This is a genomic window from Marinobacter sp. E2 (assembly GCF_055755345.1).
This window is the reverse complement of sequence record NZ_CM146911.1, coordinates 2,930,050-3,040,215: the sequence shown is the minus strand read 5'-3', so window position 1 is coordinate 3,040,215 and position 110,166 is coordinate 2,930,050. Positions and strand designations below refer to the sequence as shown.

At 59.2% G+C, this 110,166-nt stretch carries 113 protein-coding genes (2 of these 113 cut by a window edge); 62 read left to right on the top strand and 51 right to left on the bottom strand.

The genetic code is table 11. The annotated features are described in order from the left end of the window. On the bottom strand, positions 1-421 hold the 5' end (the start) of the coding sequence (locus AC0J1C_RS13920; RefSeq protein ID WP_473044387.1) for an adenosylmethionine--8-amino-7-oxononanoate transaminase. 932 nt of this gene lie to the left of the window's left edge; only the first 421 of its 1,353 coding nucleotides appear in the window; it begins with the start codon at positions 419-421; the stop codon falls past the left edge of the window. 168 nt (positions 422-589) lie between these two features. On the opposite strand from AC0J1C_RS13920, the gene AC0J1C_RS13915 reads away from it, so the two are divergent. Beyond that, positions 590-1,078: a DUF2505 domain-containing protein gene (locus AC0J1C_RS13915; RefSeq protein ID WP_375192372.1), complete on the top strand. Its 489-nt coding sequence runs from the start codon at positions 590-592 to the stop codon at positions 1,076-1,078. Between the two features lie 16 nt (positions 1,079-1,094). Here AC0J1C_RS13915 and AC0J1C_RS13910 read toward each other — a convergent pair whose 3' ends face one another. From AC0J1C_RS13910 to AC0J1C_RS13875, 8 genes are all read right to left on the bottom strand, one after another. Further along, positions 1,095-1,841, bottom strand: coding sequence for an amino acid ABC transporter ATP-binding protein (locus AC0J1C_RS13910; protein ID WP_375192360.1), 747 nt, complete (start codon positions 1,839-1,841; stop codon positions 1,095-1,097). Positions 1,842-1,854: 13 nt separating this feature from the next. Continuing rightward, complete coding sequence (locus tag AC0J1C_RS13905) at positions 1,855-2,526, bottom strand: amino acid ABC transporter permease (RefSeq protein ID WP_375192359.1); 672 nt, start codon at positions 2,524-2,526, stop codon at positions 1,855-1,857. A gap of 91 nt (positions 2,527-2,617) precedes the next feature. After that, on the bottom strand, positions 2,618-3,376 hold the full coding sequence (locus AC0J1C_RS13900) for a transporter substrate-binding domain-containing protein (protein ID WP_473044386.1): 759 nt from the start codon (positions 3,374-3,376) through the stop codon (positions 2,618-2,620). A 317-nt stretch (positions 3,377-3,693) separates the two neighbouring features. Next, positions 3,694-4,563, bottom strand: a complete 870-nt coding sequence (gene metF / locus AC0J1C_RS13895) for a methylenetetrahydrofolate reductase [NAD(P)H] (RefSeq protein WP_473044385.1) — start codon at positions 4,561-4,563, stop codon at positions 3,694-3,696. A gap of 12 nt (positions 4,564-4,575) precedes the next feature. After that, entirely contained in the window at positions 4,576-5,970 is a 1,395-nt protein-coding gene (gene ahcY, locus AC0J1C_RS13890; RefSeq protein ID WP_473044384.1) for an adenosylhomocysteinase, read from the bottom strand. Positions 5,971-6,033: 63 nt separating this feature from the next. Beyond that, a complete protein-coding gene (metK, locus tag AC0J1C_RS13885; RefSeq protein WP_375192355.1) occupies positions 6,034-7,224 on the bottom strand; it encodes a methionine adenosyltransferase in 1,191 nt (396 codons plus the stop codon). Positions 7,225-7,393: 169 nt separating this feature from the next. After that, complete coding sequence (locus AC0J1C_RS13880; RefSeq protein WP_375192354.1) at positions 7,394-8,395, bottom strand: metalloregulator ArsR/SmtB family transcription factor; 1,002 nt, start codon at positions 8,393-8,395, stop codon at positions 7,394-7,396. A gap of 29 nt (positions 8,396-8,424) precedes the next feature. Further along, complete coding sequence (locus tag AC0J1C_RS13875) at positions 8,425-8,619, bottom strand: hypothetical protein (RefSeq protein WP_375192353.1); 195 nt, start codon at positions 8,617-8,619, stop codon at positions 8,425-8,427. Between AC0J1C_RS13875 and tkt the strand changes: the two genes are divergently transcribed. The 4 genes from tkt to fba all read left to right on the top strand — a co-directional run bounded on the left by tkt (position 8,619) and on the right by fba (position 14,133). Continuing rightward, positions 8,619-10,619, top strand: a complete 2,001-nt coding sequence (gene tkt, locus AC0J1C_RS13870) for a transketolase (protein ID WP_473044383.1) — start codon at positions 8,619-8,621, stop codon at positions 10,617-10,619. The genes AC0J1C_RS13875 and tkt overlap by 1 nt on opposite strands. Next, entirely contained in the window at positions 10,619-11,650 is a 1,032-nt protein-coding gene (gap, locus tag AC0J1C_RS13865; RefSeq protein ID WP_473044382.1) for a type I glyceraldehyde-3-phosphate dehydrogenase, read from the top strand. Before tkt ends, gap begins: the two co-directional genes overlap by 1 nt. 29 nt (positions 11,651-11,679) lie before the next feature. Beyond that, positions 11,680-12,840, top strand: coding sequence for a phosphoglycerate kinase (locus AC0J1C_RS13860; protein WP_473044380.1), 1,161 nt, complete (start codon positions 11,680-11,682; stop codon positions 12,838-12,840). Between the two features lie 228 nt (positions 12,841-13,068). Beyond that, positions 13,069-14,133 carry a class II fructose-bisphosphate aldolase gene (gene fba, locus AC0J1C_RS13855; RefSeq protein ID WP_473044378.1) on the top strand — a complete coding sequence of 355 codons (1,065 nt, stop codon included), beginning with the start codon at positions 13,069-13,071 and terminating at the stop codon, positions 14,131-14,133. A 2-nt stretch (positions 14,134-14,135) separates the two neighbouring features. Here fba and AC0J1C_RS13850 read toward each other — a convergent pair whose 3' ends face one another. Next, positions 14,136-15,329: an MFS transporter gene (locus tag AC0J1C_RS13850; protein ID WP_473044376.1), complete on the bottom strand. Its 1,194-nt coding sequence runs from the start codon at positions 15,327-15,329 to the stop codon at positions 14,136-14,138. 266 nt (positions 15,330-15,595) lie between these two features. Between AC0J1C_RS13850 and AC0J1C_RS13845 the strand changes: the two genes are divergently transcribed. Next, positions 15,596-16,579 carry a DnaJ C-terminal domain-containing protein gene (locus tag AC0J1C_RS13845; protein ID WP_473044374.1) on the top strand — a complete coding sequence of 328 codons (984 nt, stop codon included), beginning with the start codon at positions 15,596-15,598 and terminating at the stop codon, positions 16,577-16,579. Between the two features lie 13 nt (positions 16,580-16,592). Next, positions 16,593-16,937, top strand: coding sequence for a chaperone modulator CbpM (locus tag AC0J1C_RS13840; protein WP_473044372.1), 345 nt, complete (start codon positions 16,593-16,595; stop codon positions 16,935-16,937). A gap of 18 nt (positions 16,938-16,955) precedes the next feature. Here AC0J1C_RS13840 and AC0J1C_RS13835 read toward each other — a convergent pair whose 3' ends face one another. Further along, positions 16,956-17,132, bottom strand: a complete 177-nt coding sequence (locus tag AC0J1C_RS13835; protein ID WP_139229632.1) for a DUF6435 family protein — start codon at positions 17,130-17,132, stop codon at positions 16,956-16,958. Positions 17,133-17,368: 236 nt separating this feature from the next. Between AC0J1C_RS13835 and AC0J1C_RS13830 the strand changes: the two genes are divergently transcribed. Then, a complete protein-coding gene (locus AC0J1C_RS13830; RefSeq protein WP_473044369.1) occupies positions 17,369-19,309 on the top strand; it encodes a methyl-accepting chemotaxis protein in 1,941 nt (646 codons plus the stop codon). 8 nt (positions 19,310-19,317) lie between these two features. Here the strand turns inward: AC0J1C_RS13830 and AC0J1C_RS13825 are convergent, their stop codons facing one another. Next, a complete protein-coding gene (locus AC0J1C_RS13825) occupies positions 19,318-20,292 on the bottom strand; it encodes an NAD(P)H-dependent flavin oxidoreductase (RefSeq protein ID WP_473044368.1) in 975 nt (324 codons plus the stop codon). 134 nt (positions 20,293-20,426) lie between these two features. Here AC0J1C_RS13825 and AC0J1C_RS13820 point away from each other — a divergent pair, with 134 nt between their 5' ends. The 3 genes from AC0J1C_RS13820 to AC0J1C_RS13810 all read left to right on the top strand — a co-directional run bounded on the left by AC0J1C_RS13820 (position 20,427) and on the right by AC0J1C_RS13810 (position 23,049). Continuing rightward, a complete protein-coding gene (locus AC0J1C_RS13820) occupies positions 20,427-21,161 on the top strand; it encodes a thioredoxin domain-containing protein (RefSeq protein WP_473044367.1) in 735 nt (244 codons plus the stop codon). 112 nt (positions 21,162-21,273) lie between these two features. After that, complete coding sequence (gene trhO / locus AC0J1C_RS13815) at positions 21,274-22,293, top strand: oxygen-dependent tRNA uridine(34) hydroxylase TrhO (protein ID WP_473044366.1); 1,020 nt, start codon at positions 21,274-21,276, stop codon at positions 22,291-22,293. Between the two features lie 24 nt (positions 22,294-22,317). Beyond that, positions 22,318-23,049: a DUF481 domain-containing protein gene (locus tag AC0J1C_RS13810; RefSeq protein ID WP_473044365.1), complete on the top strand. Its 732-nt coding sequence runs from the start codon at positions 22,318-22,320 to the stop codon at positions 23,047-23,049. Between the two features lie 11 nt (positions 23,050-23,060). On the opposite strand, the gene AC0J1C_RS13805 is transcribed toward AC0J1C_RS13810, so the two are convergent. The 5 genes from AC0J1C_RS13805 to AC0J1C_RS13785 all read right to left on the bottom strand — a co-directional run bounded on the left by AC0J1C_RS13805 (position 23,061) and on the right by AC0J1C_RS13785 (position 29,408). Then, positions 23,061-24,008 (bottom strand): YbgA family protein, encoded by a 948-nt coding sequence (locus AC0J1C_RS13805; protein ID WP_473044364.1) that lies wholly within the window; start codon positions 24,006-24,008, stop codon positions 23,061-23,063. 106 nt (positions 24,009-24,114) lie between these two features. Beyond that, positions 24,115-26,367: a glycosyltransferase gene (locus tag AC0J1C_RS13800; RefSeq protein WP_473044362.1), complete on the bottom strand. Its 2,253-nt coding sequence runs from the start codon at positions 26,365-26,367 to the stop codon at positions 24,115-24,117. Beyond that, on the bottom strand, positions 26,364-27,422 hold the full coding sequence (locus tag AC0J1C_RS13795) for a lysylphosphatidylglycerol synthase transmembrane domain-containing protein (RefSeq protein WP_091987464.1): 1,059 nt from the start codon (positions 27,420-27,422) through the stop codon (positions 26,364-26,366). The genes AC0J1C_RS13800 and AC0J1C_RS13795 overlap by 4 nt, the downstream gene beginning before the upstream one ends. A 65-nt stretch (positions 27,423-27,487) precedes the next feature. Next, positions 27,488-28,510: a DUF6160 family protein gene (locus AC0J1C_RS13790; protein ID WP_091987461.1), complete on the bottom strand. Its 1,023-nt coding sequence runs from the start codon at positions 28,508-28,510 to the stop codon at positions 27,488-27,490. A gap of 238 nt (positions 28,511-28,748) precedes the next feature. Then, on the bottom strand, positions 28,749-29,408 hold the full coding sequence (locus AC0J1C_RS13785; protein WP_473044360.1) for a GntR family transcriptional regulator: 660 nt from the start codon (positions 29,406-29,408) through the stop codon (positions 28,749-28,751). 263 nt (positions 29,409-29,671) lie between these two features. On the opposite strand from AC0J1C_RS13785, the gene AC0J1C_RS13780 reads away from it, so the two are divergent. After that, positions 29,672-30,811: an alkane 1-monooxygenase gene (locus AC0J1C_RS13780; protein WP_473044359.1), complete on the top strand. Its 1,140-nt coding sequence runs from the start codon at positions 29,672-29,674 to the stop codon at positions 30,809-30,811. Positions 30,812-31,204: 393 nt separating this feature from the next. Continuing rightward, positions 31,205-31,753, top strand: a complete 549-nt coding sequence (gene gloA, locus AC0J1C_RS13775) for a lactoylglutathione lyase (RefSeq protein WP_473044358.1) — start codon at positions 31,205-31,207, stop codon at positions 31,751-31,753. A gap of 6 nt (positions 31,754-31,759) precedes the next feature. Here the strand turns inward: gloA and AC0J1C_RS13770 are convergent, their stop codons facing one another. The 8 genes from AC0J1C_RS13770 to atzF all read right to left on the bottom strand — a co-directional run bounded on the left by AC0J1C_RS13770 (position 31,760) and on the right by atzF (position 43,059). Beyond that, complete coding sequence (locus tag AC0J1C_RS13770) at positions 31,760-32,713, bottom strand: DMT family transporter (RefSeq protein ID WP_473044357.1); 954 nt, start codon at positions 32,711-32,713, stop codon at positions 31,760-31,762. Further along, on the bottom strand, positions 32,710-33,363 hold the full coding sequence (locus AC0J1C_RS13765) for a LutC/YkgG family protein (RefSeq protein ID WP_473044356.1): 654 nt from the start codon (positions 33,361-33,363) through the stop codon (positions 32,710-32,712). Before AC0J1C_RS13765 ends, AC0J1C_RS13770 begins: the two co-directional genes overlap by 4 nt. Next, positions 33,360-34,799 (bottom strand): LutB/LldF family L-lactate oxidation iron-sulfur protein, encoded by a 1,440-nt coding sequence (locus tag AC0J1C_RS13760; RefSeq protein WP_473044355.1) that lies wholly within the window; start codon positions 34,797-34,799, stop codon positions 33,360-33,362. The genes AC0J1C_RS13765 and AC0J1C_RS13760 overlap by 4 nt, the downstream gene beginning before the upstream one ends. Beyond that, positions 34,796-35,584 carry a (Fe-S)-binding protein gene (locus AC0J1C_RS13755; protein WP_473044354.1) on the bottom strand — a complete coding sequence of 263 codons (789 nt, stop codon included), beginning with the start codon at positions 35,582-35,584 and terminating at the stop codon, positions 34,796-34,798. The genes AC0J1C_RS13760 and AC0J1C_RS13755 overlap by 4 nt, the downstream gene beginning before the upstream one ends. 168 nt (positions 35,585-35,752) lie before the next feature. Next, a complete protein-coding gene (locus AC0J1C_RS13750; RefSeq protein WP_375192332.1) occupies positions 35,753-36,022 on the bottom strand; it encodes a ComEA family DNA-binding protein in 270 nt (89 codons plus the stop codon). Positions 36,023-36,501: 479 nt separating this feature from the next. Further along, on the bottom strand, positions 36,502-37,188 hold the full coding sequence (locus tag AC0J1C_RS13745; RefSeq protein WP_228143565.1) for a GntR family transcriptional regulator: 687 nt from the start codon (positions 37,186-37,188) through the stop codon (positions 36,502-36,504). A 388-nt stretch (positions 37,189-37,576) separates the two neighbouring features. After that, a complete protein-coding gene (gene uca / locus AC0J1C_RS13740; RefSeq protein WP_473044352.1) occupies positions 37,577-41,209 on the bottom strand; it encodes an urea carboxylase in 3,633 nt (1,210 codons plus the stop codon). Positions 41,210-41,223: 14 nt separating this feature from the next. Further along, positions 41,224-43,059, bottom strand: a complete 1,836-nt coding sequence (atzF, locus tag AC0J1C_RS13735; RefSeq protein ID WP_473044351.1) for an allophanate hydrolase — start codon at positions 43,057-43,059, stop codon at positions 41,224-41,226. Positions 43,060-43,429: 370 nt separating this feature from the next. On the opposite strand from atzF, the gene urtA reads away from it, so the two are divergent. The 6 genes from urtA to AC0J1C_RS13705 all read left to right on the top strand — a co-directional run bounded on the left by urtA (position 43,430) and on the right by AC0J1C_RS13705 (position 51,025). After that, positions 43,430-44,737: an urea ABC transporter substrate-binding protein gene (gene urtA / locus AC0J1C_RS13730; RefSeq protein ID WP_375192328.1), complete on the top strand. Its 1,308-nt coding sequence runs from the start codon at positions 43,430-43,432 to the stop codon at positions 44,735-44,737. Positions 44,738-44,845: 108 nt separating this feature from the next. Continuing rightward, positions 44,846-46,444 carry an urea ABC transporter permease subunit UrtB gene (urtB, locus tag AC0J1C_RS13725; protein WP_473044350.1) on the top strand — a complete coding sequence of 533 codons (1,599 nt, stop codon included), beginning with the start codon at positions 44,846-44,848 and terminating at the stop codon, positions 46,442-46,444. Positions 46,445-46,636: 192 nt separating this feature from the next. Beyond that, positions 46,637-47,761: an urea ABC transporter permease subunit UrtC gene (gene urtC / locus AC0J1C_RS13720; protein ID WP_473044349.1), complete on the top strand. Its 1,125-nt coding sequence runs from the start codon at positions 46,637-46,639 to the stop codon at positions 47,759-47,761. After that, complete coding sequence (urtD, locus tag AC0J1C_RS13715; protein WP_273207808.1) at positions 47,758-48,582, top strand: urea ABC transporter ATP-binding protein UrtD; 825 nt, start codon at positions 47,758-47,760, stop codon at positions 48,580-48,582. The genes urtC and urtD overlap by 4 nt, the downstream gene beginning before the upstream one ends. Beyond that, entirely contained in the window at positions 48,582-49,280 is a 699-nt protein-coding gene (gene urtE / locus AC0J1C_RS13710; protein ID WP_473044348.1) for an urea ABC transporter ATP-binding subunit UrtE, read from the top strand. Before urtD ends, urtE begins: the two co-directional genes overlap by 1 nt. Before the next feature lie 95 nt (positions 49,281-49,375). Then, the gene (locus tag AC0J1C_RS13705) at positions 49,376-51,025 is read left to right on the top strand and encodes a P-loop ATPase, Sll1717 family (protein ID WP_473044347.1); all 1,650 of its coding nucleotides are present in this window, start codon (positions 49,376-49,378) and stop codon (positions 51,023-51,025) included. A 341-nt stretch (positions 51,026-51,366) separates the two neighbouring features. Here the strand turns inward: AC0J1C_RS13705 and AC0J1C_RS13700 are convergent, their stop codons facing one another. From AC0J1C_RS13700 to AC0J1C_RS13690, 3 genes are all read right to left on the bottom strand, one after another. Continuing rightward, entirely contained in the window at positions 51,367-52,308 is a 942-nt protein-coding gene (locus tag AC0J1C_RS13700; protein ID WP_473044346.1) for a hypothetical protein, read from the bottom strand. After that, positions 52,308-52,574 (bottom strand): hypothetical protein, encoded by a 267-nt coding sequence (locus tag AC0J1C_RS13695; protein ID WP_473044345.1) that lies wholly within the window; start codon positions 52,572-52,574, stop codon positions 52,308-52,310. Before AC0J1C_RS13695 ends, AC0J1C_RS13700 begins: the two co-directional genes overlap by 1 nt. A gap of 143 nt (positions 52,575-52,717) precedes the next feature. Continuing rightward, the gene (locus AC0J1C_RS13690; protein ID WP_473044344.1) at positions 52,718-54,064 is read right to left on the bottom strand and encodes a hypothetical protein; all 1,347 of its coding nucleotides are present in this window, start codon (positions 54,062-54,064) and stop codon (positions 52,718-52,720) included. 278 nt (positions 54,065-54,342) lie between these two features. Between AC0J1C_RS13690 and AC0J1C_RS13685 the strand changes: the two genes are divergently transcribed. Beyond that, a complete protein-coding gene (locus AC0J1C_RS13685) occupies positions 54,343-54,681 on the top strand; it encodes a hypothetical protein (RefSeq protein ID WP_473044343.1) in 339 nt (112 codons plus the stop codon). 33 nt (positions 54,682-54,714) lie between these two features. Here AC0J1C_RS13685 and AC0J1C_RS13680 read toward each other — a convergent pair whose 3' ends face one another. After that, positions 54,715-55,146: a tautomerase family protein gene (locus AC0J1C_RS13680; RefSeq protein WP_473044342.1), complete on the bottom strand. Its 432-nt coding sequence runs from the start codon at positions 55,144-55,146 to the stop codon at positions 54,715-54,717. 244 nt (positions 55,147-55,390) lie between these two features. On the opposite strand from AC0J1C_RS13680, the gene AC0J1C_RS13675 reads away from it, so the two are divergent. Both AC0J1C_RS13675 and rho read left to right on the top strand, forming a co-directional pair. Further along, positions 55,391-56,797: a S41 family peptidase gene (locus AC0J1C_RS13675; protein WP_473044341.1), complete on the top strand. Its 1,407-nt coding sequence runs from the start codon at positions 55,391-55,393 to the stop codon at positions 56,795-56,797. Next, complete coding sequence (rho, locus tag AC0J1C_RS13670) at positions 56,757-57,755, top strand: transcription termination factor Rho (RefSeq protein ID WP_473044340.1); 999 nt, start codon at positions 56,757-56,759, stop codon at positions 57,753-57,755. The genes AC0J1C_RS13675 and rho overlap by 41 nt, the downstream gene beginning before the upstream one ends. Before the next feature lie 53 nt (positions 57,756-57,808). Here rho and AC0J1C_RS13665 read toward each other — a convergent pair whose 3' ends face one another. Continuing rightward, the gene (locus tag AC0J1C_RS13665; protein ID WP_091987408.1) at positions 57,809-58,606 is read right to left on the bottom strand and encodes a cobalamin-binding protein; all 798 of its coding nucleotides are present in this window, start codon (positions 58,604-58,606) and stop codon (positions 57,809-57,811) included. A gap of 44 nt (positions 58,607-58,650) precedes the next feature. Continuing rightward, positions 58,651-59,142: an MOSC domain-containing protein gene (locus tag AC0J1C_RS13660; protein ID WP_473044339.1), complete on the bottom strand. Its 492-nt coding sequence runs from the start codon at positions 59,140-59,142 to the stop codon at positions 58,651-58,653. A gap of 715 nt (positions 59,143-59,857) precedes the next feature. Between AC0J1C_RS13660 and AC0J1C_RS13655 the strand changes: the two genes are divergently transcribed. Continuing rightward, positions 59,858-60,316, top strand: coding sequence for a DUF3592 domain-containing protein (locus tag AC0J1C_RS13655; RefSeq protein WP_473044338.1), 459 nt, complete (start codon positions 59,858-59,860; stop codon positions 60,314-60,316). A 288-nt stretch (positions 60,317-60,604) separates the two neighbouring features. Further along, positions 60,605-60,934 (top strand): hypothetical protein, encoded by a 330-nt coding sequence (locus AC0J1C_RS13650; RefSeq protein ID WP_091990860.1) that lies wholly within the window; start codon positions 60,605-60,607, stop codon positions 60,932-60,934. An 80-nt stretch (positions 60,935-61,014) separates the two neighbouring features. Here AC0J1C_RS13650 and AC0J1C_RS13645 read toward each other — a convergent pair whose 3' ends face one another. Continuing rightward, a complete protein-coding gene (locus AC0J1C_RS13645) occupies positions 61,015-61,359 on the bottom strand; it encodes a PBPRA1643 family SWIM/SEC-C metal-binding motif protein (protein ID WP_473044337.1) in 345 nt (114 codons plus the stop codon). Between the two features lie 164 nt (positions 61,360-61,523). Here AC0J1C_RS13645 and AC0J1C_RS13640 point away from each other — a divergent pair, with 164 nt between their 5' ends. The 5 genes from AC0J1C_RS13640 (at position 61,524) to AC0J1C_RS13620 (ending at position 65,587) form a co-directional block, all read left to right on the top strand. Next, positions 61,524-62,165 (top strand): DUF1294 domain-containing protein, encoded by a 642-nt coding sequence (locus AC0J1C_RS13640; RefSeq protein WP_473044336.1) that lies wholly within the window; start codon positions 61,524-61,526, stop codon positions 62,163-62,165. Positions 62,166-62,177: 12 nt separating this feature from the next. Beyond that, positions 62,178-63,008, top strand: coding sequence for a DUF6544 family protein (locus tag AC0J1C_RS13635; RefSeq protein ID WP_473044335.1), 831 nt, complete (start codon positions 62,178-62,180; stop codon positions 63,006-63,008). 149 nt (positions 63,009-63,157) lie between these two features. Further along, the gene (locus AC0J1C_RS13630) at positions 63,158-63,859 is read left to right on the top strand and encodes an MgtC/SapB family protein (protein ID WP_473044334.1); all 702 of its coding nucleotides are present in this window, start codon (positions 63,158-63,160) and stop codon (positions 63,857-63,859) included. A gap of 97 nt (positions 63,860-63,956) precedes the next feature. Beyond that, on the top strand, positions 63,957-65,228 hold the full coding sequence (locus AC0J1C_RS13625; protein ID WP_473044333.1) for a mechanosensitive ion channel family protein: 1,272 nt from the start codon (positions 63,957-63,959) through the stop codon (positions 65,226-65,228). Between the two features lie 98 nt (positions 65,229-65,326). Next, on the top strand, positions 65,327-65,587 hold the full coding sequence (locus AC0J1C_RS13620) for a hypothetical protein (protein WP_091987377.1): 261 nt from the start codon (positions 65,327-65,329) through the stop codon (positions 65,585-65,587). 34 nt (positions 65,588-65,621) lie between these two features. Here the strand turns inward: AC0J1C_RS13620 and AC0J1C_RS13615 are convergent, their stop codons facing one another. Next, positions 65,622-66,368, bottom strand: coding sequence for an NYN domain-containing protein (locus AC0J1C_RS13615; RefSeq protein ID WP_473044332.1), 747 nt, complete (start codon positions 66,366-66,368; stop codon positions 65,622-65,624). A gap of 176 nt (positions 66,369-66,544) precedes the next feature. On the opposite strand from AC0J1C_RS13615, the gene AC0J1C_RS13610 reads away from it, so the two are divergent. Continuing rightward, positions 66,545-67,000: a metallophosphoesterase family protein gene (locus tag AC0J1C_RS13610; protein WP_473044331.1), complete on the top strand. Its 456-nt coding sequence runs from the start codon at positions 66,545-66,547 to the stop codon at positions 66,998-67,000. 47 nt (positions 67,001-67,047) lie between these two features. Here AC0J1C_RS13610 and AC0J1C_RS13605 read toward each other — a convergent pair whose 3' ends face one another. Together AC0J1C_RS13605 and AC0J1C_RS13600 are read right to left on the bottom strand one after the other, a co-directional pair. After that, on the bottom strand, positions 67,048-67,662 hold the full coding sequence (locus AC0J1C_RS13605) for a PEGA domain-containing protein (protein ID WP_473044330.1): 615 nt from the start codon (positions 67,660-67,662) through the stop codon (positions 67,048-67,050). Positions 67,663-67,698: 36 nt separating this feature from the next. Next, positions 67,699-68,250, bottom strand: coding sequence for a hypothetical protein (locus AC0J1C_RS13600; RefSeq protein WP_473044329.1), 552 nt, complete (start codon positions 68,248-68,250; stop codon positions 67,699-67,701). A gap of 235 nt (positions 68,251-68,485) precedes the next feature. On the opposite strand from AC0J1C_RS13600, the gene AC0J1C_RS13595 reads away from it, so the two are divergent. From AC0J1C_RS13595 to AC0J1C_RS13575, 5 genes are all read left to right on the top strand, one after another. Further along, positions 68,486-68,941, top strand: coding sequence for a CopD family protein (locus AC0J1C_RS13595; protein WP_473044328.1), 456 nt, complete (start codon positions 68,486-68,488; stop codon positions 68,939-68,941). 7 nt (positions 68,942-68,948) lie between these two features. Beyond that, a complete protein-coding gene (locus AC0J1C_RS13590; protein ID WP_473044327.1) occupies positions 68,949-69,368 on the top strand; it encodes a hypothetical protein in 420 nt (139 codons plus the stop codon). 82 nt (positions 69,369-69,450) lie between these two features. Continuing rightward, positions 69,451-70,008: a GAF domain-containing protein gene (locus AC0J1C_RS13585; protein WP_091987366.1), complete on the top strand. Its 558-nt coding sequence runs from the start codon at positions 69,451-69,453 to the stop codon at positions 70,006-70,008. A gap of 177 nt (positions 70,009-70,185) precedes the next feature. Beyond that, positions 70,186-70,755, top strand: a complete 570-nt coding sequence (locus tag AC0J1C_RS13580; protein WP_473046553.1) for a DJ-1/PfpI family protein — start codon at positions 70,186-70,188, stop codon at positions 70,753-70,755. A 60-nt stretch (positions 70,756-70,815) separates the two neighbouring features. Then, positions 70,816-71,196, top strand: coding sequence for a ribbon-helix-helix domain-containing protein (locus AC0J1C_RS13575; RefSeq protein ID WP_473044326.1), 381 nt, complete (start codon positions 70,816-70,818; stop codon positions 71,194-71,196). 5 nt (positions 71,197-71,201) lie between these two features. On the opposite strand, the gene AC0J1C_RS13570 is transcribed toward AC0J1C_RS13575, so the two are convergent. Together AC0J1C_RS13570 and ltaE are read right to left on the bottom strand one after the other, a co-directional pair. Beyond that, complete coding sequence (locus AC0J1C_RS13570; protein ID WP_473044325.1) at positions 71,202-71,747, bottom strand: nucleoside 2-deoxyribosyltransferase; 546 nt, start codon at positions 71,745-71,747, stop codon at positions 71,202-71,204. 9 nt (positions 71,748-71,756) lie between these two features. Continuing rightward, positions 71,757-72,776, bottom strand: a complete 1,020-nt coding sequence (gene ltaE / locus AC0J1C_RS13565) for a low-specificity L-threonine aldolase (protein ID WP_473044324.1) — start codon at positions 72,774-72,776, stop codon at positions 71,757-71,759. A 243-nt stretch (positions 72,777-73,019) separates the two neighbouring features. On the opposite strand from ltaE, the gene AC0J1C_RS13560 reads away from it, so the two are divergent. The 3 genes from AC0J1C_RS13560 (at position 73,020) to AC0J1C_RS13550 (ending at position 75,794) form a co-directional block, all read left to right on the top strand. Beyond that, complete coding sequence (locus AC0J1C_RS13560; RefSeq protein WP_473044323.1) at positions 73,020-73,316, top strand: hypothetical protein; 297 nt, start codon at positions 73,020-73,022, stop codon at positions 73,314-73,316. 171 nt (positions 73,317-73,487) lie between these two features. Then, entirely contained in the window at positions 73,488-75,263 is a 1,776-nt protein-coding gene (radD, locus tag AC0J1C_RS13555; protein ID WP_473044322.1) for a DNA repair helicase RadD, read from the top strand. 51 nt (positions 75,264-75,314) lie between these two features. Further along, positions 75,315-75,794, top strand: coding sequence for an FKBP-type peptidyl-prolyl cis-trans isomerase (locus AC0J1C_RS13550; RefSeq protein WP_473044321.1), 480 nt, complete (start codon positions 75,315-75,317; stop codon positions 75,792-75,794). On the opposite strand, the gene AC0J1C_RS13545 is transcribed toward AC0J1C_RS13550, so the two are convergent. Beyond that, positions 75,788-76,624, bottom strand: coding sequence for a substrate-binding periplasmic protein (locus AC0J1C_RS13545; protein ID WP_473044320.1), 837 nt, complete (start codon positions 76,622-76,624; stop codon positions 75,788-75,790). The two genes, AC0J1C_RS13550 and AC0J1C_RS13545, sit on opposite strands and share 7 nt — an antisense overlap. A gap of 242 nt (positions 76,625-76,866) precedes the next feature. Here AC0J1C_RS13545 and AC0J1C_RS13540 point away from each other — a divergent pair, with 242 nt between their 5' ends. The 3 genes from AC0J1C_RS13540 to AC0J1C_RS13530 all read left to right on the top strand — a co-directional run bounded on the left by AC0J1C_RS13540 (position 76,867) and on the right by AC0J1C_RS13530 (position 79,957). Continuing rightward, the gene (locus AC0J1C_RS13540) at positions 76,867-77,856 is read left to right on the top strand and encodes an aldo/keto reductase (RefSeq protein ID WP_473044319.1); all 990 of its coding nucleotides are present in this window, start codon (positions 76,867-76,869) and stop codon (positions 77,854-77,856) included. Positions 77,857-78,081: 225 nt separating this feature from the next. Next, on the top strand, positions 78,082-78,807 hold the full coding sequence (locus AC0J1C_RS13535) for a NirD/YgiW/YdeI family stress tolerance protein (protein ID WP_473044318.1): 726 nt from the start codon (positions 78,082-78,084) through the stop codon (positions 78,805-78,807). A 256-nt stretch (positions 78,808-79,063) separates the two neighbouring features. Further along, positions 79,064-79,957 carry a DUF4124 domain-containing protein gene (locus tag AC0J1C_RS13530; RefSeq protein ID WP_473044317.1) on the top strand — a complete coding sequence of 298 codons (894 nt, stop codon included), beginning with the start codon at positions 79,064-79,066 and terminating at the stop codon, positions 79,955-79,957. Here AC0J1C_RS13530 and AC0J1C_RS13525 read toward each other — a convergent pair. Next, complete coding sequence (locus AC0J1C_RS13525; RefSeq protein ID WP_473044316.1) at positions 79,952-80,953, bottom strand: MBL fold metallo-hydrolase; 1,002 nt, start codon at positions 80,951-80,953, stop codon at positions 79,952-79,954. The genes AC0J1C_RS13530 and AC0J1C_RS13525 overlap by 6 nt on opposite strands. A 9-nt stretch (positions 80,954-80,962) precedes the next feature. After that, entirely contained in the window at positions 80,963-81,166 is a 204-nt protein-coding gene (locus AC0J1C_RS13520) for a DUF3185 family protein (protein ID WP_091987328.1), read from the bottom strand. Between the two features lie 171 nt (positions 81,167-81,337). Here AC0J1C_RS13520 and AC0J1C_RS13515 point away from each other — a divergent pair, with 171 nt between their 5' ends. After that, positions 81,338-81,628 carry a type VI secretion system PAAR protein gene (locus AC0J1C_RS13515; RefSeq protein WP_473044315.1) on the top strand — a complete coding sequence of 97 codons (291 nt, stop codon included), beginning with the start codon at positions 81,338-81,340 and terminating at the stop codon, positions 81,626-81,628. 26 nt (positions 81,629-81,654) lie between these two features. On the opposite strand, the gene AC0J1C_RS13510 is transcribed toward AC0J1C_RS13515, so the two are convergent. Further along, entirely contained in the window at positions 81,655-81,858 is a 204-nt protein-coding gene (locus tag AC0J1C_RS13510) for a hypothetical protein (protein WP_473044314.1), read from the bottom strand. 107 nt (positions 81,859-81,965) lie between these two features. On the opposite strand from AC0J1C_RS13510, the gene AC0J1C_RS13505 reads away from it, so the two are divergent. Continuing rightward, the gene (locus tag AC0J1C_RS13505) at positions 81,966-82,343 is read left to right on the top strand and encodes a nuclear transport factor 2 family protein (RefSeq protein ID WP_091987320.1); all 378 of its coding nucleotides are present in this window, start codon (positions 81,966-81,968) and stop codon (positions 82,341-82,343) included. 77 nt (positions 82,344-82,420) lie between these two features. Here AC0J1C_RS13505 and AC0J1C_RS13500 read toward each other — a convergent pair whose 3' ends face one another. Further along, positions 82,421-83,089, bottom strand: coding sequence for a glutathione S-transferase family protein (locus AC0J1C_RS13500; RefSeq protein WP_473044313.1), 669 nt, complete (start codon positions 83,087-83,089; stop codon positions 82,421-82,423). Between the two features lie 188 nt (positions 83,090-83,277). Between AC0J1C_RS13500 and AC0J1C_RS13495 the strand changes: the two genes are divergently transcribed. The 3 genes from AC0J1C_RS13495 to AC0J1C_RS13485 all read left to right on the top strand — a co-directional run bounded on the left by AC0J1C_RS13495 (position 83,278) and on the right by AC0J1C_RS13485 (position 84,855). Continuing rightward, a complete protein-coding gene (locus AC0J1C_RS13495) occupies positions 83,278-83,733 on the top strand; it encodes a GatB/YqeY domain-containing protein (RefSeq protein ID WP_473044312.1) in 456 nt (151 codons plus the stop codon). A gap of 96 nt (positions 83,734-83,829) precedes the next feature. Then, positions 83,830-84,339, top strand: a complete 510-nt coding sequence (locus tag AC0J1C_RS13490; RefSeq protein WP_473044311.1) for a MarR family winged helix-turn-helix transcriptional regulator — start codon at positions 83,830-83,832, stop codon at positions 84,337-84,339. Positions 84,340-84,426: 87 nt separating this feature from the next. Further along, positions 84,427-84,855: an organic hydroperoxide resistance protein gene (locus AC0J1C_RS13485; protein WP_091987313.1), complete on the top strand. Its 429-nt coding sequence runs from the start codon at positions 84,427-84,429 to the stop codon at positions 84,853-84,855. Positions 84,856-84,885: 30 nt separating this feature from the next. Here AC0J1C_RS13485 and AC0J1C_RS13480 read toward each other — a convergent pair whose 3' ends face one another. Continuing rightward, positions 84,886-85,755: a hypothetical protein gene (locus AC0J1C_RS13480; protein ID WP_473044310.1), complete on the bottom strand. Its 870-nt coding sequence runs from the start codon at positions 85,753-85,755 to the stop codon at positions 84,886-84,888. Between the two features lie 116 nt (positions 85,756-85,871). Between AC0J1C_RS13480 and AC0J1C_RS13475 the strand changes: the two genes are divergently transcribed. After that, positions 85,872-87,797 (top strand): CocE/NonD family hydrolase, encoded by a 1,926-nt coding sequence (locus AC0J1C_RS13475; RefSeq protein ID WP_473044309.1) that lies wholly within the window; start codon positions 85,872-85,874, stop codon positions 87,795-87,797. A gap of 63 nt (positions 87,798-87,860) precedes the next feature. Here the strand turns inward: AC0J1C_RS13475 and AC0J1C_RS13470 are convergent, their stop codons facing one another. Next, positions 87,861-89,009 (bottom strand): hypothetical protein, encoded by a 1,149-nt coding sequence (locus AC0J1C_RS13470; RefSeq protein ID WP_473044308.1) that lies wholly within the window; start codon positions 89,007-89,009, stop codon positions 87,861-87,863. Positions 89,010-89,201: 192 nt separating this feature from the next. On the opposite strand from AC0J1C_RS13470, the gene AC0J1C_RS13465 reads away from it, so the two are divergent. Together AC0J1C_RS13465 and AC0J1C_RS13460 are read left to right on the top strand one after the other, a co-directional pair. Continuing rightward, on the top strand, positions 89,202-89,897 hold the full coding sequence (locus AC0J1C_RS13465) for a hypothetical protein (RefSeq protein WP_091987304.1): 696 nt from the start codon (positions 89,202-89,204) through the stop codon (positions 89,895-89,897). 46 nt (positions 89,898-89,943) lie between these two features. Continuing rightward, the gene (locus AC0J1C_RS13460; RefSeq protein WP_091987302.1) at positions 89,944-90,663 is read left to right on the top strand and encodes a DnaJ domain-containing protein; all 720 of its coding nucleotides are present in this window, start codon (positions 89,944-89,946) and stop codon (positions 90,661-90,663) included. Between the two features lie 14 nt (positions 90,664-90,677). On the opposite strand, the gene AC0J1C_RS13455 is transcribed toward AC0J1C_RS13460, so the two are convergent. Beyond that, the gene (locus AC0J1C_RS13455; protein ID WP_473044307.1) at positions 90,678-90,980 is read right to left on the bottom strand and encodes a 2OG-Fe(II) oxygenase family protein; all 303 of its coding nucleotides are present in this window, start codon (positions 90,978-90,980) and stop codon (positions 90,678-90,680) included. A gap of 113 nt (positions 90,981-91,093) precedes the next feature. Here AC0J1C_RS13455 and mtgA point away from each other — a divergent pair, with 113 nt between their 5' ends. The 3 genes from mtgA to AC0J1C_RS13440 all read left to right on the top strand — a co-directional run bounded on the left by mtgA (position 91,094) and on the right by AC0J1C_RS13440 (position 93,847). Then, complete coding sequence (gene mtgA, locus AC0J1C_RS13450; protein ID WP_473044306.1) at positions 91,094-91,786, top strand: monofunctional biosynthetic peptidoglycan transglycosylase; 693 nt, start codon at positions 91,094-91,096, stop codon at positions 91,784-91,786. A 43-nt stretch (positions 91,787-91,829) separates the two neighbouring features. Beyond that, positions 91,830-92,474 carry a DsbA family oxidoreductase gene (locus AC0J1C_RS13445; RefSeq protein ID WP_473044305.1) on the top strand — a complete coding sequence of 215 codons (645 nt, stop codon included), beginning with the start codon at positions 91,830-91,832 and terminating at the stop codon, positions 92,472-92,474. Between the two features lie 83 nt (positions 92,475-92,557). Then, entirely contained in the window at positions 92,558-93,847 is a 1,290-nt protein-coding gene (locus tag AC0J1C_RS13440; protein ID WP_473044304.1) for an MFS transporter, read from the top strand. A gap of 6 nt (positions 93,848-93,853) precedes the next feature. Here AC0J1C_RS13440 and AC0J1C_RS13435 read toward each other — a convergent pair whose 3' ends face one another. Next, entirely contained in the window at positions 93,854-94,591 is a 738-nt protein-coding gene (locus AC0J1C_RS13435; protein ID WP_473044303.1) for a maleate cis-trans isomerase family protein, read from the bottom strand. 82 nt (positions 94,592-94,673) lie between these two features. Here AC0J1C_RS13435 and AC0J1C_RS13430 point away from each other — a divergent pair, with 82 nt between their 5' ends. Beyond that, a complete protein-coding gene (locus AC0J1C_RS13430) occupies positions 94,674-95,069 on the top strand; it encodes a DUF2784 domain-containing protein (RefSeq protein ID WP_473044302.1) in 396 nt (131 codons plus the stop codon). Between the two features lie 25 nt (positions 95,070-95,094). Here the strand turns inward: AC0J1C_RS13430 and pdxR are convergent, their stop codons facing one another. After that, positions 95,095-96,537 (bottom strand): MocR-like pyridoxine biosynthesis transcription factor PdxR, encoded by a 1,443-nt coding sequence (pdxR, locus tag AC0J1C_RS13425; protein ID WP_473044301.1) that lies wholly within the window; start codon positions 96,535-96,537, stop codon positions 95,095-95,097. Positions 96,538-96,628: 91 nt separating this feature from the next. On the opposite strand from pdxR, the gene AC0J1C_RS13420 reads away from it, so the two are divergent. The 3 genes from AC0J1C_RS13420 to AC0J1C_RS13410 all read left to right on the top strand — a co-directional run bounded on the left by AC0J1C_RS13420 (position 96,629) and on the right by AC0J1C_RS13410 (position 99,876). Then, positions 96,629-97,228 carry a pyridoxamine 5'-phosphate oxidase family protein gene (locus tag AC0J1C_RS13420; protein WP_473044300.1) on the top strand — a complete coding sequence of 200 codons (600 nt, stop codon included), beginning with the start codon at positions 96,629-96,631 and terminating at the stop codon, positions 97,226-97,228. 219 nt (positions 97,229-97,447) lie between these two features. Further along, positions 97,448-97,771 (top strand): hypothetical protein, encoded by a 324-nt coding sequence (locus tag AC0J1C_RS13415; RefSeq protein ID WP_473044299.1) that lies wholly within the window; start codon positions 97,448-97,450, stop codon positions 97,769-97,771. Positions 97,772-97,845: 74 nt separating this feature from the next. After that, entirely contained in the window at positions 97,846-99,876 is a 2,031-nt protein-coding gene (locus AC0J1C_RS13410; protein WP_473044298.1) for an alkyl/aryl-sulfatase, read from the top strand. Between the two features lie 3 nt (positions 99,877-99,879). Here AC0J1C_RS13410 and AC0J1C_RS13405 read toward each other — a convergent pair whose 3' ends face one another. Next, the gene (locus AC0J1C_RS13405; RefSeq protein WP_473044297.1) at positions 99,880-100,155 is read right to left on the bottom strand and encodes a hypothetical protein; all 276 of its coding nucleotides are present in this window, start codon (positions 100,153-100,155) and stop codon (positions 99,880-99,882) included. Between the two features lie 187 nt (positions 100,156-100,342). On the opposite strand from AC0J1C_RS13405, the gene AC0J1C_RS13400 reads away from it, so the two are divergent. The 3 genes from AC0J1C_RS13400 (at position 100,343) to AC0J1C_RS13390 (ending at position 104,925) form a co-directional block, all read left to right on the top strand. After that, positions 100,343-101,203 (top strand): LysR substrate-binding domain-containing protein, encoded by an 861-nt coding sequence (locus AC0J1C_RS13400; RefSeq protein WP_473044296.1) that lies wholly within the window; start codon positions 100,343-100,345, stop codon positions 101,201-101,203. 66 nt (positions 101,204-101,269) lie between these two features. Then, the gene (locus tag AC0J1C_RS13395) at positions 101,270-103,153 is read left to right on the top strand and encodes a monovalent cation:proton antiporter-2 (CPA2) family protein (RefSeq protein WP_473044295.1); all 1,884 of its coding nucleotides are present in this window, start codon (positions 101,270-101,272) and stop codon (positions 103,151-103,153) included. Positions 103,154-103,200: 47 nt separating this feature from the next. Beyond that, the gene (locus AC0J1C_RS13390) at positions 103,201-104,925 is read left to right on the top strand and encodes a BamA/TamA family outer membrane protein (protein ID WP_473044294.1); all 1,725 of its coding nucleotides are present in this window, start codon (positions 103,201-103,203) and stop codon (positions 104,923-104,925) included. Between the two features lie 23 nt (positions 104,926-104,948). Here the strand turns inward: AC0J1C_RS13390 and AC0J1C_RS13385 are convergent, their stop codons facing one another. Beyond that, a complete protein-coding gene (locus tag AC0J1C_RS13385) occupies positions 104,949-105,518 on the bottom strand; it encodes an NnrU family protein (RefSeq protein WP_473044293.1) in 570 nt (189 codons plus the stop codon). A 143-nt stretch (positions 105,519-105,661) separates the two neighbouring features. On the opposite strand from AC0J1C_RS13385, the gene AC0J1C_RS13380 reads away from it, so the two are divergent. Next, positions 105,662-106,036: a hypothetical protein gene (locus AC0J1C_RS13380; protein WP_473044292.1), complete on the top strand. Its 375-nt coding sequence runs from the start codon at positions 105,662-105,664 to the stop codon at positions 106,034-106,036. A 36-nt stretch (positions 106,037-106,072) separates the two neighbouring features. Here AC0J1C_RS13380 and AC0J1C_RS13375 read toward each other — a convergent pair whose 3' ends face one another. Continuing rightward, entirely contained in the window at positions 106,073-106,984 is a 912-nt protein-coding gene (locus AC0J1C_RS13375) for a helix-turn-helix domain-containing protein (RefSeq protein ID WP_473044291.1), read from the bottom strand. 120 nt (positions 106,985-107,104) lie between these two features. On the opposite strand from AC0J1C_RS13375, the gene AC0J1C_RS13370 reads away from it, so the two are divergent. After that, complete coding sequence (locus AC0J1C_RS13370; protein ID WP_473044290.1) at positions 107,105-107,971, top strand: DMT family transporter; 867 nt, start codon at positions 107,105-107,107, stop codon at positions 107,969-107,971. On the opposite strand, the gene AC0J1C_RS13365 is transcribed toward AC0J1C_RS13370, so the two are convergent. Next, complete coding sequence (locus AC0J1C_RS13365; RefSeq protein WP_473044289.1) at positions 107,941-108,432, bottom strand: nucleoside deaminase; 492 nt, start codon at positions 108,430-108,432, stop codon at positions 107,941-107,943. The two genes, AC0J1C_RS13370 and AC0J1C_RS13365, sit on opposite strands and share 31 nt — an antisense overlap. 219 nt (positions 108,433-108,651) lie before the next feature. Between AC0J1C_RS13365 and AC0J1C_RS13360 the strand changes: the two genes are divergently transcribed. Then, a protein-coding gene (locus AC0J1C_RS13360) for an EAL domain-containing protein (protein WP_473044288.1) crosses the window boundary here: on the top strand, positions 108,652-110,166 show its 5' portion. 1,080 nt of this gene lie beyond the right edge of the window; 1,515 of the gene's 2,595 nt are visible here — the first part of the coding sequence; it begins with the start codon at positions 108,652-108,654; its stop codon lies off the right edge, out of view.

Here is a 110,166-nt window from a genome sequence, read left to right as displayed (position 1 = left end):
TCTTCTTGCCGGGTTTGCCCTGGTTCTTCCAGTAGTGAAAGCTCATTTTCAGGGCCGCTTCGATGGCCGAGGAGCCGTTGTCGGCGTAGAAACACTTGTTGAGGCCGTCCGGCGTCACTTCAATCAGGCGCTCGGACAGGCTCACCACGGGTTCGTGGGTGAATCCGGCGAGGATGACATGCTCCAGCTCGCCGATCTGCTTCTGGATGGCAGCGTTGATTCTCGGATTGGCATGGCCGAAGAGGTTGACCCACCAGGAGCTGACCGCGTCGATAAACCGGTTCCCCTCGAAGTCCTCAAGCCAGACACCTTCGCCCCGTTTGATGGGCACCAGGGGCAGGGTTTTCTCGTGGTCTTTCATCTGGGTGCAGGGGTGCCACACGGATTTGAGGCCACGTGCCACAAGGTCGGCATTGCGCATGTTAAATCTCCGTCAGACGGTCGGTTCTGGAAAATCGGCGGTTAACCTGTGCGGATATTACAGTTAACAGCGCCTGCTGGCCACCGTGCCATCCGGGTGCGACCGGGCGGCCAATGCCGCTGGAGGCAGGCCATCGCAGAATTCCCTGAAAACAACGAGGAGTCGCTGATGGAACTGGAGTTTGAACACCCCTACAACGCCCGGCTGGACCGGGTGCTCGGCGCATTTTTTGATGAATCTCACATCCACGAAAAGAATGCGCAGCTGGGGGCCCGCAACGTGCGTGTCGCTGAACGGGCCCGTGATGAATCCTCAGGCAAACTGGTGATCGAGCGGGAAGTGACCAGCTCACTGGCGGTTCCGGGCGTACTGGCCAGTTTCCATCGTGAGTGGAATCAGGTGCGTCAGGAAGAGCACTGGTTTCGCAAGAGCGACGGCGAATGGCACTGCGAGTTCCGGGTACGCATCGAGGGCGTGCCCGCGAAGATCCAGGGCATGATGCAGCTGCGGGAACAGGGCGAGACCTGTACCAATCGGGTGACCCTGAACGTGCGTTGTGATGTGCCCCTGCTGGGCAAGAAGATTGCGAGGTTTCTGGCGGATGACTCTCACGCCAAGATTGAGCGTGAATACGAGGCCACCCGCCAGTTGCTCTGAATCACTTCAAAGGCGGTCAGTGAGCGAGCACCCGTGACAGGAACGCCTGGGTTCGCTCATTCTGCGGGTTGTCGAACACGTCGTCGGGCTTGCCCTGCTCAACAATCTGTCCCTCATGGATGTAGATGACCCGATCGGCTACTTCCCGGGCGAAGCCCATTTCGTGGGTAACCACCATCATGGTCATCCCTTCCTTGGCCAGTTCGCGCATAACGTCCAGCACCTCCCCGATCATTTCCGGATCGAGGGCCGAGGTGGGTTCGTCGAACAGCATCAGGCGCGGTTCCATGGCCAGGGCCCGGGCAATGGCCACCCGCTGTTGCTGCCCGCCGGACAGCTGGCTGGGGTACTTGTCGGCCTGGTTGCCAATGCCCACCCGGTTCAACAGGCGTTCGGCAGTGGCGTTGGCCACGGTTTGGGAGGTGCTTTTGACCTTCTGGGGCGCCAGCATGATGTTTTTCTTCACCGTGAGGTGAGGGAACAGGTTGAACTGCTGGAACACCATGCCGACTTCCTTGCGGATTTCCGCGAGGGCTTTCGGGTTGCCGCTTTTTGGTGCCAGCGGGTGACCGTCCACTTCCAGATGGCCGGATTCGAACTCCTCCAGGCCGTTGACGCAGCGGATCAGGGTGGATTTGCCAGAGCCACTGGCGCCAATGATCACCACCACTTCGCCTTTCTCGACGGTCAGGTCAATATCTTTCAGGACATGCAGCTTGCCGAAGTACTTGTTCATGCCCTTCATTTTTACAATCTGAGTCATGGTTTCGGTTCCTTCAGACAGAGGCCAGTCCGCGCCGCTCAACGAGGCGGAGGATCAGGGACAGTGACAGCGTGATGGCCAGGTAAAGAATCGCGACCACGAAATACACCTCAAATGCGGTGAAGGTGTTGGCGATGTAGATCTGGCCCTGACGCACCAGCTCCCCGACGCCAATGACCGAGAACAGTGACGTATCCTTGATGCTGACAATGGCCTGGTTGCCCAGGGGCGGAATCATCCGGCGGAAGGCCTGGGGCCAGACCACCGACCAGAAGGTCTGGGTGCGGGACAGACCCAGGGACAGCCCGGCCTCGGTCTGACCCTTGTCGATGGATTGCACACCACCACGAACCACCTCGGAAATGTAGGCACCGGAGTTCAGGGCAATGGCGGCAATGCCGGCGGTGAGCGGGTCAATCGGGCCGCCAATCAGATCCGGCAGGCCATAGAAAATAAAGAGCACCTGAACCAGGATGGGGGTGCCCCGGAAGATTTCGATGTAGGCGGTGGCCGGCCAGCGCAGGAACCATTTCTTGTTGATGCTCAGCAGCCCGAAGATGATGCCGAGTACAAACCCGATCAGCAGACCGCCAAAGGATATCAGCAGGGTGTAGGGGATACCCTTGAGCAGAAACGGAATGGAATCGATGGCTGCCTGCCAGTCGAACTGAAACTGGAATTCCACAGTGAGAGTCTCCGAAGAGTGTTTGGAGTCAGGAACTGCCGGGGCGCGCAGGCCCCGGCACAGGAATCGGACCGAAGGGGTCCATCAGCCGTTACATGTCGTCCGGCATCGGGCCGAACCACTTCTCGTAGATGGTCTTGTAGGTACCATCTTCCTTCATGGCGGCCAGGGCGGCGTTTACCTCGTCCAGCCATTCACTGCCGCTCTTGAGGGCAATGCCGTACTGCTGGCCTTCATACAGCGGGCCCACGGTCTTCACCTTGCCTTCGCCCTTGGTGCGGGCAAAGTAACCGACGTTGGGGGCATCGTAGAACACCGCATCCACGGAACGGGACATCAGCGCCATGTACATGTCAGAGCTGCCCGGGTACGGGGTAACGCCGTCGTCGGCGTCGAGGTTCTTGATCAGATAGTCGTAACTGGTGCTACCGATCTTGGTGCCGATTTTCTTGCCTTCCAGATCGTCGAACTCGCTGACGTCTTCGTTGCCTTCGCGCACGAGGATCCGCAGGCCGGAGTCGTAGTACGGGTCAGAGAAATCAACAATCTCTTCACGCTCGTCCGTGATGGTGATACCGGCAATGGCAATATCCACGTTGCCCGTCTGCAGGGCAGGAATGATGCCGTTGAAATCCATGGTGTTGAGATCAATTTCGAAACCGGCACGGTCGGCGACTTCCCGGATGATCTCCATGTCGAAGCCGATCATTTCGCCGGTTTCCTGGTCCATCATCTCGAACGGAACGAAACTCGGATCTGTGACGACTCGCAGGGTCTCTGCGCTAACGGTTCCCGCGGCAACGGTGAGTGCCAGGCTGGCGCTTAGGGTCTTCAGCCATTTCGTGCTCATACATTCTCCTTTTCTTTCTTATGAGGCTCCGTTTGCCCGGTAAGGCAAGCCGAATCCACCACTGCTGTTGACTGCGATGGACGGGGAGCGTTGATGGAACTGCATCACATACACTTTAGACTATTACGCAGATGAGCACAGAAAATCAAATGCTTGGGCGAGAGGCGCCCCTCTCCCCAACCCCTCTCCCGCGAGGGGAGAGGGGCTAAAAAGTGGCGGAACGACGAAGTAGGAACAGACGCGGGGCGTGAAGATCGGGGAGTAAATCTCCCTCTCCCCTGGTGGGAGAGGGCGGGGAGAGGGGGATAGAGCAGCGCTTAGAACGCGATCTTCTCCCGATCGCTGATGCCCAGGTTCTTCCAGATGCTGAGGCTCGGCTCGGCCTGGTTCAGGGTGTAGAAGTGCAGACCCGGGGCACCGGCGTTGAGCAGTTTCTCGCACATGTTGGTGACCACTTCCTCTCCGAACTTGCGGATGGAATCAGCGTCGTCGCCGTAGGCTTCCAGCTGCTTGCGAATCCAGCGTGGGATCTCCGCGCCGCACATGTCCGAGAAGCGCACCAGGCTTGAGAAATTGACGATGGGCATGATGCCCGGCACCACGGGGATGGTCACGCCCATTTTCTCCAGCCGGTCGATGAAGTAGAAGTAGCTGTCCGCATTGAAAAAGTACTGGGTAATGGCGCTGTTGGCGCCGGCGTGTACCTTGCGGGCGAAGTTCTTCAGGTCTTCCTCGGCGTTGCGGGCCTGGGGGTGGAATTCCGGGTAGGCGGCCACTTCCAGGTTGAAGGTGTCTCCGCTGTGCTTCCGGATGAATTCCACCAGCTCATTGGCGTAACGCAGTTCGCCGGCCGCCCCCATGCCGGAGGGCATGTCGCCCCGGAGGGCGACGATCCGGTTGATGCCATGCTCCCGGTACAGGTCCAGCAGCTCGCCGATTTCCTGGCGGGTGCCGCCCACGCACGACAGGTGCGGGGCCGTGGAAATGCCCTGCTTGTGCAGGTTCAGCACGGTTTCAATGGTGCGGTCCCGGGTGGAACCGCCGGCGCCGAAGGTGACCGAGAAAAAGTCCGGGTTCACCTCGGCAAGCTGGCTGCGCACGTTCTGCAGTTTTTCCTTGCCCTGGTCGGTTTTGGGCGGGAAAAACTCGAAGCTGAAGCGGCGCTTGAACTGTGTCTGGGATTGCATCTTGTTACCCGATCAGTACTTGTAGCTTTCCGGCTTGTACGGGCCTTCGACCGGTACACCGATGTATTTGGCCTGCTCCGGAGTCATCTTGGTGATCACGCCACCAAAGCCTTCCACCATGGCGCGGGCCACTTCCTCGTCGAGCTGCTTGGGCAGAACCTGGACGTATACGCCCTTTTCCCGGGCGTCTTCCGGCAGGTCGGCGAACTTGCGCTCGAACAGGTACATCTGGGCCAGCACCTGGTTGGCGAAAGAGCCGTCCATGATGCGGGACGGGTGACCCGTGGCATTGCCCAGGTTCACCAGGCGGCCTTCGGACAGCAGGATCAGGTGGTCGTTGGTGGCCTTGTCGCGGTAGACGATGTGCACCTGAGGCTTCACCTCGTCCCATTCCCAGTTCTTGCGCATGTAGGCGGTATCGATCTCGTTGTCGAAGTGGCCGATGTTGCATACCACGGCACCGCTCTTGAGCGCCTTGAGCATGTGCGCGTCACACACGTTCATGTTGCCGGTGGTGGTTACCAGCAGATCGGTGTTCTGCAGCAGGTCGCGGTTGATGCCGGCTTCGGTACCGGTGTTCACGCCGTCAATGTACGGAGACACCACTTCGAAACCGTCCATGCACGCCTGCATGGCACAGATCGGATCGGCCTCGGTAACTTTTACGATCATGCCTTCCTGACGCAGGGACGCAGCGGAGCCCTTGCCCACGTCGCCATAGCCGATCACAAGGGCCTTCTTGCCGGACATCAGGTGGTCGGTGGCGCGCTTGATGGCGTCGTTCAGGCTGTGACGACAACCGTACTTGTTGTCGTTCTTGGATTTGGTCACGGCGTCATTCACGTTGATGGCCGGTACCTTCAGGGTGCCCTCGCGCAGCATTTCCTGCAGGCGGTGCACGCCGGTTGTGGTCTCTTCGGTCACCCCGTGGCACTTGGCCAGGATTTCCGGGTACTTCTCGTGGAGCAGGGCGGTCAGGTCGCCGCCGTCGTCCAGGATCATGTTCGGCTCCCAGCCTTCCACATCAGCACCCACAGTGCGCTCGAGGCACCAGTCGTACTCTTCGTCAGTCTCGCCTTTCCAGGCAAACACGGGAATGCCCTGGGCGGCGATGGCGGCTGCGGCCTGGTCCTGGGTGGAGAAGATGTTGCAGGACGACCAGCGCACGTTGGCGCCCAGTTCCACCAGGGTCTCGATCAGCACGGCGGTCTGGATGGTCATGTGGATGCAGCCCATGATGTTCGCGCCTTTCAGCGGCTGCTCGGCCTTGTATTTCTCCCGGAGCTTCATCAGCGCGGGCATTTCGCCCTCCGCGATGTTGATTTCCTTCCGGCCCCAGCCGGCCAGGGAAATATCACGGACTTTGTAATCGTCGAAGCTTTTCAGTTTTTCTGCCGGAGTGCTCATGGTGTTCTCCTGTCAGTCAGTTTGGTCTGGGCGCATGTCTGATGACATACGCCCGAAATAGGTTCAGATACCAGCGGCATCCTTGAGAGCCGCCGCCCGGTCGGTTTTTTCCCACGGGAATGCGGTAAACGTCCGGCCACCAACGGTCATTTCGTAGGGCTCACGTCCAAAGTGACCGTAGGCTGCCGTGGCCCGGTACATCGGGTGCAGCAGGTCGAGCATGTTGGTGATCGCGTACGGACGCAGGTCAAAGTGTTCGCGGACCAGCTGGATGATCTTGTCGTCGCTGATCTTGCCGGTGCCGAAGGTGTTCAGAGAGATCGACGTGGGCTGGGCCACACCGATGGCGTAGGACACCTGGATCTCGCACTTGTCGGCCAGGCCGGCAGCGACAATGTTCTTGGCCACGTAGCGGCCGGCGTAGGCGGCGGAACGGTCGACCTTGGACGGATCCTTGCCGGAGAACGCACCGCCGCCGTGGCGGGCCATGCCGCCGTAGGTGTCTACGATGATCTTGCGGCCGGTCAGGCCACAGTCGCCTACCGGGCCGCCGATTACGAACTTGCCGGTCGGGTTGATGTGGAACTGGGTGTCCTTGTGCAGCAGTTCCGCCGGCAGGGCATGCTTGACGATCAGCTCCATCACCGCTTCTTTCAGGTCGTCCTGGGTCACGTCTTCATCGTGCTGGGTGGAAAGCACCACGGCATCAATGCCGGCAACCCGGCCGTTCTCGTAGCGGCAGGTAACCTGGCTCTTGGCGTCCGGGCGCAGCCACGGCAGCAGGCCGCTCTTGCGGGCCTCGGCCTGGCGCTGCACCAGGCGGTGCGAGAAGGTGATCGGGGCCGGCATCAGCACGTCGGTTTCGTTGCTGGCGTAGCCGAACATCAGGCCCTGGTCGCCCGCGCCCTGGTCTTCCGGCTTCTGGCGATCCACGCCCTGGGCAATGTCCACGGACTGCTTGCCGATGATATTGATCACGCCGCAGGTGTCGCCGTCGTAACCAACGGTGGAGGAGGTGTAGCCGATGTCCTTGATCACGCCGCGCACCAGATCTTCCAGGTCGACCCAGGCGCTGGTGGTGATTTCACCGCCAACGATGGCAACACCGGTCTTCACCATGGTTTCGCAGGCAACCCGGGCGTGGGGGTCGTCTACCAGGATGGCGTCGAGGACGGCGTCGGAAATCTGGTCCGCCAGTTTGTCCGGGTGGCCTTCAGAGACCGATTCGGAAGTGAAGATGCTGTAGTCAGACATAGCACAAGCTCCTCTTTGAGCGTTTCAAATTCAGTTTGGGTGGTTCAAATTCAGTCCGGTAGCGGCTCTTTTTAAAGTGCGTTCCGCTTACCGGTTTGTTCGTGAATGTGAGCATACGTAAAACTACGTATCTGCATATCAAAATTTGTTGATATTGCGATCCCGGTCGTCAGACTTGGCCACTGTGCTTCCAGAACTCCCGAACCTGGATCTGGAAACCGTTGCGCAGCCCGATAAACAGCTGCTCGCCGGCCACCAGCCCGGCGTCGTCCGCCCAGGCGGTAAGTTCTTCCGGCTCGAAACCCAACCACAGGTCACCGCAATTGGCCTTGGCCCAGTCCTGGTCATGGCTGCACAGATCGCTGATCACCAGGCAGCCGCCGTTGTTCATCAGCGCCGCCGCGTCCAGAAAGATATCCGCGGGGCTGGGCACGTGGTGCAGCACCATGTTGGCCACCACCAGATCAAAGGCATCGCCCCGGGCCAGCAGGGTGTCGGTGACCCCTTCAATCAGGTCGATGTTGTTCAGCCGCTCGTCAATGCAGGTCCGGGTGGCCTTGGCCAGCATGTCCCGGCTGTTGTCCAGCGCAACCACGTGGCCGCACAGCTCGGCCAGCACCGGCAGGAAGCCGCCTTCGCCGGGTCCGATTTCCAGGGCAGTCTGCCACTGGTGCTTGCGTGACCGCTTGCGGATCAGCTCCGCCACCGGTTCGGCGTAAAGCTCGAATGCGGCAATCAGCTCCTGCTGTTCCCGGAACTGCTCCGCATGCCGGGCGAAGAAAGCCTGGGACTGGTCAGCCCGCTGGTTGCGGATGGCCTCGATCTTCTCCTGAAGGTGCGTGGGCAGGGGCACGCGGTCCACCGCCTCGAAAATCTGCCGGATGGTCTGGTCCGTGGGCTTGTCGCTGTCCAGGTGCAGCGGGCGACGGTAGAAGATGGCGTTGCCTTCCCGCTGCGGCTCCAACAAGCCGGCCTTGTTCATCACCTTCAGGTGGTGGCTCATGCCGGACTGGCGCATGTCGAACAGTTGGCTGAGTTCGAGCACGCCAAAGGTATCCCGGCGCAGAACGCGCAGGATCTCCAGGCGTAGCGGGTCGCCGCTCGCTTTGAAGATCGGTGCCAGGGCGTCCACAGAGGACAGGGTGTCGGCATGTGCGTTCATGGATGTCATGGGGCCAAAGTTTAGGGGGCTTCCGGTGGTCAATCAATAGCAATATCAAAAAATTTTGATATAGGGGTGAATTTTGTCGCATCCGGATCGTTTCGGGAATCCGTAGGCAAACAATCGTGAAACAGGCGAATGCCGATTTGCCCCGGCACACAGTAATCGGCGAAAATACGCGCCTCTTTTTTGAACAGCCCTATTTTTCCCCGAAAACACTGGAGAAACGTCAATGCCGTCTCGTAAAGATCTCGCCAACGCCATTCGCGCGCTGAGCATGGATGCGGTTCAGAAAGCCAAGTCCGGCCACCCGGGTGCGCCCATGGGTATGGCGGATATCGCCGAGGTACTGTGGAACGATTATCTGAACCACAACCCGGCCAACCCTCAGTGGGCCAACCGGGACCGCTTTGTGCTGTCCAACGGTCACGGCTCCATGCTGCAGTACTCGCTGCTGCACCTGAGCGGTTACGACGTTTCCATCGAGGACATCAAGAACTTCCGACAGCTGCACTCCAAGACACCGGGCCACCCCGAGTACGGCTACACCCCGGGTGTCGAGACCACCACCGGTCCCTTGGGGCAGGGCATTGCCAACGCCGTGGGTTTCGCCATCGCCGAGAAATCCCTGGCGGCACAATTCAACCGCCCGGGCCACGAGATTGTCGATCATTACACCTACGCGTTCCTGGGCGATGGCTGCCTGATGGAAGGCATCTCCCACGAAGTGGCGTCCCTGGCTGGCACCCTGGGGCTGGGCAAGCTGATCTTCTTCTACGATGACAACGGCATCTCCATCGACGGCGAGGTGGACGGCTGGTTCACCGACAACACCCCCCAGCGTTTCGAAGCCTACGGCTGGCAGGTGATCCCGGCGGTCGATGGCCACGATTCCGACGCCATTCGTGCCGCGATTGAAGCCGGCCGGGCCAATACCGAACAGCCCACCCTGATTTGCTGCAAGACCATCATCGGTTTTGGTTCTCCGAACAAGCAGGGCAAGGAAAGCTGCCATGGCGCGCCCCTGGGCGACGACGAGATTGAACTGACCCGCGAGCAGCTGGGCTGGCAGTACGGCCCGTTCGAGATTCCGGCGGACATCGCCAGTGCCTGGAACGCCCGTGAGAAAGGCGCCGCAGCCCAGTCCGAGTGGGAGCAGAAGTTCGCCGCCTATGAAAAGGCCGAGCCGGAGCTGGCGGCCGAGTTCAAGCGCCGCATGGCCGGCGACCTGCCCGCCGATTTCGCCGAGAAGGCCCAGGCCTACATTCAGGAGTGCCAGGACAAGGCCGAAACCGTGGCTTCCCGGAAAGCGTCCCAGAACACCCTGAACGCCTACGGCCCGCTGCTGCCTGAACTGATGGGTGGCTCTGCCGACCTGGCCGGCTCCAACCTGACCATCTGGGGCGGCTCCAAGGGGCTGACCAAAGAGGACGCCAGCGGTAACTACATCTATTACGGCGTGCGCGAGTTCGGCATGGCCGCGATCATGAACGGTATTGCCCTGCACGGTGGGTTTGTACCCTATGGCGCCACCTTCCTGATCTTCATGGAATACTGCCGTAACGCGGTGCGCATGGCGGCGCTCATGAAACAGCGCTCCATCTTCGTGTTCACCCACGATTCCATCGGCCTCGGTGAAGACGGGCCTACCCACCAGCCCATCGAACAGCTGGCGAGCCTGCGCACCACCCCGAACATGAGCACCTGGCGCCCGGCCGACACCGTGGAATCCGCGGTGGCCTGGAAAGCGGCCCTTGAGCGCAAGGACGGCCCCACTGCCATGGTGTTCTCCCGTCAGGGTCTGCCGGCCCAGGATCGTGACGCCCAGCAGCTGGCCGACGTGGCCAAGGGCGCTTACATCCTCTCCGACAGCGAGGGCACCCCGGAACTGATCCTGATCGCCACTGGCTCCGAAGTGGGTCTGGCCCAGGAGGCCGCCGCCAAGCTGCGCGAACAGGGCCGGAAAGTGCGCGTGGTGTCCATGCCGTCCACCGACGTGTTCGACGCCCAGAGCGCCGATTACAAGCAGCAGGTGCTGCCGCTGGACGTGACCAACCGCGTGGCCATCGAAGCCGGCATTGCCGACTACTGGTACAAGTACGTGGGGCTGGACGGTCGCATCATCGGCATGACCACCTTTGGTGAATCCGCACCCGCCGGTGAACTGTTCAAGGAGTTCGGCTTCACCGTCGACAACGTGCTGGAAGTGGCCGCGGAACTGCTGGACGCCTGATGACAGACTCTGCGCCTTTTCGTATCGCCATCAACGGGTACGGCCGTATCGGCCAGTGCGTGTTGCGTGCGCTCTATGAAAACGGCTTTCGCGACCGCCTGCAGGTGGTCGCGATCAATGAGCTGTCGGATATCGACACCATCGCCCACCTGACCCGCTACGACTCCACCCATGGCCGGTTCCAGGGGGAAATCTCGGTGTCGGACCAGGATCTGATGGTCAACGGCGACGCCATCCGGGTACTGCGCCACGCCGACCCGGCGGAGCTGCCCTGGGGACTGCTTGATGTGGACCTGGTGCTGGAATGCTCCGGGGCGTTCTCTGATCGTGCCACGGCCCAGAAACACATTGATGCCGGCGCCAAACGCCTGTTGTTCTCCCAGCCGGCGGAATCCGATGTCGACCGCACCGTGGTCTACGGCATCAACCACCGGGAGCTTACCGGCGACGATGTGATTGTGGCGGCCGCCTCCTGCACCACCAACTGCCTGGTGCCGGTGATCAAGGTGTTGAATGACGCCCTCGGCGTGGAGCAGGGCACGACCACCACCATCCACGCCGCCATGAACGACCAGCCGGTAATCGATGCCTACCACCACCAGGACCTGCGTCGCACCCGCAGCGCCCTGCACAACATCGTGCCGGTGGACACTGGCCTGGCCAAAGGCATCGAGCGCCTGCTGCCGGAGATGGAAGGCAAGTTCAGTTCGGTGGCCATGCGGGTGCCGACCATGAACGTCTCCGCCATCGACATGGTGGTGAACGTGCGCAAGAACACCGACGTGGCAGCGGTAAATACCCTGTTAAAAGAGGCCGCCAACGGCCCGTTGAAGAGCATTCTCGGCTACACCGACGAACTGCTGGCCAGCTCCGATTTCAACCACGACGCCCACTCCGGCGTGGTGGACGGCGGCCAGACCCGGGTCACCGGGGGCACCATGGTGAAGGTGCTGTGCTGGTTCGATAATGAGTGGGGGTTCGCGAACCGGATGCTCGATGTCAGCAAAAGCTGGTTAACCAAACATTCTTAATCTGAAATTTTGTTGAAGGGACGAACAACATGGCCATCAAGAAAATGACCGATCTGAACCTCGCTGGCAAGCGAGTGCTGATCCGTGAAGACCTGAACGTACCGGTCAAGGACGGCAAAGTCTCCAGCGACGCCCGTATCCGCGCCTCCCTGCCCACCATCAAGGCTGCCAAAGACGCCGGCGCCAAAGTGATGCTGATGTCCCACCTGGGTCGCCCGGAAGAAGGCGTGTACGACGAAGCGTCCTCCATGAAGCCGGTCGCGGACCATCTGACCAAAGTGCTCGGCCAGGAAGTGCGGCTGATCAAGGATTACCTCGACGGCGTTGACGTCGCCGACGGCGAAGTGGTGCTGTTCGAGAACGTGCGCTTCAACAAGGGCGAGAAGAAAGACGACGAAACCCTGGCGAAGAAATATGCGGCCCTGTGCGACGTCTACGTGATGGACGCATTCGGCACCGCCCACCGCGCCCAGGCCTCCACCCACGGCGTGGCCAAATACGCCCCCGAAGCTTGTGCCGGCCCGCTACTGGCGGCGGAACTCGAAGCCCTGGGCAAGGCCCTGGATAACCCGGCCAAGCCGGTTGTGGCCATTGTTGGCGGTTCCAAGGTTTCCACCAAACTGGACGTACTCAACGCCCTGGAAAAGGTGTGCGACCAGATCATCGTTGGCGGCGGCATTGCCAACACTTTCCTGGCCGCTGCGGGCCATCCGGTGGGCAAATCCCTGTGCGAACACGACCTGGTCGACACCGCCAAGGACATCGCCAGCCGCGTTGAAATCCCGCTGCCGGTAGACGTGGTGGTGGCCAGCGAATTCGCCGAAACCGCCACTGCCACCGTCAAGAACATCTCCGACGTAACCGCCGACGACATGATCCTCGACGTCGGCCCGGAAACCGCCGGCGAATTCGCCCAGTTGCTGAAGAACGCCAGAACCATCCTCTGGAACGGCCCGGTGGGCGTCTTCGAATTTGATCAGTTCGGCAACGGCACCAAAGCCCTGGCGGAAGCCATCGCTGAAAGCGACGCCTTCTCCCTGGCCGGCGGCGGGGACACGGTTGCGGCCGTTGACAAGTACAACGTTGCTGACAAAATCTCCTACATCTCCACCGGCGGCGGCGCCTTCCTGGAATTCGTGGAAGGCAAGACCCTGCCGGCGGTAGCCGTACTGGAAGAACGCGGAGAGTAATAACAAAAGCGATTCCGACCAGGCCTGGCGATAAGCCCCAGGCCAGAATCGCAAGGCAGGTGGGGGAACTCTCTCCGGGACTGTCTGCAGCATGGATGCTGCAGTCAAGCGTACAGGGATGTATTCACAGCGTGTCCCGGAGAGAGTTCCTCCCACCTGCCGCAGCAGACTCCCAAGCAGATAACGAACAGAATCCAACGACCCAAAGCCCAACGAAGGAGACAACCCATGGCCCTGATTTCGATGCGGCAACTTCTGGACCACGCCGCCGAGCATGGTTACGGTGTGCCCGCCTTTAACGTGAACAACCTGGAACAGATGCGCGCCATCATGGAAGCCGCCGACAAAACCGACTCCCCGGTGATTGTCCAGGCCTCCGCCGGTGCCCGCAAATACGCCGGCGCGCCCTTCCTGCGCCACCTGATCCTGGCGGCCATCGAAGAGTTCCCGCACATCCCGGTGGTCATGCACCAGGACCACGGCACCAGCCCCTCCGTGTGCCAGCGCTCCATCCAGCTGGGCTTCAGCTCCGTGATGATGGACGGCTCCCTCGGTGAGGACGGCAAAACCCCCACCGACTACGAATACAACGTCGACGTTACCCGTCGCACCGTGGAAATGGCCCATGCCTGCGGCGTGTCCGTGGAAGGCGAGCTGGGCTGCCTGGGTTCCCTGGAAACCGGCCAGGCTGGCGAAGAAGATGGCATCGGTGCCGAGGGTACCCTCGACCACAGCCAGATGCTGACCGACCCGGAAGAAGCGGCGGACTTCGTCAAGAAAACCCACGTGGACGCCCTGGCCATCGCCATCGGCACCAGCCACGGCGCCTACAAGTTCACCCGTCCGCCCACTGGCGATATCCTGGCCATCGACCAGATCAAGGCCATCCACGCCCGCATCCCGGACACCCACCTGGTCATGCACGGCTCCAGTTCCGTACCCCAGGAATGGCTGAAGATCATCAACGAATACGGTGGTGAAATCCCGGAAACCTACGGGGTACCGGTGGAAGAAATCGTGGAAGGTATCAAGCACGGTGTGCGCAAGGTCAACATCGACACCGACCTGCGCCTGGCCAGCACCGGCGCCGTCCGTCGCTTCCTGAGCGAGAATCCGGCCGAGTTTGATCCGCGCAAATTCCTCAAGGAAACCATGAAGGCCATGACCGACGTGTGCGTGGCCCGCTACGAGGCCTTCGGCACCGCCGGCAACGCCAGCAAGATCAAGCCGATCAACCTTGAGCGCATGTTCGAGCGTTACGCGTCCGGCGAACTGGACCCCAAGGTCAAGTAAGCTTAAGAGACGGGAACCGAATCGGCCTCCGCATTGCGGGGGCCTTTTTGTTTGTGGCGCCAGGCCGCCAGGAAGATGAGCAGCCCGATGGTTGCCGTCGTGGCGCCGACATAGCCCGTCGAAGACCAGCCAAAGCCCGCCGTGATGGCCATGCCCGCGAGCCAGGGCCCGAGTGCGTTAGCCACGTTAAACGCCGCATGATGCGAGGCCGCCGCCAGATTCTGGGCGCCATGGGCCACGTCCATTAGGTGCGTCTGCAGGGCCGGCCCAAGCGCGCCCATCATGGCCACCAGGAAACAGGCCGCCAGCAACACCGGCAGCGTGCCCGTAGTGGACGGAAACGCCAACAGAATGCAGGCGCTGAGCAGCAGGATCACACCAACCGCCCGGAATCCCAGGCGGTCAAACAGCCAGCCACCCATGAGATTGCCGGTAAAACCACCCAGGCCGAACACGGCCAGGGCTATCGGAATCCAGTACTCATCAACCCGGGTTACTTCCAGCAGAGTCGGCGCCAGGTAGCTGAACACCGCAAACATGCCGGAAAAGCCGATGGCACCAATGGCCAGGGCAAACCAGATGCTGCTGCGATTGAAGGCCCGGATCTCACTGAATGAGCCGTGGCGCTTTTCCTTCCGGTCGAGCGGCAGAACGAAGATCACCAGGCTCAGGGTGGCTACGGAAATCAGCCCCACGAAGAAATACACGTAGCGCCAGTCCAGCGACTGGCCCATCCACGCAGCCAGCGGATTGCCGAACAGCAGCGCCAGGGTCAGGCCCATCATCACCCGGCTCACAGCCTTGGCACGCTGGTGCACCGGCACAAGTGACGCCGCCACGAGGCAGGCGACCCCGAAATACGCCCCGTGGGGAAGGCCCGCCACAAAACGCGCGATCATGACACCGGTGTAGTCATCGGCCAGCGCACTGGCCAGGTTGCCGACCGCGTAAAAGGCCATCAGCCAGATCAACAGCTGTTTCCTGAAAAAGCGGGCGCCAATCACGGCGAGCACCGGTGCGCCCACAACCACCCCAAGCGCATAGGCGCTGATCAGGTGGCCCACCTGGGGTTCGGTGACCCCAAGATCCGTGGACACATTGGGCATCAGCCCCATGATGGCGAATTCGCCGGTACCGATCGCGAAGCCGCCCAGGGCGAGGGCAAACTCGATCAGAAAGATCCGAAGTCTTGTCACAGGTTCACTGCTCAAACCGGGTACTCCCCGAAAAGATAAAACGAAAAGCCTGACAGTGTGACGGTTACGCGCGCGGGTTGCCATACGGACTACCACGGCTGTCTGGCGTTTGATCTGACGCAACTCTTATTCACTGACCATTCACCGATCTCTTGTATTTTTTCGGGGAGCGTCAACTATAGGTATCAGAGGCAAGCGGATATCAAAGAAAGACGGATATCAGAGCAGACTGTTACCAGAGGTTATGACGATCAAAAAGGAGCGCCATGGACTTCAAGGACTATTACGCCGTCCTCGGTGTGAGTGAGTCGGCCTCCGCCGAGGAAATCAAAAAGGCCTATCGGAAGCTGGCCCGGAAATACCATCCGGATGTCAGCAAGGAAGAAGACGCCGACACCAAGTTCAAGGACCTGGGAGAGGCCTACGAAGTGCTCAAGGACCCGGAAAAACGGGCCGAGTACGACCAGCTGCGCAAATACGGCGCCCGTGCCGACGGTTCCTTCGAACCGCCGCCCGGCTGGCAGAGCGCTTCCGGTTTCGGCGGCGGTGGCTACACCGAGGCCGATGCTCGCCAGTTCAGTGACTTCTTTGAGGAAATCTTCGGTGGTGGCCGTCGTGGTGGCTTCTCCGGCGATTTCGGGAGCGGCTTTGGCGGCGGTGGCTTCCGGCAGAACATGCGCATGCGCGGCGAGGACGTGCATGCCCGGCTGGCACTGTTTCTGGAAGAGGCCTTTCACGGTTGTGAAAAGCAGGTGTCGTTCACCGTTCACGAGGCCGACAGCCATGGCCGGGTGATGCCGCGCCAGAAAACCCTCAAGGTGAAGATCCCCGCCGGCATGAGGGAAGGTCAGCACATTCGCCTGAAAGGCCAGGGTTCGCCCGGTATCGGCGGCGGTGAACCCGGTGACCTGTTCATCGAGGTGGAGTTTGCTCCGCATCCCCAGTTCAGTGTCGAAGGCCGTGATGTGGTGGTGACTGTGCCCATCACACCCTGGGAGGCGGCTCTGGGCGCCACCGTTACTGTTCCTACCGTGGGCTCAAAGGTGAACGTGAAAGTGCCCAAGGGCTCCACAAGCGGCCGCAAGCTGAGGCTCAAGGGTAAAGGTTTCCCCGGCAAGCACCCGGGCGACCAGATTGTGGTTCTGCAGGTAACCATGCCGGAGAAGCACAGCCCTGAGGCCGAGAAGCTATACCAGCAACTGGCCGAGGCGGAGAAGCAGTTCAATCCACGCAGCAAGCTTCACGTGTAAGCGGGGGTAAGGGATGAGCAAGCAGGATCGTATGGTAACGGTGGAAGTGGTGGACCCGAACGGAACCCGCTTCACCCTGCGTGAAATCTGCGAGCGGGGCGAGTGCCACGCCGAATTTGTCATCAAACTGGTGGATTACGGCATCATCTCGCCAATCGAGGATGTTGCCGAAGCACGGCAATGGCAGTTCGATGTTGCCTCGCTCGCCAGGCTTCGCAAGGCCCAGCGTCTGCAACGGGACCTGAAAATGAACCTGCCTGGCCTTGCCATGTCGCTGGAGTTGCTGGACGAGGTGGAAAGCATGCGCAGGGAGGTGGCACGCCTCAATCATCGGATCCGTCAATTGATGGGGGAGTAATCGCTCCCCCACAACGCATCAGGATTTCTTCTCGTCCAGCGCCTGAATCTCGGCGTAGATCTTCTCCGCCTCCTCCATCAGGGTGCCATGGGTGCGCAGATCGCCGTTGCGCTGGGCGTCCAGAGCCTTTGCGAGCTTGTCCTCGTAGGCTTTCTGCAGTTTTTTCTTCGGGTCGCCTTTCAAGAAGCCGAGCATATCCGGTACCTGTTCTGAATGACTGTTCAACGGTTTACGCTGTCTGCGCCAGAAAGTTCATCTGTTGATTGTGGCTGAACCGGGATGGCATGCAAGGATTACGAGGGACAACAAAACCCGTACATAAAAGCGCCCCGTTTAGGCCCGTGTTTTGCTATACATACCCATAATCAACAGGCAAGGATGCCGCTGAGGTTGTGCAGGACGCACAGAGCATGCACGCAAACGGGGTCCCTATGTCTTTTCAGTTCCTTAAGCGGCTGATTGCAAGCCGCCTTCTCCGACCGGTTTTCATTATTCTGGTTGTGGCAGGCCTGGTGCAGGTGCTGGTCAGCCAGTGGCTGATCTCCAGCCAGGTGGAGCGCCTGGTGGCGACCGCCGGCACCGCCCTTCAGGCCAGCAGTGAGCAGGTAAGCGCTTCATTTGGTGATACCCGCGAAGATGTGCGTACCCGCCTGGAGACCATGCGGCAGAAGACCACCGAGGAATTGGCAGAGGAACTCACCCGTCAGCAGACCGAGCAACAGGAGCGGGTTGCCGGCAATGTACGGGCCGCTGTCATGGCCGAGGCCCAGGGGCTGGCGGACGTTCTGGCTGCCGTTGCTGCCCCCCTGATCTGGGACCGCGATATTCCCCGGCTGACCGATCTTGTGGAACTGGCGGACGCCCGGGAGTCGGTATTGTTCGCCATCTACTACGACCAGTACGGTGAGCGCCTGACCCGCTATGTGGACCGTACCGATGACCGTGTGCGCACTCTTATGGAGCAGGGTGAGGGCCGAGGTGCGGCAAATCGGGTCCTGGATGCGGCAAGCCGTGACCCCAACGTGGTGATTATTTCCGCGGATATTGCGCCCCAGGGCTCGGCCATCGGCGAGTTGAAACTGGGGCTGTCGCTGGAAGGCATCAACCGGGATATGGCGGCCCTGGAAGAAGAATTCAGTGCCACCATTGCCGGTAGCATCAATGCCCTGCGGGATACCCTGGAGGCGGAAACCGAGCAGGTAAACCAGCGGCTCCAGCAGCAACTGGCGGCCATGGATGCCGATACCCGCTCGCGCATGGAAGGTACTGTGGAGGCACTGAATTCGGAGGCCTCGAGTCTCTCGGCCAATCTTTCGCTGTTGGCCATCGGCTCGGCGGTGGCGCTGATCGTCCTGGTGGCCCTGGTGCTGGGCGGCGGCCTGCTGCCCAGGGTATTCCGGCTGAGTTCCGCGATCTGGGGTATCGCCGATGGCGAGGCCGACCTCACCCGTCGTGTCGCAATGAAAGGCCGGGACGAGCTGACCGACATGGCCGAAGGTGTGAATCGTTTTATTGCCAGGATCCAGGAGCTGGTGGCCGAAGTGCGCGCCTCCGCCGAGTCGGCAGCTGGCCAGGCCCAGAGCCAGGGCGACATCAGCCGGCAGGCGGTGGCTGCCGTCAATCGTCAGGAGCAGGCCGTGGCCGAAGTGTCGGGCACCATGGACACCATGTCACGGAGCATTGCCGAGGTGGCCGGCAACATTCAGGAAATCGCCGGTTCGGTGAGCAACGTCAGCTCCGAGAGTGAGGCAACCGCCGGTATTTCCCGGGATGTCCGGCACAGGCTGGACCAGGTGGTGCGCAATGTCGAGCAGGCCGTCGAGGCGGTCAACCAGCTGGATGCCCAGAGCAAGGAAATCGGCTCGGTGCTGTCGGTGATTGGCGCCATTGCCGAGCAGACCAATCTGCTGGCGCTGAACGCGGCCATCGAGGCGGCCAGGGCCGGGGAGTCCGGTCGGGGCTTTGCGGTAGTGGCCGATGAAGTACGCACGCTGGCCAGCCGGACCCAGGAATCCACCACGGAGATACAGGCCATTATCGAGCGCCTGCAGAAAGGCAGTCAGCAAGCGGTGACCGCCATAGGCGATGTGTCTGGCCAGGTGGCGGAGTCGTCATCGGAGTTCCGCCGGGCAGACGAACACTTCGAGCGTATCAACCAGCTGCTTGGCAGTCTTCAGGAGCGTGCTCTGGCCACGGCCTCGGTTGCCGAGGAGGAGGGCCGCCAGGCCAGCGATGTAAGTACCAGCGTTGCCGACATCGCCAGCTCCTCACAGGAGACGGTTCAAGCCATCGAGCGCTCCGACAAAGCCAGTGGCCAGATTGCCCGCACGCTGGCCTCGTTGCAGGAGAAAGCCTCCCAGTTCCGCGTTTAAGGGAAGGCTCAGGCCATCGTTGAGAGCAGCCGGGCGCGGGTCTGCCCGTATTCCTCGCTCAGGCGGCGGACCAGATCCTCGACCGGCAACACGTCGTGGATCTGGCTCACACCCTGGCCTGCCGACCACACGGTTTTCCAGGCTTTGGCCTCGTCGTCCATGGGCTTGAGCTTTTCTCCGTAGTTGACCTCGCCCGCCTGGTTCAGCCGGTCCATGGCGTAGCCGGCGGCTTCCAGACTCTGGCGCATGAAGCTGGCAGGCACGCCAGACACGGCCGGTGTGTGGATGATGTCGGCCGATACCGCCTCAATGATCATGTTCCGGTAGGCGTCGTCGGCCTGGGATTCGGCGGTGTTGATGAACCGTGTGCCCATGTAACCCAGATCCGCCCCCAGGGCCTGGGCGGCCAGCAAATCCTCTCCGTGTGAAAGCCCCCCGGCCAGCAGGATGGTGCCGTCAAACACCTCGCGAATCTCATGCACAAGCACCACCGGGTTGACGGTGCCGGCGTGGCCCCCGGCACCGGCAGCCACTGCAATAATTCCGTCCACTCCGGCTTCGGCCGCCTTGCGCGCGTGTTTCTGGTTGGTCACATCGTGGAACACCACGCCGCCGTAACTGTGCACCGCTTCAACCACCTGGCTGGCCGCGCCCAGGGAGGTGATCACAATGGGCACCTGGTGCTTCACACACAGCGCCAGATCTGCCTGCCAGCGGGGATTGGTTCGGTGCACGATCAGGTTCACGGCATAGGGTGCCGTTTTTACATCCGGGTGCGCGTTCCGGAACGCTGCCAGTTCCTCGTTCATCTGAACCAGCCAGTCCTCAAAACCCTCGCTGGTGCGCTGGTTCAGGGCCGGAAAGCTGCCCACAATTCCCTGTTTGCAGCAGGCCAGGGCAAGCGCGGGGCCGGAGATCAGGAACATGGGGGCGGCGACCAGAGGAAGGGAAAGGGTGTCTTTGAGCAGTGCAGGCAATGGCATGAGGTTTCCTTAATTTTTCTTGGAACTTTTGTAGGATATAAAGGATCTTAGCGTGCCCCGCCGGCGCTGAAAACGGTCGCGTGCTAATTATTCCGTCACGCCGGAAGAACAAACAGAGAAAAAAGGAGCCCTTCATGGGTGAAGCAAAACGACGCAAGGAAACCGGAGCCCCGGCTCCCCGCAAGGGTAAATCCAACAAGCCCCTGATGATTGGCGTAGCCGTCCTGATACTGGCCGCCGTGGTGTTCGGATTATCCTTCATGACTTCCTCTCCGGAGCCCACTTCCGATGAGCTGCCGGTGGCCGCTCCCAACGCCGAACCCTTCCCGTCTGAGCTCGACGAGTTTGGTGTTTCCGTGGGTCCTGAGGACGCCCCCGTGGTGGTCCGGGAGTTTGCCGATTACCAGTGCCCGGCCTGCGGCCGTTTCTCCTCGGCCAGCAAACAGCTGAAGCAGGAATACGTGGACACCGGCAAGGTACGTTTTGTCTACTTTGATCTGCCCCTGCAGCAGCATGAGAATGCCATGCCCGCGGCCCAGGCCGCCCGCTGTGCCGGTGATCAGGACGCCTATTGGGCGATGCACGATCGCCTCTACGATTCCCAGACAGAATGGAGCGGCTCGAACGATCCGGTGGCCACCTTTACCCGCTACGCCACGGATCTCGGCCTGGAAGAGCGCCGCTTTCGCCGCTGCATGACCACCGAACTGCACCGCGAGGCGGTAGAGCAGAGCCTCCAGGTGGCCATGCAACTTCGGGTGACCAGCACTCCGACCGTGCTGGTGGATAACATCCGTCTGACACGGCCCGGCTGGGGCCAGCTCTCCGCCGTGGTTGAGCGTGAGCTGGCAGACCATCAACAACAGTGACACTTGATCGTGAGCCTGAGTTGGTTAAAATTTGCGCCCTCTCAGGCTCCGGCCTCTGAACCAACCCAGAACCCATGCTCCGGATTTACGGTCCGGCCCGCAGGAGACAAACATGAGCAACAACGTCGTTGTCTGCGCCTTATACAAGTTCGCAGTCCTGAATGATTACAAATCCCTCCGCCAGTCCCTGCTGAACCTGATGCTGGAAAAAGACGTGCACGGCACCCTGCTGCTGGCGCGTGAAGGCATTAACGGCACCATTGCCGGCAGCCGCGAGGGCATCGACGCCGTGAAGGCGTGGATCGCCAGCGACGAGCGGTTCGATGGCATCGACTACAAAGAGTCGTTTGTGGACATCCAGCCGTTCAAACGCACCAAAGTGAAGCTCAAGAAAGAGATTGTCACCATGGGTGTAGAGGGCATCGATCCGAAGCGTATCGTCGGCACGTATGTGGAACCAAAGGCGTGGAACGACCTGATCTCCGATCCGGACGTGGTGCTGGTGGATACCCGCAACCAGTACGAAGTGGAAATCGGCACCTTCAGGAATGCGGTCAATCCGGCCACTGATACCTTCCGGGAGTTCCCGGACTACGTGAAGCAGAACCTGGATCCAGCCAAACACAAAAAGGTGGCCATGTTCTGCACCGGCGGTATCCGCTGCGAAAAATCCACGGCCTATCTGAAAGAGCAGGGCTTCGAAGAGGTGTATCACCTGAAAGGCGGCATCCTGAAGTACCTGGAAGAGGTGCCGGAGGAAGAAAGCCTGTGGCATGGAGAGTGCTTTGTATTCGATGACCGGGTAACGGTGAACCACAGGCTTGAGCGTGGCGAGTACGATCAGTGTCACGCGTGCCGGCGGCCGATCACCGAGCAGGACAAGCAACGCCCGGAATACGAGCAGGGAGTGAGCTGCCACCAGTGCATTGACTCACTGACCGAGGAACAGAAAGCCCGCTTTGCCGAGCGTGAGCGCCAGATGCGTCTGGCGGAGCAGCGAGGCGAAGCCCATGTGGGTGGCGAAGCGGCCCGCATTATTGCCGAGCGCAAGGCCCGGAAAAAGGCCGAACGAGAACGTCAGGCCCGTCAAAGCATGGCTGGAGAACAGACCAGGAATACAGAGGACGCCTGACCGGACAACCAACAGGGAGACTTCATGGATTTACGAAAGGCCGTAGCCGTCACCGCCGTTGTGTTCACGCCCCTTGCCTTCGGGCAGGACGCCGATAACTGGAAAGGTGAAACCGAGCTGGGCGTGCTGATCACCTCCGGCAACACCGAGGAGACCAACATCAAGGGTCGATTGGGCCTGATCCATGAAGTCGAAACCTGGCGCAACACGGGCGAGTTCAGGACCAATTACTCGGAAACCGAGGATGAGACCACCGCCGAAAAGTACCTGGCGACGCTGGAAACCAACTACAAGTTCTCGGAGAACCAGTACTGGTTTCTCCGGGGCGCGTACGAAGACGATCGTTTTTCCGGCTACGACTTCGAATCCTCACTGACAACCGGTTACGGTCAGCGGGTCTGGAATTCCGGAGAGCGTTCCTTCCTTGATCTCTCGGCCGGTGCCGGTTATCGCTACAACAAACTGGAGATGGTGAACGCCCAGGGCGAGGACGCTGAGAAAGAGGCCATTGCCCGGCTGGCCGGGCAGTTTGATTATGCCCTGTCTGAAAATGCCCTGTTTCGCCAGAAGCTGAGCACGGAAATTGGCCTCGATGAGAACAACACCATCACCGAGTCGGAGACCTCGCTGCAGGCCAACGTGGTGGGTAACCTGTCCATGAAAGCCGCGTTCCGGGTCAAGCATCTGTCCGACCCGCCCGCCGGCTCCGAGGACACCGACACCGAAACGTCGCTGTCGCTGCTCTACGGTTTCTGAACTATAGATTCCTAAACGTTGTTCCGCAGCCCCAGTTCGTCGGGGTAGGGGGTCAGATACTGCTGGCTGTGCAGGTAATCCACCGGTTCCCGGCGCTGGGCCATGCGCAGCAGCGTCATGGGTACCACCAGCGGCACCTCGCCCCGGCGGTAGGCCTCCATCTGCTCCAGCAGCACCTTGCGCTCTTCATCGCCCAGGGAATCCCGCAGGTAACCCATCAGGTGCTGCATGGCGTTCATGTGCGAACCCCGGCTTACCTTCTGGCTCATGGCTTCCATGAACTGGTGGATGTAACGGTCGGCAATGGCCTCGAGGGGCTCGGATTTGAGGTCCCCCAGCATCGGGCCCAACTGGCGGTAGATGCGCTCGGAATGGGCCAGTAGCTGGAACTTGTGGCGGGTGTGGAACTCGATCAGCGCCTTGGCCGACAGCTTCTCGCCGGCCACGTTCTGCATCCAGTCGTCGTAGGCGAACACCCGCTCGATGAAGTTCTCACGGAGCATGTCATCGTTCAGGCGGCCTTCTTCCTCCACCGGCATCAGCGGGTAGGCCTGCAGCAGGGCTTCGGCAAACATGCCGCGGCCGTCGCGCCGGGTAACCTGGCCGTCCTCGTTGTGCACCTTGATGCGCTCCATGCCGCAGCTGGGGGACTTGGCCATCAGGATGTAGCCCCGAAGGTCGGCCAGCGACGGCAGGATGCGGTCGATAAAGTCCTGCATGGCGCCTGTGTGGTCGGCGGTGCCTTTGGTTTCAATCAGGCGAAGGCCGTCGCTGTATTCGCGCAGGTGAATGGCCGGGCGGGGCACACCCAGGCCCGCTTCCAGCTCGGGGCAGATGGAGCGGAAGTCGAAGTGTTTCGACAGCACCTGGGTGCAGTAGCGGGAATGCTTGTGGCCGCCATCATGGCGAACTTCCTTGCCCAGCAGGCAGGTACTGATTCCAACGGGGATGCCGCTCACGGTTGCTCTCCAGTCGTAACGAGTCGGGTCGTATCGAGACAGTGGTTAAAACGTCTCTGTAATACGTGTATTGAGTCTAGCCCGATCAGACTGGCCCCGAAAACCGTCACTCTTCCTGCTTGCCCCGATAACCGGCGCCTTTGCGCTTCTTGGCAAACATCGCCAGGGTGGTGGCGTAGATGGTGCGCACGTCCCGGGCAAACTGTTCCACGGAGTAATCCCGCGCAAACTCCAGGGCCTGGCCGGAGAGCTTGCCGCGCAGGGCTTCGTCTTCCAGCAGTTTTTTAACTTCGGCCCGCCACTTGTCCTGCTTTTCCGGCGTCTTGAAACCGTTGTAGCCGTGGCGGACCACATCCTCGATTCCGCTGGAACGCACGGCTACCACTGGCAAGCCGGCGGCCATGGCTTCCAGGATAACCATGCCCTGGGTTTCTGATATGGAGGCGAACAGGAAGGCGTCCCCCAGCCGGTACCAGATGGCCATTTCATCCGGCGGCACGGCGCCCACCAGGGTAAAGTGTTCCTGCAGGCCCAGGTCCTGGATCTTCTGCTGCAGCCGATCCCGCTGGTGCCCGTCGCCGATCATCAGGAAGCGGAAGGGCACACTCGTCTCCCGGCGCAGGGCATCGACCGCCTCGATCATAAAATCGATGTTCTTCTCGTTCGACAGGCGGGAGACGCTGATAAACACCTTCTCATCGTGAAGCTCCAGACGCTTGCGCAACGCCTCGACGTCCTCATGCCGGACATCCTGGAACTTCTGGTATTCAATACCGGTGGGCTGCACAAACGTGGGTGTTTTCACCCCGATCATGCGCAGGTACTCCTCGGTGGAATAAGTGGGAACAATCACACCATCGCACTTGTTGGCAAAGCGCTTGATAAGCGCGTGGGAGATCAGGTTCCGGAACAGCATGCCGGGCAGAGGCACGAAATGGGCATAGTGCTCCAGGCGGGTGTGGTAGGTGTAGATCGCGGGAACCCGCAGGGTACGGGCCACGAACAGCCCCAGCGAGCCCAGCCAGAAGGGGTGGTGGAGGTGAATGATGTCCGGCTTGAAGCCCCGAACCCGCTTGCGGATACGGGCCAGAAAAATATTGGCCAGGCGAAATTCGCGCTTCTCACCCATGGCCAGCAGTGATGGCACCCGCAGCACGTGGGGTTCGGTTTCCGGCTGGCCCTTGTACCTCGGTGCCACCACCAGCAGCTTGTCGCCCAACTGCTCCAGGCCGCGCCTCAACCGTTCAATGGAGATGGGCACGCCACCAATGAAGGGCAGATAATTGTTGGTGAACATGGCAATGCGCAGGGGCTTCTCCAGCCAGGGCGAGGGGTCCAGGTCGTAATCCGGGTAATAATCCTTGGCGATGAAAATAGCGCCGTAGAGTTTGATGGCCAGGGCGGCGAACAGCGCAACAATCAGCAGGAAATTGAGATAGCCGGTGTAGAACAGCGAGTAGATAAAGAACCAGAGGCTCTCCAGCCGCTTCAGTATCGGGTGCTGCCCGATTTCCAGGCGCTGCAGGCTGTGGCTTACCTCCCCCTCGGCACTCACACTCACCCGCACGTAGTGGTAGAAGCTGGTGTCGTTATTCATCACCAGGCCGCCGGCCCCGCCGGTGGTAATGAAGGTGGTGCCGGCCACGGTTTTCTCTGAGAACAACGACAGGTTGGAGGAAAACACACGGTCCACATCGTGGTCACGGATCGCCTTCAAAAGCGCATCCCGAAACTCGGGCGGCGCCAGGTAGTCGGCCTGGCGATCAAACGGTGCGTTCTCATCGGGCTGCAGCGGCGGATGGCCAATGAAAAGGATCCGGGCATTGGACGTATCCTGGGCCAGCAGGTCGTTGAGCCAGCGGATCTGCCAGCGCCAGGGAGTCTTGCCGGTGCTGTCCAGGAAAATCAGACGGCTGCTGCCCGCCTCGATACTGAAAAAGTGCGGGCCGAAGTGGTCATAGAACCGGAAGCTGCCGAAATCCTCGTACTCATGGGCGCCGAAGGTGAGCAGATAGGGAATGTCCAGGTGGCTAAGGGTGCCATAGAGGGCCCGGTACTTGTCCTCGCCGCCGCCACTGACGGCGTTGCCGGCGGAGACCATGAAATCGATGCCGGACTGGTTGAGCTGCGGAATAATCCGGTCCTCGAACACCCCAACCGAGTTGTTGATGTTACCCACCACCGCAAAGCTGAACGGCTCTCCAGCTTGAACCTGCCGGTGAATCCGCTCCACCTGTTCGGTGTGGACCCCCTCGAAGTCCTCTGTGAACAGGTTCAGGTAAACCTTGTAGCCCACCAGCAGAACCACCGCCAGTACACACAGGTAGAACAGAAGCTTGAGTGGATTGCGGAACATCATCCGGCTTTCCTCCGGTTGGCAACGAGCTCCCTCTGCAGCACCACCAGCCCGATGATCATGCCCAGATAGATGGTCAGCAACCGCCAGCACACGATCACCAGGATCAGATGGTTGGCAGACAGGATATCCCGGAAGAAGCTGCCGAAGACACCTTCGGAAATGCCCGAGGCCCCGGGCGTGGGTGAGAAATACATGACAAACGTGGTGACCACCAGCAGCCCCACCGACATCACGTAGTCCACGCTGTAGTCCAGGCTATGCATCAGCAGCGCCGGAAAGCTGAACAGACTGAGCAGGAACACCGCCGTGAACAGCACCGACAGCCAGACATACCGGGGCGCACCCCGCAGGTAATCACCAAAACTCCGGGACAGACGCAGCATCTCCCGGCGCGCCTTGAACTGCCACCGACGGTGCCTCTGTTCGCTGATCAGGTGCAGTCGACAGGCGGTAAGCAACACACGGGTCAGTGGCCCGATCAGCCAGTGGGTGCGGAACAGCAGCACCAGGAAAAAGCCCAGATACAGAATAATCAGCACCGCCAGTGCCGTGCCAATGTCGCCGGCAATGGAATTGCCGTCCAGCGGCTTGAGGGTCAGCAGGAATATCGGTGTGAGCGAGAAAATGAACAGCACCGCCAGAATGGTCCGGATGGTGGTGGCGGCGGTGGCCCGGCCCACCGGCACGCCGTGATGGTGCAGGTACCAGATCTGGGCAAACCCGCCCCCGGTGGCCATGGGCGTGATATTGGAAAAAAACAGATTGATAAACACCAGCCGGCACATGGCCGGAAACGGCACCCTGTGCCCCAAAGCCCGGAGCGTGAAGTACAGGCGCAAGCCGTCGGAGACAAAGTACACCAGTAACAGGGCGGCCACGGACAGCAGCGTGCCGGGGGCGATCAGCCGGTCATCAAAGGTGATGCTGCGGCCGGCGAACTGATCATACACCGTGTACAGCCCGGCAAAGGTCAGGGCAAGAAACAGCAGACTGAACACCACGAGCCGTCGACTCGAAGCGCGTCTGGAATACTGAATGTCCGTTGAGTCCGTCATGGGCTGCCCGTCAGAGTGAGACGGGCAGTTTACAGGGTAGGGTGTGGTGGGTGTCCAGTGTCGGCCTAGTGGCCATAAACCATCATCGTGGTGTCGGTAATGGCAAAGTCGGTGAACTGGACGTTGCCGATACTGGTGCCGCCAATCTTGAACACCGGCATATCGATGTCAGCCCGGAACTCCACCTCGTGAATCGACAGGCCATCGTTACCGGACGCAGCGCTGGTGCCCCGCGACAGCTTGGCCGTGGCACTGGCCATGCCGAAATGGCCAACCGTGTCATCGCCCCGCCGGTTGTGAATCTGCAGCCCCTCAATGCCAACCGCGGCAAAGTTGAACACGAACAGCAGGTCAGCGGCATCCCAGTTCAGGCTACCGTTGGTAATCTCGAAATGGGTATCCAGCTGCAACTCAGAGCCCGAGACCTGATTACCGTTTGCCAGGGTGCGTGAAGAAGTGCCGCCATTACGAATGACCAGATCCGTGGGCCCGACATAACCCTGCAACAGCACATCCGAGAACAACGTGGCCGAACCCTCAGTGCCCGAGGCGGTGATGCTCTCCACCGCCAGCTCGAAATCCACCGCCTGCAGATAATCGTCAATGCTGGCCGGATCGCCGTAGTCGATCGCACCCAAGTGCATCACCAGATCACCACTGTTGAACTGCTTGCCAAAAGAGCCTGCCACGGAGTACTTCGCCAGAGCATCGGCCACATCCGGATCTGTCGGGTCCAACAACCCGGCATCAGCGCGCCGGGCAATCTCCGAAAAGCCGTGTTCCAGCACCTCACCGTCGCCGGCAATATCCACCGTCAGCTTCATGTTATCGAGCACTGTATCGTTCTGCCCCGACAACCTCAGCCCGTTCACATTCAGGGAGCCCTCATCGGTCCAGCTCAGACGGTCAATGCTCAGCTTCGTTTCCAGCTCAATGGTCACCCCGGCCTGACCGGTTACCCCGGACATCGCACCATCGTCCAACGGCCGGAACTCCGCCATGGCCGGCAAAGGAAGCGACAACGCAAGCACCCAGAGCGAGAGCGTGGAAGGCAGGGTGTTTCGACGACAGGCAGAGGACTGAGTCATGGTGGCCCCAAAAGTCTGGTTTGTTGTTATCAACGGGAGCGAACAGTCACTACCCGGGCCGCAGGGGGACAGCACAACCAATGCAGCGGAATCTTCGGTTTGTTACAGACTGTTACGATACGAGGCGAGGAAAGAAAGATCTGTGAGCGATGTCACACCCGGACACCAGCAGAGGGTTAGGGGCGAAGCTTGTCCCGCCTGCTTCGCATGCTCCAATGTCTGAAGGGCTACAGCGCGGTCAGGCGCCCAGAGCCTGCTGAATCAAAGCCTTCTGATGCTCCGCAAACTCCCGAATCAACGCCTGCGCCTTAACCGAATCCCGCGCCAGAACCGCCTGCGGCAGATTGGCAAAAAACTCACTGGTCTGCGCCAGGCCCCGCCGATACCGATCGGCGCTCAGATAATAGGCGCGACTCACCGCCGGCTTGAAATTCGACAGCGCCTCCGTGAGATACGGATTGCCCACCACCTCGCAGCACGCCTCCATCACCTCAAAACTCGCCTCAACCACCGCTGAAATATCCGCCGCTGACGACTTCATCCGCTCCACGGCGTTATTCACCGCCCCAAGCATCTTCGGCTTGTCGCTCTCCTGCCAGCGCTCGCACAACCGCACCGCCAGCATCATCAGCAGATGCATATACACGTCATACAGTTCCGAGGCATGGGCCGAGTCCAGCCGCGTGGCCGAGGCGCCCTTGCGCGGGGTGTTCTCCACCAGATGCCAGCGCTCCAGCGTGTACAGGGCTTCCTTCACAGAGGCGCGGCTCACCTTCAGCTCACCGGCCAGAGTGGCTTCCTGGATGCGCTCACCGGGGCGAATCTGCCCAGTCATGATCCGCTCGGCCAGGTAGTTGGCGATCTGCTCCGCCAGGGTGTTTGGCACCTGAAAATCCATAAAGGCTCTCTGAACAGGTCGTAAAAACGGTCCGGCCTCGTTGGCAGTCCGGCCATCGTTGAAATGCGTGCGCATGAGTTTATCACAGCCTCTGATGGTGCAAGCCCCAACGCCCTGATTCGGCGGCGTTCCTGAGATTTGTCAAAAAAGTTGCCTGCCAATGATTGACGACTGATGTATTGTAGGACAATAATGCAAAAAATGACAAGTGAGCAGAGATTCACCAACACGCATTCAAAGGTATGAATCCGATGGAGAGCCCAATGAGCACAACCCAGCTATCGATCCACCGCGAGGCCACCCGCCGGCGCCTGTTGCTGACTCTGAAGAAGTACAGCTACCTGATTGCCATGGTGCCCCTGGTACTGCCGCCCCTGCTGCTGGCCGCGGGCCGGGCAACCGACCTGGTGAACTTGTTCTCCTGGGGCGTGCCGGTAGTGGTGTTCGGGATCATTCCAGTGCTGGACCTGCTGCTGGGCAAGGATTCCCTGAACCCCGATGAAGAGAGCGACGTGCCGCAGATGGTCGGCGAGCGCTTCTACAAAGCCATCACCCTGGGCTGGGTAGCCGGCTTTGCGGTGCTGCTGGTATGGAGCATGCTCGAACTGGCGTCCGGCACCTTCAACCTGGTGGGGGGTATCGGCTGGATCTTCTCCATCGGCATCGTCGGCGGCCTCGGCATCAACGTCGCCCATGAACTCATCCACAAAGACGACAAACTCGAAACCCGGGCCGGCGGCTTCCTGCTGGCTCTGGTGTGTTACGCCGGCTTCAAGGTTGAACACCTGAGAGGGCACCATGTGCACGTCTCCACCCCGGAAGACGCCTCTTCGTCCCGCTACAACCAGTCCCTCTACAACTTCCTGCCCCAGGCCTATGTGCGCAATTTCCTGAACGCCTGGAAACTGGAAGCCGAACGCCTTGAGCGCAAGGGTCACAAAGCTCTGAACTGGCGCAACGAACTGATCTGGTGGTACAGCGTCAGCGCCCTGATACTGGCAGCATTCACCCTCGCCTTCGGCTGGCTCGGTGCCGCGTTCTTCCTGGGCCAGAGCTTCATCGCCTTCACCCTGCTGGAAATCGTCAACTACCTCGAACACTACGGCCTGCACCGCAGAAAACTCGATAACGGCCGCTACGAACGCACCACCCCCGAACACAGCTGGAACAGCAACTACTTCCTCACCAACGTCTTCCTGTTCCACCTCCAGCGCCACAGCGACCACCACGCCTGGGCCAAACGCCGTTACCAGATCCTCCGCCACCACGACATAGCCCCACAATTACCCGCCGGCTACGCCGCCATGGTGGTCCTGGCTTTGTTCCCACCACTCTGGCGGCGGGTGATGAACCCCAGAGTGGAGGCCTACTACAAAGGCGAAGAACACCAGTTGACTAGCTAACCGACAAAAAAGAAGTCGTCATCTGTCTTTCCCAGGATGCCGGCAGCAAAGTGAGCCGGCAGGGGTGTGAGGGGGTTATTTCTGCAGGGAAACGAATGTCTGAGCAAAGCGAGTTCGGCTTCCCGGAAGAAATAGCCCCCTCACACCCCGGCCAGCCCCCAGGTTCAGATCGGCAAGGAACCAACCTCCACACCCGGATCGGCCTGTACTCGAAGGCCCCCAAAGCTTCAGGGCGTCTCTGAAGAACCGCCGGCAAAAAACCGGCCCTCAAGACCCCGGCGGTTAGTCTCTGGCCCCGGGGTCTTTTTTCGCGCTCTTTTCCCCGCCCTTGAAATCCCTCTGAAACGCACGCAGGTATATGGTTTGAACTCCGCGGCAAAAAGGGAAAACACAATGCCCAAGCATTTCGAACAGGCCCCCGGCCTTCACGACGACCCAGTTCCCGAAACGGAAGGTTACGTCTTCAACCAGACCATGATGCGCATCAAGGAGCCCGAGCGCTCCATGGACTTCTACACCCGGGTAATGGGCATGCGCCTGGTGCGCAAACTGGACTTCCCGGAAATGAAGTTCACCCTGTACTTCCTGGGATACCTGGACGACCGCCAGGCTGGCCTGGTGCCGCAGGACGACGCCCACCGCACCACCTACACCTTCGGCCGTGAAGCGGTGCTCGAACTGACCCACAACTGGGGCACCGAGGATGACAACGATTTTGGGTACCACAACGGCAACGACGAACCACAGGGCTTCGGCCACATCGGTGTTGCTGTTCCAGACGTGTACGCCGCCTGCGACCGCTTTGAAAAGCTCGGTGTCGAGTTCGTTAAAAAGCCGGACGACGGCAAGATGAAGGGCCTGGCCTTTATCAAAGACCCGGACGGCTACTGGATTGAAATCCTGCAGCCGGACATGCTCGAGAAAAACCGCAAGGACGACTGACGTCGTCTAATCCGCTCCGGCCTCCTGGCCGGCCGCGGGTTTGCTGCCGTAGCGGGAAGCCACAATCACCGCGGCAGTCAGTATCAGGGCGCCGGCAATGCCGATGGGCCCGAGAATTTCCTCCAGGAAAATCCACGCCAGCAGCGCCACAAACAGTGGCTCCAGTGTCACGATAATGCTGGAGAGCGTGGCCGGTGTGGTCTTCATGCCCGTGAAGAAGCACACATAGCCAATGCAGGTCGGCACCACGCCAATGTAGCCCACCATCAGCCAGTGCCGGAATTCCAGACTGGCCATCCCCTCGAAACCGCCGCTCAGCGCGACTACGGGCAGCAGAATCAGGGCTGCGGTGAAAAAACAGATAAAGGCCGTGGTGAACACCGTCGTGCCGGCGGAGCTGTAGCGGCTGGTGAGGGTAAACCCGGTGTACACACAAGCGGCCAGCAGCGCCATCAGAATGCCGGCGAGCCGCAGGGTGCCGCTGGTGTCCATGTCGCTCAGTACCAGCATGGCGGTGCCGGCAATGGCGGCGATCAGCGAGAGTACGGTTAACAGCCCCGGCTTCTCGCCCAGAATCGGCGCAGCGAGAATAGCCACCAGTACCGGCGGCAGGCAGAGCGCAATCAGCGTGGCGATGCCGGCGCCGGTGAGGTCCACGGCCAGAAGGTAGCTGCCCTGGTAGAACGCCTGGAACAGGCCGAGAGCAGCCAGCGGAATCAGCGCCTTACGGGTCAGGCTGCGTAGAGAGCTGCCGGGCAGCCGGGCGCCGGGGTGCGCGCGCTCAAGGCGCACCTGCTCCCGGCGCATCAGCAGCCAGAAAAATGGCAAGGCCACCGCCAGCCGCAGAAAGCCCAGGGTAATGGCCTGCAGGTCGGTACCGGTAAAAAGGAATTTCGCAACAATGCCCGTGGTCGCCCATAGCAGGGCTGCCAGGGCGATCAACAGGGCGCCTTGGATCATTCAATCATCAACACAATGAGCTCTTTGGGACCGTGAACACCGTAAGCCAGGGTCTGCTCGATGTCGGCGGTTTTGGACGGCCCAGAGATTAGCAGGGCATTGGTTGGCATGCCAGCGGCCCAGTTCTGGGCATGGATGGCCTCGTGGAAGGTGGTGTAGAGCTCCGAGGCCTTCAGCACGGCCACATGAACCGGTGGCACCAGGCTCATCAGGCGGGGCTCATCCGGCGTTGGCCACAGGATCAGCGAGCCGGTTTCGGCAATGCCGCCCCGGGTGGAAGTGATGGAGGCATCCACCTCGTTGAACAGATGCGCCTGCCAGCTTTCAATAGGCTCGTCGTAAATCAGCAGTTCCGGCAGGTCGTCCCGGCCGGCGTTGCGCAGGGCCTGGCCAATCTCATGCTGCTTCGGAATCAGCAGGTTCCGTGCCCCGCGGGTGCCGAGCAACTCGGCCAACCGGTCCATCCAGCTGTCCTCGCTGCAATGGTGCACCTCGCCGTGCACCGACTCGATCATCTTCTCGAACCGCTGGATGCGCTCGGCGGTGGTCCAGTCCGGCCGCTCCAGCACCGAGAAATCACACTCGGGCGCGGTCAGCTCGCCACCGGTGCGGTTGCGCAGTCGCTGCAGAATCGTCTCCCGGGAACTCATTGGCCACGCTCCTTCATGCGCTGATGCAGGGTTTTGGCGGCCAGTTTCGGCGCCGTGCGGTACTCGGTCCAGGCGCCGACTTTCGAGGGCTGCAGGGCCCGGAACTTGCTGGCAACACCGGTGCCCAGGCGATACACGCCGGGGCTGGCATGCATCCACGCCCAGCCTTTCCAGATCAGCGCTTCCGTCGAACTGCGCTTGGCACCATGGCCGCGCACCTTGGCCGGGTGCAGCTTGTCGCCGTCCACGGATTCCTGGCGCAGGCGCACCAGCAGGTCCGGGATCGGTATCTTCACCGGGCACACTTCGCCACAGGCACCGCACAGGCTGGAGGCGCTGGGCAGGTGCCGGCCTTCGTCCAGGCCAATCAGGTGCGGCATCAGAATCTTGCCGATGGGGCCGGGATAGGTGGTGCCATAGGCGTGGCCGCCCACGCGGGTATACACCGGGCAGTGGTTCATGCAGGCGCCGCAGCGGATGCAGCGCAGGGTGTCCAGCAGCTCGTCGTCCTGGTAGATGGACGAGCGACCGTTATCCACCAGCACCACGTGCACTTCCTCGGGGCCGTCCAGCTCCTCGGCCTTGCGGGGCCCGGAAATCATGTTGAAGTAGGTGGTGATGTGCTGGCCGGTGGCCGAGCGGGTGAGCAGGGCCAGCAGGCCGGTCACGTCCGCCATGGAGGGCACCACCTTCTCGATGCCGGTAACCGCAATGTGGCATTTGGGCACGGTGGTGGTCATGCGGCCGTTGCCCTCGTTCTCTACCAGGCACAGGGTGCCGGTGTCGGCCACCGCGAAGTTCACCCCGGACACGCCCACATCGGCGTTCATGAACTTCTCCCGCAACTGCTGGCGGGCGCTGGCGGTCAGGTACTCCACGTCGTTGGAGAGATCGGTGCCGGTTTTCTCGTGCATCAGCTCCGAGATCTCACCGGTGTTCTTGTGAATCGCCGGCATGATGATGTGCGAGGGTGTCTCATCGGCCAGTTGAACAATGTACTCGCCCAGGTCCGATTCCAGAGCTTCAATACCCTGTTCTTCCAGGTAATGGTTCAGCTCCATTTCCTCGGAGACCATGGACTTGCCCTTGATCACGGTTTTCGCATCCCGGGACTTGCAGATGTCCCGCACAATCCGGCACGCCTCGTCGCCGTCCACCGCCCAGTGCACCTTGATGCCATTCTCGGTGAGCTTCTGCTCCAGTTGCTCGAGCAGATCCGGCAGGTTGGCGAGCGCTTTCAGGCGGATGTTGGCGCCCAGATCCCGCAGCGTTTCCAGATCCCAGCCGTCAAAGGCGTTCTTGCGCTTGGACATAAGCCCGTCCATGGCGCTGCGGAAATTCTTGCGGATCTTGGGGTTATGAATGGCCGCGTGAACGCGAGGGTAGAACTCTTTCACATCAACGTGGTGGCCAGTACGCTCGGCGGTCTCGCTCATGACTGGTGCCCTCCCTTTTTGCCTTCACCTCGGGTCCGTGCCCAGAGGAAACTGAGAATGTGCTCGCCCCGAACCGGCTTCTGGTTCTTCTCGGCGTAGCCATCAATGTTCATCAGGCAGCCGCAGTCGGTCGTCACAAACCGCTGGGCGCCGGCGTCCACCAGCGTGTCTACCTTCTCGCTCACCATGGCGCCGGAGATTTCCGGATGGCGCACCGCAAAGGTCCCGCCAAAGCCGCAGCACTCCTCCGGCCGTGCCTGCTCCACCAGGTTCACGTTCTTCAGCTGGCCCAGCAGCTTCGGACCCACTTCGGCCACGCCCATTTCCCGGCGCGCCGAGCAGGAGGTATGCATGGCCACGGTGGTGGGTTCGCCGAGGTCTTCCAGTTTGATATGGCAAACGTTGAGCAGGAAGTCAGTCAGTTCCCACACCCGCCCGGCGATCTCGGCCGCCTTCACCTCGTCGGAGGTGTCCTTGAACAGGTCCGGGTAGTGCTTGCGCATCATGCCGCCACAGGAGCCGGAGGGCACCACAATGGGCCAGTCTTCCGGAAACAGGTCCAGCTGGGCGCGGGCCACCGACCGGGCCTGGTCGTGGTAGCCGGAGGTATAGGCCGGTTGCCCGCAACAGGTCTGGCTCTGGGGAAACAGCACCTCAATGCCTTCCCGCTCCAGCAACTCCACACCGGCAATGCCCGCATCGGGGTAGAACAGGTCCACCAGGCAGGTGCCGTAGAAATAGACTTTGGAAGGTTTGGACGGATAAACCTTGATGGGATCAACCATGGGCCAACGCTCGAATTTTCTGGATTGTTATCCGGCAATAATAGTGTGGTGAAGCGGGCGTTGCCAGACGACTTTAGGGGCAGTCGGAGGCTAGGGAGGGAAAGCAAAGATGGGCGGAAAACGAAGGGCTAAAAAGGGCAGCGGTGGAATCCGCTGCCCCGGGGGGTGTTACTCAACAGTGAGGCGATCAGCGTTCTTCGCCAGGGTGGCTTCGCCAATGCCTTTCACGTTGGCCAGGTCGGCGGTTGCCGCGAACGGGCCGTTGGCTTCGCGGTAGGCGACAATGGCTTCGGCCTTGCTCTCACCAATCCCGCTGAGGCTGGCCAGGGTGGCAACATCGGCGGTGTTAATGTTAACGGCGGCGTCCTGGGCGTGGGCAAAGCCGGTCACCAGGCTGAACAGCAATACGAGGGTTGCGAAAAGGGGGGTGCGGTTCATGGAATGTACTCCTGAGATTTGCGTTTTTGGTTGTGTGCCAGGGCGCAAAGCAGCAGAAGCGTATTGTGACAAAACAGAGACGGGTGTGTTCGAGCGAAGGAAGTGCACGGACGGGATCACATTCCCTGTAATCCCCGTTTCCGTGGCTGACCCCTGCCTGGTCCTTCAGGCGTGCGACTCATCCTGAGCGCGTCTTCCCTGTGGTCATCCCTGTGCATCCCGATCCTTCGGGTAACTCCAAATCCCTGGAGTTCTCATCCCTGATGCTTCTATCCATGAAGCTTCCATCCGTGAAGCCTCAATCCTTGAAGCTCTCGTCCTTGAGCCAACGTTCCATGCTGGCTTGTCATCCCTGACACTGATCATTCTACCGGTAGCCGGATCGGACAATACCGGACAATGGCGTCGGGGTTTGTGAGATATATCTTACGAACCTGTAAGCTTTTCGGCGGCTCTCAAAATGAACGTGAGTTCAGTGTTTAAGGGGTCTGCGGGGCAATTTGTTGCCCGTTGCGGTGAGCTTCGGCGGCCTCGCGGATTCGCTCCATGGTGATCTCTCGAACGGCCTTCTGGCTGGCGCGAATGTGGTGGGTCAACCGGTCGGCGGCTTCGGTGGCCATGCCACTGCGCAACGCTTCCAGAATGGCGGCGTGTTCCACGTAGGTGGCGTCCACCCGATCGTCCCGGGTGAAGTCCAGGCGCCGGATGATCCGCAGCCGGTCGGTGATCTCCCGGTGAATGCGCGTCATCTCCCGGTTGCCGGCCGCAGCCACCAGGTCACAATGAAAGCTCTCGTCCAGCGCCCGCACGGTACTGCCGACAGCCCTCTCGGAGGGGTGGTCCGGGTTCCAGATGGCTGTCAGCGTGCGAATGGCCGGCGGCTCCTCGTCCAGGCCGCAGATCTTGTGCATCGCGGCCCTCTCGAGGGTGATCCGCAGGTCGTAGAGCTCTTCCACCTGCCGGAAATCAAACGGCTTCACCTGCCAGCCGCTGCGGAACAGCACCTCCACGTAGCCTTCCCGCTGCAACCGGTACAACGCTTCCCGCACCGGCGTGCGGCTGGCGTTCAGGCGCGTACCCACATCGCCCTCGCTGAACTTGTCACCGGGGATCAGGCGGAACTCAAAGATGTCGTCCTTCAGGGCTTCGTAAACCCTGTCTGCCATGGACTCTTTTCTTTTGGTGTTTGTTGCCATGTTCTTTTCGTTCGCCCCTTGTTTTGATTCCGGGTTGCCTCTTGGGTGGAGTTTGGCCGCTGGGCGCGGCTATCGGGAAGGCTTTGCAAAAGACGCCGTGAACCCATCCATGGGGGCTTGATCGCAGCATCCCTGCTGCTCACACTTTTGCAAAGCCTTCCCGACATCCACGCCCGACTCCCTTGTCCGAAAGCCGGTGGTGGCAGGTCTGTCACAGACTGTGAGCAGCATGGATGCTGCGATCAAGCCTACATGGACGTATTCACGGCGTGTCTGTGACAGACCTGCCACCATCGGCTAAACCCCCAAGCTAGCGGCCAGAGGCGGCCAAACTCCGAAGTCAAAGCCAGACCAAACCTCAAACCTTGATGCTCAACAAAGGCTCCCCCGGAGTAACGGCCTTGCCAGGCTCCACATGCATGGCACTGATCTCCCCGGCCTGGGTCGCGTTTATCTCGAATTCCATTTTCATAGCCTCCACGATCACCAACGGATCACCCTCGGCCACGGTATCCCCGGGTTTCACCAGGCACTTCCAGATATTGCCGGCAATCTCCGCGCTCACCAGTTCGCCGAACTTCGCCAGGTCAGACACATCCGGTTTGGGCGGTGCCTTGGCGAGTTTGTCCAGTTCCGCGGCTTCGCTGTCTTTCCACAGGGCCACCTCTTTAGCATAGGCCGCCTGCTGCAGTTCGCGGAACTCGGCGATGCTGTCGGCGTTGGCGTCCAGGAAGGCCTGGTGGGATTTGAGGTCGAAGGTTTCTTCCTCGATTTTCACGGTCAACTGGCCGGCGCGGAACTGGTCGCGCATGTCGTTCAGTTCGGCTTCGGTGACCGGGTAGTAGCACACCTGGTCGAAGAACCGCAGCAGCCAGGGGGCGCCTTCGGCGAACTGGGGGTTCTTCAGGTATTTGTTCCAGATGGGCAGGGTGCGGCCGACCAGCTGGTAGCCGCCGGGGGAATCCATGCCGTAGATGCACATGTACACGCCGCCGATGCCCACGGTGCCCTCGGCCGTGTAGGTGCGGGCCGGGTTGTACTTGGAGGTGAGCATGCGGTGCCTCGGGTCCAGCGGAACCGCGCAGGGTGCGCCGAGGTAGACGTCGCCCAGGCCCAGCACCAGGTATCTTGCCGAGAACAGGATGTCGCGGACGGCTTCTCGGCTTGGCAATCCGTTGATGCGTTGCATGAAGTCGACGTTGTTGGGCAGCCAAGGGGCGGTGTCGCGCACCGACTGGCGGTATTTGTCGACGGCTTCCAGGGTGGCGCTGTCTTCGAAGGCCATGGGCAGGTGAATGACCCGGCTGCGCACTTTCAGCTCATCGGTGGGCGGCAGGGTGGCTTCCAGGTCCAGCAGGTAGGTCATCAGCGCTTCCTGCGTGAGAATCCGGGCGTCGTAGCGCAATTGCAGCGAGCGCACGCCCGGCGAGAGCTCCAGCAGGCCGTTGGGTTGCACGTCGGCGATGGCTTCCATCAGGGCGTGGATGCGCAGGCGGAAGCCCAGGTCCATCACGTTGGGGCCGTATTCCAGCAGGATGTACTGGTCGCCGGCCTGGCGGTAGGTCACTTCCGGGCGCCCGTCGGTTTCGGCCAGGTGGGCCAGGATGGTGGCGGACAGGCCGTTCACCGGTTCAAGATCCGGCTTCACCAGGTCTACCATCGGCGGTGCCATCAGGCTCTTGATGGCCAGTTCCTGGCGCTCGGAGAGTTTCACAGCGGTGTCGTTATCGATGGCCACGAACCGGATCGTATCGCCGGGTTTCACCTGGCCGACCTTCCACAGCTCCGCCTTGGCGATGGTCACCGGGCACACAAAGCCGCCCAGGCTGGGACCGTCCTTGGTGAGGATGACCGGCATGTCGCCGGTGAAGTTGATAGAGCCGATCGCGTATTCGCAGTCATGGATGTTGGAGGGGTGCAGCCCCGCCTCGCCGCCGTCGGCCCGGGTGAATTCGGGCTTGGGTCCGTTCAGGCGGATGCCCAGGCGGTTGGAGTTGTAGTGCACTTCCCAGTCCTGCTCGAAGAACTTCTCGATGGACGTTTCGGTGAAGAAATCCGGGGCGCCGTGGGGGCCATAGAGTACGCCGATTTCCCAGTGGTCCGGATAGTCGGGAATGAGATCCGGATCCGCCGGGGCGGGATCATGCGTCGGTGCCGTGGTGGTGCAGGCCGGCAGATCGATCTGGCTGATGCCGAGCATGTCGCCGGGTCGCAAAGGCCGGCCGCCGTGGCCGCCGAACTGGCCGAGGGCGAAGGTGGAGCGGCTGCCCAGGTACACCGGCACATCAAAGCCACCGCGCACCGCCAGATAGGTGCGGCAGCCCTTGATGGCCTTGCCCACCGCCAGAACCTGGCCGGCCTTCACAGTGATGGGTTTCCAGAATTCCACCGGTTTGTCATCGAGAGTGGCATCCGTCAGCGCGCCGGTGAGGGCAACCACGGAGTCCTTGTGGAACTTCAGGCTGGGGCCGATCAGGGTGGCTTCGAGGCCGGCGGCTTCGGTGTGGTTGCCGACAATGCGGTTGGCAATCCGGAAGGCGTAGTCGTCCATGGGACCACTGGGCGGCACGCCGATGTTCCAGTAGCCCACGCGGCCGGGATAGTCCTGCACGGTGGTGTAGGTGCCGGGTTTGACCACTTCGGCCACCGAGGGTTTGAACTCGAAGCTCTCCAGGGCTCGGGTGGAGACAACGCCATCGGCAAAGCTCTGCTGGGCCACCACCTGGCGCAGGTAATCCAGGTTGGTGGCAATGCCCATCAGCCGGGTTTCCGCGAGGGCGGCTTTCAGTTTGGCCAGGGCCTCGTGCCGGTCTTGGCCGTGCACAATCAGCTTGGCAATCATCGGGTCGTAGTGGGCGGACACCTCGCTGCCGTTTTCCACCCAGGTATCCACCCGCACGCCGTCTTCCGGCCAGTGCACATCGGTCAGTTCACCCGGGGAGGGCTGGAAGTCCTTCAAGGGATCTTCGGCGTAGATGCGTACTTCCATGGAGGCGCCGTTCAGAGCCGGCTCGAAGTGCGCCAGGTCCGGGCTTTCTCCGGCGGCGATTTTCAGCATCCATTCGATCAGGTCCAGTCCGGTGACCGACTCGGTGACCGGGTGCTCAACCTGTAAGCGGGTATTCACTTCCAGGAAGTAGAATTCGTCCCGGTCTGCGTCGTAGATATACTCCACGGTGCCGGCGGAGCGGTAGTTAACCGACTGCCCGAGGGAGACGGCGGCATCCAGCATCTTCTGGCGGGTGGCGGCCGGCAGGTTCGGCGCCGGGGTTTCCTCCACCACTTTCTGGTTCCTGCGCTGCAGCGAGCAATCCCGTTCGCCCAGGGCCACCACATTGCCGGCGCCATCGCCGAACATCTGCACTTCCACATGGCGGGCCCGGGCGATGAAGCGCTCCAAGAACACGCCGCTGTCATTAAAGAAGCTCTGGCCCTGGCGGCGCACGGTTTCAAAGGCGTCCCGCAGTTCGCTTTCGCTGTTGCAGCGGGTCAGGCCGATGCCGCCACCGCCGGCGGTGCTCTTCAGCATCACCGGGTAGCCCAGGCGCTCGGCGGTTTGCAGGGCTTCGTCCAGGCTTTCCAGCAGGCCGCTGCCCGGGGCCAGCGGCACGCCGGCGGCTTCTGCCAGTTCCCGGGCCCGGTGTTTCAGGCCGAACTCGCGCATCTGGTCGGGCGTGGGGCCGATAAAGGCAATGCCATCAGCCTCGCAGGCCTCGGCGAAGTCAGCGTTCTCGGACAGAAAGCCATACCCGGGAATAATTGCCTCGGCGCCGGTGTGCTTGGCGGCCGACAGGATCTGGGCCTTGTCGAGGTAGGTTTCGCTGGCGCCGTTGCCGGTCAGGGCCACGGATTCATCGGCCAGGGTCACGTGCAGGCTGTGGCGATCCTGGTGAGAATAGACAGCCACGCTGCCAACGCCCATGGCCTTGAGGGTACGGATGGTGCGAACGGCGATTTCGCCTCGGTTGGCGATCAGAACTTTGCTAAACATGATGGCGGTTCTCCTTATGCCGTGCCGGATTTGAGTGCGTTTATGTAAGCGCGCCAGCCGCCGAACTCGGTGACATCCCGGGCGCCCTCGAAGCCGTAGCCTTCGCAGATAAAGCCGTTCACCCAGCGGCCATCGGCCAGCTCCACGTTGCCGATACCGAGTGGGGCGGGGATCAGGTCCACGAAGGAGCCAAACGCCGAGGCGGGCATTTCCCAGACTTCCAGGATGATTTGCTCGCCTTCACCAGCGGCCACTCTTTTCAGGCCCGGCTTCGGCGGCGTGGTGTTGGGCAGGGCGTAGAGCCGGTAGTTGGCGGACGTGGTGGTCTGCTCCAGCAGCACCGAGAAGCGCTCGGTCAGCTGGGTGTTCAGGGGCATGCCGCTGAGGTGAGCGCCCACTACCGCCACCTGCACGGTGGGCGTTGATATGGCCGCGCCGGGCTCTTCTTCGGGGCGGGGTTTGTCGGTGGCGCCCAATTTGGTGGGGTGGGCGTTCAGCCATTGGCAGGCCAGGTGCTGCAGCTCCGCATCCTTCCAGGCGCCGCTGATGAGCGTGACGCCGAACGGCAGGCCGTCGTCCCGGAAGCCGGCGGGCACGGCCAGGGCGCTCATGTCCGCCAGGTTCACGAAGTTGGTATAGGTGCCCAGCTGGCTGTTCAGGGTTACCGGGTCGGCGTTCACCGCCTCAATGGTGGGCGCCGTTGGCGCCGTAGGCACCAGCAGGGCGTCGATATCGGCCAGTAGCGCGTCGATCTCCCGTTGCAGTTCTTCCTTGCGGTACTGGGCCTTGAAGGTATCGGTGGCGCTGAACTTTCCGGCGTTGCCGATAATGCCTTTCACCACCGGGTTCATCTCCCCGGCGTGGCTGGCCATGAATGCTTCCACGGCGGCGTGGCGCTCAGCCACCCAGGGGCCTTCATAGAGCAGAGCGGCCAGTTCCAGCATGGGGCTGAAATCCAGCGGTACCAGTTCCACATCCAGTCCGCGCCACTGGCTGACGGCGGTGTTCCAGGCCGCTTCCGACTGCTGGTCGCCAAACCATTGCGGGTGCTCGGGAATGGCGAGCCGTTTGATCGGGCCGGGTCGACGCAGGGCGGGGCCGTCCAGCGGCAGGGCGTAGGGCGCTTTGCGGGAGAAGGCATCTCCGGCGTCGAAACCCGCCATGGCTTCCGATACCAGCCCGGCGTCGTTCACCGTAAGCGCAAAGATGGATGCGCAATCCAGGGAGCGACAGGCCGGCACCACGCCGCGAATGCTGAACAGGCCCTTGGTCGGCTTCAGGCCGACCAGGTTGTTCAGGCCTGCCGGCACCCGGCCGGAGCCGGCGGTGTCGGTGCCCAGGGAAAACGGCACCAGGCCCCGGGCCACTACCGACGCAGAGCCGGAACTGGAGCCGCCGCTGACCACCTCCGGCTTGAAGCTGTTGGGCACCGCGCCATAGGGCGAGCGGGTGCCGACCAGGCCGGTGGCGAACTGGTCCAGATTGGTCTTGCCGATCACCACCGCGCCGGCGGCTTTCAGGCGGGTGATCACCTCGGCGTCCTGTTCCGGGGTGTAGGCAAAGGCCGGGCAGGCGGCGGTGGTTTTGAAGCCCACGGCATCGATGTTGTCCTTGGCGGCGAATGGAACGCCATAAAGAGGCAGTGCACTTTTGTCGCCACCCGCGGCTTCCAGAGTCTGGTCCAGGTGTGCCAGTGCGCGGCTGAGGCCATCGCCGTCGAGCAGGGAGATCCAGGCGGCATCCTCAGTATCCAGCCCGCTCAGCAGTTCGCCCAGCAGTGCTGCCGGCGATGCGCCCTCTCTGTAGGCGTTCTGCCAGTCCTTGATGGTCCATCCGAGTGTTGAAGGCATTGGTTGTCCTCATGTGCAATTCATCTTGTATACATGTGGAATGGCAATGCCTGTGCCATTTGCGGATTTTTCTTGATTAACATGTAAAAACAGAGGGTTATGGTTTTTGTGCGTGAGGTCGCGCTGGCGAGGGCTGCCCAATGCCGGTGCGGGCGCACCAAAACTGGTCTGTAAAACAGGGGCTTGGCGGGGTGTAAGCAGGTGCCGGGTGGGGTTCTGTCTGCTTGTATACTAGTTAAATGATTGTTTTAGCTGGATTTGCAGGGAATGTGGAACAGCAGATGCAGAGGCTCCGGTGCGTTTCATGACGAACTGCACGCTTCAACACACGACTCAAGGCAAGACCCAACTCAAGAAAAGGACGCACGACATGAGCTTCAAAAAACACGTGAAACTGGGCCTCTCTGCACTCGCACTTTCCATCTCCTTTAATTCCGTGGCAGCGGAAGACCCCATCAAGGTGGGCATTCTGCACAGCCTCTCCGGCACCATGGCCATCAGTGAAACCGTACTCAAAGACACTGTTGAAATGCTGATCGAGCAGCAGAACGCCAAGGGTGGCGTGCTCGGTCGCCAGCTCGAGGCCGTGGTGGTTGACCCCGCCTCCAACTGGCCGCTGTTCGCGGAAAAGGCCCGGGAGCTGCTGGCCCAGGAAAAAGTGGACGTGATTTTCGGCAACTGGACCTCCGTTTCCCGCAAATCGGTACTGCCGGTGGTGGAAGAGCTGAACGGCCTGCTGTTCTACCCGGTGCAGTACGAGGGTGAGGAATCCTCCGAGAACGTGTTCTACACCGGCGCGGCGCCCAACCAGCAGGCGATTCCGGCGGTGAACTACCTGATGAACGAAATCGGCGTGGAGCGCTGGGTGCTGGCGGGCACGGATTACGTGTACCCGCGCACCACCAACAAGATCCTTGAGACCTACCTGATGGACAAAGGCGTGGCCAAGGAAGACATCATGATCAACTACACCCCGTTTGGTCATTCCGACTGGCAGAATATTGTCTCCGACATCAAGCGCTTCGGCTCCGCCGGCAAGAAGACCGCCGTGGTGTCCACCATCAACGGCGATGCCAACGTGCCGTTCTACCGCGAGCTGGGCAACCAGGGCATTTCAGCCGCCGACATCCCGGTGGTGGCCTTCTCCGTGGGTGAGCAGGAACTCTCCGGCATCGACACCGCGCCGCTGGTGGGCCACCTGGCCGCCTGGAACTACTTCATGAGCGTGGATAACGACGCCAACTACGCCTTCATCGACCAGTGGATCGAGTACACCGGCAAGGAAGACGCCGTAACCAACGACCCGATGGAAGCCCACTACATCGGCTTCAACATGTACGTTGAGGCGGTGAAGAAAGCCGGCACCACCGACGTGGACGCGGTGAAAGACGCCATCATCGGCGTAACCGTGCCCAACCTCACCGGCGGCTACGCCACCATGATGCCCAACCACCACATCACCAAGCCGGTGCTGATTGGCGAGATCCAGGACAACGGCCAGTTCTCCGTGGTGTGGGAAACCCCGGCCACCGTGGCGGGCGATGCCTGGTCTGACTTCCTGCCGGGTTCCCGCGACATGATCGCCGACTGGCGCAAGCCGCTGTTCTGCGGAACCTTCAACACCGCCACCGGCACTTGCGGCGCCTCTGCCGGCGAAATGGCGATGGAAGCCGAGTAAGGCTCAAGCGGCCTCGCCATATTGGACGAGCGCCAAGGACAGCCGGGGGTGAGAGTTTCGCCCCCGGCTGTCACCCTGCACCACGCTTTCAACCAACAGGACATTCTCATGAGCATCTGCCGATCGCTCACATTGCTGCTGATGGCGGCGTTATCCCTGCTCTCGCTCCCGGCGGCGGCGCAGGACACCGATCCTGGCAAAGCCCTTCTGATCAACCTGGCCGAGGCACCGGCCAACAAAGTGGAAGAGGCGGTAAATGCTATTGTCAGCAGCGGCGACGAACGGGCCAGGGGCTGGCTCGAAGCCTACGGGGCTAACCGTCTGAGCCGGGTAAAAGACACCGGGCAGGTGGTGCTGGTATTGAACAATCGGGGCCGGGACTGGGAAATTGCCGACCCACTCACTGGTGAAAACCTGGGCGAAATGTCCCGCCGTGAGCTGGACAGAGTGGCCATTAACAACCGCATCCGGGGCCAGCTTGAGGGCATATTGGCCATGCTGGACCTGAACGCCAAAGACCCGGACGTGCGTGAAGCCTCCGCCCGGGACATGATGGGCAAGGTGGACGCCTCCCTGGTGGCGCCGCTGGAAGCACGGCTTGAGGTGGAAGACAACGCCGCCGTGCGCAACCGAATTCAAGAGGCCCTGGCCATTTACCGGGTGGGCGAGGGCAACCTGGAGGCCGTGGACGTGCTGGCCGGCAGCCTGCACCCGCGCGCCCGGGCTGCCCTGAACGAGGCCGTGCGAGGTGACAACGAAGCACTGGCCAACCGGGCGGCCAAGGCCCTGGAAAGCATCGAACAGAAACTGAAACTCAACCGCGCCGCCGAGACCCTCTACTTCGGGCTCTCCCTGGGTTCGGTGCTGGTTCTCGCCGCCATCGGCCTGGCCATCACCTTCGGCGTGATGGGCGTGATCAACATGGCCCACGGTGAACTGATCATGCTCGGCGCCTACACCACCTGGGGCATGCAGCAACTCTTGCCCGGCCAGCCCGGCCTGGCGCTGATTCTCTCGATACCCGCCGGCTTCCTGGTTGCCGCCACCGCCGGCATCATCATCGAACGCAGCGTGATCCAGTACCTGAAAGGCCGGCCCCTGGAAACCCTGCTGGCCACCTTCGGCATCAGCCTGATCCTGCAGCAGCTGGTGCGCACGGTGATCTCCCCACAGAACCGCACGGTGGTAACGCCGGACTGGATGAGTGGCTCACTGGTGATCAACGACGCCCTATCGCTCACGTTGAACCGCCTTTATGTGCTGGCCTTCGCCCTGATTGTCTTCACTGGCCTGATGCTGATCATGCGCAAGACCCGCCTGGGCCTGGAAGTGCGCGCCGTGACCCAGAATCGCGCCATGGCCCGCTCCATGGGCATCCGCGCCACCCGTGTGGACATTATGACCTTTGCCCTCGGCTCCGGCGTTGCCGGACTGGCCGGGGTGGCGCTCTCCCAGCTCACTAACGTGGGCCCGAACCTGGGCCAGAACTACATCATTGATTCCTTCATGGTGGTGGTATTCGGTGGCGTGGGTAACCTCTGGGGCACGCTCATTGCCGGGCTTTCCCTGGGCACCATCAACCAGCTGCTCGAACCTTGGGCCGGTGCCGTACTCGCCAAGATCATCGTGCTGGTGTTCATCATCCTGTTTATCCAGAAACGGCCGAAGGGATTGTTCCCGCAAAAAGGCCGGGCTGCGGAGGGCTAGGGTGTCCCGTCTAGCCAATTCTTTAATCCACTGCGAGGCGCAAGCGCCTCGCCCTTCGGGAGCCTCTGAACGCCTTGATAGCCGCGTTGCAGCGCCTCGATTTGGAACCACCAAACCTTCGCCACTGCGCCTTGCTCTCAAGGCGTTCAGAGGCTCAGTGAATCAAATAATTAGCCAGAAGGGACACCAGTTATGTGGCTAACAAGACCCTTACAAGAGAGATCCACGCAAATTTTCCTGGGTGTGTTGTGTGCGGCGCTGGTGTTGGTCACTGTGCTGCACCTGTTTATGCCCCAGGGCCACCCGCTACATGTCAGCGCCTTTACCGTCACCCTGCTCGGCAAATACCTGTGCTACGCCCTGCTGGCGGTGGCGGTAGACCTGGTGTGGGGTTACCTCGGTATCCTCAGCCTGGGCCACGGCGCCTTCTTTGCCCTCGGCGGCTACGCCATGGGCATGTACCTGATGCGCCAGATTGGCGACCGGGGCGTGTATGGCGATCCCATCCTGCCGGACTTCATGGTGTTCCTGAACTGGCAGGAGCTGCCCTGGTTCTGGCACGGCTTCGACATGGCCTGGTTTGCCTTCCTCATGGTGCTGCTGGCCCCGGGCCTGCTGGCCCTGGTGTTCGGCTTCCTGGCCTTCCGCTCACGGGTGACCGGGGTGTACCTCTCCATCATCACCCAGGCGCTGACCTTCGCCCTGATGCTGGCCTTCTTCCGCAACGAGATGGGCTTTGGCGGCAACAACGGGCTGACCGACTTCAAGGACATCCTCGGCTTCAACCTGCGCACCGACGCCACCCGACTCGGGCTATTCATCGCCACCGGCATTGCCCTGGCCATCGGCTATGTGATTTGCCGGGGCATTGTGACCAGCAAACTGGGCCGGGTGAGCGTGGCCTGCCGGGATGCCGAGGCCCGCACCCGCTTTCTGGGCTACCGGGTGGAGCGGGTGCAGCTGTTCGTGTTCGTGGTCTCCGCCATGCTGGCGGGTGTGGCCGGGGCGCTGTATGTGCCTCAGGTAGGCATCATCAACCCCAGCGAATTCTCGCCGCTGTTCTCCATCGAGATCGTGGTGTGGGTGGCCCTGGGTGGCCGGGCAACGCTCTACGGTGCGGTGATCGGCGCCATCCTGGTGAACTACGCCAAAACGGTGTTTACCGGCATCATGCCGGACGCCTGGCTGTTCGCCCTCGGCGGCCTGTTTGTGCTGGTGACCGTGTTCCTGCCCAAGGGCATTGCAGGGCTGCTGCAGAAACGCCGCAAAGCCAGAACCGATAACGACACACCCACCGGGCAGGAGGCCACCGCATGAGCATTTTTCAGGAACTGGCCGACCGCGAACACGTGTTCGAGTTTCTCACCCAGGTGCAATCGCCGGTGGACGTGCGCCATGGCCCCATCCTGTACCTGGAAGACGTGAACGTGAGCTTCGACGGCTTCAAGGCCATCAACAACCTCAACCTCACCATCGACGACGGCGAGCTCCGCTGCATCATCGGCCCCAACGGCGCGGGCAAAACCACCATGATGGACATCATCACCGGTAAAACCCGGCCAGACACCGGCTCTGTGTGGTTCGGTAGCCGCCACAACCTGCTCACCATGAACGAGCCGGACATCGCCTCCCTGGGCATCGGCCGCAAGTTCCAGAAACCCACCGTATTCGAAGCCCTCACCGTGTTCGAAAACCTGGAACTGGCCATGGCGGCAGACAAGCGCGTGTTTCCCACGCTCACCGCCATCATGAAACCTGAGTACCGGGACCGCATCGACGAGGTGCTGGAAATGATCGGCCTGAAAGACCTGCGGGACCGCCTGGCCGGCATCCTCTCCCACGGCCAGAAGCAGTGGCTGGAAATCGGCATGCTGCTGATGCAGAAGCCGCGCCTGTTGCTGGTGGACGAACCGGTAGCGGGCATGACCGAACAGGAAATGGAACGCACCGCCGAACTGCTCACCAGCCTGGCCGGCAAACAGTCGGTGGTGGTGGTGGAGCACGACATGGGCTTCGTGCGCTCCATCGCAAGAAAAGTGACCGTGCTGCACCAGGGCAGCGTGCTGGCCGAAGGCACCATGGACCAGGTCTCCAACGACCCGGAAGTGATCAAGGTTTACCTGGGAGAGGAGGCGTAATGCTGAAGATCCAGAAGCTCAACCAGTTCTATGGCGAAAGCCACACCCTCTGGGATCTCGACCTGGACGTACCCCAGGGCCAGTGCACCTGCGTAATGGGCCGCAACGGCGTGGGCAAGACCACCCTGATGAAATGCATCATGGGCGAGGAAACCACCAAAAGCGGCAGCATCGAATTCGCCGGGGATGTGGAACTCACCAAAAAGAAAGTGGAAGACCGCTCCCGCCTAGGCATCGGCTACGTGCCCCAGGGCCGGCAAATCTTCCCCCTGCTGACCGTGGAAGAAAACCTCCGCACCGGCCTGGCCGTGCGCCAGGACGGCAGCAAGAAAATCCCCGAGCGGGTGTATGAGCTGTTCCCGGTGCTGAAGGAAATGCGACACCGTAGAGGCGGCGACCTCTCCGGCGGGCAGCAACAGCAACTGGCCATTGGTCGGGCGCTGGTGATTGAACCCCGCCTCCTCATTCTCGACGAGCCGGGGGAGGGGATTCAGCCGAACATTGTGGCGCAGATTGGGGAGGTTATTCGCAGGCTGATTGAGGAGGATGGACTCACCGTTCTCTTGGTTGAGCAGAAGTTGCCGTTTGCGAGGAAGTATGCGGATCGGTTTGCGATTTTGGATCGGGGGAGGCGGGTTGCTGAGGGTCGAATTTCGGAGTTATCAGATGCGCTGATCAAAAGGCATTTGACTGTATGAGTCTACGAGTTTGCTGGGCCTTATTACCGTAGTTTTGACATTCTTCTGTTGTATAAATAGTCTGATTGCTCCTAGAAACGGAATTTAAGGTCGTCATGACTAACCCAGTAGTAATAAAAAAAGGGCTGAAAATCGGCGAGCTAGATGCTGAAGCGGACTCGGATCTGCTGGGCAGATGCTTTATTGACAGCGGATACTTAAACGATCTGTTGGACGTTACCTCTCCACGATCAATCGTACTGGGCCGGACGGGATCAGGTAAAAGCGCCCTATTATACAAAGTGTCTGATGAGTGTGAGCACTCGTGTTTCTTGGATCCAAATGATATATCTATCAGGTTTCTAGAGCATTCAAATATTATTCAATTCTTTAATGAATTAGGCGTCAGGCTTGATCTTTTTTATAGAATACTCTGGCGTCACATTTTGACGGTAGAATTGTTGAAGCTGCGATATTCAATTAAGAGTGAACAAGATAATCAAGGTTTTTTGAGTCGAGTAAACCAATGGGTCCAGCGTGACTCCGTTAAGAAGCGTGCACTAGATTACTTTACAGAGTGGGGGGACCGATTTTGGCAAGAAACGGACGTCCAACTGCGAGAACTCACGGAAAAATTCACGAAAGAAGTTAAAGCAAGCTTGGGTTCTAAATATAGTGGAGTTGATATTTCCCTCGGCGGTGCAAGATCTCTATCTGAAGAAATGAAAACAGAAATAAAGTCACTTGCTACTCAAGTTGTGAGTGGTCTTCAGATAAAGAGATTAAATGAGGTTCTTGACCTACTTGCAGAAAATGCTTTCGAGGATAAGCAGAAGCAGTATTATATATTGATCGATAAGCTGGACGAGGACTGGGCGGAAACGGATACGCGATGCCGTTTTATTAGAGCTCTAATTGAGGAAACTAAATCTATGCGGAGGATTCCTCAAGTAAAGATAATAACCGCCTTGAGGAGAGATCTATTAGATCTTGTGTTTGATCGAACCAGGGACTCCGGTTTTCAAGAAGAAAAATATGATGCGTATCTCACTCCAATAGTATGGTCAAAGGATGACTTGAAGAATTTACTATATTCGCGTGTTAGAGAGGTTTATCGTAGACAATATACGTCAGAAAGTGTGGAATTCTCTGATGTGTTTCCGAAAACAGAAAAAAACGGTAGCGGGCAGGCGGACGACTACATTATTGAAAGAACTCTGCTTCGTCCTCGCGATGCAATTCAGTTTTCAAATGAGTGTTTCGCCGGCGCTGTCGACAGGCCAAGGATTTCGTGGCGAGCACTTCGTTCTGCAGAGGCAAAGTATTCTGTAAAAAGACTCAAGTCTCTCAAAGAGGAATGGGCGGAGTTTTACCCAGCATTAGAAGTGAGTGTTGAGTTGATAAGGGGTCTAATAACTCCATTTGGACGTTCTAATATTACAACTCAAAGGGTTCAGGAGGTTTCTCAGGAGCTTTGCGATCTTGATGTTGATGATGTATGTGTAAAGTTTGCTAAAAAACTCTATCAACCAAAGTCAGGAGTCACAGAGGCGGATTTCGTTTCGCAGGTTTTGATTTGTCTCTATCATTCAGGAGTTATTGGAATAAAAGTGAGCGCAAATGCTACCTTCCTGTGGTCACACATTGATCAGCCTCGAATTACAAGGAGTGAAGTAAGAAGAGCAAACCAAATTAAAGTTCATAAGATGCTAAGGCATGCCTTAGAGATAAAAGATAAAGATTTGGCGAAGTCTTTCGTCGTTTGAGACCCTGAATAAGCGTTCATTGCATTTGACCTCACTTTTACCACCAGTTTCGGGAAATACACCGGAAAACCGGGGGGCGAAGAACTGGGACAAGTTAGTTTTGGGCTTCGCCTTTCATTTCCACTGTCGGTAACACCCATTTATCGACGGGCCTTAACGTCATTGTAAACACCCTTTTTTAGTTGCACGACCTCTGCGGACTCGTCGATGTTAAGATCGGGTTCCAAATCATTACCCCGCTTGGTGACGCGGTTTGATACTGATTTTTAAAAAAAGCAACGTGTATAATCCATATTCTATGAGCTGATCTGGCTATAGATAATCAATTGTTACTAGTATTCTCAGGGCTGTCTGTCCAAAGTCAGTCTAGCGACGATTTGATCCATTTCAATATCGTTGAAATAGTCTTCAGAATTTATTTCATATTCTGGCTGGTGACTCCAAGGAAGTACAACATCTTTTTCCTTTGTGAACCAAGGAGCATAATCAATTTTTGCATAGTCCCCACTCTGTCCCTCACTGTTGAGGTTGGCCATTACTAAAACCACACTAAAAATTTTAGATCCGGGATAAGTTTGTTCTAAGTAGTTTCTGACTGCCTGAATAGTTCTTCCGCTTCTCGTGACATCGTCAATGATCGCTATTGGCCCGTCTATTTGTCTTTGCTCACAAATGATTTTTTCAAAGTCTACTCTGTAATCACATTTCACGATATATTTTTCATGCAGGTTCATTCTATGCGCCAAATAGGTTGCAAGGAAGCTGCCGCCTTTATTTATACCAAATAGATATGGCGTTGACTTTTCTATCCTGCCAATCGATTTTAGCAGGAATTCTATATTTGCAAGCCCAATCTCTGATGCTGCATGGGTTAAGTTTCCGCCATGCTCTAACTCTCTAGTTCTCAGATCCCAAGTGTTTGATAGTAGATCTATTAAGTAAGTATCATTGTTTTCTTTGTCAATGTCATTGTTTAGAAGTAGATCTTTGAATTTATTGTTTAGAATGTTTATTTTTTTCTCTGTACCTATCAATTGCAACAAATATTTCTGTTCATTTAATATATAGGTTAGGTTTTTTGTGTCAGAGTGAAGCGAAGTGTTTTCTTGAGATAATCTTTCGATTTTTTTTTCTAGGTTATCGATCTTTTCAATTATTTTTTCATCTGTAATCTTTGCTGTGAGCATTGTCTTTAATAGATTTTTGATTCTCGATACTGGCATGAAGAATTCCGCAACCGCGTCGCGTGCAATTTCTTTTTCTTGCTTTCTTAAAGTTGTCATTACAATTCACTCCAAGTAGTAGTGAAAGTGCGCCATAAAAAACGTCCGAATAGAATTAAGTCGACAACAAAAATGGCGTATTCAGCTATCTTTAAACCAACTATTACGACAACGTCAACATTGTTGGTTTCTAAAAATTTAACGAAAAAACTGAGGCCGACGGCAGCACCTGCAATAATCGAAAAAATTACAATTCCTGTCAGCGTTTCGACTAAAAACTTTCTTGGTGCGCTAACAGTTCCTTCCGAGCTTGCATCTCCTGACATGATCGCCTCAATTTGAGTTGTTTTTTGAGCTTGGGCCTCTTGTAGCCTACTCTACTGAATAAAATTTGACCAACTTTGTCTGCGCGGGTCTTTTGGGAACCATGCATCGGAATTCTGTGCGTTATGGGAGAACTTAGACGGACCTATTTTTCCAATACTATGTCTTCACCTCGAGATTTTGACTCATTTTCAGCTTTTGAAATTTTAGGCGGGGGGGGCGTCCAAGCCTTCAATAACTGTCCAGCCTCCTGATAAAAGTGCGGAACCGCTTTCTCCAACTCCTCAACAAACACCTTCCGCCCACTGAACTTTCCCGCAAGATCCACCTCATAAACAACCTCCAGCGTCGTCGCGGCAGTATTCGAGGTATCCGATTCCAGCAACTCCGGCGAATCACGTAAGTCTTTTAGTGCTTGGTAGGTTGTTTCTGCTTTGCCAGGCCTGGTGGCACGGATGAAGAACCCAGCGGGTTCTGTCTTCTTCAGTTGTCGCAGGAGCCAGTTCACCCTGGCTTTGGTGCTCTGTTTGTCCTTCGGTGCCGCCAGGCGCATTGAGCAGTAGATCATCCGCCGCTGCAGGTCTGCGGTTACTTCCAGGTCCGCCGCTGCGTTAATGATGTTGAGCGTGCAGTGCAGGGCGGGTGTTTTGCAGAATGCTTCTGCGTCATCCTTCAGTCGTTTGGCAGGGTCAAGGCGATGTTCATTTTTCAGTTTCAGTGAAACGTCGCTGCCGGTAAGGCGGGACATGATCAGGCAAAGGTCCCGTTGCTCCTGATGCCAGGCGGCGATGGTGTTCTGTACCTCATCACTGGTTTTGGCGAGCGGAGCGTTGCTTTTCACCTTATTAACGACATCCTTCCACTCGGCGTTCATCTGGTCGAAATGGGTGATGCCGGAGCGGTCGCTTTCCAGGTATCGCAGTATTTCACTGAGGATGAATACCTGATCTTCATCGTCCACACTCTCGTTCTTGAGTAACAACTGGCACTGGGTGCGGATGAAGGCCCAGGACCAATGATAGAGCGCAACCGTTTTGGTGGCGTTTTTCGGAAGCTTCACTGGATGATGCGTTGGTAGCGCAGCAAACTGATTGGTGATCGTTATTACTGCATCCAGCTTGTGAGCTTTTGCTTGTTGCAAATAACGAGATACCTGTTCTTCGCCAATGGTGTCGTTGTTAACCTTGGCCTCTATCAACGCTCGCCACTCACGTCGACCTGTGCGAAGGATTAACAGGCCATCCGGTCGATCCTTCAGTTTGACCGCCTTTTTGTCCTCGTTCTGAAAAACGGGCTCAGTCCAGGCTTCCAGGCTGGCATTCGTCCCAACGCGCACGTTGAGCGATTTCAGCAACGCCTGTCTAAGCTCAAGTATGGAGCGAAGTCCGGCGAGAATAATGGAGACCGATTTCTGTTCTCTGGCGCTATCGGCGGCTATTGGAATGAGTCGGGCAGGTTCGCCGCCGGTGAGGAAGTCAGGACGGTTTGTCACAGCTAGCTCCATGCTTTTCTTAGATTTAGTTTCCTACCTAAGAATAGCAGTGATTTTCTATTCCGCCCTTTTGAGACAGTAAGAGTTTGTAGTTTTCACCATCTGCGGTCGAATGACCTCATGGAACGCTTCAGGCAGTACTCACAAAAACGATGTTTATCGATTTTCCCCCACAGATTAAAAACAGTTGAGCAGTGGAGAAAAGCATAGATAATGCCGAGGCTTTGCCTTCACTATTTGAAGGAAGGCATTTCTTTGTTTCCTTGGAGAGAGGCTGAATGAAGGTTGGTAACCTCATCAAAGTGTTAAATTTATTTCGGGAGAAGGAGGAGGATATTCCCATTGGCACAATCCTCTCTTTTCTCTATCTCATGGATCATGGAGAGGCGACTGTAAGTAACATTGATAGCTACTTCGGGCTCGGGAAGTCGCGTTCATCTCGTAACATGAGAAACCTAACGAACAGGGCGAGGCCAGGAAAAGCTGGAATTGACGTCGCTTCGTGTGAACCGGATCCGAACGACTTTAGAGTGGCGATTTTTCGGCTGAACGAAGATGGGCAAAAGCTGGCAAAGAGAGTGAGAGAATTGCTTTCTGAAGACGGCGTAGAGTTGTAACGATAAAAAACCGGGACAGATCTACTATTGCGTTTATTTGGGTAAGCTGTCCCGCTTCCCCGGAGACATTCCCTTCTCCCACTCAGACTCATCGCCCGGCGCTGGCAAAAACCGCCCAAACTCGATCATCTGGGTGGCCGGAATGTCCTGCAGATAGATCCAGACATCTTCAGCTGTGATGTCCACGATTTTGGCGATTTCTTGCAGCATCTGGCTCATCAGGGCCTGTTTGATCTCGATGCTCCTGCCCTCCCGCACCAGGCCGTGCACATACACCTGAGGCGCGGTGTTCACTCTGCCACCCACAAAGTGGTCGCCCTCATCGGCCGCAGAAAACAGAACCTGGGCGAAGAACCGGGGAGCGCCGGTTTGGGCATTATGGGCCGCTGTGATGGCTTCGGCGATCTGTGATTTCTGCTGCGGCGACAGAGACAGATTCGCGACCGTGACGGTGTAAGTGGGCATGGGAAACTCCTGCCAGGGGTTGTACGTTTGCACTGGATATCGCCACTATGGGATTGAGGCGGGCTTGTTTCACTATAGCAACGCTTATCTGCCTGGCCCCGGCGATTTACGCTGCCGATCACGGTAGAGCGGTTGTAGGTGAGTGAAGACGGTGTGGTTTGCAAAAATAGATCTGTCCCGGTTTTCCGGTTGTGTGACTGTAGCCCGACGTCTGAAAACAACAGAAATGGACCTGGAGTCCTCTATGAAACCCGCCCAACACCGCGGCAGTTCTCTTTCCAGCCCTGATTTTGCGCGCCTGCAGGGTGTCTGGCGTTCCCAGGGTTACGGCACTGTGTTGCTGATTGAGGAAGATGGGTACACCCTTTTTGAAGAAACCAGCATCAGCTGCCTGAAGATTCATGCGGGCAGTATTGAAGAACTTGGCCACTATTACGATGACTTGGCGGTATCCCCGGGTGGCCAGGCGTTCAGTGCCCATCGGGTAACTGGAGTAGCACGCATCAGATTCCGTCGCCTGAAAGGATTGCCAGCCACTGTCACTGAAAGTCAGAGGCACAAGGCAAAGGATCCGCGATACAACTTTGACGTTTTCTGGCGAACCTTTCACGAGCAATACGCCCTGTTTGAACTCAAGGGTGTGGCCTGGGACCAGGCGCATCAGCACTATCTTCCCCAGATTAACGCGAACCCATCACAGGAAACGCTCTTTGCCATCATGGTTGCGATGCTACGGCCCCTGAGGGATGGCCATATTCGTCTGCATTCACCCTTGGGGCATTACAGGGCAGGTGCCGAGCCGGCGCTCTTCAGGCGGCTGACACGGGAACTTGAAGATGCCAATGATGACCGGGAGCTCACCAGCTACCTGGGCGATCTCAACGAGTCGGCGCGTGACGTGATCCATGAGGATTATCTTTCAGGCACCGTGAGCCATGGCGGCAACCGGCTGGTGGAGTGGGGGCGCCTTAATGACCTCATCGGTTACCTGAACATCCGGGCCATGGCCGGGCAAAGCGGCAAGTCAGGCGAACCGGCTGCGGATCTCGATGCGGTGGATCGTGTGATGAAGCGGGTGCTGGCAGAGGTTGGCGAGCTGCCCAATCTGGTGATCGATCTTCGCAATAATGGTGGAGGGTACGATGGCGTCGCACTGCGCTTTGCAGCGTACCTGATGGATCGCAAACGGCTGGCGTTCACCAAGTCAGCCCGCCATGGCAATGGATTCACCGGAAAGCAGTCTGTCTATGTCACGCCTGCCCGTGAGACATACCAGGGCAACCTGTTTGTCCTGACCAGCGAGCTAACGGCCAGTGCCGCAGAAATCTTCGTGCTCTCATTGCTGCAGCATCCCCGTCTCACGCTTATTGGAGAGCCTACCCAGGGCATCCTTTCCGACACGCTAGAGCGCCATCTGCCAAATGGCTGGCACCTGACCTTGTCCAATGAAATCTACCGGGCCTACGACGGTGAGATATACGAAGATGTCGGCATCCCGCCGCACATCCGTCTCAAGTACCTTGGCCGAAAAGGGCGCGAGGAAGGCAAAGACCCGATGCTGGAGCGGGTAATGTCGAAAACATCTATCAAACAAGAGCTATCAAGCAATCATGACGAGAAAGACATTAGGTTTAACCGGAAAACGCAATAAAGACGCTAAGCCAGTGGCTGAGGAAGCCGAAGCCAAGGTTGAGGCTGAAGGTGAGGCTGATCCACAGAAACGTTTTCTGAATGCTGTGGCAATCAATCCGGCGCCGGGGATTCGCCTGGAGTCGGGTTCCGAACAGCTCACGGTGCGCGCGATGGATTTGATCACGCCGATTGGAATGGGGCAGCGGGGATTGATCGTTGCACCGCCGGGGTCTGGGAAATCGACGGTTTTAAAACACATTTGCCAGGCGGTGGGGAAGGCGTATCCCGAGATTAAACTTTACGCGTTATTGGTAGATGAGCGACCTGAGGAGGTCACTGATTTCAGGCGTAGCGTCCCGGCTGAGGTACACGCTTCTTCTTCGGATGAGAGCTATGCGCATCACGTTCGCGTTGCTGATGAACTGCTTGATCTCGCCCGCCAACAAGCCGGCGAGGGTCACAACGTGATGATTGTGATTGATTCTCTCACGAGGCTTTCGCGTGTGCACAATGCGGAGCGCAAGAGCAGCGGTCGCACTATGTCGGGCGGGGTGGATGCCCGAGCGATGGAGATCCCGCGAAGGTTGTTTGGCTCTGCGCGAAACCTTGAGAATGGCGGCTCGCTGACCATTCTGGCAACCGTTCTGGTGGATACCGGCAGCCGTATGGACCAGGTTATCTTTGAGGAATTCAAGGGCACGGGGAACATGGAGCTGGTTTTATCGAGAGAGGTTGCGAATCAGCGAATCTTTCCCGCGCTGGATATTTCGAAAAGCAGCACACGCCGTGAAGAGCTGCTGTTGGATCCAAAAGACTTAGACAAGATAAGAGCATTGCGCCGGGCCCTTGGCGGTCTCAAGCCGCTGGAGGGCACAAAAAGGCTGGTTGAGCTGCTCGAGAAGTACCCCACAAATGCCGAGCTTCTGAAAAACATCCCCGTCAAGGGTGGTTTCGAGAACATCGTCAAGATCGGCTAGAGCAGCTTCTGTGAGAATGACCTTCCATGGTTTCATTTCCATGAATTCCCTGTCTAGGAGTTGGACGACGTTAACACCCGATCAATAATCCCACACAACGCATCCAATCCATCCGTCAGCGCGGCCGGCCCCGGCTGAAGAATCAGCGGTGATTTGATCTCATACAGGTGGTTGTTCGCCACGGCTGGAATATCCCGCCAGCCGGGCCGAGCGGCGACTTGCTCCGGGCGGAATTTACGCCCGCACCAGGAGCCGATGATGATGTCTGGTTTGCGCTGGATGACGTCTTCGGGGTTCTCGATGATGCGCTCCCGGGCACCGGGCTCGGCTGCCCGTTCCGGAAAGATATCCTCGCCACCGGCAATGCCGATCAGCTCCGACACCCAGCCAATTCCGGTGATCATTGGGTCGCCCCATTCCTCGAAGTAGACCCGGGGGCGATTGGGCGCCGCTCTTTCCGCTCTGATTCCTTCAATCCTGTCGGATAGCGCCTGGGCGTAGGCGTCGGTTTGGTCCGTGAGGCCCAGTATGCCGCCGAGGGTTCGGATCATCGAAAGGATGCCCGCGACGGTGCGTTGATTGAAGATGTGCACGGCCACGCCGCTGCGCACCAGCTCGGCTGCGATGTCGGCCTGCATGTCTGAGAACCCCACCACCAGGTCTGGCTTCAGTTCCAGGATTTTCCCGATCTTGGCGGAGGTGAAGGCAGAGACCTTGGGCTTTTCCTTCCGTGCTCTTTCGGGCCTGACGGTGAAGCCGGATATACCGACGATGCGATCCTCAGCGCCAATGGCGTAGAGGGTCTCTGTGGTTTCTTCGGTTAGGCAGACAATTCGCTGGGGATAATTCATCGGGGCACTATAACTCTGAAGCGGAGGATTTGCGCGTTGGGATGTTATTGGTAGGCCCTGACATCATCCCCAAGCGCAATCTCCCCCGCCTCAACCACCCGCGCTGTGATGCCTCCATGCCCCCGCATGGCGTTGTAACCACCAGGCCCAAGCGCGGTCTCCATCTTGCTGCATGGGTGGCAAAGGCCGGTGTATTCCAGCACCACGCTGCCAATTCGGAATTGCTTGCCCTTCAGCGCCAGCAGGTTCAGGCCAGACACCACAATATTGCGCCGGAAAACCTCCGGTGAGATGGCCTCGCGGTGAAGGCAGGAGGCAATGGCGCTCAGGTGCTCCTGCTGGATCAGGGTGACCTGCCGTTTGCTGGTTTCTCGACCCTTGAACCGGTCGCCCTCAAGGCCCTTGCCAGTGTTTACCGCTACGCTCTTGAGCACCTGCATGGGCTCACCGCGTGCGGGGCGGATGCCAATCCATTCCACGCGGCCGCATTGGGGAAGGGTGTCCAGAAGGGTTTGAAGTGGGGTTGGTTCAGGCATTGGCTCTCGCTCGTCTACCGAGGCGAAACAACTCCGCCCTCCGATAGTCACGAAGGTACCAAAAAATCGGAGAAAACCCATTCTTTTGGCCAGGCGTCGGCGTACTGTTGTCGCCAATTCGTCATAAGAGGAGAGGCTATGTCTGGCATGCATGTCGAGAGGGTATTTGGAGAGGGAATTCCAGACCCATTTTGGGTATAAATGTACCTAGACTGGGTATTTTTGAGTTTGTATGGGAAATCAACAGCTTTCGAAGCAACTGGTAATGGCGGAAGAGGTTTTCCCCACGACTCGGCAAAAGGTTTTCATGCTTTTCTTCTCTTGAAGCGACTTCAAAAGCCGTGTTGTGAGACCGCCATCTTTCCTTACCGGGGTCCTGGATGGGCCTTACATCCTACTTAAAGGGAATTTGGATGAACTCGGAATCTCTCGACAATCTTGTCAAGCTTAATAAGCTCTATCGGGAGCCTCCCGATGTGGAAGAAATCAAAGGATTGATACGGTCTGTATTCTCCAGACCATGAAAAGCGTTCACTGTTAGGCCACCCGTCACAAGGAATCTAAAATGCGAAGGAAACGCACAACAGACTGGCCGCTGCTCTGGTCAGCGGTGACGGATCATGCCGGCTCCTTTTTCTTGCTCCTCAGCATGGGGCTGATATTCGCATCTGTCGGAGGCGGGGTTTTCTTTCTTGGCTTTGGTGAATGGGGGGCCATGTTATTCGGTGGATTCTTCGTGCTGATTGGCCTCGCTCTGTTTGTCTATTCTTTTGTAAGCGCCCACTCAAGCATCGGTTATTACTACGGCCTGGCCCTGTTGAGAAAGTACGGCATGGAAGTGGATGGCGTTCTGACTCGTAAAGAGGCGGAGTGCCAGTTGCACCAGGTTCTGGACAGTAACAACAGGGTGAACGGTGAGTATTACAGCTGCAATCTTCTTGTTGAATTCGATTACCAGTTCAACGGGCGCAACCACAGCGGGGCCTATTACCTGAACAAGGCGGATCTGTTCGATAAACTTCGCGAAGGGGATCGCTTGCCGTTGAAGGTGTTGCGGCTGGACCCTTCAGTCCACAAGGTTCGGGAGCGTCGGCTGGCCAATATGCTCAGGGGGCGTGAGCCCGAGAAGCCGTCTCAGATTCCTTCTGGAGCGGAGATTTCTCAGTTGGCGTGAGTGAAGTGCATTTTGCCGGCACCGCCAAAGCCAGCCTCCGGGATCTCGCACAAGAGTTCGACGGGATGAATGACGGGAAACGCGTGACTCTGCCGCACTGAACGCATTCCTTAACTTTCCGTAACCTGTTGAAATATAACGTTATCGTAACGGGTGGTGTTACTCGCACGTTTGGTACTCTCGAAGTGATGGCAAATCTGACAAGTGGCGGATGGGGCGATGGATACCGTGGTTTCCTGCCTGTCCCACGGAGCTGGTCAGATAACCTGAACCATGGGAGTTATGTCTATGAACATCAAATCACTGCTGGTTTTTTTGACGTTGAGTGCCACCTCATTGGGTGCTGTGGCCGATGACACCGCCGACGCAGCCCTGGGTGGCGGTATCGGTGGCGCGATTGGAGCTGCCATTGGCAATGAGGTAGGTGGCCGGGATGGTGCTATCCTCGGTGGTGCCGTCGGCGCGGCAACGGGAACCGCCATTACCACACGGGATCACGATAGAGACTACTATCGGGACCATGATCGCCGCCGCTACGACCATGACGATCACCGCTCGTACCGGAAGTCCCGCGGCCATTTCTGCCCGCCGGGGCAGGCGAAAAAGGGTAACTGCTGAATTGCGACGGGCCAGCGTGATTACGCTGGCCTCGTTCTGCTGCGGCTATCGAGAAACCACCCTCTACTCTAGGGCGCTAGTTAGCCGCAGCACTTCTTGAATTTGAGTCCACTACCGCAGCTGCAGGCGTCGTTTCGGGAGGGTGGCTTCACCGTTGTAACTGTCCCACCTTTGTTCAGGATAGCGGTGAGCTCGTTGATGGATTCAACAGCGCCCTCGCCGGTATCAACCGTAATCGTCGCGTGCAGCTTCGCCTCGGCCACCTGAGCCTCAATCTCCTGCTTGCGCGCCTCGCTGGTCACTACCAGCGTGAGCGGGTATTTCTTACTGCCGCTCTTCTGGCTGGCTTTGGTCTGAAATCCGCCATAGGCGGTGTGGTGCTGGCGGGCGTCCTGCCTGCCCTTGTAGAAAAATTTGTCTGACATGCTGAAATCCTGATGGGAAAATGCCCGAGCTGCTGCCGGGAGGAGTCTTTTAGCATGCTTGTGGGAACGGCGATATAGGCAGAACTATTTTTCAGGCGTTTCTCGGTTATGCTGGTTGGGCGTTCCTTCGCTCGGCGTTACAAGGTTCTACAAGGAGAAGTGCATTGAATCAGAAAGGATTACTCACCGCTTGGAATGACGCCAAGGGCTTTGGTTTTATTACGCCGGAAGGCGGTGGTGAACGGGTGTTTGCCCATATCAGCGGTTATGCCGGCCGGGGCCGGCCGGTTTCCAATCGCAAGGTTACCTACAGTATTGCCAAGGATGCTCAGGGCCGGTTGAGGGCAGGACGCTTTCAGTACGCCGGCGCAGCAAAGGTTGGCGCCAGCATGGCCACGGGGTTCTGGGTGGCGGCCGCTGCGGCGCTGTTGTTTCTCACCACTTTGGCGGGAATGTTCTACCAGGGGTATCTGCCGGTCTCGATTCTGGCTGCCTATGGCGGGGTGAGTCTCGTGTCATTCGTGATGTACTGGATCGACAAGCGGGCAGCGCAGCGGGGCGACCAACGCATTGCAGAGAACACGCTTCACCTGTTCGAGCTCTGTTGTGGATGGCCTGGCGCGCTGGTCGCCCAACAGGCATTCCGGCATAAAACGCGGAAGGTGAGCTATCAGTTTGTTTTCTGGTTGGCGGTTTTGTTCAACCTTGGCGCTCTCGGGTGGTTGCTTATGGCGCCCGAGGCAATGAGTTTGCGCCAGCAGTTGGGGTTTGATTTGGCGACCTCTTTGCAGCCGCTGATCTGGTGAAGGTACTGAGCGATGTTGATGGTCTTTGTGCTCGCCTTATTACTCGCGACCGTGCTCGTGCTCTGCGCCTGGCGGATGCTGGACCATAGAGCGGATCGGAATGCCATGCGCAAGCTTGAAGGCACACAGCCTGCGAGCCCGCCAATCTTTACCCCTGAGATGATCACCGACCTGCCAGAACCGGCAAGACGCTATTTTCTGTACACTATTCAGCCCGGCACACCGCTTCGTACGGTCGCCCGTCTCCGCATGGTCGGGCGCTTTGGTATGGGGAACCGGGAGAACCCGAATTATCTTGATTTCGAGGCCACCCAGGTGCTGGCTATGCCGTCCGGATTTGTCTGGAAGATGCGCGCGCGGCGGGGGCTGTTGCGGCTGTCTGGTTCCGACAGCCAGCGGTGGACACGGTTCTGGCTGATGGGGCTGCTGCCGATTGCCCGCTTCGGTGGCGATGCGGACCATACCCGTTCAGCGTTCGGCCGCTATGTGGCTGAGTCCGTCTTCTGGTCGCCGGCGGCGCTGCTGCCGGGCCCGGGTGTTACCTGGGAGGCGTTGGGAGCTGATCAGGCGCGGGTGACCGTGGACCATGGTGACCTGTCACAGTCGGTGGATCTCACGCTGTCGGCCCATGGCCAACCGCTACTGGTGTGTTTTCAGCGCTGGAGTAACGCCAATCCCGAGAAACAGCATCGGCTGCAGCCTTTTGGGGGCTATCTCTCCGAATTCCGTACCTTCGACGGTTTCCGCCTGCCAACCCACGTGGAGGCGGGCAACCACTTCGAGACAGACCAGTATTTTCCCTTTTTTGTGGCGAATGTGACGTCGGTCGAGTTTTGCTATTAACGTCCTCGAGAATGTGGCTTCAAGCCGTTTGCTGCCAAAAAGAGCGTCTGAGTCCGGCTATGCTGATGGTAGTGAACATCGACATTTCCGTGAACGGCCAGGGCGCCTGACGCCCTGTGCGGTCTCAGCCCTGAGGGAGAACATCGACGATGACGACAACGCTCACGGCGGACTACCTCGAAATGGCACTGCGGATCATCGTTGCACTGGTGGCCGGGGCGCTGGTTGGCTACGAGCGCACCTACCACGGCCGGCCCGCCGGCTTTCGTACCCACGCCCTGGTCTGCACCACTTCCAGCCTGCTGATGTTGGTAACGGTGTACGAAGCGCATTGGATGCAGTCGGTTGACGATATTATCCGGTTCGACCCCACGCGAATGGCGCAAGGCATCATGACCGGCATTGGCTTTCTCGGCGCCGGCGTGATCATGAAGGAAGGCCTGTCTGTGCGGGGGCTGACCACCTCTGCCTCTATCTGGATTACCGCGGCCATTGGCATTCTGGCCGGGGTCGGATTCTATTTTCCGCTGGCGTTATCCGTTGTCCTCGCCGTCAGTTTGCTGTCGCTGTTCCGGTGGATTGAGGCGCGTGTGCCCAGCCAGATCTACTACCGCTTCGATGTTCGGTTTGAGCGAGGCTCGGAAATGTCGGAAACGGAGTTGCGCACGTTATTGCGCGAGCATGGCTTCGACGTGGCCGACATGAGCTACCGACTGGACCAGGACGGCCGCGTGCTGCGCCATACCATGAGCGTGCGTACCACCGGCGAGCGGGCCGCCAGTACCCTGGCCAACCAGCTCGTGTCGCTGGATTCGGTGCTGGAGTTCCGGATTACGCCGACCGGCGGCTGAGATGCATTTGAGCGTTCTATACTGAAGAAAAGCTGAATGCTGCAGAGCGTTTTAGAGTGCAGCCAGTCAGGCAATGCTCGTAAGCCGGGAGTTGTTGATGGAGGAGAACTGGCAGGATTTGCTGGAGGCCATTCAGGGAATACGCGTGCAGGAACTTATCCCGCAGGCCGTCGTTCTGGTGTTGGCAGGAATCGCCGCACTTTATGTGCATCGTCTCATTGCCCGGCGCACTGCGGCTGATTCCCGTGGCGTCCGACTCGTTACCAAACGCACCATTCGCCACCTTGCCTTTCCAGTCTCGATGCTGCTGGTGGTTTTGCTGGGTCGCGCATTACTGGCCGCGGTGAATCAGGGCCACTGGGCACTGGATTTGGCTATCCCGCTGCTGATCTCCTTCGCGCTGATTCGCATCCTGGTGTACATGTTGCGCATGGGCTTGCGTAGCGGCCCTCTGGTCGAGGCTTCGGAAACTGCCATCAGTATCCTGATCTGGTTTGTGGTGGGCCTGCACCTCGTAGGCTTGCTGCCCGCAGTGCTGGCGGCCATGGACGGCCTCGCCTTCTCCGTGGGTGAACTGCGCATATCCCTGCTGGCGGTTATCAAGTTGCTCCTGCTGACTGGCCTCGTGTTGGTGGTTGCCATCTGGCTCTCGGGCATGATCGACCGTCGGTTGTCCCGGTCGCCAAGTCTGAGCCCCGGCGCGGCCGTCGGTTTCTCGAAAGTCAGCAAGCTGGTGTTGATGATCGTTGCTGGGCTGTCGGTTCTTAACCTGGTCGGCATTGATCTGACCGGTCTGGCAGTGTTCGGCGGTGCTTTGGGTGTTGGTCTGGGCTTCGGCCTGCAACGGATCGCCAGCAACTTCATCAGCGGTTTTATTCTGGTGTTCGACCGCTCGATTCGTCCCGGTGATGTGGTCAGCATTGGTGAGAAGTTCGGCTGGGTGGTCGCCATGCACGCCCGCTACGTGGTGGTGCGCAACCGCGACGGCGTGGAGACGCTCATTCCCAACGAGAACCTGATTACCAGTGAGGTGATTAACTGGTCGTTTTCCGATCCCAACGTGCGGCTCAAAATCCCGGTGTCCATAAGCTACAGGGATGATGTGGAGCGTGCCATGGACATCATTCTGGAGATCGCCTCGGAGCACCCCAGGGTGATCTCAGCGCCGGCGCCGGTGTGCCAGTTACGGGAGTTTGGCGACAACGGCATTCGTCTGGAGGCCCGGGTCTGGGTGGCAGATCCCTCCGCCGGTTTTGGTAATGTAAGCTCCGACATCAACCTGGAGATCTGGCGCCGGTTCAAGCAGGAAGGTATCACCATTCCGTTCCAGCAGCACGACGTTTACATCAAGGAAATGCCGTCGAAATGAGCCAACCCGGAGTAGGTGGGACGGAGCTACTTCACGTACCGCTTTCCATCCGCATCGACTATGCTTTTTAAGGACGGATGGATACAAGGAGAACCACCATGCGCTTTCTTTCTGTTTTACTCGCAACACTGCTGTTTTCTGCGCCGGCGCTCAGTGGCCAGTGCCCTGTTCTGATGAAACAGGTTGACTCTCAGATGGAGTCCGCCGATCTGGATGCAAGCACCCGGGCCGAGGTTGAGAAACTCCGTGCCAAAGGCGAGTCGTTTCATAAGGCGGGCAAACACGCACAATCCGAAAAGACGCTCCGGAAAGCTATCGAGAAAATAGACGCGGCTGTTGAGCAGGCTGCCGGGACTTGATCCGACCGGAACGCCGGTCGCTCGAAGCGCCGGCCTATTTCTCCGGGCTCTTGATGTAGAGTGTGTTTTTGTCCCGAACGTTCATCTCGAAGAGCTCGCTGGCCCGGATGAGATCACTCAGTTTCTTGTACCCGTAGTTAACGGGGGAGAAGGAGCTGTTGTTGGATATGTAGGTGCCCACCGCCCCCAGATGCGCCCAACCGTCGTCATCGGCCGTTTGCTCCACGGCTGTGCGCAGTGTCCGGACCAGTAGCGCATCGCCTCGAAGCTCCTTGCGCGTTCGCTTGGCGGTTGGTTTTGGTTTGGCAGGGCTGCCGTTTTCGTTGCTTTCCCCCTCTTCACTTTCTTCCCGAAGGTTCTCCGTGTAGATGAACTGGGAACAGGCGTTCACGAAGGGCATGGGGGTTTTACGCTCACCAAAGCCGAATACCGGCAGCCCCGCTTCCAGTATGCGCATCACCAGCGGCGTGAAGTCGGAATCGCTGGTCATCAGTGCGAAAGCGTTAACGTTGCCGCTATAGAGCAGGTCCATGGCATCGATGATCATGGACGCGTCGGTGGCGTTCTTGCCGGCGGTGTAGGCAAATTGCTGCACCGGGCGAATGGCGTTGGCGTGCAGCTTTTCAATCCAGCCGCCCAGCTGCGGGCCATTCCAGTTGCCGTGGGCGTGGCGCACGTTGACGGCCCCGTACTTGGCCAGCTCCTGGAGCACGCCTTCGATGGACTGGTGGCTGACGTTGTCGCAGTCGATCAGCAGGGCAATTTTGTAGTTGTTGTTCATGGTTTTGAGAGGTCCTTGTCTCTGTGGGTTGGATGAATGGTAGCAGTTAAAGCGAGGATGGAGTGCCCGGTACGCTTAAGCAGCGGCCCTGCCGCTTTTCGTTTGGGGCCTGGTTACGGTTACTATGTTCTTCGGATTTTGTCGGAATTCATTGAAGTGATGGAAGGAGCGTGTGCGTGCAAATCGGCGTAATCGCAGACACTCACAGCAAGATGCGTCCCGAAGCCCTGGAAGTTTTGGAAGGCTCGGATGTCATCCTTCATGCCGGTGACGTCGGCCGGGATGAGGTTCTGGAAGCGCTGGAGGCGATCGCCCCGTTGGTCGCGATTCGGGGCAACATCGACAAAACCGGCCGTGCGTCGACGCTTCCGGATGTTCGGGAGCTGGAATATCTGGGCAATGCGTTCTACATGCTCCACGATGTCAAAACCCTCGATTTTGATCCCCAGGACCGGTACCGCGTGGTCATCGCCGGCCATTCCCATAAGCCCCGCAATGAGTGGATTGGCGATGTGCTTTACTTCAATCCAGGCGGCGCCGGTCCAAGGCGATTTACGCTGCCGATCACGGTAGGGCGGTTGCAGGTGAGCGAGGATGGTGTTTTGGGCGAGATTATTGAACTTCCGAAGTGATGCTCTGGTTACCGGGGCAAGCCTGCCCCGGTTTCAATAGCTGACGTCTACCGAACGTCATAAACCTCGATGATTGTCTCAGCCAACTCCAGGTCGTTCTCGTTAGCCAGAGCAAGCTGGTTCAGTGCCCGGATGGTGGTGTCTTTTTGCGAGGCATCCACTCCCAGCAGGTGCACGACAGTATCAACCTTCTCACCACCGCCACTGGCCAGTTGGTGCCGAAACTCGCTGCTGAATGCAATGATAATCTCCTTGATCCGTCGCGGTTTGGAGGTTGAGACCCCGGTGGGTGTCTTGGGCTGCAGGGTGACAAAGTACTGGTCGGGGGAGAACTCGTGAATGGCTCCTGAGACGCCATCGGTAGTTGAGCCTACCAAGCCGCCAATCACGATGTTACCGAAAAACCAAGGGTTGGTTGTGGTGGAAAGTTGGGCCGTGTAGGTCTCGTAGCCTTCTTTCTCAAAGGTGATGGACTGGTTCGATGCCCGGTCCACGGGCACGGTTAGCGGAGTTTTGCCGAGCACCCGGCCCGATACCGTTACGGTGGCCTCTTCAGGCTCACTGTTAAAAGTGAGTTTCTGATCCGTTCCAGAGACGACTGAGGCACAGCCTGTAGATAGTAGGGCGACAGCGGCCAGTACGAACAATAGCGGATATTTCATGATGCTTCCTTGTATTTAGGTCGGAGTCCCGATGGTTCACTGCGCGAGGGAGATTTCGCCGGGCTCAATGTTCAGTTCTGACAGTTTCTCGACCAGGCCCTCGATATTGGCTTTGCCGGACCCTTCGTTGGCCAACCTGAGACGCTTGATGGCCGCGAAGGCATCACTGATAGTGGCGGTGTAGGGCGCGGCAATCGTCTCATTGAGAATGACAGCGTCATTGTTTTCGCGGTCCGTCAAGATGTACCGGACGCGGGTGGTTACTTCGAAGTCCAGCCCGAACATGGGTTGGTCAACCTCCAGCAGGAGTGCTTCGAGCTGATAGCGGCCAGAGCCTGAGAGCAGCCCCTGCTTCTGCAGGGTTTGTTTGAGGGCGCCTGCAAAAGCGTCGTTGTCGATCTCGGAGGTCCAGGCGGGATTTGTTTTCTCGCCACCCGATACGTTGGTAACGTCGACATTGCTCTGCAGCGCTGTGTCGTAGGCCTTCACTGGCCCGTCGTACACCATGTTGCCCATTTTGGCGCCGGAGGCGCAGCCGGTGAGATATAGCAATGCGGCAAGTGCCGCGAGAATCCTTGCGTTTCGCACAGTAGGTTCCTTCTTACTTTTATGATTTTTTGGAGTATTACTACCTCTGAGCCAATGCCGGAGGCAGCGCGCAATGTTAGCTGAGCGTTTATGAGCATGCTATGGACTGGAGGGTGGATGAAGTAAAATTTCGTCAAATCAGGCCGTCGCTCACATCAGCATGCTTTTCCAGACATTCCGTTTGCTGCGAGTGACGCCTATGCTGATCGCACGTTTCTTATCCGGGAGGTGTTCTATGAGTCTGGCTATCGCACTGCACGTTCTATCCGCCGTGGTCTGGGTTGGCGGGATGTTTTTCGCGTACATGGCCATGCGCCCGGCCGTGGTTGAGGTGATTGATGCTTCCCAGCGGGGTGCGCTCTGGTGTGCCACGCTTTCCCGGTTTTTCCAGTGGGTGTGGGCAGCCGTGATTCTGTTGCTGGTAACCGGGTACTGGATGGTGTTCGGCGTATTTGGCGGTATGGCCGGCGCGGGCTGGCATATTCATGCGATGCAGGGGCTGGGCATTGTGATGATGCTGCTTTTCTTTCACGTGTATTTTGCCCCTTTCCGCCGGCTGAAGCAGGCGGTTGCCAATCAGGATCCGCAGGAAGGCGGGCGCCAGGTGGCGAAGATTCGCATGCTGGTGGGCACGAATCTGATTCTCGGGCTGATTGTGGTCATTATCGGGGCCGGTGGGCGGTATCTGTAGACTCAATATGAACTCGCACACTGACGCAGTTCGTAGCCCGTGGATCCGCTTTCTCTCGAACCTGTTCGTGGTCCTCGTGGCCTGGACGATCTTTATCAAGTATCTGTTCCCGATCGGCTTTGCCTGGGCGCACGATGAGGCATGGACAACCTACATATATTGGGACCTGTGGCCAGTTGCCCATCTATGGCTGGCGTGGGCGTTATTGGCCCGGCCCCGGTATACGCGCGTACTGGCCATTGGCATGTCGGTGGTTGAGATCCTGATTATCACCACGCTTTTCGTCTGGTTCCTCTCCGATCCGGAGTGGTCCATCTGGCGCACCAACTGGTTTGTGAATAAGGTGTTTGTGCTGACTGCGTTTGCGCTGGTGCTTGGTACGGCGCTGCTCCGGCCTGAGAGTCTCAAGGCACGGGCTTCTCGATAACCTTCCCGAATTAAGGGGGTCGCTGGCAGAGGTCGCCTGCTCTTATATACTGAAGGGAGCGGATGGCTTCGAGGGAGCGGCCATGAGTGACAACGGATATATAGCACCAGCCGTCACAGAGCATGAAGAGGAGCGTCTGGCGGTATTACACGACCTGGAGCTTCTGGATACGGCCTCCGAATTGCGGTTCGACCGGTACACGAGCCTGGTGGCGGATGTGTTCGGATTCCCCATCGTATTGATCACCCTCGTGGACCGCGATCGGCAATGGTTCAAATCCAGACTGGGTTGGAATCTGAAGCAGTGCTCCCGGGATATTTCCTTCTGCGGTCATGCCATCCTCGAAAACTCTCTGATGGTTGTTCCCAACGCACTGGATGATCCGCGTTTTGCGAATAATCCGTTGGTCACTGAGGACCCCAAAGTTCGTTTTTACGCCGGCGCTGTGGTTCGCGGGCCTTCCGGGTATCCGCTTGGCACGCTCTGTGTGCTGGATTATTACCCCAGGTATTTCGACGACGAGCACCGGTCCCTGCTGCGCCGATTCGCTGACCTGGTCGAGAACGAAATAGCCCATGATGCGGATCTGCTGGCGCTGAAAAGGAATCTGTACGCGCGCAGGAAGTCCGGCCCCAACTAAGTTGCTTTGAATCAGCCCCTTGCCGCCAAGCTGGTTGATACAACTGGTCGACCTGACTTTGATTTGCCCGATCCTGTAGTAATCCTTTAATACCCGCCTGCCACCGGCCACTGCTACTGTTTCCTGACCCGGCAAAACAAACACAAGGAGGAAACAGCCATGAGCTCGCAAACAGCAATGAGCGGGAAGAAGATTCTGATGATCACCGGTGATTTCACCGAAGACTACGAAACCATGGTGCCATTCCAGGCGCTGCAGGCGGTGGGCCACACGGTGCATGCCGTGTGCCCGGACAAGAAAGCGGGCGATACGGTGGCCACGGCCATTCACGATTTCGAGGGCGACCAGACCTACAGCGAAAAGCCCGGCCATCGCTTTGCCCTGAACGCAGATTTCGAGGGCCTGGACCCTGCCAGGTACGATGCCCTGGTGGTGCCTGGCGGTCGAGCCCCGGAATATCTGCGGTTGAACAAGGATGTACAGAAGCTGGTTCGCCATTTCTTCGAGACCAACAAGCCAGTGGCGGCCATCTGCCATGGCGCCCAGTTGTTGGCAGCAGCCGGTGTGCTGGAGGGCCGGAAGTGCTCTGCCTATCCGGCGTGTCAGCCGGAGGTGGAACTGGCCGGCGGCACCTTTGCCAGCATTGAAGTTGATCAGGCGGTCACCGATGCTAATCTGGTAACAGCGCCCGCGTGGCCAGCGCACCCGGCCTGGTTGGCGCAGTTCTTCAAGTTACTGGATCAGTAACACCAGCGGGGGCCCGTTCGCCGGCCCCTCAGCGCCCTGATAACCCGCGGGGAGGCCGCTATGTGCAAGCTCTTTATCAACGCCGATCCGGAGCTCTGGGTCAGTCGCACCCACTCCCTGCGTATTGATGGCATGGTTACCAGTGTCCGCATGGAGAACGCCTTCTGGCAGGTGCTCGCCGAACTCGCCGAGCGTGATGGCATGAACCTGCCACAGATGATCACCAGGCTGTACCACGAATCCATTGATGCCGGGCACGATCTTGGCAACTTCACCTCGTTCCTGCGAGTGTGCGCGCTCCGCTATCTCGAGTTACAGCTGAGTGGCGACGTGCCGAGAGACACCCGCGTGCCGATTGCCTCTCTGGATGCGGATCGCATTCTGGCTGGCAAACTGGAAAAGGCGCCTGCGGAAAACGTGGTGAGCAAAGCGAAGCACTAGCTGCCTCAGGCCCCGGCCAGCGCCTTCGCACACCGGCGGAATAGCTCCGCCGAGAAAAACCGGTGCTCGCCTGGTTGATCCGCCACGAACAACTGACCACCGGAGCTGTAGATGCCGCCTTCAATCATCAGGTTATCGCGCATCTCGAAGTCTTCAATGTTGTGGCCCAAACCGTCCTCAGGGGTGTTGCCTGCCCGTTCTCTGTAATAGCTGCTGTCCAGCGTAAATCCGAAAGCGCGCTTGCCTTGCCCGATGATGTAGCCGACTTCGAACACCGTGCCGGGGTCTGCGCTGATGCCCCGGAACGGGGTGAGGTTGGCGATGATGGCGTCGCAGCTGTCCATCAGGTCGCGGTTGGCCCGGTAAATGCGGTGGCCGCGTCTGAATTTCGCTTCGTTGTCTGAGAACGCCAGTTCGGTGTCCAAAGGGTCTACGCCTTCCAGGCCATATTCCCGCAGCAGGCGCTTCTTCTCGTCTACGATCATCTTGTGCTCATCCGCGGGGAAGAAGACTTCCGGGCCCGCGAGATAGATCCGTTCTGGTTTTGCCATGGGGCCCTCTCAGAGCTGATAAAACCGCCGGATAGCCTCCAGCAACTGGTCGACATCCTGGCGGTTTACATCCCTGTGCGTGACAAAGCGAATCGGGTCGCCTGCGGTAACCAGGATGCCCTGCGTGTGAAGAAAGTCTCTCAGGCCAGCGGCGTTGAAGGACCGGCAGCGGGCATAGACGATGTTGGTCTGGGTGCTGGCGGGGTTGATCTCCAGCTGGGGAATGTCGGCCAGGCCGGCGCTCAGGTGTTCGGCATTCTCGTGGTCTTCAATTAGCCGCTGTGGGCCTTTCTCCAGGGCGATTCGCCCGGCAGCGGCCAGTATGCCCGCCTGTCGCATGCCCCCACCCAGCATTTTACGCAGCCGCGTCGCCCGCTCGATAAACGCTTTGGAACCGAGCAGCAGCGACCCGACCGGCGCGCCCAGGCCTTTCGATAGGCAGACGCTGACCGAATCGTAGTATCGGGTGATCTCGGTAACGTCGCAGTGGGATTTTACCGCAGCATTGAATACCCGGGCGCCATCGAGGTGCAGCAGCAAACCATGATCGTTGCAAAAGGCTCTGGCCTCGCGCTGGTAGTCCAGGGACAACACCCTCCCTCCGATGGTGTTTTCCAGTGAGAGCATCCGGGTGGGCGCAAAATGGAAATCGTCGGGCTTGATGGCGGCTTTGGCTTTCACCAGGCTGATGCTGCCGTCCGGCTCGTTCTCGATAGGCTGCGGTTGAACGCTGCCAAGCACAGCGGCGCCGCCGCCTTCGTATCGGTAGTTGTGGGCCGACTGGCCGCAAAGATATTCATCGCCGCGGCCACAGTGGCTCATGATCGCCAGCAGGTTGGCCTGGGTGCCGGTGGCAGTAAACAGTGCCGATTCGAATCCCAGCCGTTCGGCTGCGTATGCCTGTAGGCTATTTATCGTTGGGTCATCCCCGTAGACGTCGTCTCCCACCTCGGCGCTGGCCATGGCCTCGCGCATCTCAGGGGTGGGACGGGTGACCGTGTCGCTGCGAAAATCGATGATCTTGCTCATAGTCTGGAAGCGTAGTCCGGAGGGAAGGCCCGAGGAAAATCCGACTCCACTTTATCGGGAAATCGGGACGTATGCATTCCCACTGCTCTTAAGGGTTTTGTGACATTTCGTTTATCGACTCTTTACCCCGGCGTGACAGCCCCGTGAGCAGGCCTGTTTATTCTGCAGTCTGACGCCAAAGGCCAGCAGTTGGTAGGCCGGGCGGCGCCAAACAGCGACTGTTTCCAATAAGGAGAATGCACAATGAAAACCCTGACAGCCACACTGCTTGCCCTTGGTACCACTCTGATCATCATGACGCCGGCCCAGGCAGCAGACACCGACAAAGACAGCATGGGAATGGACGAGAAAATGACGCAGGAGGACATGAAAGATGACGGCATGCATAAGGACGCCATGAAATCCGGCACCATGCAGGAGGGGATGAAAAAAGACGGCATGGCGGCCGATGACATGAAGGACACCATGACGAACGGAGATATGGACAAAAAAACGATGAAAAAGGACAGCATGTCCGGCGGCGATAAAGACGCCATGTAACTGCTGGTCGGGACCAGGGCATCGCCCAGCCCTGCTCCCGGGTTGATCTATTTTCGCGGACATTTTGAGGGGGCGGGCGATTTCCAGAGCCCCGCTCGAGTTGGCTTTGAGCAGAGTGGGGGCTTATCCTCGTCGCACACATACTTCCTGGAGCGTCCGTTCGCTGCCGAAATGAATCCAACTTTCCAACTGCGTCCCTACCAGCAAGAAGCCGTTGACGCCACGCTGAACCATTTCCGCCACTCCGATGAATCGGCGGTTATTGTGCTGCCCACCGGCGCCGGCAAGAGCCTGGTGATTGCCGAGCTGGCCCGCCTTGCCCGTCGCAAGATTCTGGTGCTCACTCACGTGAAAGAGCTGGTGGAGCAGAACCACGCCAAATACGAGAGCTATGGCCTTCGAGGTGGCATTTTCTCCGCTGGGCTCAAACGCAAGGAAAACCATCATCAGGTGACCTTCGCCAGCGTTCAGTCGGTCTCGGCCAACCTGGATGAATTCCGGGATGAGTATTCCCTGGTGATCATCGATGAGTGCCACCGGGTGAGCGGTGAGGACACCAGCCAGTACCATCGGATCATAGAATTGCTGCGCCAGCAGAACGAGTCCCTCAAGGTGCTGGGGCTCACTGCCACGCCCTATCGCCTCGCCATGGGCTGGATCTATCGTTATCACTATCGAGGCTTTGTGCGCGGCACAGAAGAGCAGGCCAAGCCCTTCCAGCACTGCATTTACGAACTGCCACTGAGCTACATGATCAATCGCGGGTATCTCACCAAGCCCGAGCTGGTTAACGCGGCGGTGGCCCAATACGACTTCTCCGCGCTCGCCCCGGACCGCTTTGGCGAATACGCCGAGAAGGATGTGAATCAGTTGCTCAGCAAACACAAACGGGTGACTCGCGCCATCATCGAGCAGGTGAGGGAGCTGGCGGCCGGGCGCCAAGGCGTAATGATTTTCGCGGCCACGGTGGAGCACGCCCGGGAGATCACGGGCTACCTGCCAGAATCGGAAACCGGCCTCATCACCGGCGCCACCGACCTGAGAGACCGGGATGCGCTGATCCAGCGTTTCAAGCAGCGGCAGCTGAAATTCCTGGTGAATGTGTCCGTGCTCACCACGGGCTTCGATGCACCCCATGTAGACTTCATTGCCATTCTCCGGCCCACGCAGTCGGTCAGCCTGTACCAGCAGATTGTCGGGCGCGGGCTACGGCTGAGCGAAGGTAAGCGTGATTGCCTGGTGATTGATTACGCCGGCAACCACATGAACCTGCACCATCCGGAGGTAGGTGAGCCGAAACCCAACCCCGACAGCGAGCCGGTGCAGGTGTTCTGCCCCGACTGCGGGTTTGCCAATATTTTCTGGGGCAAGACCGACAGTGACGGCCAGGTGCTTGAGCACTATGGGCGCCGATGCCAGGGTTTGTTGGAGCCGCCGGAGGGTGGCGAAGGTAGCGGGCGGGGGCGTCGCCCACAGCAGTGCGACTTCCGGTTTCGCTTCAAGGAGTGCCCGCACTGTGGCGGCGAAAACGACATTGCCGCCCGTAACTGCGGCCACTGCCAGAAAACCATCCTGGATCCGGACGACCAGCTGAGGGATGCCCTGAAGCTCAAGGACGCCATGGTGATCCGATGTGGCGGCGTGTCGGTAGCTGCCGACGGCCGCAGGTTGAATCTGACCTATCACGGTGAGGATGGCGAAGAGCTCAGCGAGTGGTTTGATCTGGGCAGGGCCGGGCAGCGGGCGGTGTTCAATCGGCTTTTCGGTCGCCGGTTTGCCAACAGCCAGGCCCCGAGAACCTTCAACACGGTAGAGGACGTGCTGGCGGTTCAGGCCGGGTTGCCGGCCCCGGATTTCGTGATTGCCCGAAGGCACAAGCACTACTGGCAGGTGCAGGAACGGATCTTTGATTATCAAGGGGCGTATCGGAAAGCAAACGAGATGTAAGGACCGGCGCCAGATATAATGGCGGGAAATCAAATCTCAGCAGGTAATTCTATGCCCATCGAAAAGAACCAGGTTGTCCTGTTCCATTACAGCGTTCGTGATGAACAGGGCAACGTTGTTGAAGACTCCCACGGCGGTCACCCCAACGCCTATTTGCATGGCCACGGAGGCATTATCAAAGGGCTTGAAGAAGCCCTCGAGGGCCGCGAGGCAGGTGACACCTTCAGTGTGACCGTCACACCAGACAAGGCTTATGGTCCGCGCAAGGAGAATGCGATCCAGCGCGTGCCTATCAAACACCTGGTGGGCGCCCGGCGCTGGAAGCCAGGCATGATCGCCCAGGTGCAAACCGAACAGGGCCGCCGCCACGTAGTGGTTGCCAAGGTTGGCCACAAGTTTGCCGATGTCGACACCAACCATCCGATGGCTGGCCGAACGCTCACTTTCGATCTCGAGATCATTGAAGTCCGCGCGGCGGATGCCGAAGAGCTCGCACACGGCCACGCCCACGGGCCGGGCGGGCATCACTGAGGGTAAGTTGCGTTACCGGTTGGCCCGGCCCACTGAACATCGGGATACTCCGGCTGACTCAACGCTTCGATCATGTCATCGGGGTAGGTGCCGCGATAGTATCTGGCAAGCGTGCCATCCAGTTTCATCTGGTCCAGGGTGTCCTGCCAGAGTGCGACCGTTGAATCCGGAACGTCCAGTGACAGCGCTATGTAGAGGTATTTCGTGGAGGTAGCGTAGGCCAGTCTTACTTCGTTCTCGGAGTAGGGCGTTTCGGCAAATAGGGGTACGCGCGCGATATCGCTGGTCATCCAGGCATCTACCCGGCCATGCATGAGCATGTCTAGGCACTGGGCAGAGTGGGTCGGTTCTTCCAGGTTGGTGAAACCCATTGCGTTCAGGGCCTGGCCGCCCGAGCTGCCGCGGTAGACGCAGACGGCATCAAGGTTGCGCGCATCCTCCAGGCTCGTGAGGGAAACATCATCCTCGGTGCGCACAAAGAGGCCACCTGTGATGCGCTTGATGGGGCCTACCCATTTGAACTGATTTTCCCGCAATTCCGTGCGAGTGGTTTCAAACAATGCGACGTCGGGCCCCCGGCGGGCCAACATGTAGCCCCGGGCCCAGGGGAGCAGCGAGATCTTCCCGGTGTGCCCAACCCGTTGCAACAATTCGCGCACGAGTTCCGCGGTTGGTCCGGTCACGCGGCCTTGGTCGTCAATATATTCCCCTGGAGGCGAGTGCTCGGTCAGCACGGTGATCGACTCGCCTCGCGCCGCAGCGCTGGAGAGTGGACTGAGTAACAGCACTCCAACCAGAAACATTCCACCAAAACGGTCAATCCAGAGCATTCACCAATCCTGTATCCGGGGCATCCGGCCAACTCTCACAACGGTCTTGGCTATAGTGGTTCAAGAATATCCGGCCTGACAAAGTATTTCTGTAACAAAACGAAAGCCCGGGCCTCTGAAAATAGCGGCCAGTGTTCTGCCCAACGGGGTTGAAATCGGGCAATTGCCCTCGCATGTCAGTGAGGTAAACCACTCATCACTCCGCACCCATTGGGGCGGTTTTCAGAACGACGAGAGGTACCATGGAAAAGCGATCATTTGCCAACACCGACATCCAGGTAACCCCGGTTGGCCTCGGCACCTGGGCCATTGGCGGCTGGATGTGGGGCGGAACCGACGAAGCCCAGTCCATCGATACAATTCATCGGGCCATCGACAAGGGCATTGGTCTGATCGACACCGCACCGGTATACGGCTTCGGTCGTTCCGAGGAAATCGTAGGCAAGGCCCTTGCCGGCGGCCGTCGGGATCAGGTGGCTCTGGCTACCAAAGTGGCACTCAACTGGGACGACGAGCACAAAAAGGTCTGGAGGGACGCCACTGCGGCCCGCATTGAGCGCGAGGTGGAAGACTCCCTGAAACGCCTCCAGACCGACCATATCGACATCTACCAGGTACACTGGCCGGATGCCAAGACGCCTATGGAGGAGACGGCGAGGGCACTTGAGAAGCTCTACAAGGCCGGGAAGATTCGTGCCATTGGCGTAAGTAATTTCACACCCGCGCAGATGGACGAGTTGCAGAAAACTGTTCCACTGCACAGCCTGCAGCCACCCTATAACCTCTTCGAGCGCGAGATCGAGCAGGACATCCTGCCCTACTGCCGTGAGCATGGCATTGCCACCATCACTTACGGCGGACTCTGCCGCGGTCTGCTGACCGGCAAGATGCGCGAGGACACCCAGTTCACCGGCGACGACCTGCGCAAGCACGATCCCAAGTTCAAGGGCGATCGCTACCAGCAATATCTGAAGGCCGTAGCCGAGCTGGATGCCTTCGCCAGGGAGCGTTACCAAAAGAACGTTCTGGCGCTGGCCCTGCGCTGGCTGGTGGATCAGCCCGGCGTGACCACTGCGCTCTGGGGCGCGAGAAAGCCGGAACAGCTCGACCCGGTGAGTGACATCGAAGGCTGGTCGCTGGATCAAGAGGCGATGGCGGCCATTGATGACATTCTGTCCCGGTGCATTAAAGACCCGGTAGGTCCCGAATTCATGGCGCCGCCGACCCGGTAAAGCACCGACTGGCCTCTGCCAACAAATCTGGCCCCTGCTCCGGCTCGCCCACGGGTGAGTTCGGGCAGGGGCTTTTTAGTGGACATGTCCTGATTTGTTATGAAAGGCCAAACCGACAGTGCCGGCGACCGAGGCGTTGAATTACGGGGAATCATCAACAGGTATGTCTATAGGCGTTTTTTACAAACGTCCCAAGTCACCGGGAAACGACAAGGAGAATCCGCGATGATTACACGCATTCTCGCAAGTTCCTTTGCCTTGATGGTGTTTTTCTCAATGCCGGCGATGGCTGCTAATGCCGCAGCCCAGGCGCCGGACGGTTCCTGGATTACGCTCAGCGGTGAGGTTGCAGAGGCGGAAGCGCCCGACAGCTTCGTACTGGATTACGGTGGTGGCACCGTTCGTGTTGAGCTCGACAACTGGAGCCCGACCCAATACCCGCCGGACCTCCGGCAAGGCGACAAGGTGAAAGTTCGTGGCCGTGTCGATAATGACACCTACGACAGCGCAAAAATCGAGGCCAAAAGCGTTTATGTTGAGAACCTCGGCATTGAGTTTTATGGCAGCTCGGGTGATGAAGAGGCCATGACCAGCATGGACCTTTCGCCCCACGATCCGATCAAGACTGGGGAGTTTTCTATCAGTGGCCACGTTGAAAGCATAGATGGCCCGGTGTTCACCATTGATACCGGCGAGCGTGAGCTGACCGTTGATACCTCCACGCTTGAATTTGATCCACTCGATCGGCCCGGGCTGAGAAACCTGACTCTCAAGACCGGTGATTATGTTACCGTCACTGGCAAGGCACGCAGCAGCCTGTTCGAGCTTCGCAAGATCGTGGCCGATTCCATCATCATTCGCGCCACTTCGCCCTTGGGTGAAGACCGTGTCGGCGGCGATACACCCATCGACCCTGGTGCTCCGGTCACGCTCCCCAAACCGGTTCTGTAAAAGGAACTGGCCTGAGGCCAGTTCTCACTGGCCTCAATCCTTCCTTTCTGTATATCTTCTGTTCTCGTCATTCAACGATGACCTGCCTCAGGAACAACGGAGTAGAACGCCCTTATTCAGGCTATGATGCAGGCACTGAACTCTTTCAGGTTCAACCGCAGGCCTGGTAGCGTTATCACAAAAGGGATAGCAGGAGATTGCAGTGATCAGTGGGTCAGGGACGTTCGCACACACCGCCGTTGTTTTTGGAATGCTCATGGTTCTTGCCGGGCCCGGTTCCGCCAAGATCTACAAATGGGTGGATGAGAACGGTCAGGTCCATTTCAGCGACCGGCAGGACCATCGCCTCGAGCAGGAGGAAGTGCAAGTAAAACCGGTGGCTTCCGACTGGTCCCCGTTTGAGATTGATGTCCGGTCACCCGGGGCAGACCTGAGCGACGACGAACGCCAGCAGATCGTGGCAGGGGTGAACAACGTCTACGAGTTCTTTGATCGGGTGCTGTCCTTCGACATGAATCGCACGGTGCCGGTCAATATTCTGATTCTCAGGGACAGTAATGCGTACCGGACTTACCTCACCCGCCGGAACCAGGGTATGGCGGTGGCTTCCTATGGCCTTTACATACCGTCTGAACACCAGATCGTAGTTTATCTGCGGGAAAGCCGGGAGCTGACCTTCCAGACCATCAAACATGAAGTCAGTCATGCGGTGCTAGATACCATCGTTCCTTACGCCCCGGCCTGGTTAAACGAGGGCTTGGCCGAGCAGATGGAGACCATAGAGCGTGACGCTTCGGGATTGTATTTCGAGCGCCACGAAGAAAACCGCTGGGTGGTTGCGCAGGCTCGGGATCAGGGTGTATTGACGGATATCGACAAGTTTTTGAAGCTGCCCAGCAACCAGTGGCGCCACGCCGATTTTTCGGGCCGCAGCAGCCTTAGGGCCCAGTCGGGCCAGTTTGTGTATTTCCTGCTTTCCAAACCCACCCGCCGCAATTTCGTGGTGCGGCTGATGCACAACTTCAACCGGGGGGATCGTACCCTGTCCTATTACCTGGTGGACGATAATTACCTCGGCGGCGTCACCATGCTGGGCCTGGACTGGCGGCGCTGGCTGCATGATCAGGGCGAGGGGATTGTTCGCCTATAGCGTGAGAGGCGGCGACCAGACTTCCCCATGCTGCATTACCCGGAACTCTGATTGATTCAGGCCCTGTCGCTCCAGGGCCGCCCTGAGCCGGCGTGGAGGTTCGTCCATGGGCTCATCCGTGAGCACGAAGGTTCCCCAGTGCATGGCCACCGACTGGCGTGCGCCGATATCCTGGTGAATGCTGACGGCCTCTTCCGGCGCCACGTGTACTGGCGCCATAAACCAGCGCGGGTCGTAGGCGCCGATCGGAAGCAGGGCGAGGTCGATCGGCGAGAACAGCTCGCCGACTGTCCGGAAAAGCCGGCCGTAGCCGGTGTCACCAGCGAAGTACAACCGGAAGCCGTCAATGTCCAGAAGCCAGCTGCACCAGAGCGAGCTGTTGGTGTCGGTCGGGGTTCGGCCGCTGAAATGCTGGGCCGGAAGACAGAAGATTTCCTGGTTATCAGCCAGAACTTGCGATTGCCACCAGCCCAGTTCCATCAGGTTCTGGATTCCCCGTTTCTCGAACCAGCCCCGCAGACCCGAGGGAATGCAGAAGCACAGGCGGTCGCCGAAGCGGCGATAGAGCTGACGCACCGTGGGTTCGTCCAAGTGGTCGTAGTGGTTGTGGGAGATCAGCACCAGATCAATATCGGGCATGTCGGCCACTGTCAGGGCTGGCGGCGTGTACCGCTTCGGACCCACCAACTGGAATGGGCTGGCCCGGTCTGACAACACCGGATCGGTAAGCAGGTTCAGGCCGCGATACTGGAAAAGGAAGGAAGCATGCCCGAGCCAGACCAACTGAGGCCGGGCCGGCGGATTCATCAGCAAATGCCCGTCTGGTCGTAACAGCGTGTAGCGTTTACCCTTCGGAAACCGGCGGCCAGGCGCCAACTGCCAGCGCAGGAAGTCGCCTAATCCATGGCGTGGCACCGGCTCCAGGTTCCGGTATCGGCCCCCGTGGCTCCGCGCTTGCGAGGAGAGGTCAGCAAGGCGATGACGGTCTACGGGCATGGAGTGGGATTATTTCCTGAAGAACGTCAGAAAAGCGCCTGCTGCGGCCGCGGCAGCGCCACCGATCAGGTACCACATGGTTTCGTCGGTAAATCGGCCGGTGACGGTTTCGGTCAACTGATTCCCGATCGACTGCGTTGACTGGTAGCCGAAATAGAGCAACCCGATTCCGACCACCAATAACACGATACCGACCAACTTCGAGCTTGCCATGTACATCTCCTTTTTGCGGATTTTGCAACGCGTCTGGATGGACTTTTGCCGGACAGTATCGGCGATTAACCTCGTAAATGACAGGCGGTTTGTTTAACATGGGCCTGCAAAACACGGACGGGAGACGCCCGTCCAAAGGAACGATTCTTCAAGGAATGAAGGAGTAGGACGATGAGTAAGAGCGTTGTGCTGTTAGGTGATCTGGGGACCGATCACGAGGGCTTTCCGCCTACCCCGGTGATAGCCGGTTCACCCGATGTTCTGATTGATGGCAAGCCCGTTGCCCGTGTTGGCGATCCTCTCGCCCCGCACTCCAAACCCAAGCATCCGCCCCATCCACGCAGCATTGCCGCAGGCTCCGGCACGGTGCTGATCAATGGTATTCCCGCTGCAGTGACCGGCGGGGCCATCTCCTGCGGTGGCGTGACGATTGGCAGCGGCAGCGTGGTGATTGGCGACTGATCATTGGCCGGGTTTCCATCTGGCCGTCAAACCTCCACAAACCTCGGCACCAGCATCAGTACCAACCCGACGGCCAGCATTTCCCAGGGACTGCCGGCCAGGTAGGGATAGAGGGCCATGCCAATGCCACAGTAACGGGCCACCATGTGCTTCTGGCGCCGACCGTACATGAAATAGGCCAGGCCGATGCACCCGAAAATCAGCGCCAGGATAATGTTGGCAGTTTCCATGGGTGACCTCCTCGGCTAGCATGGATCGTATGGTTCGGTCGTAACACCCCGCAAGCAAGGAGCGGCTGGCGTGCGAGAGCGCCCGCTCCTGATCAGGGAGAATGCCAATGACGCCCAAGGACATTGTGGCTCAGTTTATCGAGAATATCCGTGCGCAGCGTCTGGATGAAGCCAAGGACCTGCTCGCGGATGAGGGCTTTGAGTATGTCGGCCCGAACATGCGTTTCCTGAGCCGGGAGGACATGCTGGGGTACCAGTTCGGCATGTTCGCCATCCAGAAGGACCTGGTTCTGCGTCAGCTCAGCGCCGATGGCGAGCATGTGTTTGCGATCCTCGATTACCGCACCTATTTCGAGCCGATCGGGGATGTTCGTTTGGCCATCTGGTTTCGGGTCCGGGAGGGCCGGATTCAGGTGATGGAAACCTTCTACAATGCGGCGGTTGTAGAGAACATGCTGGGTGGGAGTCTGCCACCGGCAAACTGATTCAACCCTCAGATGCAGTGCTGCCAGTGCCCGGAGCTGTCTCCAGCCCGCGCACTGGCTATTTGTGTGGCTTTACTTCAGGCGAAGTCGTAATCCCCACCTTTCTCAAGTGCCCTCTGATAGGCAGGTCTGGCGTGGATCCTCTGGACCCAGTCGGTGATGTGTGGACGTCCCTTGCCAACGATGCCCCGGGCCACGGAGGCCTCCAGCGGAAAACTCATCTGGATATCCGCTGCACTGAGGTTATCCCCCAGGAACCAGGTGTTATCAGCCAGGTGGTTTTCCACGAAATCCAGGTGGGTCTTGATCATCGGTCCGATGAAGATTTCGTTGGTCTTGTCGGAAATGCCCTTGGCAATTGGCTTGACAAAGAATGGCATGGGGCTGGTCTTGACCTTCTCGAACACCAGGCGCATCACCAGGGGCGGCATCAGTGAGCCTTCGGCGTAGTGCAGCCAATAGGTGTAATCCAGCCATGCCTGGCCACCGGCCTCGGGCAGCATGGTGTCCTTGCCGTAGGTGTGTGCCAGGTACTCAATGATGGCGCCGGATTCAGCCACCACCAGGTCGCCATCGGTGATCACCGGGGATTTGCCGAGCGGGTGGACCTTTTTCAGGCTTGCTGGTGCCAGCATGGTTTTGGGATCGCGCTCGTAGCGCTGGATTTCATAGGGTACGCCCAACTCTTCGAGCATCCAGAGGATACGCTGCGAGCGTGAATTGTTCAGGTGGTGGACAGTAATCATGGGCAACTCCCTGTGCATTTGGTTCGGGTGGTGTGGAAGGTAGTCCGAAAAACGGCTTTTGGTTCACTCCGGGCCGCAAGAAAGGCCGCATTGTACAGGCCAGGCTCTTCGGTGAAAGGAAGCCCCTTTGCATTCTTCCACTTTTGCCCCCATAAACCCCATGCAAGCCGATGAACAGGAGGAAAACCATGACGGCACCACCCCTTAAGGAAAAGTTGAACAATGCAGTGAAGGAAGCGATGCGGAACAAGGACAAGACGCGCCTTGTGACCCTGCGGATGGCCCAGTCGGCGGTCAAGCAGATCGAGATCGATGAGCGCCGCGAGCTGGATGACGAGGACGTTCTGAAGGTGCTGGACAAGATGCTCAAGCAGCGTCGCGATGCGGCCAGCCAGTATGACGCTGCCGGCCGCGAGGAGCTGGGCGACAAGGAGCGTGCGGAAATGGTGATCATCGAGGAATTCATGCCGGCTGCACTCAGCGAGGATGATCTGGATGGCTTGATCCGTCTGGCCATCAGCGCCACCGACGCCCAGGGCATGCAGGACATGGGGAAGGTCATGAATGAGTTGAAACCCCAGGTGCTCGGGCGCGTTGACATGGGCCACCTGAGCAAGAAGGTGCGTTCCGCTCTCGCCGGGTGAGGGTGAGTTGTCCCGGTGGATGAGTCCGCCGGGGTTGCAAATCTCCATGCGCTGCGCTAATTTAAATCGTGCACAAGGTAATCGTGAGCGATTAATATGCCGAATTCTGAAACCCGAGATCCGAAAACCAGGCACTTTTCGGCGCCGCCAGACGACCTGCTGACACTCGATCGGCAGATGTGTTTTGCGCTGTATTCGGCGTCTCTGGCGATGACCAAGCTTTACAAGCCGATGTTGTCGAAGCTTGACCTGACCTATCCCCAGTATCTGGTCATGCTGGTGCTGTGGGAGCGTGACGGCATCCGGGTTTCCGGTTTGAAGGAACGACTCTATCTGGACTACGGCACCCTCACGCCACTGATCAAGCGGCTGGAAGCGCGCGGATTGCTGATTCGCCAGCGCTCTCCCGAGGATGAGCGACAGGTGATCGTTCGCCTGACCGAAGAGGGCCGTGCCCTGAAAGCAGAGGCGGGCCAGATCCCGGAGCAGGTAGCGACCGCAGCGGGCTGTTCACTGGCGGAACTGGAGGATCTCAAGAACCAGCTCCTTGCCCTGCGCAACCGCCTGCACAGCAAGCTGGACAATCAACTGGAGGAGAGCGCCTGAGAAGGCGTTCTCCAGAGAAGCAAGCAAACCCACGCCAGGCCACGCAGGCCTGAGCAAGTGAGCAAGCAAGTAAGAGAGGAACGTGTTATGTCTATTGAGCAAGTACTGTATCGCGCATCCGCAGAAGCAACCGGTGGCCGGGATGGCCGTGCCATTTCCTCAGACGGCATCCTCGATGTCGAGTTGACCACGCCGAAAGAACTCGGTGGCGCTGGCGGCAAGGGCACCAACCCCGAGCAGTTGTTCGCCGCCGGCTACTCCGCGTGCTTCATCGGCGCCATGAAGTTTGTGGCCGGTCGCGACAAGCTGAAAATGCCTGAAGATGCGTCCATCGAAGGCGTTGTGGGCATCGGCCAGATTCCTGCCGGTTTCGGGATTGAAGTGGAGCTGCGCATCAGCCTGCCAGGCATGGACGACGCTGAGGCAAAGAAGCTGATCGATGAAGCCCACAAGGTTTGCCCCTATTCCAACGCCACCCGTGGCAACATCGATGTGACCCTCAAGCGGGTTGCCTGAGGTCTGATCAGGCCCTCATCTAACGGAAACCTACCAGTGGAGCGTGATACTGCCCAGCAGGGTCTCGCCCAGGTGTAGGTCGCGGGTTCCCGTGTCCAGGTCCCGGTACCGGACACGGGTGTCCACACTGGCGCCAAGACCCAACACCAGATCGGGCCAGGCGCCGGCTCCCGCGAGAATACGATAGCTCACTTCCGCCCGCCATTCCCTCAGATACAGAGCGCTTTCCACCTCCCGCGCCCGATCCAGGGTCGCCCAGCGATCACCCACTCTTCGAAAGCTCACCGTCCAGAGCCTGTCAGGACTTTTCCACTGCGCAAGAACAGGCAGATCCAGTAGCCAGTGGCCCTGATCATTGGCATGCGCCCACCGCACTCGCGGAAGCCAGCGGAAAGAGCCAAACCGGTGATCACCACCGACACCCAGGCTCAACCTGGCGTCATCGCTGATTGCCCGAAACAGCGCCAGTCGGCCGTTGGCCACCTTCCTGTGGAAATCCTGCTCCTTGAACATATTGGAAGTGCCGGCCAGGCCAGCTCGCCCCTGTACTCGATAGGGCCCCTGTTGCCAAGAGCCGCCGACGGTGACTCGGTGCAGGTGGCCATTGTGTGCCGGTTGGCCGGTGCGAATGCGCAGGGGCTGGTAATCGTATTGCACGGTGGTGGCGCCACTCGCGGTGTCTGTTTGCCAGCGGATGCCGCGCTGGGAGCGGGTCACTTCCGTTGCGGCGGGGGCTTGCCCTGGCCAGTTATAGGGCTGCCACTGCTGATAGAACAATTCGGTGGAGGTAGCTGCCTGCACCGGTGTACACAGGCCGAGTCCTGCCAGCAGCAGGCATCGAAACATCAGTAAGCCCGGCGGGTACTGCCTGTGGGCGCTGGCGCATGGTTTGTGAATCACAGGGCTGCCTCCCTGAATTGTCCTTTCAGGCCTTATTCCGGCTCAGGCGGAACATTTCTAGCGTCGCTTCCGTTGCTTGTTGTCGAGTTATCCCAAACATAACAAGGACAATAACAATGCCTGAAACTAAATCCCATAACGCAGGGCTCGCCCTGTCGACGTGCTTGGCACTTTCCCTGGTTTTAATGGGCTGCGGTGGCGGCTCCGCCGAGGACGCATCGCCGGGTGCTGAAGCCTCGGCTGAGGCCCCGGGCCAGGCCTGCGACAACCCTGGTAACGGCGCGAGGCCTCAGTGTGTCACTCCGCCGCCCGTGTCCTGCAACGGCGAAACGCCTGTTGAAGGAGGCGCGAGCTATCCGGTGTCGCTGCCTTCGGCCAGCGGGGAAACCATTACCTTCCAGGTTCTGGAGCCGTCCGGCACTCTCGATTGCCGGCAAGGCCACCCGCTGGTGCTGCATGGCCACGGCTTTGGCGGTTCCCGGACCACCGAGGGTTTCCAGAATTATCGGGACGCCGGCTTTGTGGTGATTTCCATTGACCAGCGAGGCTTTGGTGAGAGCTCCGGCACCGTTCGGGTGATGGATCCGGAATTCGAGGGTGAGGATCTTATCCAGATTCTGGACTGGGCCGAGGCCAATCTCGACTATCTGCGCTACCGGAACGAACCAGACCTGTCCGCTGAGCTGAATCCGAACCTGGTGGCAGGTGCCATCGGTGGCAGTTACGGTGGTGGTTACCAGCTTTTGCTTCAGGGCCTGGACCCTCGTCAGCGGCTGGATGCGTTGGTGCCGGACATCACCTGGCATGATCTTCGTTACAGTCTCAACCCCGGTAACGTGATCAAGACCGGCTGGGATCTGTTCCTCGTGGTGGGCGGCGAGAATGGGTCGACCGGCCAGGGCAACGATGGCCTGGACCCGATCATTCGTGAAACCCTGGCCCAGGGCGCCACGATGAACCGGTTCCCCGAAACCGGTCTGGATTTCTTCTACTATCACAGCCCGGCCTACCGCTGCTCGGGTGAGCCGGTGTCGGTCCCGGAGAATCCGGAGCTGCTGAGTTACCAGATCAATCCGCCGGCCTACGATGTTCCTCCGGCGCCTTTCAAAAAGATCGACGTACTGCTGACCCAGGGCATGCGGGACACCCTGTTCAACTTCAATGAGGCCTGGCGCAATTTCGAGTGCCTGCGCGCAAGCGGCGGCGATGTTCGTCTGCTGACCCACGAAACCGGCCACATTCTTCCTGTAGAGCCGCCCGAGGAAGCGCAGCCCGGCGAGTATGTCGATCCCACCGCCGATTTGCTGGAGCTCCCGGGGTTCCAGGCTGCTGGCGGACAATTTGCCTGCGGAGAGCTCTCCATTTCTGACGCCACCCTGAACTGGCTGGAACACCACCTGATGGGGCGGCCGCTCGCGTCTTCTTTCGAAGGTACCGATTCCGAGGTGTGTCTTTCCCTCGAAGATGGCAAGGCCGTGCGCGTGCCCATGGACGCGTTCCCGGCCCCAGCGTCAGACGGCGGGCTTCTGCAAGGTGAGTTTGCCGTTGAGCGCACCTTTGCTACCGCAACACCGGTTGCCTCCGGCTATGAAGCGGCCGCTACCGCAACACAGCCACCGGCCGCCCTGGTTCTGGGGCGGGCAGGAGAGGGCGGTGCCACGCTGGGTGGCATTCCCACGGCCATGGTGACGGTGTCCGATCTTGCGGGCCGGTCTTCGTGCGAAGCAGAGCTTGATCCCTTTGCGCCCGGCTGCGACCCCATAGTCTTCATCGGCCTCGGCAAACGGGGTGAGGGCGAGAGTCGCTGGCAACTGATTGATGATCAGATCAAACCTGTGCGCGGCCTGAAGACCGACGCCACGGTGGAGCTGGTCGGAATTGCCGAGGCACTGGCCCCCGGCGATGAGGTAGCGCTGTTGGTTTACGGTTTCCACCCGCAGTACCCGGCAAGCTGGTCCCGGGATGCGCTGGTGCCTTTCGTGAACCTGGCGGGTGCCGTGCAGTTGCCGATTCTGGAAGGAAGCCTTGATCCGATGCTCTGACACCGGACGATTGACGAGGTTGATGTGGCGGGCGCCCGCTTCTGGCGCCCGCCTATGGCTCACTCAGTAGTTTTTCCGTTCAAACTGGTCGTCCACCGGGTCGGCGGTGTAACGGCCTTCGACCTGATCCCAATGGTACTGATCGCCCATCATGGCGTTGATTCTGCCGTCATCGGTGGATGCGCTGGCGGCGTTCTGCCCGGTGAGCGTTCTGCCTCCCCACCAGTTAATGGTGACTTCTTCCGGCGCAGCAGACGCCATGGAGCGGAAGTACCAGGGCACCACGTGGTTATGTTTGTTCAGGTAATCGGCGGACGCCAGGTACCAGAAACGGTTATGGATGAAGGTAACAATACCCTCAAGCTCGGTATTCTTGTCACCGATCCAGACATCCTGGATGCCGGAGGACTTGTACCAGGTGACCGGGGTGTTGTGGCGTTGGATCAGTTCCTGAATCGTCCAGCGCGTGCGCTCTCCAACCCAGTCATTGGCGCCGTCACCATTGGCATCACCCAGATAGCCCTTGCCATCCTGGGACCAGAAAGGGTCAAGCAGTTCCAGACGATCCACCATCACGTTGGTTCCGGCGGTACCGGCATAGATCGCATCGCTGATTTTCATCGCCACGATAGTTGCCAGCTGGTTACCCAGGGAGTGCCCGGAGAAGCGAACGTAGTAGGAGGTGTTGCCTGCCAGGGCCGCGGTTACCTGTTCAAAGGCAATCTGTCCAACCGATTTGTTCGGCGAATACTGAGTGCTGTAGCTGCCATCGCTCAGGCGATAGCGCATGCCGCGGGGTCCGTTCGCGCTCCACATCTTGGCCTCGGCATCCTTGACCTCGGATTCATCGGCGAACTGGTCCCAGTAGAAATAGGCGATGTTCCAGCCCTTGTTCTTCCAGGCCGTTGAGGTAATCACATCTTCGTTACCCCATACGAAGCGAAAATCCTCCCGATCATAGCCATCGCCGCGCGTCGCGGAGCCGGGTTGCCAGCCATGGAAGTGAACTATGGTGGGTTTGGACGGGTCGTAAAAGCGGCGGGGAACGTTATTGACAGTGCCATCGGCCTCTACGGCTTTAACCGACTGGTTATTGCCATCGAACCAGTAGAGACCATAATCAAGGGTATCCCCGACTGCATGGGCCGATAACGGCATGAGCAGTAGTGCTGCCAGAAGCGCTGACAACAGGGATCGATATGTCCTGAGCATAGTTGCAAACCTGTTTTGTTGTTGTGTGATCGGGCGAGCAGCCCGAAGGCCAACATAACAGACCTTTCGAGTGGTAAAAGTGAACGGTCAGCCATTTTTAGAGCTTGAAAACATTGGAAATTTGTCGGTTTGTATTGGTAGCCGGGCTTACCCTAACCTTTGAGCAAGGCTGCGTTTTCGTGGGGCAGTGTCATGTCAGATAAGCAGGTTCGAACCCGGTCCGATAAGCAAGCCATCGACCAGTTCATCAATGAGGTCCGCACCCTGCCAAAACAGGGCGGAGGGCAGGGCCGGCTGATTTTTGCATTGGATGCCACGGCGAGTCGCGAGGCGACCTGGGATCAGGCCTGCCATTTGCAAAGCGAGCTGTTCATGGCCACCCGGGACCTTGGCGGTCTGGCTATCCAGTTGGCTTACTACCGGGGGTTCGGCGAATTCAAGGCGACGACATTTGTGACCGAAACCGGCCAGTTGTTAAATCTGATGAATGGCGTTTCCTGCCTGGGTGGGCGTACCCAGATCGGCCGGGTTCTGGCCCATGCTGTCCGCGAAACCCGGGCCAGGCCAGTGAAAGCAGTGGTGTTTATCGGCGACTGCTGCGAAGAACCGGTGGACGAGCTTTGTCATTGTGCCGGTGAGCTCGGTCTGCTTCGAACGCCAGTGTTTATGTTCCACGAGGGGCACGATGCCCATGCCAAGGCTGTGTTCCAGCAGGTGAGCAAACTCTCCGGTGGCGCCTATGCGCCTTTTGATCGCAACAGTCCCCAGGTTCTGAAGGATCTTATGGCAGCAGTTGCGGTCTATGCCTCCGGGGGAGCGAAAGCCCTTCAGGACTTTTCCAGTCGCAGTTCTGCGGAAGTGAAACGCCTGACGCAGCAGATTCGCTAATCGAGTTGAACCGTTTCAGTTGGGCCGGCGGGCCCGGAGTGTATTGGTGCCGTTAACGTTCATCGTCATTGTTGCCGCCGTTGTGGCCTTTGTCTGGCTGAGAAACCAGCCGCCCGCTCAGCGTCCCCAGGCAATCCTCAAACTGGCCCTCCTGGTTGGCACTCTCATTCTTCTGGTACTTGCGGTGACGGGTCGACTGCATTTTCTGTTTGCTTTTCTTGCTTTCCTTTACCCACTGTTGAGGCGCCTGCTGCCCTCGCTGCTGGGCGGTCTGATGTCTGGCAATACCGCCGGTGGAGGTACAAGGGCGAGTGCCGGCAACCAGTCCCGGGTGTCGGGTGAGATTCTGGAAATGAGCCTGGATCATGACAGCGGCACCATGAGTGGCCGTGTTATCAAGGGGCCAATGGAAGGTCGGGAGCTGGACAACCTGAGCGAACAGGAATTTCTTGAACTGCTCCGATATTGCCGGGCCAATGACGAAGATTCCGCCCGTTTACTGGAGACGTATCTGGATCGTCGATTTGGCGATTCATGGCGCGCCGATGACCAGACTGAGGACCAGGAATCGGGCCGGGCCGGTAGCGCCGGCGGGCCGCTTACCGAGAGCGAGGCTCTGGATATTTTGGGGTTAGAGCCGGGCGCCAGCCGGGATGAGATCATCAAGGCTCATCGGCGGATGATGCAAAAGGTGCACCCTGACCATGGCGGCAGTAACTACCTGGCGGCCCGCATCAACGAGGCGAAGGAGTGCCTGTTGGGGTAGCGCCCGGCCGGTTGTCAGGGCGTGGTCAGGGCAAAACTCAGTAGCCAGCGATTGCCTTTCTCGATGCGTGAAACCTGATGCTGGTACAGGTCGGGGCGAAAGAGGTAGGCTCTGCCTCGTAGATTGAACAGGTTGCGCTCACAGAGAAAGTCGCCGCCTGCTCTGGGTTTGATGAGAATCAGATTGAGCTTGTACAAACGGCCTTCGGCAACCATGTCCACATGCGGGACCACCCTATGACCCTGCGGGTAGCGAACCAGATAGACGTTCAGGCGTTTCGAGCGGAACAGGATCCGCGTTTTTACCTTTGCGGGCATAGCAGGACTCTCGTCGGGTGTGCGCTTGGTTGCCGGAGGTTCTCAGTTTGCCGGATCAGGCTGGCTGGTGTCCAAAGTCGGTACCTTTCAGGCCGGGAGGCGACAGCACTTTAATGGCCAGGAAGTCGGTTGGAATGCAGCTTTTGCGCTGGGTGTCGGTCGCCGTGGCAGCCCTTATCGCCCTGTGCGTGTTGGTGATTCTGCTGTTCCGGTTCGTTAATCCGCCCACGTCGGCATTTATGGTGGCTTATCAGGTGCAGGGAGATGGAAGTCCCATCGCCCAGCAGTGGGTGCCACTGTCGGAGATCTCGCCCTGGATGCCTTTGGCCGTCGTCGCGAGTGAGGATCAGCGTTTTCCGGAGCATTGGGGCGTCGATTTTCGAGCCATTCGCCAGGCAGTCTCCGAGTATCGGGCCGGCGAGGGGCTTCGCGGCGCCAGCACGATTACCCAGCAGACGGCGAAAAACCTGTTTCTCTGGAACGACCGGAGTTTTGTCCGCAAGGGCCTTGAAGCAGGGCTCGCGCTGGTCATTGATGCGTTTTGGCCGAAACAGAGAGTGCTGGAGGTGTACCTCAATATCGCCGAATTCGGGCCGGGGATATACGGTGTCGAGGCCGCCAGTCGTGCGTATTTTGGCAAGTCCGCCCGGAGCCTTTCGGCCTACGAGGCCGCAAGCCTGGCGGCGGTGTTGCCTAACCCCAAAGTGCTGAGCGTCCGCTCGCCCTCATCCTACGTACAGGACCGTGTTGACTGGATCCTCGGGCAGATGACGCAACTGGGCCGGGGCTATCTTGCGAACTTATGAGTAGCGTTCACGTTTCTGACATGCAGAAAGACAGGTGGTTCTTATGACAGACATCCGAATTGACATCGTTTCCGATATCGCCTGCCCCTGGTGTGCCATTGGCTACGCCCGGCTGGAGCAGGCCATGGCGAAAGTGGCGGACAAGTACGCGTTTTCGGTCGCCTGGCATGCCTTCGAATTGAACCCGGACCATGAAGGCCAGGGTGAACCCATTCTCCCGGCACTGGCCCGGAAGTATGGCCGCAGCGAGGAGGACATGCGGGCCAACCAGGATCAGATGATGACCATCGCCCGGGATCTGGGCCTGAACTTTGAGCAAATGCAGCAGCGATTTACCTGCAATACCTTCGACGCCCATCGGCTGGTGAAATGGGCTGACGAGCAGGGCCGGGCAACGGAAATGAAACAGGCGCTGTTCGAGGCGTATTTCGGCCGGGCGGAGGACGTGTCTGAGCACTCGGTGCTGCTGCGCTGTGTCGAACAAGTTGGCCTGGATACGGACCGGGCTGGCGAGATTCTCCGGGGTGATGAATACGCCGATGTGGTCCGCAAGGACGAAGCCACCTATCAGCAGGCTGGTGTCTCGGCGGTGCCCGCGTTCATCGTAAACGGGAAATATCTGATTTCCGGAGCCCAGGAGCCCGAGACGCTGGTGCAGGCGTTTGAGGAAATTGTCACCAACTCGTAATCGCGTTTGGCTGGGCATTTGGCGGCATAACGGTGACAATCACTGCACGGACGCCCCCGCATTGATAAGGAGCCGAGTCGAACATGCCACCGCACAGCCACACAGCCCCGGAAAACAAGCGCGCGCTCTGGTCCTGGGCAGTGTATGACTGGGCCAACAGCGCCTTCTTCACGATCATCCTCACGTTCGTGTTTGCCCAGTACTTCAGCACGTCGGTGGTACAGGACGAGGTGGCAGGCACCAACGCCTGGGGCAATATTGTTGGTATCTCCGGCGTGTTCATCGCCATTCTGGCGCCGATTCTCGGGGCCATTGCCGATCAGTCCGGGCGCCGCAAGCCCTGGCTGATCAGTTTTACACTGCTGTGTGTGCTGTCCTCGGCCATGCTCTGGACGGTAATGCCGGAGACCAACCAGTTCTGGAAGGCTGCGTTCTGGGTGGGGCTTGGCACCCTGGGCGCCGAGTTCGCGTTTATCTTCTACAACGCCATGCTGCCGGATCTGGCCAGGCCGGAGCGCTCCGGGCGCTGGTCGGGTTGGGCCTGGGGACTAGGCTACGTGGGCGGGATCGCCAGCCTGGTGATTGCCCTGTACGGCTTTATAGAAGCCGATACCGCGCTTTTTGGGCTGGATCGTGACACCGCGGAACACGTTCGTGCCACCTTTGTGCTGGTGGCCATCTGGTACCTGGTGTTCTCACTGCCCGCCTTCCTGTTCATACCGGACCGCCCGAAAACGGGACTGGGCCTGGCGGCTGCCACTCGTGCCGGTTTTGCCCAGCTCAAAGAGTCCATCGCCCACGTACGCCAGTACCGCGATATTGTGCGATTCCTGATTGCCCGAATGCTGTACACCGACGGGTTGGCGACCATTTTTACTTTTGGTGGCGTCTACGCGGCCGGCACCTTCAACATGAGCCCGACCGAGGTGCTGCAGTTCGCCATTGCCCTGAACGTTACGGCGGGCCTCGGGGCCCTGGGCTTCGCTTGGATTGATGACGCCCTGGGTGGACGCAACACCATCCTGCTAGCGCTGGTTGGCCTCGGCAGCAGTGCCCTGGCCATTCTCGTGGTAGAGAGCTCAACCGCCTTCTGGGTGTGGGGCATGATCCTGGGTATTTTCGTGGGTCCGCTGCAATCGGCCAGTCGTTCCCATCTGGCGCGCGTGGCGCCACCGCATCTGCAAACCCAGATGTTCGGCCTGTTTGCCTTCTCCGGCAAGGCCACGGCGTTTGCCGGTCCCTTGCTGGTGGGTTGGGTGACCGCAATGACCGACAGCCAGCGCTGGGGCATGAGCACCATTCTGGTGTTCCTGCTGATCGGCTTTGTGCTGATGCTCAAGGTGCCAGCAACGGAAGAGAAGACCCCGGATTAAGCACGTTCAGGGGATGGATTCAAACAGTCGCCCCATCCTGGCTTGTGGCGTGAGCTTGCCGCAGAGGCGCAGGGCTTCCCAGAAACTGACCTGATTGGCCGTCAACACCGGCATTCCGCACGCACGCTCGAGATCTTCAAGCCAGGCGGCCGAATGCAGGGCAGTATCCGGAATCAGCAGTGCCTCGGCCTCCGCCCTGGTATTGGCTACCGCAAAGTCGATCACGTCGGCCTTCCCCAGGTGACCGACCTCGGCCGCGGTTACAATACCCCGGCTTGCCATGTGCTCCACCTCAATATCGAAGTGCCGCAGAAAATCCAGGAATCGCTGGGCAACGTCCTCCGGGTAGGTGGCGGCAATGGCCACCCGGGTGGCGTCAAGCGACTTGGTAGCCCGGGCGAAGGCCATGGCCGTGGTCGATGCCGGCACGCCCAGGGTTTTCTCCAGGGTATCGATCTGCTGTCGAATGCCTTCAAGGCCGAGCACGAAACTGGCGCTGGTGGACGTCCACATCACCGATTCAATCCCGGAGCCTGCCAAGGCCGCCGCGCCTTCAGCCAGGCGACAGACGCTGCCCATCTCGCTCAGCGCCTCGACGGTATGGGCGTCTTCAACAAACTGCGTATGAACGAGGTTAATCTCGGCGGGCGGCTCTATCATGTTGGCCATCAGCGGATAGTCGTCCTCGGCCGCGTGGCCGGGATAGAGAAAGCCGAGTCTGGCGGGAGGTGCCGTGCGGTTCATCGTTCGCGCCCTCGCTGACATGGGTTGACCTGTCCCCACAATAGACAAAAACTGGGGGCAATGCAGTCTCTGGAGACCGCCGATGGATAACCAGTGGTTCCTGATTTTTGCCGATGCCCTGCTGGTACTTCACACCTTGCTGGTCGCGTTTGTCATTCTCGGTCTGGTAGCCACGTTCGTGGGTTATTTTCTAGGGTGGCACTGGGTGCGCAACGTCTGGTTCCGGTTGGCGCACCTCCTGGTGATTGGCGTGGTTGTTCTGCAATCCTGGCTCGGGGTGATCTGCCCGCTTACCTCCTGGGAAATGGCGCTGCGGGCAAAGGCCGGCCAGGCCGGCTACGAGGGCTCGTTCATCCAGCACTGGCTGCAATCCATTCTGTATTACAGTGCGCCGGACTGGGTGTTTATCCTTGCCTACACCGTTTTCGGGGCCCTGGTGCTGGCCAGCTGGTTTGTGGTCAGGCCGGGGCGTCGATAGGCGGCCAGGTGCTCCGCCCCTGGGCTCATGCTGCTGTCAGCCCTCTGTGCAAAACGTCCACGCAGGCGGTTATCTCTCGCTCGCTGGCGCTGGCAAACCCCATCACCAGACCGGTTCGGGCGTTCTCTCCAATAAAATGGGCGCTGAGGGGCGTGCTGCCGAATCCCTGTTTCCGAAGCCACTGGCTCAGAGCCATGTCGTCAAAATCTCCTTCCAGTACCAGATGCATGCCCGCGCTTTCGGCAATTGGTCGCACGCTGTCGCCAAGCCGGCCGGTAATGGCTTGCTGGAAGTGTTGCCACTTGCCCCGGTACAGCTGCCGCATCCGCCTCAGGTGGCGGGTGAACTGGCCACTGTCGATAAACTCGGCAATGGCGGCCTGCACAAGCAGGGGCGATTCGCCGCCGCTGATCTGCTTCGCCCAGAGCATCGGCTCAACCACTTCCTCCGGCACCACAAGATAACCTACGCGCAGGGCTGGCAGTAAGGTTTTGCTGAAGCTGCCCATGTACAGTACCGGGGCGTTTTCGAACAGGCCCTGAATCGCAGCGAAGGGTTTGTTGAAGAAGTGGAACTCGCTGTCGTAATCGTCCTCGATGATCCAGCAGTCGTTTTGCTGCGCCCACTGGACCAGCGCCATACGCTGGGAAAGATCGAGAATCCCGCCCATGGGGTACTGGTGCGTGGGCGTGCAGAACAGCAGCCGGGCGGCACCGAGGCCGGGTAGGGCGTCGACATCCAGCACCTGGTTCTTGAGGGGGATGGGACGCAGGGGATGGCCGAAGCGACCCAGCGCGTTGCGGGCCCCCCGGTAACCGGGGTTTTCACACAGGATATGGTCGCCGGGCCGCAGGAACACCTCGGCGATGAGCGACAGCGCCTGCTGGGCGCCCTGGGTGATCATCACCTGGTGCTCCTCGCAGCGCACGCCCCGGGAGGTACGCAGGTAGCTGGCAATGGCCCGCCTCAGGGGCTGGTAGCCCTGGATACTGTCGTAGCCGCGCAGTGAACGACGGCTTTCCTGATGGTGCAGGATGCGGTTCCAGCTGCGGATGGGGAAGGCATCAAGATCTGGCAGGCCCGGCTGGAAGGGCAGGTTGGCGTCTTCCTCCCGGGTCGAGCGCGCACGGGGTAGCTCCGGCAGTGAGGGCAGGGCCATACCCCGGTTCAGTGGTTGCGCAAGACCATCGCCGGCGGGTTTGATGGCGGCCCGTATGTCCCGGTGAACGAAAACTCCTTTGCCAGGCCGGCTCTGCAGGAAGCCTTCGGCTTTGAGCTGTTCGTAAACGGCGTTCACAGTGTTGCGACTGATTCCCAGATCCGCCGCCATCTGCCGGCTGGAGGGCAGTTGCCGCCCCGGCGGGTAACGCCGATCAAGGATGCGCTCGGACAGCCTCTGGTAAAGCTGGTGCTGGAGTGGCTGTGAGCTATCGAGCCGGAGGTCATCAATCACGGCAACTGGTTCCATCAAAAGTCACAATCTGGATCTTTTGATGGTATCAGAGATCGCCTTCAATAAGCAGGAGTTTTCTGTTTTCAGAAGAGTGTAGGAGTTGACGATGACCACGACGGATATACCCAGGATGACGAATTCACCGCTAAGAACCTGCCCTCGCAGCCAGGTGCAGCGCGCCGCAAAACGGGCCCGCTACGACCGGCAAAGTGCCTACGCCCTGATTGACCGGTTGAAAACCGCCCACGTTGGTTTCGTGGAGGATGGCGAGCCACGAAGTATCCCGATTACCGTGTGGCGTCTTGATGATGACCTCTATCTGCACACGCTGAATGGTGGGCGACTGTCCAGGCAACTGGCCTCTGGCGCGCTGCTGTGCATTTCGTTTGCGGTAACCAACGAATGGGTGCTGACCAAATCTGCGTTCCATCACAGCGCCAACTACGAGTCACTGGTGCTTTTTGGTCGGGCAGAGTCGGTAAATGACGATGACGCGTTTGATGCCGCGTTCCGAGCGATCATCAACCAGATAGAGCCAGGGCGTTGGGACCAGGTCAGGGCGCCGAATGACAAAGAGCGAAAGGCAACGGCGTTGTTCCGGATACCGATTGAAGAAGGGGCATTCAAAAGCCGTACCGGCGGTCCGACTGACGATCCGGAGGATCTGGGGTTGCCGGTCTGGCACGGGACGTTGCCAGCCGGCTGACGACGGTTCTCAGCGGCCAGTAGCAGAGCGGTGCTCACGATGATAGCAACGGGATAATAGAGATTTCCGGCCAGCATGTTGATCATATTGTTTAACCCTCGGCATTGATCGATTCGGGCGCAGGCTACTCTCGGGAGAGTCTGATTTCGCTTAAGGATTGCTCATTCTCTGGTAACCTGATCGGTTAAACATGACAACACCCGGAGCGACTCGAGCCCAATGTCTGAAGATCCCCTGAAAACCCTGTCCGACATTGCCAGCGATGCCCATGCCCGCATCCAGGCAACCCACCAGCACGTCAATCCGGTAGTGGAGGTTCGCCGTGGCATGCGTGATGCCGGTATACCGGCAGATGTGATGACCATTGACTGCCTGCGCACCCGCCGAAGGATTACGCTGATACTTCATGATGAACAACCGGGCGTGCTTCTGTACCAGTTTGTGACCATCGAGGATGAGGTAGGGAATGACTTTCAGCAGTTGGCGCTCGCCGATATGACGACTAACAAACTGTTCGATTGGATTCAGGAGTATTTTGGCTGACTTGCGCAGATTCATGGCCGCTCTGAAATAAACTCGGGGCAATCAACAACAATAGACCGATAAGGTTTCCCCATATGCCGATGTCCCGACAGTTTCTTCTTGTTCTTCTGATGGGTATTGCACTCGTCATGACGGGGTGCGATTCCGGTTTCGATTCTTCCGGAGCCAACATTTCCGGACACACTGCGCCCACCGCCTCCACCGTCCGGGCCAATCAGCAGGTGCTTGCTCAGCGACCCTTCGACAACCGCGACGATTTCGAGAACGCGCGGCGTGGACTGATTGCCCGGGATCCGGATCTTGTTATTGATCATTTGGAGGGTGATGAAGTCTGGAACATGCCGGACTACAGCTTTATTGATGAGGATGGAGAAAATGCCCCGGGTTCGGTCAATCCCAGCCTCTGGCGACAAGCCGCGCTGAACAATATCCACGGTCTGTTCAAGGTGACCAACGGCCTCTACCAGATCCGTGGCTACGACCTGGCCAATATGTCCATTATCGAGGGTGAGACCGGCTGGATTCTGGTGGACCCCCTCACCGCCCGCGAAACCGCCAGCAAAGCCTTCCTGTTCGCCCGGGAGCACCTGGGCGAAAAGCCGGTGCGGGCGATTGTGTTCACCCACAGCCACATTGACCATTTTGGAGGCGTGCAGGGCATTCTCCAGCATCTGTCTGAAGACGAGAAAGCCAATCTGCGGATCATCGCACCGGCCGGGTTTGAGGAGGAGGCTACCAGCGAGAACATTATTGCCGGTCCGGCCATGACCCGCCGGGCCATGTTCATGTATGGCAAGCGCCTGGCACGGGATGAGCGCGGCCACGTTGGCACCGGCCTGGGCAAGGGGCCGGCCTTCGGGACCTTCGGATTTGCCCCGGCCACAGATCTGATTGGCGAGACTGGTACCGAGCTGGTGGTGGATGGCGTGCCCATGGTGTTTCAAGTGGTCTCCGGTTCCGAGGCGCCCGCCGAGTTCACCTTTTACCTGCCAGAGCACAGGGCGTTTTGCGGCGCCGAACTGGTGAGCCGAAACCTGCACAACCTCTATACTCTGAGGGGCGCCAAAGTCCGAGATGCCAGGCTCTGGAGCGGCTATATCGATGAGGCCAGGACCCTGTTTGCCGACGCCGAGGTCTATTCCGGCAGCCATCACTGGCCGCTGTGGGGGCAGGCCAACGTCCAGGATTTCCTGGCTGTGCAGCGGGACACCTACAAGTTCATTCACGACCAGACCGTGCGGCTTATGAACCAGGGCGCCACGCCCCGGGAAATCGCGAATCGGCTCACGCTGCCGCCGGCGTTGAGCCAAACCTTTCACAACCAGGGCTACTACGGCACTGTCTCCCACAACGCCAAGGCGGTGTACCAGTATTACCTGGGCTGGTTTAGTGGCAATCCGGCCCAGCTCAACCCGCTGCCGGAACCCGAGTCCGCCCGTCGCTACGTTGACATGATGGGCGGTGCGGACAAGGTGTTGGAGAGAGCCAGGGAGGACTATCAGGCCGCGGCCGAAATGGAGCCGGCCGAAGCCCATGACACCTACCGTTGGCTCGCCGAGCTGCTCAATCATGTGGTGTTCGCAGATCCAGAGAATGACCAGGGGAAGGCCCTGTTGGCGCACGTGTATGACCAGCTTGGCTACCAGGCCGAATCCGCACCCTGGCGGGATTTTTACCTGACCGGCGCCTACGAACTGCGCCATGGTGCACCAGAGCAGGGCATTCAGCCGGCGGTGATGCGGGAGGTGCTGCTCAATACGCCGGTGTCACGGTTCTTTGACAGCATGGCGGTGCGCCTGAAGGCCGAGGACGCGGAAGGTGAACACACCACCGTCAGGATTACCTTTACCGACCTTGGGGAAAGCTATCTGCTGACCTTGCAGAATTCGGTGTTGCATCATCGCCTGGCCAGTGCCGATACCCCGGCGGATACCTCTCTCAGCGTTACTCGACCGCTTTTCGTGGACCTGCTGATTGGCCGCGCCGGCCTGAAGGAGCTGCTGTTCAGTGATGAGATCCAGTTTGGTGGCAGCAGACTGGATCTGATCGGATTCTTCAGTCTGCTGGATAAGCCCGAAGGCCGGTTTAATCTTGTCAGCCCCTGAGGGTTAACCCGTTGTTGCCCGGCGCCGCTGGCGGCGGGCTTCCTCGGCGTGCTTCGAGCGCTGCATCTCAATGTATTGCATGGCATCCGTGCTGATCGGCAGACGCAGGGCGCCTTCCAGGTCATGGCGGTCGTAGCCCAGATCCGACAGCGTGTCGTCCTTTTCCCTGAGCAGGTGCCTCGCCATGCGGCGGAACTGCTGGCGTCTCGAGTACCGTTCCCACATCGCTGCAAGGGGATGCATGGAAGCCGTTGCACGCTGTTCCGTGGTCTTGAGCATGGTAACGCCCCAACAGTTGGTGAATGGTTCGCGGTGCTGGCCGCGAAGCAGCCAGGCTCGACAATGGCTGACTGCATCCTCCATTCTGGAAGTGACGTTACTTTCAATCAAACGAAAAGAATTTAAAGTCTCGTTCAACTATGCTTAAGGCACAGTATAGGGATACGTGGATACGGGGAGCGCTTGCGTGAAAATTCCATTGCTGGACAGCGATGTACTCAGAAGCTTCGTGGCTATCGCCGAGTGTGGCACCTTCACCAGCGCCGCGAAGGCGGTACACCGGACACCCTCTGCCCTGAGCATGCAGATCAAACAGCTTGAGAAAAACCTCGGAAAAACGCTGTTTATCCGGGAGCCCCGGCAGGTCACGTTGACAGCCGAGGGAGAGGTCCTGCTCGATTACGGGCGCCGCCTGTTGCTTTTGAACGAGGAGGCCGTCCAGCATTTCATCGCGCCAACCCTTGAGGGCAAGGTTGGCATCGGCACCTCCGATGACATCGGCACCCGCATACTGCCGGAAGTGCTGGCGGAGTTTGCCAGGAGCTACCCCGCCGTTCAGGTGGACGTGGTTGTAGGCTCAAGTAAGCAGAATCTGGCACGGCTGGATGCCGGCGAACTGGATATGACCCTGGTAACGGTGGCGGACGAAGCCGGCATCAGCCGCGGCGAGATTGTGCATCAGGAACCACTGGTTTGGGCCGGTCGGGAGGGCGCTTCGGCATTCCAGCGCTCGCCCTTGCCCCTGGCCATGGCCCACGAGGGCTGCGCCTGGCGCCGGATGACGCTGCGCGCTCTGGATCGTGCCGGCATAGCCTATCGGATCGCCTACACCTGTGAACACTGTTCTGGCCAGGAGGCGGCCATGCTGGCCGATCTTGCCATCGCCCCGTTCCCGAAGAGCCTGGTGAAACCGCCGCTTCGTGAGATTACAGGCGAGGCGCTGCCGTCGATTGGCTCCTATCAGCTGGCCTTGGTACGTCGCGGATCCAATCCGTTGAACGACGCTCTCGCCTCGCATGTAAAAGAGGCCCTGCAGAGTCTACGCTGAACTGAACTGTCCCCGGCCCGTCTTTGCTGCCAATTCCGGGCCCATTGCGAACCAGGATAACCCCTCATGACCGAGTATTTTGTTCACGCTTTTATTTACCTGATTGCCGCCGTGATCGCGGTGCCTCTGGCACAACGCTTCGGCCTGGGCTCGGTGCTGGGCTACCTGGTGGCCGGGGTGCTGATTGGACCCGTGGCGGGGCTGGTGGGGCAGGAGGCCACCACCATCCAGCATTTTGCCGAATTCGGGGTGGTGATGATGCTGTTTCTGGTGGGCATGGAGCTGGACCCCAAGGCACTCTGGGCCATGCGGGTTCGCCTGGTGGGTCTCGGTGGCCTGCAGGTGATACTGACCACTGGCGCCGGAATGGCGGTAGCTTCCTGGCTGGGCCTGCAGTGGCAAACGGCATTGGCGGTCGGGCTGATTTTTGCGCTGTCGTCCACCGCGATCGTGCTGCAAACCCTGAATGAGAAGGGCCTGGTGAAAACCGAAGGTGGCCGCAGCGCCTTCTCGGTTCTCCTGTTCCAGGATATTGCGGTCATTCCCATGCTGGCCCTGATTCCCCTTCTGGCCATCCCGGAACTGATGGACTCGACCGCCGCGTCTGCCAACCACGGCGGTCACATGAGCCTGGTCGCGTCATTGCCGGGTTGGGCCCATGGTCTTGTTGTCGTCGCAGCGATTGGTGCGGTGATCGTCGGGGGCCATTACCTGAGCCGCCCGTTGTTTCGTTATGTGGTCCAGTCCGGCTTGCGAGAGGTGTTCACCGCCACAGCCCTCATGCTGGTAATCGGTATTGCCGCCCTGATGAGCCTGGTGAACCTGTCGCCGGCCCTGGGTGCGTTCCTGGCCGGTGTGGTGCTGGCCAACAGTGAATTCAGGCACGAGCTGGAAGCCAACATCGAGCCGTTCAAGGGGCTCCTGCTGGGGCTGTTTTTCATTACCGTGGGTGCCGGGATCGACTTCGCGGTGCTGGGTGAACGGTGGGGCACGGTGGTTTCCCTGGCTATTGCCGTTATCGTGGTCAAGGCGGCCATCCTGCTGGTTCTGGCGCTGGTCTTCCGGGTGCGCGGCAGCAACGGTTGGCTGTTCACCCTTGGCCTGGCGCAGGCTGGTGAATTCGGCTTTGTGTTGCTCACCTACAGCGTTCAGAACCATGTGATTTCCACCGAGATCTCCCAACTCCTCTCACTGGTGGTGGCGCTGTCGATGTTCCTTACGCCTCTGCTGTTCATTGCCTACGACCGGGTGGTATTGCCCCGTTACCGGCGTTCCAAGAACGATGATCGTGATGCCGATGACATTGATGAGCAGGCGCCAGTGATTGTGGCCGGGGTAGGTCGGTTCGGCCAGATCGTCTGCCGCCTGTTGCGGGCCAACAACATTCCGATTGTGGCGCTGGACCACGAGATTGAGCAGATCGAGAACCTCAGGCAAATCAACATCAAGAGTTTCTTTGGTGATGCCAGCCGCCCGGACCTTCTGGAGACCGCCGGCATTGAACAGGCCCGGCTGCTGGTGGTGGCCATTGACGATCGCGACCGGTCTGTGCAGATGGTAGAGCATGTAAAACAGTTCTTCCCGGGCGTCTGGGTGCTGGCCCGGGCCTTCGACCGGGGCCACGGTTACCGGCTGCGCCAGGCCGGGGCGGACGATGTGGTGAGTGAAACCTATCATTCCGCCCTGGAACTGGGCGGCCACGCCCTGACCGCCATGGGCGTGCACCCCATGCGGGCCCGACAGATGACCTGGGCCTTCCTGGACAATGAAAAGGCCCATGAAGATGAGCTGTTTGAGGCGTGGAAAGACATTGAGGAAGGCATTCGTTTCAGTCCACGTTACGGTGAGCTGTTCATGAAGCTGGAGGAAGCTCTGAGCAGCGCCATGCAGCAGGACTGGGAAGAACCGAAGCAGGAGGACGTGCCGGTATGGCGGCCGCCCTCCCGTTGATGCTTGGCGTTGGGGGCGATGTGGTCAATTCGGCTTGAGAGGTCTGTATGGTATTCGGCAAAACCCTTGTTGTTTCCGGGTTGGCCCTGGCGGCCCTGGCGGTCCTGGCGGAGAGTTGTCTGGCCGCAGAGCCCGAGACCAATCGCGATAACTGCGTTGCCAGCGAGGTACAGCCAGAAGCCATTGATCTGGACAAACCCAGGGATCAACTCGCCCGCCAGAGCGATCTGGTGATACCCGAGGGCGCCCGTATCGGCGAGATCCGGATACTCCGGCGCCCGATCTTTGATACCAGCGATCCGGACCAGGACAACTTTCTGTACCGGACCCTGAATACACTGAATACGCCCACCTGGACATCGGCCTTGCGTTCGCAGCTGGTGTTTGAGGAAGGCGATCTTTACCAACCCGGGCTGATTTCCGAATCCGAGCGTGTGCTCCGGCAGCGGGAGTATCTGACGGCGGCCTGGGTGGGCGTTACCCGGGTCTGTGGTGACGAAGTGGAGGTTAGCGTACTTACCCGGGACACCTGGACCCTGCTGCCCAGTGTTGGACTATCCCGCTCGGGCGGTGAGAATACGTCCAATATCGGTCTCTCGGATCCGAATTTCATCGGGTCTGGCAAGAACGTCGGCATCTCCTACGAGAAGGATCCGGATCGTACCGAAACCAGCGTGTTTTTCGACGACCCAAACGTATTGGGCTCGCACTGGCAGTCCGGCTTCTCGTTTGAAGAGCGCAGCGATGGGCGGGGCCGGAGCCTTTACCTCGAGCGCCCGTTTTTCAGTGAGGCAACGCCCTGGCGCTTCGGCATCAGCGGCCTGGACGATACCCGGGAGGAATCCCGCTATGTCGGTGCCGAGGCCATTGCGGATTATCGCCGTAAGCAGGAGCACTTCAGTATCGACGGTGGCTGGCGCCTGGCGGAGCGTGGCAGCCGCCAACTCCGGCTGCTGGCCGGTTACCGGTACGATGCCCTGGAGTTCGAACGCCTGCCGGAGGAACCCAACCTGGATGTACTTCCGGAAGACCGCACCCTGAGCTACCCCTGGGTGGGGTTTGACTATCGCCAGAACCGGTTTCGGGAAATGACCAACCTGACCCGGTTGCAACGGGTGGAAGACGTTCGGGACGGTTTTGTGTGGCGCACGGAACTGGGGTATTCCGGCTCCGGCCTGGGTGCTACCGAAGACCGGGTGGTGCTCAATATGGACTTCCAGGATGCCCTGCTGGCGACCGAAACCAATTACGCCCGCTATTCCCTTGCCCAGAGTGGCACCTACCGGATGGACGAGGATCGCGTGGAGAACTTGTCCGGAACCCTTGGACTTGAGTATTTTCACGGAGGCTCCGAGCAATGGAACAGCTGGTACACCAATCTCACCTTCACCGCGGCCCACAACCTGACCGCCGATCAACAGTTGCTGATCGGCGGTGACAACGGCCTGCGCGGGTACCCGAGCGATTACCAGCAGGGCAATCGGCGCGTGCTCTGGACCCTGGAGCGGCGCTATTTTCCAGATTGGCACCCGTTCAAGCTGTTCCGGCTTGGTGGCCTGATCTTCACCGATGTCGGCCGCGCCTGGTTTACAGATGGCCGAAACAGCGGCCCGGACGAGGGCATACTCCGAGACGTGGGCTTCGGGTTAAGACTGGCCTCCAGCCGCATCGAGGTGCAACGGATGCTGCACCTGGATTTCGCCTTTCCACTCGATGGCGACGACAGCATTGATGAGGTGCAGATTCTGGTGCGCGGTCGCAGTCAGTTTTGAGTGGCGCGGCCGCGCCGGTTTGTTCAGGCCGGCGCCACACCAAACAACCACTGGTGCGCCCACATCACCATGACAACATAAACCGCAAGGCCCCCGGCAACGGCGATTATGTCGTTGGCCTTGCTGCTTGGCAGTGTGGGGATGTTGCGCTGGGTTCGGCGCTTCATGGAAATACGGTCGGCAACGGCCCAGGCCAGAAAGGAACCGAACAGCAGAAGATCGTGGAGCATGCCGTTCGCCAGCAGGTGTGCCAGTGCCCAGAGTTTCACCGCAGCCAGCATCGGGTGGCCCAGTTTTGCCTTGATCCTGCCCGGAAAGTAGGTGGCAAAGAGCAGAGGGAAGACAGGGAGCAGAAGCAGGAAGGCCAGATGCTTGAGCCAGCCCGGTGGCGTGTAGATCACGGTCGGATCCATGCGGGCGGCCCCGTAGCCCCAGACGATCAGCACAAGGCCTGCCAGGGAGACGAGAGAATAGAGGCCCTTGAAGGGGCCTTCGCCCATGGCCACGCTGAGTCGGTTTCTGAAAGGTTCGTTGATAATCGACAGTGAGTGAACGCCAAGAAACAGGATCAGACCGACAATCAATGTGGTCATGGGCAGAACTCCTTTGCCTGTGGGCCAGTATCAGTGAGCCCGGAACCCCGGGCTGTGTGAACGAAGGATAGTACAGGAAACCGGGACAGACGATGCCTGAACGTTTATGATCGGCGTCCTACTCATTGTATTCACAGGGCGCCATGAAGTTTCCGAAGGTCACCGTTGTACTGGTTACTGCCGCACTGCTGTATGTTCTTTGGGATCAGAGCGGTGAACAACCCGAACCGGTTGATGCCAGCCGCCTGGCTAACCTGCACGCCAACCCGGTTGAATTGGCGCAGGCGGTGGACTGGGTTTTCAATCAGATTCCGGAGTTTTGCCGGGACGCGGGAGGCGCGGGTGAGCAGGCGAAACATCACCAGGCGTGTGTCAGCGCCGCTAAGGCCCGAACCTCCTCCTGCCGGCGGATGCTCTACGAACGTTTTCCGGACCCTGTTGCCACGGAAGCGGTATTGCGTGATATCACCCTGACGGCCATGGAATGCCTGGTGCCCCGTTCAGGCCTTGTTCAGTAACCACTGTCCTTCCTGCCCGCCGTGTCTGCTCCAACGTTAATAGCCGTCGTTAGCTTCTCTTCTGTAGGCTGATGGCGTGAGCCCGAACCTTGCTCGGAACGCCCGACTGAACTGGCTGGAATCATTGAATCCACAGGTGAGCGCGACAGCAGTGATTTTGAGTCGGCTGGTACGCAGCAAGTCACGGCTGCGCAGTAATCGCTGCTCCTGAACGTATTGGTACGGTGCACAACCGAACGTCGCCCTGAAAAGCCTGGCAAAGTGATAGGGACTCAAGTTCACCCAACTGGCCATGCCTGCAAGAGTCAGTGGCTCGCTGAGATGATCGTTTATGCGTTCTTGTAGCAGGCGCCGGTGTTGAAGTGCCAGCTGTCCCGTTACCTCTGGCAGTCTCTGTGGAACGTCAGAATGGCGGCTGACGATCTGAAGCAGAAGCCATTGCGCGAGATGGTCCATGGCCAGGGTTTGACCGGCCATCTGCCAGTCGCTCAGCGCAAGGAGTTTGCCCGCCTGCGCGAGGACCGGATCCTCACCGTGGTAGAGCTCGGAGAGCTGACACTTGTCGGGGTCGACATCCAGCGTCTGCTCCGCGCACCGTGCAACATCGAGGTCACTGAAATAGAAATGGAAGAACTCGAAGTGACCATCGATTTTCCATCGGGAGCGGCTGCCGGCGGGAAATAAGCAAACGGCCCCGGGAAATCCATGACTGACCACTTTGCCGTTCACTATCCGGCTGGCTTGTTGACCGTTGTCGGTGTAAATGCTCAGGGCGTGGTGCCGTGGCCGCTCGTAACGCACCTCGCCCTGATGGTTCTGCCATTGAGCCAGCGCACGCCCCTGGCCGAGTTCCAGAATCCGCTTGGGTGCGACGCCTGCGGTGCGCAAGGTGTCAACAATATCCCGGTTGGACGGGCGTTCTGTCAGGGGTTCGGGATCAGTCTGCATAAAGGGCCTCCGCAGGAATCATCCATGGTTCAGCAGGATCTGACAAGCTTCCGAGGTCACTCCAGTCATACTCTGATCAGCCGTTGGTGATGGTCACAAAGTGTGGAAGGACGCAGTGGTATGCCAATTTCTGTTCATTACGGGTTGACGGTACTGATCTGGGGCCTCACCTGGACCGCGATTCGTCTCCAGGTTGAAACAGCTCCGGTGGATCTCTCCGTTTTTTATCGGTTCGTCATGGCTTCTGCCGTGGCGTTGGTGGTTCTTGCTCTGGTGCGCAGGCTTGAGAAACTGACGCTCCAGCAGCACGGCTGGCTCGTTCTTCAGGGAGCAACCCTCTATAGCGTGAACTTCCTGCTGATCTACCGTGCCGCCGAGTCCATGACCAGCGGCCTGCTGGCGGTGGTGTTCTCACTGGCCGCTCTGTTCAATGCGTTGAATGGCTGGCTCTGGTTGCGCCTCAAGCCGACCGCGCGGTTGTATCCGGCGGTGGCTCTGGGTATCAGCGGGTTGGCCCTGCTGTTCTGGCACGATCTGCAGCTGGGTAATGCAACCGCTGCCAGCATTCTGTTCGCCATGGCTGGTACTTTCTGGTTCTCAATGGGTAACCTGGTCAGCATCAAGGTGAGGATGTCCAAGGTACCGTTATTTCTCGCAAACGCCTGGGCCATGGTTTACGGCGCCCTGATTCTGGGAGTCTGGTGCCTGATTCAGGGCGTGGAGTGGGTGGTGCCTACGGCAGCCACTTTCTGGGGGGCAACGGTGTTCCTTGCCGTGCCCGGCTCAATCATCGCGTTCTACAGCTACATCACGGTCATCCAGACCCTGGGCGCCGACAAGGCCGGTTACGCCACCGTACTGTTCCCTGTCGTTGCGCTGAGCGTATCAACCTGGCTCGAGGGTTTTGAGTGGACCGCGACTGCAGTACTTGGTGCCTTCCTCGCGCTGCTTGGCAATTACGTTCTATTCCGGTCGGCCCGGGCGTAGCGCCGGTGCAATTCGAAAATCGCTTCCGCAAGCTCCGGAAACGGACCTTCTGTCGGAACGCCGGGCACCACCTGATGGATCGGAAGGGTGGCAACCGGTGGCGGCGTGACATGCAGCTCATCCAGCCACTGCGAAAGCTGTTCCGAAGAACTGGCGTAAACGATGCGACCCAGCCCGACCCAGCCGTGGGCGGCGGCGCACATGGGGCAGTGCTCGCCAGAGGTGTAGACGGTGGCCGCAGTGCGCTCGTCCGGAGTCATGTTCTCGGCCGCCCAGCGGGCAATCGCGAATTCCGGGTGGCGGGTCTCGTCGCCGTCGGCCGTTTCATTGTGTCCCTCGTACCGCACCGCGCCGGTGCCATCAACCAGCACTGAGCCAAACGGCGGGTTGTCGCTGTCTACGGCCATTCTCGCAAGCTCCACGCAGCGGCCGAGGTGTTTCATATCGGTTTCGTTGATCACAGGACCTCCTTCACAGCTGTCATGGTCAGGGTAGTACATTCAGAGGGTGCGGCCTTTTTGTGCTCCTCCAGCCCATTGATTATGATTTTGGTTGAAGAGTTCACAATTTAATACACGAAAACGTTTCGGTCAGAGGATGGCCAGACGCTAGGATTGGAATGGATAAATCATAAAAGAATAAGAGGCCTTTTCGATGACCAACGCCGTGGGTAGCTGGTCATGTTGACGTCCAGAGCTGTCGGTTGTGTTGTTTCGGTCCTGCTGATGCTGCTGGCATCTACTGCTGTTTCCGCAGAGCCTGTCACTATCCCGGTGACAGCCTCGTCTCCCGTGCCCTCCAAATTTGAGGCCTTGGAAGATGCCGCCGGTACAGCCACCCTGGATGAGGTAAGCCAGCTTGCCGGGGCGAACTGGCAGGCGTTGCCATCGGGCAGCGCCACCTTTGGTATCACCTCTTCGGTTTACTGGTTGCGGTTCGCCTTGCAGAACGAATCGGACGAAACCCTCAACCTCATTGCAGAGCTCGCCTACTCACAGCTGGACGACGTTGTTTTTTACGTTCTCGCGAACGGTCAGGTGGAACAGCAGTTCAAGACCGGGGACGGTCGCCCCTTCTATCCACGCCAGGTCGACCACCCGAACATGCTTTTGCGGTTCGATCTGTCGCCCGGTCAGCGCAAGACGGTTTACATCCGGGTTGAAACCGCAGGCTCAATGATCCTCCCGCTGAACCTCTGGCGTGCAGACGAATTCTTCGCCGCCGCCTCCAACGAGCAGAAGCTGCACTTTTTTTACTACGGTAGCCTTACGGTCATCATTCTGATCAACCTGGCCGTTTTCCTGACTCTGCGTGAGAAGCTGTACTTCTACTACGCGTTGGCGATCTCTGGCTATTTGCTGTTTTTCGCGTCCATCAAGGGGTACAGCTTCCAGCTCCTGTACCCGGATTCCCCGGATATTCATGCCCGGGCTCTGCTGGTGTCCATGCCTGTGCTTGCGCTGTTCTCGGTGCTGTTCTGCAGGCAGCTGCTGCGCATCCCCTCGCACAGCCCGAAACTGGATATCGCCATACGGGCCATGATTGGTTTTGAGATCATCAACTTTGTGGCCGCGCTGACCCTCGACTACAACTCCGCCATCGTGCTGTCGGCTATCTCGGCACTGTTTTTCTTCTCGCTTCTGTTCGTCGCCGGCCCCATTACCTGGGCCGCCGGTGTTCGCGCCGGGGCTTTTTTCACCATCGCCTGGACGCCTCTCACCATCGGCGTGTTGGCCACGGCCGGCAGGGCACTTGGCTTCTTCCCCGAGAACTTCATGACCGAGCATGCCATGCAGATTGGCTCCGGTCTGGAAGCGTTCATTCTTACTCTTGCCCTCGCAGATCGGCTCTACCGCGAGCGGGAAGAGAAGATCCGGGCGCAGGCCGAGGCGCTGCGTACCGAGAAAGCCCGTAACGAGGCTCAGAACAGCCTGAATGAGGCGCTCACCCACGACGCGGTAACCGGGCTGCCTAACCGGAACCGGTTTGAGCGGATGGTCAACGATCAGTTCCAGAGGGATCCGCACGGCCATTACATGGTGGGGGTTGCCCGCATCACCCGTCTGGATGAGATCAATCGTACCCTCGGCCTCAATCGCAGTGAGCGCCTGCTGCAACGCCTTGCCGGGCAAATGACCGAACTTGCCCGGAACCTGCCCTACATCCTGCGCGTGCACGATTCCCTTGGTCGCGAG

Bases quoted from the DNA above. Each gene is read 5' to 3' on its own strand.
- AC0J1C_RS13490 (WP_473044311.1), top strand. From the start codon at position 83,830: ATGCCGAATTCTGAAACCCGAGATCCGAAAACCAGGCACTTTTCGGCG.
- AC0J1C_RS13630 (WP_473044334.1), top strand. From the start codon at position 63,158: ATGACGACAACGCTCACGGCGGACTACCTCGAAATGGCACTGCGGATC.
- AC0J1C_RS13505 (WP_091987320.1), top strand. From the start codon at position 81,966: ATGACGCCCAAGGACATTGTGGCTCAGTTTATCGAGAATATCCGTGCG.
- AC0J1C_RS13540 (WP_473044319.1), top strand. From the start codon at position 76,867: ATGGAAAAGCGATCATTTGCCAACACCGACATCCAGGTAACCCCGGTT.
- urtD (WP_273207808.1), top strand. From the start codon at position 47,758: ATGAGCATTTTTCAGGAACTGGCCGACCGCGAACACGTGTTCGAGTTT.
- AC0J1C_RS13810 (WP_473044365.1), top strand. From the start codon at position 22,318: ATGGATTTACGAAAGGCCGTAGCCGTCACCGCCGTTGTGTTCACGCCC.
- AC0J1C_RS13390 (WP_473044294.1), top strand. From the start codon at position 103,201: ATGGTATTCGGCAAAACCCTTGTTGTTTCCGGGTTGGCCCTGGCGGCC.
- AC0J1C_RS13880 (WP_375192354.1), bottom strand. From the start codon at position 8,395: ATGACATCCATGAACGCACATGCCGACACCCTGTCCTCTGTGGACGCC.
- AC0J1C_RS13520 (WP_091987328.1), bottom strand. From the start codon at position 81,166: ATGGCAAGCTCGAAGTTGGTCGGTATCGTGTTATTGGTGGTCGGAATC.
- AC0J1C_RS13585 (WP_091987366.1), top strand. From the start codon at position 69,451: ATGAGTGACAACGGATATATAGCACCAGCCGTCACAGAGCATGAAGAG.
- gloA (WP_473044358.1), top strand. From the start codon at position 31,205: ATGCCCAAGCATTTCGAACAGGCCCCCGGCCTTCACGACGACCCAGTT.
- AC0J1C_RS13770 (WP_473044357.1), bottom strand. From the start codon at position 32,713: ATGATCCAAGGCGCCCTGTTGATCGCCCTGGCAGCCCTGCTATGGGCG.
- urtB (WP_473044350.1), top strand. From the start codon at position 44,846: ATGAGCATCTGCCGATCGCTCACATTGCTGCTGATGGCGGCGTTATCC.
- AC0J1C_RS13615 (WP_473044332.1), bottom strand. From the start codon at position 66,368: ATGAACAACAACTACAAAATTGCCCTGCTGATCGACTGCGACAACGTC.
- AC0J1C_RS13370 (WP_473044290.1), top strand. From the start codon at position 107,105: ATGCCAATTTCTGTTCATTACGGGTTGACGGTACTGATCTGGGGCCTC.
- ahcY (WP_473044384.1), bottom strand. From the start codon at position 5,970: ATGAGCACTCCGGCAGAAAAACTGAAAAGCTTCGACGATTACAAAGTC.
- AC0J1C_RS13745 (WP_228143565.1), bottom strand. From the start codon at position 37,188: ATGGCAGACAGGGTTTACGAAGCCCTGAAGGACGACATCTTTGAGTTC.
- AC0J1C_RS13780 (WP_473044359.1), top strand. From the start codon at position 29,672: ATGAGCACAACCCAGCTATCGATCCACCGCGAGGCCACCCGCCGGCGC.
- ltaE (WP_473044324.1), bottom strand. From the start codon at position 72,776: ATGAGCAAGATCATCGATTTTCGCAGCGACACGGTCACCCGTCCCACC.
- AC0J1C_RS13650 (WP_091990860.1), top strand. From the start codon at position 60,605: ATGAACATCAAATCACTGCTGGTTTTTTTGACGTTGAGTGCCACCTCA.
- AC0J1C_RS13530 (WP_473044317.1), top strand. From the start codon at position 79,064: ATGGTTCTTGCCGGGCCCGGTTCCGCCAAGATCTACAAATGGGTGGAT.
- AC0J1C_RS13785 (WP_473044360.1), bottom strand. From the start codon at position 29,408: ATGGATTTTCAGGTGCCAAACACCCTGGCGGAGCAGATCGCCAACTAC.
- pdxR (WP_473044301.1), bottom strand. From the start codon at position 96,537: ATGGAACCAGTTGCCGTGATTGATGACCTCCGGCTCGATAGCTCACAG.
- AC0J1C_RS13635 (WP_473044335.1), top strand. From the start codon at position 62,178: ATGTTGATGGTCTTTGTGCTCGCCTTATTACTCGCGACCGTGCTCGTG.
- AC0J1C_RS13795 (WP_091987464.1), bottom strand. From the start codon at position 27,422: ATGACGGACTCAACGGACATTCAGTATTCCAGACGCGCTTCGAGTCGA.
- AC0J1C_RS13645 (WP_473044337.1), bottom strand. From the start codon at position 61,359: ATGTCAGACAAATTTTTCTACAAGGGCAGGCAGGACGCCCGCCAGCAC.
- AC0J1C_RS13580 (WP_473046553.1), top strand. From the start codon at position 70,186: ATGAGCGGGAAGAAGATTCTGATGATCACCGGTGATTTCACCGAAGAC.
- AC0J1C_RS13675 (WP_473044341.1), top strand. From the start codon at position 55,391: ATGAAACCCGCCCAACACCGCGGCAGTTCTCTTTCCAGCCCTGATTTT.
- AC0J1C_RS13660 (WP_473044339.1), bottom strand. From the start codon at position 59,142: ATGCCTGAACCAACCCCACTTCAAACCCTTCTGGACACCCTTCCCCAA.
- AC0J1C_RS13915 (WP_375192372.1), top strand. From the start codon at position 590: ATGGAACTGGAGTTTGAACACCCCTACAACGCCCGGCTGGACCGGGTG.
- AC0J1C_RS13575 (WP_473044326.1), top strand. From the start codon at position 70,816: ATGTGCAAGCTCTTTATCAACGCCGATCCGGAGCTCTGGGTCAGTCGC.
- AC0J1C_RS13760 (WP_473044355.1), bottom strand. From the start codon at position 34,799: ATGAGCGAGACCGCCGAGCGTACTGGCCACCACGTTGATGTGAAAGAG.
- AC0J1C_RS13765 (WP_473044356.1), bottom strand. From the start codon at position 33,363: ATGAGTTCCCGGGAGACGATTCTGCAGCGACTGCGCAACCGCACCGGT.
- AC0J1C_RS13470 (WP_473044308.1), bottom strand. From the start codon at position 89,009: ATGCTCAGGACATATCGATCCCTGTTGTCAGCGCTTCTGGCAGCACTA.
- AC0J1C_RS13570 (WP_473044325.1), bottom strand. From the start codon at position 71,747: ATGGCAAAACCAGAACGGATCTATCTCGCGGGCCCGGAAGTCTTCTTC.
- AC0J1C_RS13750 (WP_375192332.1), bottom strand. From the start codon at position 36,022: ATGAACCGCACCCCCCTTTTCGCAACCCTCGTATTGCTGTTCAGCCTG.
- AC0J1C_RS13430 (WP_473044302.1), top strand. From the start codon at position 94,674: ATGGATAACCAGTGGTTCCTGATTTTTGCCGATGCCCTGCTGGTACTT.
- AC0J1C_RS13420 (WP_473044300.1), top strand. From the start codon at position 96,629: ATGACCACGACGGATATACCCAGGATGACGAATTCACCGCTAAGAACC.
- AC0J1C_RS13840 (WP_473044372.1), top strand. From the start codon at position 16,593: ATGAGCAAGCAGGATCGTATGGTAACGGTGGAAGTGGTGGACCCGAAC.
- AC0J1C_RS13820 (WP_473044367.1), top strand. From the start codon at position 20,427: ATGGGTGAAGCAAAACGACGCAAGGAAACCGGAGCCCCGGCTCCCCGC.
- AC0J1C_RS13500 (WP_473044313.1), bottom strand. From the start codon at position 83,089: ATGATTACTGTCCACCACCTGAACAATTCACGCTCGCAGCGTATCCTC.
- AC0J1C_RS13845 (WP_473044374.1), top strand. From the start codon at position 15,596: ATGGACTTCAAGGACTATTACGCCGTCCTCGGTGTGAGTGAGTCGGCC.
- urtE (WP_473044348.1), top strand. From the start codon at position 48,582: ATGCTGAAGATCCAGAAGCTCAACCAGTTCTATGGCGAAAGCCACACC.
- tkt (WP_473044383.1), top strand. From the start codon at position 8,619: ATGCCGTCTCGTAAAGATCTCGCCAACGCCATTCGCGCGCTGAGCATG.
- AC0J1C_RS13595 (WP_473044328.1), top strand. From the start codon at position 68,486: ATGAGTCTGGCTATCGCACTGCACGTTCTATCCGCCGTGGTCTGGGTT.
- AC0J1C_RS13705 (WP_473044347.1), top strand. From the start codon at position 49,376: ATGACTAACCCAGTAGTAATAAAAAAAGGGCTGAAAATCGGCGAGCTA.
- AC0J1C_RS13605 (WP_473044330.1), bottom strand. From the start codon at position 67,662: ATGAAATATCCGCTATTGTTCGTACTGGCCGCTGTCGCCCTACTATCT.
- gap (WP_473044382.1), top strand. From the start codon at position 10,619: ATGACAGACTCTGCGCCTTTTCGTATCGCCATCAACGGGTACGGCCGT.
- AC0J1C_RS13375 (WP_473044291.1), bottom strand. From the start codon at position 106,984: ATGCAGACTGATCCCGAACCCCTGACAGAACGCCCGTCCAACCGGGAT.
- mtgA (WP_473044306.1), top strand. From the start codon at position 91,094: ATGGCCAGGAAGTCGGTTGGAATGCAGCTTTTGCGCTGGGTGTCGGTC.
- uca (WP_473044352.1), bottom strand. From the start codon at position 41,209: ATGTTTAGCAAAGTTCTGATCGCCAACCGAGGCGAAATCGCCGTTCGC.
- AC0J1C_RS13860 (WP_473044380.1), top strand. From the start codon at position 11,680: ATGGCCATCAAGAAAATGACCGATCTGAACCTCGCTGGCAAGCGAGTG.
- AC0J1C_RS13825 (WP_473044368.1), bottom strand. From the start codon at position 20,292: ATGCCATTGCCTGCACTGCTCAAAGACACCCTTTCCCTTCCTCTGGTC.
- AC0J1C_RS13455 (WP_473044307.1), bottom strand. From the start codon at position 90,980: ATGCCCGCAAAGGTAAAAACGCGGATCCTGTTCCGCTCGAAACGCCTG.
- AC0J1C_RS13900 (WP_473044386.1), bottom strand. From the start codon at position 3,376: ATGAGCACGAAATGGCTGAAGACCCTAAGCGCCAGCCTGGCACTCACC.
- radD (WP_473044322.1), top strand. From the start codon at position 73,488: ATGAATCCAACTTTCCAACTGCGTCCCTACCAGCAAGAAGCCGTTGAC.
- rho (WP_473044340.1), top strand. From the start codon at position 56,757: ATGACGAGAAAGACATTAGGTTTAACCGGAAAACGCAATAAAGACGCT.
- fba (WP_473044378.1), top strand. From the start codon at position 13,069: ATGGCCCTGATTTCGATGCGGCAACTTCTGGACCACGCCGCCGAGCAT.
- AC0J1C_RS13800 (WP_473044362.1), bottom strand. From the start codon at position 26,367: ATGATGTTCCGCAATCCACTCAAGCTTCTGTTCTACCTGTGTGTACTG.
- AC0J1C_RS13545 (WP_473044320.1), bottom strand. From the start codon at position 76,624: ATGCTCTGGATTGACCGTTTTGGTGGAATGTTTCTGGTTGGAGTGCTG.
- AC0J1C_RS13835 (WP_139229632.1), bottom strand. From the start codon at position 17,132: ATGCTCGGCTTCTTGAAAGGCGACCCGAAGAAAAAACTGCAGAAAGCC.
- AC0J1C_RS13535 (WP_473044318.1), top strand. From the start codon at position 78,082: ATGATTACACGCATTCTCGCAAGTTCCTTTGCCTTGATGGTGTTTTTC.
- AC0J1C_RS13700 (WP_473044346.1), bottom strand. From the start codon at position 52,308: ATGACAACTTTAAGAAAGCAAGAAAAAGAAATTGCACGCGACGCGGTT.
- metF (WP_473044385.1), bottom strand. From the start codon at position 4,563: ATGCAATCCCAGACACAGTTCAAGCGCCGCTTCAGCTTCGAGTTTTTC.
- AC0J1C_RS13510 (WP_473044314.1), bottom strand. From the start codon at position 81,858: ATGGAAACTGCCAACATTATCCTGGCGCTGATTTTCGGGTGCATCGGC.
- AC0J1C_RS13525 (WP_473044316.1), bottom strand. From the start codon at position 80,953: ATGCCCGTAGACCGTCATCGCCTTGCTGACCTCTCCTCGCAAGCGCGG.
- AC0J1C_RS13625 (WP_473044333.1), top strand. From the start codon at position 63,957: ATGGAGGAGAACTGGCAGGATTTGCTGGAGGCCATTCAGGGAATACGC.
- AC0J1C_RS13465 (WP_091987304.1), top strand. From the start codon at position 89,202: ATGTCAGATAAGCAGGTTCGAACCCGGTCCGATAAGCAAGCCATCGAC.
- atzF (WP_473044351.1), bottom strand. From the start codon at position 43,059: ATGCCTTCAACACTCGGATGGACCATCAAGGACTGGCAGAACGCCTAC.
- AC0J1C_RS13380 (WP_473044292.1), top strand. From the start codon at position 105,662: ATGAAGTTTCCGAAGGTCACCGTTGTACTGGTTACTGCCGCACTGCTG.
- AC0J1C_RS13495 (WP_473044312.1), top strand. From the start codon at position 83,278: ATGACGGCACCACCCCTTAAGGAAAAGTTGAACAATGCAGTGAAGGAA.
- AC0J1C_RS13550 (WP_473044321.1), top strand. From the start codon at position 75,315: ATGCCCATCGAAAAGAACCAGGTTGTCCTGTTCCATTACAGCGTTCGT.
- AC0J1C_RS13755 (WP_473044354.1), bottom strand. From the start codon at position 35,584: ATGGTTGATCCCATCAAGGTTTATCCGTCCAAACCTTCCAAAGTCTAT.
- AC0J1C_RS13685 (WP_473044343.1), top strand. From the start codon at position 54,343: ATGAAGGTTGGTAACCTCATCAAAGTGTTAAATTTATTTCGGGAGAAG.
- trhO (WP_473044366.1), top strand. From the start codon at position 21,274: ATGAGCAACAACGTCGTTGTCTGCGCCTTATACAAGTTCGCAGTCCTG.
- urtC (WP_473044349.1), top strand. From the start codon at position 46,637: ATGTGGCTAACAAGACCCTTACAAGAGAGATCCACGCAAATTTTCCTG.
- AC0J1C_RS13515 (WP_473044315.1), top strand. From the start codon at position 81,338: ATGAGTAAGAGCGTTGTGCTGTTAGGTGATCTGGGGACCGATCACGAG.
- AC0J1C_RS13415 (WP_473044299.1), top strand. From the start codon at position 97,448: ATGTCTGAAGATCCCCTGAAAACCCTGTCCGACATTGCCAGCGATGCC.
- AC0J1C_RS13590 (WP_473044327.1), top strand. From the start codon at position 68,949: ATGAACTCGCACACTGACGCAGTTCGTAGCCCGTGGATCCGCTTTCTC.
- AC0J1C_RS13435 (WP_473044303.1), bottom strand. From the start codon at position 94,591: ATGAACCGCACGGCACCTCCCGCCAGACTCGGCTTTCTCTATCCCGGC.
- AC0J1C_RS13445 (WP_473044305.1), top strand. From the start codon at position 91,830: ATGACAGACATCCGAATTGACATCGTTTCCGATATCGCCTGCCCCTGG.
- AC0J1C_RS13910 (WP_375192360.1), bottom strand. From the start codon at position 1,841: ATGACTCAGATTGTAAAAATGAAGGGCATGAACAAGTACTTCGGCAAG.
- AC0J1C_RS13790 (WP_091987461.1), bottom strand. From the start codon at position 28,510: ATGACTCAGTCCTCTGCCTGTCGTCGAAACACCCTGCCTTCCACGCTC.
- AC0J1C_RS13695 (WP_473044345.1), bottom strand. From the start codon at position 52,574: ATGTCAGGAGATGCAAGCTCGGAAGGAACTGTTAGCGCACCAAGAAAG.
- AC0J1C_RS13410 (WP_473044298.1), top strand. From the start codon at position 97,846: ATGCCGATGTCCCGACAGTTTCTTCTTGTTCTTCTGATGGGTATTGCA.
- AC0J1C_RS13655 (WP_473044338.1), top strand. From the start codon at position 59,858: ATGTTATTCGGTGGATTCTTCGTGCTGATTGGCCTCGCTCTGTTTGTC.
- urtA (WP_375192328.1), top strand. From the start codon at position 43,430: ATGAGCTTCAAAAAACACGTGAAACTGGGCCTCTCTGCACTCGCACTT.
- AC0J1C_RS13440 (WP_473044304.1), top strand. From the start codon at position 92,558: ATGCCACCGCACAGCCACACAGCCCCGGAAAACAAGCGCGCGCTCTGG.
- AC0J1C_RS13680 (WP_473044342.1), bottom strand. From the start codon at position 55,146: ATGCCCACTTACACCGTCACGGTCGCGAATCTGTCTCTGTCGCCGCAG.
- AC0J1C_RS13395 (WP_473044295.1), top strand. From the start codon at position 101,270: ATGACCGAGTATTTTGTTCACGCTTTTATTTACCTGATTGCCGCCGTG.
- AC0J1C_RS13485 (WP_091987313.1), top strand. From the start codon at position 84,427: ATGTCTATTGAGCAAGTACTGTATCGCGCATCCGCAGAAGCAACCGGT.
- AC0J1C_RS13385 (WP_473044293.1), bottom strand. From the start codon at position 105,518: ATGACCACATTGATTGTCGGTCTGATCCTGTTTCTTGGCGTTCACTCA.
- AC0J1C_RS13475 (WP_473044309.1), top strand. From the start codon at position 85,872: ATGCCTGAAACTAAATCCCATAACGCAGGGCTCGCCCTGTCGACGTGC.
- AC0J1C_RS13560 (WP_473044323.1), top strand. From the start codon at position 73,020: ATGAAAACCCTGACAGCCACACTGCTTGCCCTTGGTACCACTCTGATC.
- AC0J1C_RS13830 (WP_473044369.1), top strand. From the start codon at position 17,369: ATGTCTTTTCAGTTCCTTAAGCGGCTGATTGCAAGCCGCCTTCTCCGA.
- AC0J1C_RS13620 (WP_091987377.1), top strand. From the start codon at position 65,327: ATGCGCTTTCTTTCTGTTTTACTCGCAACACTGCTGTTTTCTGCGCCG.
- AC0J1C_RS13405 (WP_473044297.1), bottom strand. From the start codon at position 100,155: ATGCTCAAGACCACGGAACAGCGTGCAACGGCTTCCATGCATCCCCTT.
- metK (WP_375192355.1), bottom strand. From the start codon at position 7,224: ATGTCTGACTACAGCATCTTCACTTCCGAATCGGTCTCTGAAGGCCAC.
- AC0J1C_RS13665 (WP_091987408.1), bottom strand. From the start codon at position 58,606: ATGAATTATCCCCAGCGAATTGTCTGCCTAACCGAAGAAACCACAGAG.